Here is a 105,832-nt window from a genome sequence, read left to right on the forward strand (position 1 = left end):
GTCTGGCTGGCGAGGATGGGCATGGCTGCCTCCGGCTCGATGACGCCATCGGCCATGGCCTCGTGATGTGCCGAGAGGGTGGCGATGGGGGTGCGCAGCTCATGGGCGAGGTCGGAGAGCAGTTGGCGTCGGGTCTCCTCGACGGCGTCCAGGCGCGCTGCCATGTCGTTGAGCGTGGCGGCCAGGGAGTCGAGTTCGGTCCCGGCTCCGACGGAGGGCACGCGCGTGGAGTAGTGGCCGCGGGACAGTTCATCGACAGCCGAGGTGAGGCCGTGAAGCGTCTGGCGGAGTCGTCGTGCCAGGTTCCAGGTGACCAGGCCGGCGGCCAGGAGGGAGACCACCAGTCCGACCCCGAGGGCAAGTGCGAGCGCGTCACGGTAGGCGCGTTCGATGTGGACGAGCTCGTCGCTGCCCACCGGGAGATCGGTCTGGAGCAGGTGGTAGTGGAAGACGGCGGGCCCGATGATCACCGTCAGCACCGTGATGGTGAGCGCGCCGGCGAGCAGCACGATGAGCTGGCCGATCATCAGGCGCGAGGCCAAGCTGGTGCTAGGGCGAACCGTTCGCACAGATGTATTCGGTGCGGTCACGAGCTCATCCCTTCCCCATCCGGTATCCGATACCGCGCACCGTGGTGACGAACCGTGCAGATTCAGCCGTCTCGTCGAGTTTTCGTCGGAGGTTGGCGATGTGCACATCGACGAGATGGTCGTCTCCGATCCAGCTGTCGCCCCAGACGGCCTCCATCAGCTGTCTGCGACTGAAGGCCTGGCCAGGACTGAGCGCCAGGGTCATCAAGAGTCCCCTCTCGGTGGGGGTCAGCGGAAGTGGCCGGCTGGCGAGCCGCACCTCCTGGGCAGCTGTGTCGATCTCGAGCTCTCCAAAAGTGCGCACTGTGTCCGAAGACGCCGTCCCGGAATCGGCGCGGGGCCTGCGCAATACGGCCTGGACCCGAGCGACGAGCTCACGCACGCTGAACGGCTTGGTGAGGTAGTCATCCGCCCCCACCGACAGCCCCACCAGGCGGTCCACCTCCTCTGACCGTGCCGTCGTGATCAGCACGTAGCAGTCGGAGAAGGCGCGGATCCTGCGCATCACCTCCAGACCGTCGAGCCCGGGCAGGCCGAGATCGAGGACGATCACGTCCGGTGACAGAGTGCGGGCTGCCTCCACCGCCTCCGGACCGCTCCGCGCGCTCGCAGTCGCGTAGCCGGCCTTCGCGAGATACGCCTGGACCACGTCCGACAGCGCGACCTCGTCCTCGACGACGAGAACCATCGCCGCTGCTCGATCCGCTTCGCTCCTCATGGCTCCAGTCTGGTCTCCGTTCCTGGACACCGAGCGTCTACGGAGGCGCAGACGGACTATATGGACCAGATCTTGAGGAACTCTCGACGAGAACTTCGCCCGCCCCGGGGGAATCTGATGTGGACCGTGCCGCGTACGTACTCGACCAAGGGAGACCCTCGATGATGCCGACCGATGCGATGTCGTGGCTGATGTGGGCGATGGTCGCCGGTCTCCTCGTTCTCCTCTGGGCCTCGGCACTGCTGCTGGCACGCACCGTGCTGCCCGGGCGCCCCCGACGCGCTCGGGACGAGAACGAGGCGATCGGGGAACTCTCCCTGCGCCTGGCTCGAGGAGAGATCACGGCCGACGAGTTCGAGCAACGGCAACGACTGGTCTTGAACGCATTTCGGCCATGACACCACCCCCTCACTCCAGAAGGACTACACCTGTGAAGACCTTTTCCCGCCGCACCGTGTTCACCGGAGGCCTCGGCGCGGCAGCGCTGACACTCGCGGCATGCGGTAACCGCACCACCCCGACTGAGGCGGGGACCTTCGCACCGCCTCCTGCCCTTACGCCGAAAGCCGGTCAGAACGTCGTCACCCAGACCCTCACCGCGGCACCGACGACGGTGGACCTCGGAGGGAAAACGGTCTCGACCTGGGCATACGGCGAGAGCCTCCCCGGGCCGCTGATCCGCGCCACGGCCGGCGACCTGCTGCACATCACGCTCGAGAACCGCCTTCCCGAGACCTCCACGATCCACTGGCACGGCATCCGACTGCACAACGCAGCCGACGGGGTGCCGGGGATGACGCAGGACGCCGTCGAGCCGGAAGCCTCTTTCACCTACGAGTTCGTCGCCCCCGACCCCGGCACCTACTTCCTCCACTCCCATGTCGGCTTGCAGCTCGACCGCGGGCTCTACGCACCACTGATCATCGATGATCCCGACGAACCCGGTGACTACGACGCGGAATGGATCGTGACCCTCGATGACTGGATCGATGGCACCGGGCAGACCCCAGACGAGGTCCTGGCCGCGCTCACCGGCGCCGGGCCCTCAGATGCCGGCGGCATGGACCACGGCGACATGCCCATGGGCGACGACGGACCCGGCAGCATGGACCACGGCGGCATGCCGATGGGGGGCGAGCCCTGGGGCGACGCGGGTGACGTGGCCTACCCCCACTTCCTCGTCAACGGCCAGGTTCCCGAAGCGCCGGAGATCTTCGAGGCGAAGCCTGGCCAGCGCCTGCGCGTCCGCCTGATCAACGCCTCCGCCGACACCATCTTCGCCCTCGCGCTCGGCGACCACGACCTCTCCGTCACCCACTCGGACGGATTCGCCGTCGAACCCGTCACCGCCAAGGCGCTCTATCTCGGCATGGGTGAACGGTACGACGTGGTGGTCACCGTGAAGGACGGCATGTTCCCTCTGGTGGCCCGTCCTGTCGGGAAGACCAGCGGCGGCCAGGGGCTCGCGGTGCTGAGGACCGGCTCCGGTTCCGTTCCCGCTCCGAACGTCCAGGTCAGAGAGCTCGACGGGGAGGTTCTCATCGGGTCCACCCTGGAACCGGCCGAGACCGCGCGGCTCGAGGACCGCGCCGTCGACACCGAACTGGAGCTTGCGTTCCAAGGCTCGATGCAGCCCTACCGCTGGGCAATCAACGGAAGACCCTACGGGCAGAACACTCCGCTCGGCATCCGCGAAGGACAGCGGGTGCGGATCATCGCGTCCAACCAGACGATGATGACCCATCCCCTGCACATCCACGGCCACACCTTCGCCCTGCCCTCCGGTCTCCGCAAGGACACCGTGCTGCTGGCACCCATGGAATCGGTCGCCGGGGCCTACCCCCGGTTCGTGGACGCGGGGGTCGTTTACGCTGCGAGCGCTAGCTTAGCGGTGTAGGCGCTCTCGTAGGCGTTGGGGGACAGGTAGCGGCACCAGGAATGGCGGCGCTTGGTGTTGTAGCGGGTCAGCCACCGGAACATCTTGCGGTGGGCGGTGAGCTCGTCGGTGAAGCACGCGGCGTCGCGGAGGACCTCGCGCTTCGCGGTCGCGTTGAACGATTCGGCCATCGCGTTGTCGGCGCTGGAGCCGACAGCCCCCATCGACTGGACCACGCCGAGCCGCTGGCAGAGCTCGGCGTATGCCTTGGAGGTATAGACCGACCCGTGGTCGCTGTGGAAGATCGCCCCGGCCAATGATCCGCGGGTCGCGGCGGCGGCCTTGAGCGCGTCGGCGACAAGGTCGGTGCGCATGTGATCGGCCAGAGCCCAGCCCACCAGGCGGCGGCTGTAGCAGTCGATCACGGTGGCGAGATAGAGGTTCCCGCCCCCGCCAGCCTCGGACAGCGGCAGGTAGGTGATGTCTCCGACGTAGCGCTGGTTCGGCGCCTCGGCGGTGAAGTCCCGACCCAGCAGGTCGGGGACGACCTGGTCGGCTGGCTCCGGCACCGTCGTGCGGTGCTTGCGCTTCTTGACGAAGCCACTGAGTCCGGCCTCGCGCATCACGCGGGCGACTCGCTTGTGGTTGACCCGGTCCTCGGGCGAGACCGCGTCGTTGAGCTCGACCGTGATCCGCGGGACGCCTTGAGCATCGTCCTTGGCGTGGATGACGCGGATCCGCTCCAGCAGACCAGCATCGGACTCCGCTCTCGCGGCTCTTCCCGCGGCACCTGTCTGCCAGGCGTAGTAGGAGGAGCGCTCGATCTCGACGAGCTCGCACAGTCGCTTCACCGGGTAGGTGGTGGAGTTCTCGGCGACGAACTGGAAGCGACTCACCAGCGCGTCTCCCCGGCGAAATACTTAGCCGCCTTCTGGAGGATCTCCCGCTCCGTGGTGAGCTTTGTCGTCTCCGCTCTGAGCTGGGCGTTCTCCGCTTCCAACCGGGCCACGCGCTGCTCGAGCGGCTCATCGGGATCCGGCGTTGCAGCGATCGGCGCGGATCGCAACGGACTGTCGGTCAGCGTGCCGTCAGCCGCGGTCTTCTTCCCGGACCCGTGGGTCTCCAGCCACTGCCGCAGCGTGCCCCGGACGATCCCGAGATCCTCCGCGATACCGCGGACCGTCGCTCCCGGGGTCGACTCATACAGGTCAACCGCCTGCTGGCGGAACTCCTCGGAGTAGTGCTTCCTAGCCATAGTTCATGATCTCGCTTCCCCAGCAAATGCTGGAATCAGCGTGTCCACGAACAAGGGTCAGGCCCCGCCCTCGACTTCGATGCGGACAATCCGGGTCGATGGGCGGCACACTGCCACAACGCTTACCACCAGGAAGCCGGCATGATGACAGGGATCGATTACGCATCCTGACGCCGTGCGTTCCGGCCCCCGGCGCCGAAGAAGGCTGACATTGGTGTCGCTCTCCTGGGCCTCGCTCAAGGGTGAGCGGGCCAGCAGGTCGGAGTCAGCGGCTTGGACTCTGGCGCCGACGTGATATCTCGAGTGCCACACCTCCGCACCTGGATCACGCCGATGCTCACAGCGGACTCCAACCCCTCGACACATACCCCCCAGGGGTATATGGTCAGGCGTATGAACGCTGGCAACCCCACACACCGTCACGCCCACGGAGAACCCGACATGCAGCACCCTCATCCCTCCCACACATCTCCCGGCACCGGCATTGCTGAGCGCGACGCATCCGACGCGAATAGCGACGATGGATCTCACGGCGACCATGAGGACCACTCAGGCCACGAGGGTCACTCAGGACATGGTGGCCATTCCGGTCATGGAGACCACGTCGGGCAGTTCCGGCGGTTGTTCTGGATCAACCTGATCATCGCGGTCCCAGTTGTCGCATTCTCGCCGATGTTCGCGATGCTGCTCGGCTACAGCGTTCCCGATCTTCCCGGCGCGATGTGGATCGCCCCGCTCCTCGGCACCGTCATGTACATCTGGGGCGGCCGCCCGTTCCTCACCGGCGCAGTCTCCGAGATCCGCTCCCGTCAACCCGGAATGATGCTCCTGATCGGGCTCGCGATCACGGTTGCGTTCATCGCCTCCTGGGGAGCCACCCTTGGCCTCCTCGACCACCAGCTGGAATTCTGGTGGGAGCTCGCCCTGCTGATCGTCATCATGCTGCTGGGGCACTGGGTCGAGATGCGATCCCTCGCCCAGACGACCTCCGCGCTCGACTCCCTGGCCGCACTGCTTCCCGACATGGCAGAACGCATCGACGGTGACGAGATCGTGAATGTCTCACCGACTGAGCTGCAACACGGGGATCTGGTCCTGGTGCGCCCGGGGGCGAGCGTCCCGGCCGACGGCACGATCCGCGAAGGCCGCGCCGACGTGGACGAGTCCATGGTCACCGGCGAGTCCCGTCCCGTGACGCGCTCCACCGGAGACTCCGTCGTGGCGGGGACCGTCGCCACGGATTCCAGCCTGCGCATTGAGGTCACCGCCACCGGTGACGACACCGCCCTCGCCGGCATCCAGCGCCTGGTGACCGAGGCGCAGAACTCCACCTCCCGGGCACAGCGCATCGCAGACAAGGCATCGGCCTGGCTGTTCTGGTTCGCTCTCGGCGCTGCCGTGATCACGGCAATCGCCTGGTCACTGCTCGGAATGCCCGATGAGGCAGTGGTCCGCACGGTGACCGTCCTGGTCATCGCCTGCCCCCACGCCCTGGGGCTCGCGATCCCGCTGGTGGTCTCGATCGCGACAGAGCGGGCTGCCCGCGGCGGCGTCCTGGTGAAGGACCGCCTGGCGCTGGAGGCGATGCGCACCGTCGACGCCGTCCTGTTCGACAAGACCGGCACTCTCACCAAGGGCGAGCCCGTCCTCGCTGAGATCATCACCCGCGGCGCGGAGGAGACCGACGTGCTGGCCCTGGCAGCTGCCGCCGAAGCCGAGAGCGAGCATCCGCTCGCCCGCGCCATCATCGCCAAGGCGCAGGCCGAGGGAGTCCGGATCCCGACGGGCTCCGACATCAGCTCTACCCCTGCCTTGGGAGTGAGCGCCCAAGTAGATGGAGACGAGATCCGCGTAGGCGGCCCCCGCCTGCTCGAGGAAACCGGAGCACGCGAGATCGAAGACGCTGAGGCCTGGCGCCAGGAGGGCGCGATCATCCTCCACGTCCTCCGGGACGGCGAGGTGATCGGCGGTCTCAAGCTCCACGACGAAGTGCGCCCCGAATCTCGCGAAGCCATCGATGCCCTGCACAGCCTGGGGGTCGAGGTCGTCATGATCACCGGCGACGCCGAGGCGGTCGCGAACAGCGTCGGCCGTGAGCTCGGCATCGACCGTATCTTCGCCGGGGTACGTCCCGAGGACAAGTCCTCGAAGGTCGCCCAGCTCCAGAAGGAGGGCAAGAAGGTCGCGATGATCGGCGACGGCGTCAACGACGCCCCCGCCCTCGCCCAGGCCGATGTCGGCATCGCCATCGGGGCCGGCACCGACGTCGCGATCGCCTCGGCCGGTGTGGTGCTTGCCAGCTCCGATCCTCGCTCGGTGCTCTCAGTGATCGAGCTCTCCCGCGCCGCCTACCGGAAGATGAAGCAGAACCTCTGGTGGGCAGCCGGCTACAACCTTATCTCCGTGCCGCTCGCCGCCGGAATCCTCGCCCCTATCGGATTCGTGCTGCCCATGTCCGTCGGCGCGATCCTCATGTCCCTGTCCACCGTCGTCGTCGCGATGAACGCCCAGCTCCTGCGACGCCTCGACCTGCACCCGGAAGCAACTGTCGCGGCCCTGCGCGACCGACGCTGATCCCGCTCACAGAACGGAACCTCTCATGATCGTCGTCAACGCAGTACTCCACGATCAAGGCCCACCATGAGCGTCGAGACGACACCGAGAATCGGAACCGGCCATTAATCCCGCAACTCGCGCGATGACGAAAGGGGGATGCCCCGATGGCTTTAGAGGTCGAGGATCGGATCCATTGAGCTGATGCTCTTGCACCTCTTTCTCGCGTACGCAATTTCACGCCGCGTTGCCGATCCGAGGTATCCGCTTTCGCTCACCACTCGCACCTCGTCCGACACGTCGATACGGCGTAGATGCAGCTCCCCCAGAGCCTCACGTCGGGCTGGTGTCAGGTCTTCATCGATCGCCTCGGGGGCGAGCACGATCATCCCGAGCGCAGTAAGACGACGCCGCTCCGACTCGAACAGGCTCTGGAAGCGCAGCGAACCGCAGAGGCAGACAACTCTGGGCCGTTCGGCGGCACTCATGCACATACCTCCGTGACTGAGGAGCTGATGTTCGGAATGCTCGCCCGCCCTCCACCAGGACGTGGAGCACTGTGGCCGAGGCATTCTGAATCTGTCCCGACGGCGCTCGCGGAGTGGCGAAGGATCGGTTGCTGTCACCCCTCGTCCCGCACAGCACACACAGCCGCGTTGCTGTCAGCGTTGCTGTCATTGCCCATTTTGGGGCGAGGCCCGCAACCACGAACATAGTCCTGACCAGGGTGGGCCCGGAGGGGATCGAACCCTCGACCCGCGGATTAAAAGTCCGATGCTCTGCCAACTGAGCTACAGGCCCGTGCCCGACCGACGGGCCCGTCCATCCTATCCGCGCGCGCCCGCAGCACGCACGTCGGCCCTCCGTCCCACCTGGTCGAACAGCGGACTGATCAGCTGGTCGAACGGGCGGAGCGAAGGGCCGACGGATGGGCTGTGCAGACGACTCAGAACGCCGGGTTCTGCGCCTTCTTGGCCTTGCTGCGGCCGACGAAGAACAGGATCACGCCGACCACGAGGAGCAGGAAGCCGAACCCGCCGACGAGGAGACCTCCGATGATGCCGCCGACGCTGCCGACGATCCCGCCCACCGACACAGGGGGCGCGACCATGACCTCGTTCGGGGAATCGCAGGTGATGGTGTACTCCTGCGTGGACTTCGCGGTGAAGGAGCCGAAGGACTCCCAATCGGTCCCCTCCGTGGTCACGGTGCTCTTCTGGTTCACGGTGCCGGTATCGGGATTGGTGCCGTCCGCGCCAACGATGGTGCAGCTCGGACCCGTCTCGCCCTCGTGCACGTAGGCCTGCATGTCCTTGCCGGCCTCGAGCTCGATCGTGGCGGACCCGTTGAAGACGGTGCTGTTGTCCGAGACGTCGCTCGCGACGCCGACGACCTTCACGATCGCGACCACGAAGACGACGATGCCGATGAGGCACAGGACGAGCCCGACGATCAGCATGATCAACCCGGCCTTCTTCATGCCCTTGCCGGGCACCTTGCCGTCGACGCCGGGGGTCTGAAGGCCGGGGAACCCGCTCGGAGACCCGGGGCCGCCCTGTGGGCTACCGGGGTACTGGGGCTGGGCGGGCATGCTCACGGGGATCTCCTTCGTCGAAATGGTGCAGCTCACACGGTATCGGACGCGCCCAGCTCATGCCCAGAACTCGATCAGGTTCTGGCCAGGCGCTGAGGACGGGGGCCGGTGTAGGGCCCTTCAGGACTGCGCCTCACCCATCCACGGCAGGTCGTCGTCATGGCCGACCACGCACAGCGGGACCACCACGATGGGCCGTACCTGCTTGTGGGAGAGCTGGGTGGCGACGGAGCCGTTGATGAACTCGCGCATGGAGTCCCGCAGTCCGGGCTTGCGGGTGCCCAGCACGAACATCAGCGCGTCGACGTCCTCGGCGACCTCGTGCAGCTCGACGGTCGGGGTGCCGCGCCGCGGTACGGCCCTCCAGCTCACGTCGGTCGCGCCCACGCCCTCCTCGATGACCTTCATGAGGTCCTCGGGGAAGAAGGGCTCCTCGATTTCCGCGGCGAGGCCCGCCGCGTACAGGGACCCCTGCGGGGTCTCACCCAGGGCGAGCATCGTCGATTCGACGTACACGCAGGTGAGGGTCGCATGGAAGGCCTTCGCGTACTGCGCCGCCGTCGAGATCACCGTCCGTGATCTCTCGTCGACCACCCCGACCACGATCTGTCGGGGTTCGCCGCTGCGGGGCGCGTCTCCGGACTGCTCGGGGGCTGCGTTCACGACGGACCACTTCCTTCCGGCGCCTGCGGCCGATGCCGCAGGATCTGACGGTCGACACCGGCTTCCTCGCCGGTGACCCCATTGTGCCCCTCGACGGGCCCGGATGGGGGAGGTCGAAGGTCCCGACCTGCACGGAGGACGCATTCGGGGTCGGAGACGCGCTCGGGGTGGATCTGCGGGACCCGCCGACGGTCGGACCGGATCCGTAGACTGCCGGGATGGAATCCGAGGAGACGCCGACGGAGACCTCTCCCCCGCCGTCCGGGCCGGCCCCGGTCCGCACCCTCGCCCGGCCGGTCGAGGACGAGCTGATCGAGAAGAAGTCCCGCTTTCTCGCCCAGCTGCACCCGGTCTCCTCGACAGAGGAAGCCGACGCCCTGCTGCGCGCCGCCCGCGCCGCGCACCCCGGCGCCCGCCACCACTGCTCCGCCCTCGTGCTGTCCGAGCAGGCCACGGGCTCCGGCCCCGTGCAGCGTTCGAACGACGACGGAGAGCCGTCGGGCACCGCCGGGATGCCGATCCTGCAGGCGCTCCTGCACGCGGACCTCACCGACACCCTGGCGATCGTGGTGCGCTGGTTCGGCGGCGTGAAGCTCGGGGCGGGCGGTCTGGTGCGCGCCTACACCGCGGCCGTCGAGCAGGCCCTCGACGGCGCCCCGCTCCTCGAACGCGTCCAGCGCAGCGAGATCGCGCTCGAGGTGCCGTTCACGGACGTCGGCCTCGCGGAGAACGCGGTGCGCCACTGGGCCGACGTCCACGGCGCCGCCGCCGAGGTGCACGCGACCGAGTACGCCGAGGCCGGGGCGCGGCTGCGCCTGCTCATCGACCCCGCGCTCGCGGAGGATCTCGATCAGGACGTAGCGGCCTGGTCCCAGGGCCGCTTCGTCCCGCGCGAGATCGGCCGGCGCAGCGCCGACGTCCCCGTCCCGCCGTCGACTCCGCGCTGAGTCGGCCCCGCGCCGAGTCGACCTCCTGCTGAGTCGCCCCGTCGAGTCTGCCCGCACCGAGTCGACCTCGCGGTGAACGCGGTGAACAGGAGGCGACGGCGAACCGGACATTCCACGCCCCCTGGAATGCCAGGTCACCCCCACCTCCTGTGACTTCGCGTACAGGCAGGCACGAACGCCCAGGAACCGGGTGAACGGAAGGTGAACGGCCCCGGGGAGAACTGGCACCCCTCTCGACCCCGGGAGCACACTGGCCGCATGACAGGTGACATCGTCATCCTCGCCCTGCTCATCATCACGGCAGTGGCCTTCGACTTCACGAACGGCTTCCACGACACCGGCAACGCGATGGCCACGTCCATCGCCACGGGGGCCCTCAAGCCCAAGACCGCCGTCACGCTCTCCGCGATCCTCAACGTGATCGGCGGGTTCCTGTCCGTCGAGGTCGCGGTCACCGTGACCACCTCGGTGCTGAAGATCCAGGACTCCGACACCGGAGCGCTGATCACGGGCCTGGACGCGGAGACGGCGATGTTCATCATCTTCGCCGGACTCGTCGGCGGCATCCTCTGGAACCTCGCGACCTGGCTGTTCGGGATCCCCTCCAGCTCCTCCCACGCCCTGTTCGGCGGCCTCATCGGCGCCGGCCTCGCGGCCCTGGGCACCGTGGGCATCAATTGGGAGGGACTGATGATCAAGGTCATCATCCCGGCCCTCCTCTCCCCCTTCATCGCCGGCGCGATCGCCGCGACGGCCGCCTGGCTCGTCTTCCGCGTCACCGCGAACGTGAGCGAGGAGCGCCGCGAGAAGGGCTTCCGCTACGGCCAGATCGCCACGGCCTCGCTGGTCTCCCTCGCCCACGGCACGGGCGACGCGCAGAAGACCATGGGCGTCATCGCCCTGGGCCTCATCGCCCACGGCACCCTCTCCGACCAGGAGATCATCGACAACGGTCTGCCGCCGTGGATCATCATCGTCTGCGCCGGCGCGATCGCGCTCGGCACCTACATGGGCGGCTGGCGCGTCATCCGCACCCTCGGCAAGGGCCTCGTCGAGCTCGACTCCCCGCAGGGCATGGCCGCGGAGGCCTCCTCCGCCGCCATCATCCTCACCTCGAGTCACCTGGGCATGGCCCTGTCGACCACGCACGTGGCCACCGGCTCGATCGTCGGTTCCGGCGTCGGCCGTCCCGGCGCGCAGGTCCGCTGGGGCGTGGCCGGACGCATGGCCGTGGGCTGGCTGCTGACGCTCCCGGCCGCGGCCGTGGTCGGCGCCATCACCTACTTCATCGGACACCTCGTGGGCGGCGTCGGCGGAGCCTTCCTGGTCTTCGCGATCCTGCTGGCCGTCGGCGGATACATCTACTACCGCTCGCAGCTGCAGAAGGTCGACGCGGGCAACGTCAACGACGACTGGCAGGACGGGGCCGAGGCCCCCTCCACGCTCACCGTCGAGGACGGTGCCGCGGTCGAGGCGCCCGTCGCGGGCTCCTCCTCCGACGCGGATGTCCCGGTCCCGTCGGCCGCCGTCTCCGCCCCGCACCCCGCGGACCAGCGGGAGCAGCGGCAGAAGACTCCCGTGCCCACGTCGACCAGGAAGGACTCCTGACATGTCCGCAGAGTTCATCGAGATCGTCACCGGCACCCTCAAGGTCCTCGGCGTCGGACTGCTGCTCGGCGCGGGCCTCCCGCTGCTGTTCTCCCTGGGCATCAAGCTGCAGGACCACGGCGAGGGCGGCGAGGAGCGCGACGGCACCGTGATCGCCGCCAACCCCGCGGCGCGCGTGGGCGCGTGGATCATCTTCGCGGTCGTCGCGCTGGTCATCCTCTACGGTCTGCTGTTCATCACCAAGGGCAGCATCGACCACTACCTGGGCATCCAGCTGCCCCTCTGAGGGGCGTCCGAGATCGAGGGGCAGAGGACACCATGAACAACCCGTTGAGCATGATCCTGGACTGGCTGCGCGTGGGCTATCCCGACGGCGTGCCGCCCAAGGACTTCTATCCACTGCTCGCCCTGCTCACGCACAATCTGAGCGAGGAGGAGCTCGAGAAGATCGTCGGCGAGCTCAAGCGCGAGAACCCCGAGGGCGAGGTCAGCCAGGAGGACGTGCGCGGAGCGATCGGCCGCGTGACCTCCGCTCCCGTCACCGAGGACCATGAGCGCGAGGTCGCCGAGCGCCTCGCCGACGCCGGCTGGCCCGTGGACGAGGAGTCCGCCGAGGTCGCCCGCGCCCTCGCGGCCGACGGCGGCGTCGACGGCGCGGACGACGGTCGCATCGAGGGTGCTGCCGAGCAGAGCGCGAGCGATGCGCAGGTGCAGTCCTCCGCGCCCTCGCCGGCGCAGTCCTCCGCGGCCCCGGCGCAGCCGCAGCCCTCCGCGGGGCCCGGGCGGACGCACGCCGCGGCCTCCTCGAACTCCGTGCAGCGGATCATCGACTGGCTCTCCGCCGGGTACCCGGCGGGGATCCCGGCGACGGACCGCCTGCCGCTGCTCGCGCTGCTGCGCCGCCAGCTCACGGACGACGAGGCCAAGGAGATCGCCTCGCACCTCGTGGACGAGGCGGGCCACCGCATCGTCGACCCGACCGACGCGGGCGTCGCGATCACTCACTACACCAACGACCTGCCCACCGAGCAGGAGATGCGGCGCGTCGCCGAGCACCTCGCGGAGCAGGGCTGGCCGCTGGGCGAGAGGCGCTGACGCCCTCCCCGACTCCTCCCCGCACGCGCACGAGCGCCCGATGCCTTCCGGCATCGGGCGCTCGTGGTTCCGGCGTGGGGGTCGGGATGCTCCGCAGGTCCCGGCCGTCGGGACCCTGCGGTGTCAGGCGCGGTTCTTGGTGACCAGCCCGTAGACCACCATGACGATGATCGCTCCCACCACGGAGAGCAGGATCGTGCCGATGCTCCAGGGGTTGTTCATGATCCCGCTGATGCCGTTGCCGCCGAAGAGGCCGCCGATGAATCCGCCGACCACGGCGCCGATGACACCGAGGATGATCGTCATCCCGATGCCCATCGCCTGCTTGCCGGGCAGGACGGCCCGTGCGATGAGGCCGATGATGGCACCGATGATGATCCAGGAGATGATGAGTCCGATGAGGCTCATGGGGAAGCTCCTTCCTCTCGGCCCGCGGATGCGGACCCGTGAGTCCCCATGGTCCCACACCTGCCGCGCGATCACCTGCGCCATGTCCCGTCAGCGCGACGGTGAACAGGATTTCACCTGCTGGTCACACGGGTTCCCGATGCCTCACGTCGATGCCGCGTTCGGCGCGTCGATGGCCGACAATCGTGCTGTGACAGCCCCTGTGCCCTCGCTGCAGGCGGGAGACCGCGCCCCCGCGCCCCGCACCCTCGTCGACGTCTTCCGCGAGACCGTCGCCGCCCACGGCGACGCGCTCGCGATCGACACGGGGCTCGAGCCCCTCACCTACTCCCAGCTGGACGCCGCCGCGACCGAGGTCGCCGGCCGGCTCGCCGCGATCGGCGTGGGCCCGGGCTCCCGGGTGGGCGTGCGCATCACCTCCGGCACGCCTGACCTGTACATCGCGATCATCGGCACGCTGCTCTCCGGTGCCGCCTACGTCCCCGTGGACGCCGAGGACCCCGACGAGCGCGCCCGCGTGGTCTTCGAGGAGTCCGCCGTGGCCGCGGTGCTCGGCGACGACCTCGCGCTCACGCAGACGGGCACGAGGTCCGACGAGTCCGGGTCCCACGCGACCGGGATCGACGGCCCCGCCGAGACCTCCGCGGACCCCGTCGACCCCTCCCCCGCGGACGACGCCTGGATCATCTTCACCTCGGGATCGACCGGCAAGCCCAAGGGCGTGGCCGTCTCCCACCGCAGCGCCGCCGCCTTCGTCGACGCCGAGTCGCGACTGTTCCTGCAGGACGCGCCGCTGGGCCCGGGCGACCGCGTGATGGCGGGACTGTCCGTCGCCTTCGACGCGAGCTGTGAGGAGATGTGGCTGGCCTGGGGCCACGGGGCCTGCCTCGTCCCGGCACCGCGCTCCCTGGTCCGCTCGGGGGTTGACGTCGGCCCCTGGCTGCTCGCGAACTCCGTCACCATCGTCTCGACCGTCCCCACCCTGGTCTCGCTGTGGCCGGACTCCTCGCTCGAGGCCGTGCGCCTGCTCATCATGGGCGGCGAGGCCTGCCCGCCCGAGCTCGCAGCGCGCCTCCAGGCCCCCGGCCGGGAGGTCTGGAACACCTACGGGCCGACGGAGGCGACGGTCGTCGCCTGCGCCGCGCAGCTCGACGGCACTCCCCCGGTGCGCATCGGCCTGCCCCTGGACGGCTGGGACCTCGCCGTCGTCGACGAGAACGGCGAGCCGGTCGCCGAAGGGGCGACCGGCGAGCTCATCATCGGCGGCGTGGGCCTGGCCCGCTACCTCGACCCCGCGAAGGATGCCGAGAAGTACGCGCCCATGCCCGCGCTCGGCTGGGAGCGCGCCTACCGCTCCGGGGACCGCGTGGTCAACGACCCGGTCGGCCTGGTGTTCGCCGGCAGGGCCGACGACCAGATCAAGCTGGGCGGGCGGCGCATCGAGCTCGGCGAGATCGACGACCAGCTGCTGCGGCTGCCGGGCGTGGTCTCCGCTGCCGCGGCCGTGCGCTCCACGAAGTCCGGCAACACCCTGCTCGTCGGGTACCTGACGGCCGACGACTCCTTCGACGCCGACACCGCCCGCGCCCTGCTGCGCGAGCGCATGCCCGCCGCGCTCGTGCCGCGCCTGGCCGTGGTCGAGGACATGCCCACGCGCACCTCCGGGAAGGTCGACCGCGACGCCCTGCCCTGGCCCCTGCCGTCAGCCCCGGGGTCCGCCCGCGACCTCGAGGGCACCGCCGCCTGGATCGCCGAGATCTGGTCCGACGTGCTGGGCGCCCGCGCCACCTCGGTGCGCGACGACTTCTTCGACCTCGGCGGGGGCTCGCTCACGGCCGCGCAGGTCGTCGGCAGGCTGCGGGAGATGCACCCGGAGGTCGCCGTCGCCGACGTCTACGCGCACTCCACGATCGACTCCCTCGCGGCCGCGCTGGACGCGATGGGCACCTCGAGTGCACGCAACGAGGACGAGGCGCCTCCTCTGCGCCGCGGCTTCCAGGCCGCCCAGCTGGTCCTGCTGCTGCCGCTGCGGGCGATCGCGGCACTGCGCTGGCTCACCTGGCTGATGATCGCCTCGACCCTCGCCTCCGGACCGCTCGGCGTCGCCTGGGCGCCGACCCTTCCCCTCGCCGTGCTCCTCCCTGCGGCGATCGTGCTCCTCGTGCCTCCCGTGCGGATGACCCTCGCCGCCCTGCTCGCGCGGCTGCTGCTCGCCGGGATCCGGCGGCCCGGCACCCACCGGCGCGGAGGCCTCGCGCACCTGCGCCTGTGGTGCGCCGAGCGCCTCCAGGAGGAGCTCGGGGCACTCGGCCTCGCGGGCGCCCCCTGGGTCCCGTACTACGCGCGCCTGCTCGGGGCGCGGATCGGGCGCGACGCGGATCTGCACGCGCTGCCGCCGGTCACCGGCCTGCTGCACATCGGCGCCGGCGCCTCCGTCGAGCCGGAGGTCGACCTCGCGGGCACCTGGATCGACGGCGACACCCTGCACATCGGCGCGGTGCGCATCGGCAAGCGCGCCCGCATCGGCGCCCGCAGCACGCTGGGACCCGGCGCGCACGTGGGCAGGGACGCGGAGATCGCCCCGGGATCGGCCGTGCTCGGCGACGTCCCCGCGGGCGAGTTCTGGTCCGGCTCCCCCGCCCGCCGGAAGGCCCGCGCCCGCGGGCCCTGGTCCAGCGAGCACCCGCACCGCGGACCGCTCTGGCAGGGCGTCTACGCGCTCGTCGCCCTGGTCATCGCGGCCCTTCCCGCCGTGGCCATCGCCGCGGGCGGGGCTGTGGCACTGCCTGCGGTCTCTTCTGCGCCGAGCCTCGGCGGGGCGGTCCTCGCGGCGCTCCCGTGGCTGCCGGTGTCCGCTCTCGTCGGATACCTCCTGCTGATCCTGCTGGTGCTGGCCCTCACCCGGCTCTTCGCGCTCGGCATCCGCCCCGGCCACCACCCCGTGCGCTCCCTGCCGGGCGTGCAGATCTGGGGCACGCTGCGCCTCCTGGACGAGGCCCGCAGCTGGCTGTTCCCCCTCTACTCGGGTGCGCTCACCCCGCTCTGGCTGCGCGCCCTCGGCGCGCGCGTGGGCAAGGGGGTCGAGGCCTCGACCGTGCTGCTGATCCCCAGCCTCGTGCAGGTCAGCGACCACGCCTTCCTGGCCGACGACACCATGGTGGGCCCCTACGAGCTCGGCGGCGGGTGGATCCGCGTGGAGCGGGTGAAGGTCGGCAAGCGCGCCTTCGTGGGCAACTCCGGCATGCTCGCCCCGGGCCGCAAGGTTCCCAAGAAGTCCCTGGTCGCCGTGCTGTCGGCCGCGCCCCGTCGGACCTCGGCGAAGGCCGGCGGCTCCTGGATGGGCAGCCCGCCGCGGCGACTGCGCCGCGCCGGGAGCGAGGCCGACGAGTCCCGCACGTACGCGCCGTCCCGTCGGCTGCGGATCTTCCGCGGGATCGTCGAGACCTGCCGGATCCTCCCGATGCTGCTGGCCGTGGTGCTGTGGGCCGCGGTCGGCGCGACCCTGCTGACCCTCGAGGCCAGGTACGGGCTCGGCGCCGCCGTGCTGCTGGGCGGGCCGGTGCTGCTCGCGGGGTCGATCACCGCCGCGGTGGTGTCGGTCCTCGCGAAGTGGCTGATCGTCGGCCGGCACCGGGAGGGCGAGCACGGGCTGTGGACGTCGTTCGTGTGGCGCAATGAGCTTGCCGACACCTTCACCGAGGTGCTGGCCGCGCCGTGGTTCGCGCGCGCCACGACCGGTACGCTCGCCCTGAACTGGTGGCTGCGCTCGCTCGGCGCCCGCATCGGCCGCGGCGTCTGGTGCGAGTCGTACTGGCTGCCCGAGACCGATCTCATCGAGCTCGGCGACGGCGCGACCGTGAACCGCGGCTGCGTGGTGCAGACCCACCTGTTCCACGACCGCGTGCTCAGCATGGACACGGTCGTGCTGGCCGAGGGCGCGACCCTCGGCCCCGGCAGCGTGATCCTCCCTGCGGCGCGGATCGACCGGCATGCGACCGTGGGCCCGGTGTCCCTGGTGATGCGCGGCGAGAGCGTGCCCGCGGGGACGCGCTGGCAGGGCAATCCGATCGGACCGTGGGAGGACGACGCATGAGGGGACGCAGCGTGAAGGGATTCGGCGCATGAGGGAGCACGGCGCGCACGCGCACGGCGGCGACGGCGCAGACCCCTACGTCCCGGGGCACGGCGACCGCTCCTACGGCGTCGAGCACTACGACCTCGACCTCGTCTACAAGGTCGACACCAACCGGCTCGAGGGCGAGGCGACGCTGCACTGCCGCGCCCTCGCGGAGGCGGACTCGATCCGTGTGGACCTGTACGGTCTCAGCGCCCAGAAGGTGCAGGTCGACGGCCGCGCCGTGAAGACCAGCCACCGCTCCGGCACGCTCACCGTGCGCACGCCGATCGTCGCCGGCCAGGAGTTCGTGCTGCGCGTGAAGTACTCCGGCAAGCCGCGACCGGTGCCCTCGCGGGTGCTCGGGGCGACGGGCTGGGAGGAGCTGACCGACGGCGTCATCGTCTCCGCGCAGCCCCACGGGGCGCCCTCGTGGTTCCCCTGCAACGACCGGCCCGACGACAAGGCGACGTACTCGCTGCACCTCGGCGCCCCACCGGACTACTGGGTCGCCGCCGCGGGCGAGCTCGAGGGCACGCGCCGCCGCAGCGCAGTGACCACGTGGACCTACCAGCAGCGCGTGCCGATGTCCACGTACCTGGCCACGGTGCAGATCGGCCGCTACTCCCCCGTCGACATCGCCCGCGCCGACGTCCCCGTGCGCACCCTCGTCCCGCTGGGCACGACCCCGGACGACCTCCTCGGCTCCTTCGCCCGCCAGGGCGAGATGCTCACCTTCTTCGCCGAGCTCTTCGGGCCCTACCCGTTCGCCTCGTACACGGCGGTGATCACCGAGGACGACCTCGAGATCCCGCTCGAGTCGCAGGGCCTGTCGACCTTCGGCGCGAACCTCGTGGACACCGACTGGGAGTCGGTGCGCCTGATCGCCCACGAGCTCTCCCACCAGTGGTTCGGCAACGCCGTCACCCTCTCCGCGTGGAAGGACATCTGGCTGCACGAGGGCTTCGCCTGCTACTGCGAGTGGCTGTGGGCCGAGCGCTCCGGCGTCTCCAGCGTGCAGGCCGAGGTCGAGAAGCACCACGCCCTGCTCGCCGAGCTCCCCCAGGACCTGCTGCTCGCCGATCCCGGGCCCGAGCTCATGTTCGACGACCGGGTCTACAAGCGCGGCGCCCTCACCGTGCACGCCCTGCGGATGCGCGTGGGCGACGGCGCGTTCTTCGCGCTCCTGCGCTCCTTCCTCGCCGAGCATGCCGGTGGGAACGTCACCACCGCGATGCTGCTCGAGCACGCGGAGCGCGAGAGCGGGCAGGAGCTCGGGGACCTCGCCGAGGCATGGCTCGAGTTGCTGCCGCTGCCGGAGTGCCCGCGACCGGCCTGATCCGGCGCGGAGTGCTCGGGGCCGACGGTCGGGACCGCGGCCGGCGCTGCCGGCATCACCGTCACGGCCGCACCGCGGCATCACAGCCGCGCGCAGGCGATCACGTGCCCCGGCGGAGCCGGCAGGTCCTCGACGGCGAAGTCGGCGAGCGCGATCGTGGACATCGCGCGGGCGAGCCCGACGCCGAGCGCCTTGAGGACCGCCTCCTTACCCGCCCACAGGCGCGCCCGATCCTCCGGCGTCCGATCGAGCCCGCGCTCGCTCGGGTGCAGCACGAGGTCGGGCGACCACAGCCGGTCGACGGCGGCGATCGACTCGATGTCCACTCCCACGGGGCCCTCACGTCGCACGGCCGTCACCAGGTGCGCGCCGGAGCGGGAGATGCTCACGGGGATGTCGGACGCGGCGTCGATGCGGGCCCAGGGCCGGCCGTGCGCCGAGGAGCCGCATCGCGGGCAGTGCCGACCGGTGCGCACCGCCGCCTCCTCCACGCCGCAGGTCTCGGCGATGCGCGCGCGCAGGATCGCATCGGCGTCGTCCTCGGCGCGATGCAGGGTGACGAGCGGGGACCCGTGACGGTGCTGGTGGGCGGCGGGAGCGGTCATGGCCGCCCCAGGATACGGGCCGCTCAGATGTCGTCCTCGCCCGCGGGGCCGCCCTCGTTCTCCCAGTTCTCCAGGCGGGTGACGGTGCGCGGGTTGAACTTCTGGCGCACGCCGTAGCCCACGCCGGCATGCTCGTCCACGGGCAGCAGCTCGACGCCGAACTCCGCGAAGGCGCGGTGCAGCAGGCCGCTCTCCTCCGCCGTGGCGAGGATCCGCCCCTGCTCGATGGCGCGCAGCCTCTCGAGGTCGATGTCGGTGTGCTCGGCGAGATCGGCGAGCGAGACCTGGGCGAGAGCCCGAGCCGCACGGGCCAGATCCGCAGTGATCAGGGCCTCTTGCGTGTTCATGGCTCCACTGTGGACCTCCCGCGCGCAAAGCACCAGTGCCCCGATGCCCCGACACCTCGATACTGCTCCGCCGGACCCGCAGTCTCCGAGATTCGCCGCATGGACACGGTGGATCTCGACCCGCATGTCCTCATCGCGCACTGATCGCTTCGAGGGTGGGCGGCCTGGCTCCGACGAGAGAGAAGCAGAGGGCCGCCTCGGGATCGAGTCCGTCCGGTGCAGCTCGGGGACGGATCCAGAGCTGATCGCCCACGCGCCGGAACCGCGCGCTCCGCTTCCACGCCCTCACGGAGATCAGCTCGGACGGGGAATGATGAGTCCGGCTTCGGCTCATCGCCACGGCGAGTCTCGCCGAGGTGACGCCCGCGAGGCCATGGCCTGCGAGGACTCGGCGCCGTCCACGATCTCCTCCGCACGGGCTTGACCCTGACGCGACGTCATCGTTTGGGCTTGTCCCATGACACGGATCGTCTTCTTCTACCTGGCCTCGTTCGGCACATCGCTGCTGGGCAACTCGATCACTGCGATAGCGCTCCCGCTGCTGGTCCTGTTCACCACGGGCAGTCCGCTGGGGGCTGGGGCCGTTGCCATCGCGGCAGCGTTGCCCGCCGCCGTCGCCGGACTGTTGGTGGGCTCGCTCATCGACCGGATCAACCGCCGCACCGCAGCGATCCTCTCCGATGTGATCTCGGCCCTGGCCCTGATCATCCTGCCCGTCATCGACCTCACCGTCGGGCTGAACCTGGGATGGTTCATCGCCGTGGCAATCCTGAATTCCTTCGGCGACGTTCCCGGCATCACCGCGCGAGAGGCGATGCTCCCCGCCATCGCTCATGCCGGCGGGATGGATCCTTCGCGGCTGATCGGCCTGCGGGAATCCCTCGCAGGAGTCTCGTTCCTGATCGGACCCGCCATCGCCGGCATCCTCGTCGCCTCCCTGGAGCCCGTGACGGTCATGTGGGCGACCTCCGGCATCGCCGCACTGGCGGCCCTGTTGACCCTCGTCATCCCCTCCCGCGCCTCGGGACTGCCCCGTGAGCGGCAGGGAGATCCTCGGCGCGAGACGCCCGGCTCCGTCTTCCACGGCCTGGCGGTCATCTTCCGCACACCGCTCCTGCGCGTCGTCGTCCTGTTGGGTCTCGCGCTGGCAGTCGTGCTCGCCGCCACGCAGGGCATGGTGATCCCGGTGCACTTCGCATTCCAGAACGAGGCCGGTCTCGTCGGGTTCGTCCTCAGCGCACTGGCCGCAGGCCTCCTCATCGGCGGTGGCCTCTTCGCCGTATTCGGAACCAGGATCCCGCGCCGGGGGTGGTTCACCACCGGGGTCATCGTCGTCGCCGTGGGATTCGTCGTCATCGGCATACTCGGACCTGTGTGGTCGATCTTCACCGGAGCGGCGATCGTCGGACTGGGCGGTGGCTGCATGAACGCCGTCGTCGGACTGACTTTCGTCGAGAACGTCGCAGATGCCGAACGCGGGAAGGTGCTGGGCGCCCAGAACGCCATCATGACTGTTGTCCCGGCAGTCGGCATCGGCGTGGCCGCTCTGCTCATCGAGATCGGCACCCTGCACCTGGCCACCACAGCTCTCGCCCTTCTGTGGATCGGCGCGGCCGCCCTGGCCCTGCTCAGTCCCAGCATCCGCCGATCAGGACAGGTGTCCGCCTGATGCGCATCTCAGAACTGGCAGAACTCGCCGGGGTGACGGTCCGGACCGTCCGCTACTACCACCAGGCAGGCGCGCTGCCCGAGCCGCCGCGTCGACCCAACGGGTACCGGGACTACACCGCGGATCATCTGGTGTCCGTGCTGAGGATCAGTCAGCTGACCGACTCCGGTCTGTCGCTGGCGCAGGCAGGAGCCGTGGCCGCAGACTCCGACTCTCCCTCCACCGAAGAGGCGCTGGATGAGGTGGACCGGGCCCTGGAAGCGAAGATCACGGATCTGACCGCACAACGCGAACGGCTGGCCCGGGCGCGCGCCGGGCGCCACGTCGGACTCTCCAGGGCAGCAGCTGCGCTGAGCCTGACACCGGCCGATGTCCCGGTCGCCATCGCCCTCGCCCACCTCTACCGGGACCATCCGCAGATCGACGCTTTCGCCGATGCACTCGATGACCCGCAGATGCGGTCGGCCCTGGTGCGCTTGCAGGAGCGTTTCGACGCCATCGATGAGAACACCGGTGACGGCGAGCTCGAGGAGCTCATGGAGCAGGCGCAGTCGCTGGTCGACGAGGTCGCCGGTGGACTGCCCTCGCTGACGGAAGAGCAGGTGCAGGTGCTCCTCGACCTGGCAGAACGCGAGCTGAACGACCGGCAGAAGGACTTCATGCGCATCGAGTCGGGGCCGCAGTCCCACCCCGGAGAGGAATCCTGACCATGCGAATCTTCGACAGCTTCCGAACAGTCCTGCGCGCCAACTGGTACCCGTACCTGGTGTCCAATCTCGTCGTCTACGGCACGTTGCTGATGGCGATGATCGCGTCCGTCTACATCCCTGGTCTGCATGAGATCGGCCACCGGAACACCGAGGCCTTCCTCAGCTCGCCCGGGTCGTCCTTGGTCGTCGAGGCGTACGGCAGCGGCAGCATCGTCGAGCCCGCACTGCTGACTCTCCTCGCCAACCTCCTGTTCGCAGTACTGGGAACCACGACGCTGCCCTCGCTGATCGTTCCCTTCTTCGGTGTGGTCGCGACGATCGCACGGGCGATCTTCATCGGCATGCCGTACGCGCCGACATCACTCGAGGAGCTGATCACGGTGATCACCGTCTCGCCCGTGCTGCTGATCGAGTTCCAGGCCTATGTCCTGGCGATGCTGGGATCGATCATCCTCTGGCGATCGACCTTCGGCTACCGCCGACGCAATCTCTCATCGGCCTGGGAGGGGTACCTTGCCGGCGTCAAGGACAACCTGCGCCTCTATCCGATGATCATCATCGTGCTTCTGGTCAATGCGCTGGTCGAGGCCGTCACAGCCCTGTTCCTGCACTGAACCTCGATGCGCCGTCAGGGCTCTCCCGCGTGCAGGGCCTTCAGCGCTGATGTCGGGTGCGGTGCTTCTCGAGCTGCCAGACAGTGACGATGGCGATGGCTTCCGCGAGGAGGAACACCAGCATGTACGGTCCGCCGGCGCCACCGCTGCGGTCCTGAGCGATGCCGCCGCCGTCGGCGAACAGGGCGCCGATGCCGTAGGCGAAGACATTGTTCATGACGTGGAAGGCGATCGAGGCTTCGAGACCCCGGCTCAGCAGAGCCATGACCGCGGTGCTCGCCCCGAGGCCCAGGTAATTCAGGATCATCCACGGATCCAGGCTGGTGTGGACGATGGCGAAGAGGACGCTCGAACCGGTGATGCCCACGATCAGCGCGGGGCGGGAAGCGCGGATCCACGACGCGTAGGAAGCGGTGAGGACTCCGCGGAAAGCGACTTCCTCCGCCGCGGCCTGCAACGGCGTGGTCAGCACCAGCACCACCAGCAGCGCGATGGTCGTGCCGGAGACGGCGAAGAAGGACAGCGGCGAGGGGTTGATCAGCTGGACCGCGATGTTGGCGAGGACCATCAGCACCGCGAAGAGGCCGACGTACATCACCAGCCGACGCCACCGGAAAGCCCGCCCGGCGCTCAGTGCGGATCGCCAGGGCACCCGCCCGACCTTGGCGAGCAGGAGGAGCGCGAGCGGGGCGATCAGGATGATCGCGAGATTCGTCGCGAGGAAGGACAAGGGGGTCAGCGAGGCGCCATCGGGATCCTCGCCCAGCAGGGCGACCTCGACGATGGCGGCGGCACCGCCCAGCAGCAGTTGGAGGCCGTAGACCGCCGCGACGACGACGATCGTCAGCACCAGCGGGACCCACCACCGCATCGACAGGTGCGCGCCGAATGGACGATTCCCATCGACGGAAGAGGGCGCGCTCGAGGTGTTGGTGAGGGACGGGTCAGGAGTCGTGGTCATGATGGTCCTTCGGGGAGAGTGAGCTGGACGGAGCGGAGCCGTCATCCGTGGTGGTGGCGAAGCGTCGCCAGATGGTGCCGAACAACAGCCCGATCGAGCCGCTCAGCGCCGCGACGACGATCGCGTTGGTGAGGGCGGTGACGGGGACCGCGCCGACGAGAACGAACATCGAGATGAAGAACGCGATGAGGCACAGCACGGCGATGGCTCGGTCTTGGAACCGCGTCAGAGCCCTTCCGAGTCGGCTGCGCAGTTCGGGGGTGTTCGCGCGGTTGTCGAGAAACAGCGCGATGAGCAGGAGGGGGACGACCTGCATCGCGCCCTCGTAGATGAGCGAGTCATCCATCGTGGCTCCGTGTCCGGTCCGGGCTTGCGAAGGCGGGATCGCGCGAGACCTCCTGGACCTCGAGCCGATCGGGGTTCCGTCCAGTGCCGGTCATGTGGGGGCTCCTACGCGAAGGCGGGTATGTGCACCACCATCGGAAACCGTGCCCTGGGGGCACGGTCAAGGAAGCGCTTCCGATTCCCTCGCTCATCCACGAGGATGGAGACATGTCTGCTCCCCCTGGTGACCGCTGATGGCGTGGAGCACGCGCCGACTCGCGGACCTCGCGGACACGACCGTGAAGGCCATTCGGCACTACCACGCGACCGGTGTGCTCGAAGAGCCCGCACGGGCGGCCAACGGCTACAAGCAATACCGCACGGCCCACCTGGTGCGCCTGCTGCAGATCAGACAGCTCCGGGACCTGGGGATGTCGACGGCGGAGATCCGGTCGACGATCGATTCGGACGACCTGTTCTTCGACACAGTGCGCTCGCTCGACGCACGGCTCTCCGCCTCCATCGAACGTCAGCAGAAGATCCGGGCCGACCTCGCCGAGCTGCTCGCTCACCGCACCGGACCGGACGTCCCCGTAGGGTTCGAATCCATCGCGGACAGTCTCACCGAGCCAGATCGGGCGGTGATCGCCATCAGCGCACTGCTCTACGACGAACAGGGCATGCGGGACCTGCGCGAGATCGCCGAAGACCACCAGGACGCCGACATCGGGTTCAACGAGCTTCCGGCCGATGCCGACGCCGAAGCCATCCGTGCCGTCGCCATTCGGCTGGCGATGGTGCTGCGCGGGATCCACGAGGACTACCCGGGCACTCGCACTCCGCCTCGGCCGACGAATGTGCGCGAACGCGAGGCGCTGCACGCCCTCTACCAGTCGCTGCCCGACCTCTACAATCCTGCGCAGATCGAAGTCCTCGGACAGGCGTTCCGCCTCTCGCAGGAGGATGGCTCCTCGGACGAGACCGGCAGCTGAGGAGAGCTGTCGCGTCCGGCGCCGAGCCGCTGGGGCGGGCTCTGACGGGAGCACACGCGAGGCCCGGACCCGCAGAAGTCTGCAGGTCCGGGCCTCGCATGTGCTCCGTCGGCGGGGATCCCCGGCGACGTGCGCGGTCAGCGGATCAGAAGTCCCAGTCGTCGTCCTCGGTATCGACGGCCTTGCCCATGACGTAGCTCGAGCCGGAGCCGGAGAAGAAGTCGTGGTTCTCGTCGGCGTTCGGCGAGAGGGAGGCGAGGATCGCCGGGTTGACCTCGGTCTGGTCCTGCGGGAAGAGCGGGTCGTAGCCGAGGTTCATGAGCGCCTTGTTCGCGTTGTAGCGCAGGAACATCTTGACGTCCTCGGTCCAGCCGACCGGGTCGTACAGATCCTCGGTGTACTCCTCCTCGTTGTCGTAGAGGTCCATGAGGAGGGAGAACGTGTAGTCCTTGAGCTCCTCCTGGCGCTGGGACGAGGCCTTCTCCATCGCCTTCTGGAACTTGTAGCCGATGTAGTAGCCGTGCACGGCCTCGTCTCGGATGATCAGACGGATCACGTCGGCCGTGTTGGTCAGCTCGCCGTGGCTGGACCAGTACATGGGCAGGTAGAAGCCGGAGTAGAAGAGGAAGGACTCGAGCAGCGTCGAGGCGACCTTGCGCTTCTCCGCGTCGTCGCCCTGGTAGTAGCCCATGACGATCCGGGCCTTCTTCTGCAGCGCCTCGTTGTGCTCGCTCCAGCGGAAGGCCTCGTCGATCTGCTTGGTGTGCGAGAGCGTCGAGAAGATCTGCGAGTACGACTTCGCGTGCACGGACTCCATGAACGCGATGTTCGTGTACACCGCCTCCTCGTGCGGGGTCACCGCGTCGGGGATGAGCGAGACCGCGCCGACGGTGCCCTGCACCGTGTCCAGCAGCGTCAGGCCGGTGAAGACGCGCATCGTGAGGGTCTGCTCGCCCTCGCTGAGGCGCCCCCAGGACTGGATGTCGTTGCTGATCGGAACCTTCTCGGGGAGCCAGAAGTTCCCGGTCAGACGGTCCCAGACCTCGAGGTCCTTGGGGTCGGGGATGCGGTTCCAGTTGATGGCCTGGACCGACGTCTTCAGGTGATCGGAGTTCACCGCTGCCTCACGTTCGCTCTGGGGATGCTTGGGGTCGTCGCTCCCCAGTCTAGGTGCCGTGAGCGGCCTCCCGGGCGGACCTCCAGGCCGCCCAGCGCGTCTGTGGCGGAGTCGACCGTCGGGGCTCCGACGCGGTCGCATCGGCCCCCATCGGGGACTCGTCGGGCCAGCCCGACAGCGCATCGGCCGGGTGACAGGATGGGGCTCCGGCCTCCCGACGACAAGACTCGAGCCATGACCTCCTCCTCGACGCATGCTCCCTCCCCGACCTCCGGATCGACGATGCCCGTCGACGGCGCGCCCGAGGCCGCCGAGCACCGCAGCTTCCTCGCCCGCTGGGCGGGGACGATCGTGCGCGCCTTCCTCTACGCGGTCCCCGCCTTCGTGCTGGGCATCGTCGGATTCGTCCTGACCATCACCCTGCTCGCGGTGGGCGTGGGCACGGTCGTGGTCTGGGTGGGCCTGCCGATCCTCATCGCCGCCCTGATGGTCGCCCGGGGCTTCGCGGGCGCCGAGCGGGGCATGCAGCGGGTCCTGCTGCAGCGTCCTCTGCCGCGGCCCATGCGCCGGCGCGTAGCGCCGGACGCCGGCTGGGTGCGCCGCATGCTCACCCCGCTCGCGGATCCTCAGTCGTGGCTGGACTGCCTGTGGACCCTCGTGCACCTGCTGCTGAGCGCCGTCACGTTCCCCGTCATGGTCGCGTGGTTCGCAGGAGCCCTGGGCACGGTGCTGGGGCCGCTCGCCTCGATCATCCTGCGCCTGGTCCTGCCCGCGGACGAGATGAACGGCCTCGGCGAGCTGATCGGCTTCCACGGCGCCCTGGCCACGGGCATCGACCTCGGCCTGCAGTTCGCGGGCGGCCTGTTCTTCCTGCTCACCGCCTACCCCGTCGCCCGGGGCGTGACGGCGGTGCACCACGCCGTGGGCTACGGCCTGCTGAGCTCCCGCTTCGAGGAGCAGCAGCGCCTGGCCCGCACCGAGGAGTCGCGCGACGCCGGACGCGCCGCGGAGTCCGAATCCCTGCGCCGGCTCGAGCGGGATCTGCACGACGGGCCTCAGCAGGGGATCGTGCGGGCGACGATGGACCTGGCCCGCGCCGAGCGCCTCGCCCCGTCGGACCCCGAGCGATCCCGGAGGATCCTCGCGGAGACCCGCGAGATGCTGGGGACGACCCTCGAGGACCTGCGTCGGCTCTCCCGCGGGATCGCCCCGCCGATCCTCGTGGACAGGGGCCTCGCGGCGGCCCTCGCCGAGCGCGCCGCCCTGTGCCCCGTGCCCGCCACGGTCGACTGCCCGGAGATCGACCTCCCCGAGCACGTGGAGATCGGCATCTACTACGTGGTCTCCGAGGCCCTCGCGAACGCCGCCAAGCACTCCGGGGCGAGCGCCGTGCAGGTGCGCGTGAGCCGCGAGGCGGGCAGCGCGCGGACCGTGATCGTCGACGACGGCCGCGGAGGCGCGAGCATCTCCGCCGGCCACGGCCTCGCCGGTCTCGCGGGCCGCGTCGCCTCGCTCGAGGGGACGCTGCAGGTCGACTCCCCCGCCGGACAGGGCACCCGGATCGAGGCGGTGATCCCGTGCGCCTCGTGATCGCCGACGACTCCGCGCTGCTGCGCGAAGGACTGCGCCTGCTGCTCGAGGACGCCGGGCACGACGTCGTGGACTCCGCGGCCGACGGCACGGAGCTCGTGGCCCGCGCCCTCGAACACCGGCCCGACCTCGTGATCGCGGACATCCGCATGCCCCCGAGCCACAGCGACGAGGGTCTGCGCGCCGCCCACGAGATCCGCCGCACCTGGCCCGAGGCGCCGATCATGCTGCTCAGCCAGTACGTCGTCGTGGCCTACGCTGCCGAGCTGATCGGCGCCGGCGCCCCGGCGACCGGCTACCTGCTCAAGGACCGGGTGAGCGACATCGGCCGCTTCCTCGAGTCCGTCGAGCGGGTGGCGGGCGGCGGCGTGGTCATGGACCCCGACGTCATCGCGCAGGTCCTCGCGTCCCAGCGCCGCTCCCCTCTCGACGAGCTCACCCCGCGCGAGCGCGAGGTCCTCGAGCTCATGGGCGAGGGCCTCACCAACGCCGGGATCGCGGAGCGCCTGGTGGTCACGGAGGGCGCCGTGGAGAAGCACACCCAGCGCCTGTTCGCGAAGCTCGGGCTGAGCCCCGACGCGAGCGTCCACCGACGGGTGATGGCCGTGCTCACCCTGCTGGGCGGGTGATCCCGCGCGGGCACGTCCGTGGGTGAGGACGCGTCCGTGGGTGAGGTGCCCGCCGCCTCCGGCCGGAGGTCGGCCTGCCCGGTCCGACGTCGGCCCGCGTGGCGGCACCGGCGACGGCAGCAGCACCAGCGGCCACGCGACGCCGGCGGAACCAGCGGACTCGGCGGACTCGGCGGACTCGGCGTTGAGTGCTGCGTAACCGTCGTTATGAGCGCTCATAACGACGGTTACGCAGCACTCAACCGTCGAGGCGAGACGGGCCGCTGCGGGGCGGAGCCGGGTTTGGGGCCCGGCGGGGCCAGGAGCCGGGGGCTGGCCGCGGCCAGGAACGGGGACGTGCTCGGAGCTGAGCGCGCATGTCCCGCCCCAGGGCCCGGCTCCCGTCAGTGCTCGGAGGCCCCCTCCGCCCCGGCGCCGGTGAACGCGCGGACCTCCATCTCGGCGGCCTTCACGTCGTGGTCGGGCGCGGGCTTGGTGACGAGGGTGCCGACGATCCCGAGCAGGAAGCCCAGCGGGATCGAGACGATGCCGGGGTTGGAGAGCGGGAACAGGTCGAAGTCGGCGCCGGGGAACATCGCCTTCTCGTTGCCGGAGACGGCCGGGGAGAGCACGATCAGGATGAGGCAGGCCGCAAGCCCGCCGATCATCGAGAACAGCGCGCCGCCGGTGTTGAACCGTCGCCAGAACAGGGAGAAGAGGATGGTGGGCAGGTTGGCGCTCGCGGCGACCGCGAAGGCGAGCGCCACCAGGAAGGCGACGTTCTGCCCGAGGGCCACCACGCCGCCCACGATCGCGAGGATCCCGATCGCGACGACCGTCCAGCGGGCGATCTTCACCTCGTGGTCCGCGGGGACCTCGCCGCCGCGGATCACGGAGGCGTAGATGTCGTGCGCGAAGCTCGTGGCCGCCGTGATCGCGAGGCCCGCGACCACCGCGAGGATCGTCGCGAAGGCGATCGCGGAGACCACGGCCATCAGCACCGGCCCGCCGAGTGCGAGGGCGAGCAGCGGGGCCGCCGCGTTCTCCCCGCCGGGCGTCGCGGGATCCCCGAGGACCTCGGGGCCGACGAGGGCCGCGGCGCCGTAGCCGAGGATCAGGGTGAGCACGTAGAAGATGCCGATGATCCAGATCGCCCAGACCACCGAGCGCCGCGCCTCCTTGCCGCTGGGCACGGTGTAGAAGCGCATGAGCACGTGCGGGAGGCCCGCGGTGCCCAGGACCAGCGCGAGCCCGAGCGACAGGAAGTCCACGGGGTTGGGGTACTTCAGGCCGGGCGTGAGGATCGCGTCCCCGTCGGGGGACATGGCGATCGCCTGATCGAGCACGGCGGAGAAGTTGAAGCCGTAGCGGCCCATGACCATGATCGCGAGGATCGCGACGCCGACCACGAGCAGCACCGCCTTGATGATCTGCACCCAGGTGGTGCCCTTCATGCCGCCGACGATCACGTAGACGATCATCAGCACGCCGACGACCACCACGGTCAGGGCCGTGGGCAGCTTGCCCTCGAGGCCGAGGAGCAGGGCGACGAGACCTCCCGCGCCGGCCATCTGGGCGATGAGGTAGAAGAAGCAGACGGCGAGGGTGGTGAGCGAGGCCGCCAGGCGCACGGGGCGCTGGTTCAGGCGGAAGGAGAGGACGTCGGCCATCGTGAACTTGCCGGTGTTGCGCAGCAGCTCGGCGACCAGCAGGAGCGCGACCAGCCAGGCGACGAGGAAGCCGATCGAGTAGAGGAAGCCGTCGTAGCCGGCCATGGCGATCGCGCCGCAGATGCCCAGGAAGCTCGCGGCGCTGAGGTAGTCGCCGGAGATCGCGATGCCGTTCTGCGGCCCGGAGAACGAGCGGTTGCCGGCGTAGAACTCGGCGGCGCTCGCCTTCTGGCGGGAGACGCGGAAGACGATGAACAGCGTGAATGCGACGAACAGCGCGAACACGATCATGTTGATGACGGGGTTGATCTCGTGGCTCATCGCAGCTCGCCCTCCTCCCCGTCGGCGGAGCGAGCGGAGTCCTCGAGGATCTCCCCGCTCTCCATCTCGGCGCGGATCGCCTCGGCGTGGGGGTCGTAGCGACGGTCGGCCCACCAGCGGTAGAGCATGGTGATCACGAAGGTGGTGATCACCTGGCCGAAGCCGAACAGCAGGCCCACGGTGATGTTCCCGAAGACCGTGATCGCGAAGAACTCGTGGGTCCAGCCCGCGAGGATCACGTACAGCAGGTACCAGACCAGGAACAGCACCGTGATGGGCACGATGAAGGTGAGGAACGAGCGGCGCAGCTGCTGGAAGTCCTCGGACTGCTGGACGGCGAGGCTGCGGGCGCCGACGGAGGAGGAATCCCCGAGCGGGGCGCGGCCCGAGGATCTGGGATCGGGCAGGGATGCGGACTCTGACATGCCGGGCTCCTTTGCTCGGACGTGCACAGGGGGATCGCGGGAGGAGACCGCGATGCACCCAATGTATCGTGCATCACACGTCCGATGTCGGAGGGGCCGCAGGTGTCGCCCGCCGCGGCGGTCAGCTCGCCGCGGCGGTCATCCGGTGGTCGTGCTCCTCGCCGGAGAGGCGCAGGGCGTCGGTCTCCTTCAGCAGGTCCCGGCCGCGCGTCTCGGGCACGAGGAAGGTCGCGCCGGTGGTGATGGCGGCGAGGGTCGCCATGTAGACGGCGAGCACGATCCAGTTGCTGTCGGTCCAGGCGAGCAGCGCCGCGCCGAGGACGCCGGCCAGCCCTCCCGCGAGGACGGCGGAGATCTCGCGGGCCATCGCCACGCCCAGGTAGCGGTGCCGGGCCCCGAACATCTCGGGGAGCAGGGAGCACTGCGGGCCGAGCATCGAGTTCACGGCGACGCCGATGCCGATCGCGATCACGGCGATCGCCACGGCCTCGGTCCCCACGGACAGCAGGTACCAGGCGGGGAACGTGTACAGGAGCATGAACACGGCGCCGAAGCGGTAGACGGGCACGCGCCCGAAGCGATCGGAGAGGTGGCCGGTGAAGGGCACCGAGAAGATCCCGATGAGGCTGCCGAGTGTCACGCCCCAGGCGACGGTGCCCTTGTCCAGTCCGATCGCCGCGGAGGTCACGAAGGCCAGGGCGAGCGACTGGAACATGTAGCTGCCGCCGTTCTCGGCCATGCGCAGGCCGATGCCCACGACGACGCCCGGCCGCCCGGTCGTGAAGATCTCGCGGATCGGGTGGTCGGCGATCTGCTCGTGCTCCTCGAGCTGGACGAAGGTGGGGGTCTCGCGCAGCCGCGCCCGGATGAACAGGGCGATGAGGATCAGCACGAAGGAGGCGAGGAACGGCAGCCGCCAGCCGTAGGACAGGAAGGCGTCCTCGGGCATCAGCAGGGTGAGCAGGGAGAAGACGAGTCCGGCGAGCAGCGTGCCCGCCTGAATGCCGATGAACGGGAGGGCGGAGAAGAAGCCGCGCCGACGCACGGGGGCGTACTCGGCCATGAGCACGGTCGCGCCGGCCTGCTCGGCGCCGGCGCCGAAGCCCTGCAGCAGGCGCAGGATCACCAGCAGGATCGGGGCGACGTAGCCCGCGGAGTGGAAGGTGGGGAGCACGCCGATCAGGGTCGAGGCGCCGCCCATCAGCAGCACCGTGATCACGAGGATGGTCTTGCGGCCCACCTTGTCGCCGAGCGCGCCGAAGAAGAGGCCGCCGAAGGGGCGGGCCACGAAGCCGACCCCGTAGATCCCGAAGGCGGCGACGGTGTTCATCGCAGCGTTGCCCTCGGGGAAGAACAGAGTGTTGAACACGAGGGCCGTCATCAGTCCGTACATCGCGAAGTCGAAGTACTCCATCGCGCTGCCGATGGACGAGGAGAGCGTGGCACGGCGCAGGTTCGCGGCGTACTCGGCCTCGGGCATGTCCTGGGCGCCCTCGGGGCGGGCGGAGCGTGGCGTCAAGCTCATGGCATCTCCTTCGATGCGGGCGAGGCGGCCCGAGCGGGCCGGACCGGGCGCGGCCGACGGGGCCGGCCGATGGCCCTACTGTACTCATTCGCGAACGCAGTGCAACCCGTTGAACGCGCGGATCTCAGGGCCGGCGCGAGAGGGGGTTGGTGAGCGCGTCGGCCAGCGTCAGCAGCGCGGCGCCCAGCTCGTCGACCACGGCGTCGCCGGCCTCGGAGGCGGCGAGCGCGACGCCCACGGCCATGCGCGGGTCCCCGGGCTGCCAGGGCTCGAGCGGGACAGCGACGCCGTGGATGCCGGGGAAGGACTCGCCGCGGTCGATCGCGAATCCGCGCTCCCGGCCCGCGCCGATCTTCTCGCGCACGGCCTCGGGGCTCGTCACCGACTCCTCGGTGGTGGGCGCGAAGTCCGCGACACCGAGCACCGCGTCCACCTCGGCGTCGTCCATGGCGAGCAGCATGGCGTTGCCGACCGCGCAGTGGATGAGCGGCAGGCGAGAGCCGAGCGGCGTGCCCAGGCGCTGGCGACGCCCCTCGTGCCGGGCGAGGTAGAGGGCGTCGGGCGCGTCCAGCATCGCGATCTGGACGACGTGCCCGCGCAGCACCGGATCGCCCTCCACGGCGGCGAAGAACTCGCGGACCTGGTTGAACTGGGAGGCGAAGGCGCCGCCCAGCTCGGCGGTGCGGATGCCGAGCCGGTACCCGCTCTCGACCCGGTCGATCATGCCCTCGTTCTCGAGCGCCTGGCAGATGTTAGACGCCGAGGACTTCGCCATGCCGACCCCGCGCGCGAGCTCGGAGAGGGTGAGCGGCCCGCGCGCCCGCTCCAGCGCCCCGAGGATCCGCAGGGATCGGGTGACGGCGGGCGAAGGGTCGCGGGGCTCGGCCGATGCGCGCTCGGGCGCGGGCTCGGCCGACGCGCGCTCGGGCTCGGCCGACGGGCTCGCAGGACGGGTGGTCTTCGTGCTCTGGGGCGCCACGGCGCTCCCCTTCCCTGCGCGGTCGGCGCGGCGGGCGCCGCGCGGGGCGCTCGCCCCCGTCGGCCCGTCGCGCCGCCGCACTCAGTAGAACTCGACGGTGTCCACAGTGTTGCGCAGCGGCCGTCCGTCGAGGTGGCGGGCGAGGTTGTCCACGAACAGCCGCACGATCCTCTCCTCCTCGCGGGTGTCGAGGGCGGCGGTGTGCGGGCTGACCAGGACATGGGGATGATCCCACAGAGGGCTCGCCGCGGGCAGCGGCTCGGTCGCGAAGACGTCGAGCGCGGCGAAGCCGATGCGGCCGTCCTCGAGCGCGCGCAGCAGGGCGGGCTCGTCGACGACGGTGCCGCGTCCGACGTTCACGAGGATCGTCCCCGGGCGGGCCCTCGCGAGCACGTCCTCGCCCACGAGGCCCTCGGTCGCGTCGGTGCCGGGGAGGGTGAGCACGACGGCGTCGGCGCGGGCGACGGCGGCGGCGAGGTCATCGATCGGCACGAGCTCGTCGACGCCCTCGGCCGCCTCGCCGCTGCGAGTCGTGCCGAGCACGTGGGCGCCGAGCGCGCTGAAGCGCGCCGCGCAGGCCTTCCCGATGCCGCCGAGACCGACGACGAGCACGGTCATCTCGTCGAGGTGCCGCATCTCCCAGCGCTCGCTCCACTCGTGCTCGCGCTGCTGGTCGAGCAGCCGCGGGAGGGACTTCGCGCCGGCGAGCACGCCGAGCACGGCGAACTCGGCGAGCGGCGCGCCGTGGACGCCGGCGGTGGTCGTGAAGGCGATGCGCTCGAGGCCCTCCGAGGCGAGTCCTGCGGCGCGCACCTGGGAGCCGCCGCCGGCGGCCATCGTCTGCACCCAGCGCAGACGCGGGTTCGCGCGGACGGTGCGGGCGAGGGCCGCGGGGTCCACGTCGGGCAGCGAGAAGAGCACGTCGGCGGAGTCGACCATCTGCTCGAAGGCGGCCTGCTGCGCGGGCGTGCGCACATGCTCCGGGTCGCCCGACCAGTCGGCGGGACCGCGACGCGGGCGGTAGAGCGCGTGGTCGCGGATCACCTCGGCGCGCGGCTCGCTGCGCTCGATGAGCGCGCAGAGATCCTCGGGGAGGTCGACGGCGACCACGACGCGCGTGCGCCCTTCGGGCGTCTCGGGGTCGGCGGGAGGGGTCTGGCTCATGGGAGCTCCTTCGCTCGGGTGGGAGGCAGGACCACACTAACGCGTGTTCAATATGTTGGACACCGTTCCCAGTGTTGCGCGACGGGTTAGAGTCGGGCCATGAGCACTGACGACGACGTCCGCCCCGATCCCGCTCGCCCCGTCGCGCCCGCTCACGGCGCGGAGGACGCGAAACACTCGAAGAACGCGGAGGACTCGCCCGCCGAGCCCTCGACGGCTCGCGGACCCGGCTCCCCGCGCGTGGGCGTGCTCGGACTGGGATCCATGGGACTGCCGATGGCCGAGCACCTGCTGTGCGCCCACGGCTCCCTCACCGTCCACTCCCGCACGCCGAAGCCGCAGCTCACCGCGCAGGGAGCACGGTGGGCCCAGACCCCGCGCGAGCTCGCCGAGGCGGTCGACGCGATCCTCGTGATGCTCCCCGATCTGCCGGATCTCGAGCCCCTGCTGGGCGGAGAGGACGGCCTGCTCGCCTCCGCCGGCGAGCTGCTGCTGATGATCGGATCGACCTCCTCCTCCGTGCAGGTGCGAGAGCTCGGCGAGCGCCTGGCCGCGGAGAGCGACGGCCGCGTGCGCGTGGTCGACTGCCCGGTCTCCGGGGGCGAGGACGGCGCGGAGGCGGGCACGCTCGCCATCATGCTGGGCGGCGCCGAGGACGACGCCGCCGAGGCCGCCCGCCTGCTCGCGCCCTGCGGGAACCCGGTGCGCCTGGGACCGCTCGGGGCGGGCGAGGTCGCGAAGTCCTGCAACCAGATGATCGTCAGCGCCACCGCACTCGCCCTCGGCGAGGTGACCGTGCTCGCCGAGCGCAGCGGCCTCGACCTGGGCACCCTCTTCGAGCTGCTGCAGGGCGGCTACGCGGGCTCGAACCTCATGGCCTCGCGCCGCGAGAAGTTCGTGACCGGGGACGACTCCCCCTCCGGCGTCGCGAAGTACATGGTCAAGGATCTGCGCTTCGCCGGCGAGATCGCCGAGGCGACGGGCACCCACGGCGCCCTCCTTCCCGCCCTGCGCGCGGCGTTCGACGAGCTCGTCGAAGCGGACCTGGGCGACCGCGACCTCGCGACCACGCGGCGCTTCACCGAGCAGCGGGGCTGACTGCGCCGGAGCCCACTGCCAGACCCCGCACGTACGGACGGGCGGGCCTCCCGCAGGAGACCCGCCCGTCCTGGCCCGTCGGCCGTCCGGAGACGGCGCCTGGGGCTCCGATCAGAGCTCGCGGAGCGTCACAGCATGCAGCTGACGCAGCCCTCGACCTCGGTGCCCTCGATCGCCATCTGCCGCAGGCGGATGTAGTAGAGGGTCTTGATGCCCTTGCGCCATGCGTAGATCTGCGCCTTGTTGACGTCGCGCGTGGTGGCGGTGTCGGGGAAGAAGAGCGTGAGGCTCAGGCCCTGGTCCACGTGCTTGGTGGCCTCGGCGTAGGTGTCCACGATCTTCTCGTAGCCGATCTCGTACGCGTCCTGGTAGTACTCCAGGTTGTCGTTCGTCATGAACGGCGCCGGGTAGTAGACGCGGCCGATCTTCCCCTCCTTGCGGATCTCGATCTTGGAGACGATCGGGTGGATCGACGAGGTCGAGTGGTTGATGTAGGAGATCGACCCGGTCGGCGGGACCGCCTGCAGGTACGCGTTGTACATGCCGTGGGCCTTCACGTCCTCGCGCAGCTGCTTCCAGTCGTCCTGGCTGGGCAGGTGCACGTTCGAGTTCGCGAACAGCTCGCGGACCTTCGCGGTGCGCGGCTCCCACACCTCATCGGTGTACTTGTCGAAGTACTCGCCGGTCCCGTACTTCGAGTTCTCGAAGTCGTAGAACGTCTCGCCGAGCTCCTTGGCGAGCCCCATGGAGGCCTTGATGGCCTGGTAGGTGACCGCGTAGAAGTACATGTTCGTGAAGTCCAGGCCCTCGTCGGACCCGTAGTAGATGCCCTCGCGCGCCAGGTAGCCGTGGAGGTTCATCTGCCCCAGGCCGATCGCGTGGGACTTGCGGTTGCCCTCGGCGATCGTGGGCACGGACTCGATGTCAGAGGTGTCCGAGACCGCCGTCAGCGCGCGGATCGCGGTGCTGATCGTGCGCTCGAAGTCCGGGGAGTCCATCGCCTTGGCGATGTTCAGCGACCCCAGGTTGCAGGAGATGTCGCGACCCATCTCGTCGTAGGTGAGGTCGTTGTTCATGTGCGACGGGGTCGCGACCTGGAGGATCTCGGAGCACAGGTTCGAGTGGGTGACCTTGCCGGCGATCGGGTTCGCCCTGTTCACCGTGTCCTCGAACATGATGTACGGGTAGCCGGACTCGAACTGGATCTCCGCGAGGGTCTGGAAGAAGTCGCGGGCCTTGATCTTCTTCTTCGCGATCCGCGGGTTGTCGACCATGTCGCGGTAGTTCTCGGAGATCGACACGTCCGCGTACGGCTTGCCGTACTCGCGCTCCACGTCGTACGGGGAGAACAGGTACATCGGCTCGTTGTTCTTCGCGAGCTCGAAGGTGATGTCGGGGATCACGACGCCCAGCGAGAGGGTCTTGATGCGGATCTTCTCGTCCGCGTTCTCGCGCTTGGTGTCCAGGAACCGCATGATGTCCGGGTGGTGCGCGTGGAGGTACACCGCGCCCGCGCCCTGACGCGCACCGAGCTGGTTCGCGTAGGAGAAGGAGTCCTCGAGCAGCTTCATCACGGGGATGACGCCGCTGGACTGGTTCTCGATGTGCTTGATCGGCGCACCGTACTCGCGCAGGTTCGAGAGCAGCAGGGCGACGCCGCCGCCGCGCTTGGACAGCTGCAGCGCGGAGTTGATGCCGCGGCCGATGGACTCCATGTTGTCCTCGATGCGCAGCAGGAAGCACGAGACGAGCTCGCCGCGCTGGGCCTTGCCGGCGTTGAGGAACGTGGGGGTCGCGGGCTGGAAACGGCCGTCGAGCACCTCGTCGACGATCCGCCGGGCCAGCTCCTCGTCACCGCGGGCGAGGGTCAGTGCCACCATGACCACCCGGTCCTCGAAGCGCTCGAGGTACCGCTTGCCGTCGAAGGTCTTCAGCGTGTACGAGGTGTAGTACTTGAAGGCGCCCAGGAACGTCGGGAAGCGGAACTTCTTCGCGAAGGCCTGCTCCGACAGCTCCTCGACGAAGTCGAAGGAGTACTGGTCCAGCACCTCGGACTCGTAGTACTCGTTCTCGACGAGGTAGTCGATCTTCTCCCGCAGGGAGTGGAAGAACACCGTGTTGGGGTTCACGTGCTGCAGGAAGTACTCACGGGCGGCGAGACGATCCTTGTCGAACTGGATCTTCCCGTCGGCCCCGTAGAGGTTCAGCATCGCGTTCAGCGCGTGATAGTCGAGGGACTTGTGATGCTCCACCGAAGGCATCTCGGTCAGTGTCGCCAAAACTCTTCCAATCCGTCGTGGACCTGCTGCACGTCTCGCGGCGTGCCCAGCAGCTCGAACCTGTACATGTGCGGGACCCGGCACTTCGCCGAGATGATCTCGCCGGCCAGCCCGTAGGCCTCGCCGAAATTCGTGTTCCCCGCGGTGATGACGCCCCGGATGAGGTTCCGGTTGCGTTCGTCGTTGAGGAACTTGATGACCTGCTTCGGGACTGCTCCGCGTCCGTTGCCGCCGCCATAGGTCGGCACCATCAGCACGTACTCCTCGTCCATGACGAGGGGATCCTCCGTGCGATGGAGGGGGATCCTGCTGGCCGGCATGTCCAGCTTCTGCACGAAGCGATGGGTGTTGCCGGACACGGAGGAGAAGTAGACGAGGGTTCCCATCCTCCTCACCTCCGCATGATCGGGAGCGCTCAGATGGCTGCGGCGCGGGCGCCCTCGGCGCCGGCGGCCGCCACGGCCTTGATCTTGTCGGGACGGAAGCCCGACCAGTGGTCCTCACCGGCGACCACGACGGGCGCCTGCACGTAGCCCATCGACTTCACGTGGGCGAGCGCCTCGGCGTCCTCGGTGATGTCGACAACGTCGTAGGCGACGCCCGACTTGGTGAGGGCGCGCTTGGTCGCGTCGCACTGGACGCACATGGGCTTCGAGTACACGGTGATGGCCATCGGGCGATGCCTTTCTCGGTGGGGATCGTGTCGCCGGCGCCCGCGCTGCGGGATCCGGTGCGTGAAGGAGTGTGTGGGGCGGGGATCGAAGGGTGTTCGACGAGGTCGTCGAGGGATTCGAGCGGCCTGCCGAGCGGTGCCCTGCGGGATCCGCGCCGACCTCTCCAACACTACACCTAGTGGTGCCCCGACGTCTGCACCACAAGATGTACTGAACTACAAGACTGTTATCCACAATCCGATGGTGACGGACTGTGGACGGACGTGGGTCAGCTGGGGACGAACGCGCATCGTCTGCGCGGATGCTGTGGACAGCGCTGTGGAACGCCCCGATACGCCCCGCCGGACGGTGGATGACGACTCCCCCGGGGACCCGGCGGACAGTGGTGCGCGCCCCGAAAATCCGTGTCGGATCGGCGTGTCGTCGGCGTGTCGTGCAGCGCAGGGATAAGAGGTCCCCACGAGAGCTCGTCGTCCACAGTCGGACGCCCGCTCGGCGTGTCGTCAGAACGTCGCCGGCGGAGCACTCCGGCCCCGCGCGACCGAGCGCTCACGGGACGGATCGAGGCCCGGTCCCGCCGAGGGTCGATGAGCACTCCGGGGCATGGTCCGGGCAGTGTCCGGACCGACAGCGAGCGGTGCCGGACGACGAGCCGCCCGGTTGGGTGCGCGCGCACGGCTCTGGGAGGCGCGGCGCACGGGCGCGCGGCTGGACGTGAGGGCGCGACGCGACCCCGGAACACGCGCACTTCGTTCAGATGCGCGGAGCTCCGTTCAGGAGCGCGGGGGCTCCTCGCCCTCCGGCGCTCCGTCCTTCGCGGCATCATCGGCCGCGGCCGCCCAGGCATCGCCGTCCGCCGGCTCGGCGCGATCGGTGTCGACGGCGGACTGGTGCGGGTCGTCGTCCCGGGACACTGCGGCCCCGGCAGTCGTCGCCTGCGGCCGCGCGGACCGCGCCGCCTCGAGCTGGTCGGCGGCCGAGGAGAGGTCCTCGGTCGGCGCCGCGGGCGGGATCTCGCCGGTGCCGGGCACCGGGGTCAGCGGACCGATCCGCACGGAGGTGCCCTCGGCCGACGGCGCGGCGGAGTCCTCGTCCGATGCGGTCGACCCGGCCGCGGCCTCCGATCCGTCCGACTCCGCCTCGGAGTCGGCGATGTCGTCGGCACCAGCATCGGCATCGGCGTCGTCGGCGTCCTCCGCCGCACTGGTGTCCTCGGTCGCGCCGGCGTCCTCGGTCGCGCCGGCGTCCTCCGCCTGCTCCGAGACCTCCGCCTGGTCCGAGGCCTCCTCCTGGTCCGGGACCTCCTCCTCGGGATCCGCCTCGAGGGACCGGCCGTCGGCCTCGACGAGGGTCTTCAGGACCTCGCGCAGGATCTCGACCTGGGCGAGAGCCTCGGCGGCGCCGGCATGGGGCTCCTTGCCCTTGTCGACGAACTCGTGGAAGGCCTCCCACATGGACTCGGCCGCGCCGAGGTCGGAGGAGCGGGAGGTGACGACCACACGGCCGTGCTCTTTCTCGCGCAGGGAGCTGCGGGAGCGGGAGTCCACGAACGACGGCGGCTCGAGCGCGAGGTCGATCCGCTTGCGCGCCGAGAGCACCTCGTAGGTCTCCGAGTACTCGGGGGCGAAGGGGAGGTAGTGCCAGACCAGGCGCACGGGAGCGCCGTCCTCGAGCTCCCCCAGCAGCTCGAGCGAGCCGGGGATGACGCCCTTGGGCCAGTGGCGCACGGCGGTGAGCTCGGTGAGCGGACCGTAGATGCGCTCGGTGATGGCGAGCTGGTGGGCGATGCCCGTGAGCAGCCCCTTCACGTAGAGGTCGCGATCACGCTGGGTCGCGCCCTCCCCCGCGCCGGCGACGACCGCCTCCTGCAGGGTCTTGCGACGCTCCTGGCGCTTCTCCGACGGCAGGTCGTAGGCGGACGCGGTCACGTGCGCGCGACCGAACAGAGGACCGGAGGCGGGCATCAGCACCTCGTGGTCGATCATGCGCACGTCGCGCGCGCGGATGTTGTCGACGACCTCGTCGAGCACCTCGTCGTACTGCTGCGGGTAGGCCATCATCACCAGGCGCCGGCCCACGAGCCGCTCGAAGTCGCTGATCCTGGCGACCTCCTGCGCCGAGTACCCCAGCGGGGGCTCGACGAGCACGGGGATCCCGCGGCGCAGCAGCAGGAGGAGATCCTCGACGTGCAGGCCGTCGGTCGCGAGGACCGCCGCATCGAGGGCGACGTCCTTCGCGCGCACGGCGGCGACGAGATCGGCGACGGTCTCGAAGCGATGCTCCTCCTCGACGCCCCAGACGTCGGCCGATTCGCGCCGGCGCCGCGGCGAGTGGTCCACGAGAGCGGTCACCGCGAAGCGGTCCCAGCGGCGGCGCAGCACGGGCAGATGCACGGCCTGCGCCATCGTTCCGGCACCGATGACGGCGATGTTCAGGATCCTCGGCATGCGGGCGGTTCTCCTCGCGGGATGAGCGGGACGGGCAGGTCAGGGGTGGAGCGGGCCGGCCGGGAACCGGAGCGTGCGCGGGCGCGCGCGGGCATGCGCGAGGTGCTCTGGCTCCGCGTCCACGGCCGTCGGCACGTGCCGCTGTTCTACCACAGCGCGCTGATCCGGACCCTCGCGCGTCTCGCACGGCGAGGGCGCGGACACAGGGTGTGGGAGGCACGACCGCGCGCCGCTATCGTGGTGCCCGTGCCGTTCCTCTACACGCTCACCCGTCCGGTCCTGGGGCCCATGTTCACCGCCTACTGGCGCCCCCGCATCACCGGGCTCGAGAACATCCCGCGCACCGGCGCGTTCCTGCTGGCCTCCAACCATCTGGCCAACGTGGACAGTTTCATCATCCCCGTGGTGTCCCCGCGCATGGTCCGATTCGTCTCCAAGGACGTGTTCTGGAAGAACGGCGGCCTCAAGGGCCGCATCCAGAAGTGGTTCATGAACTCCGTGGGCACCGTGCCGCTGGACCGCGAGGCCCTGAGCTCCGGCCGGGGCGCGCTCGACGCCGCCCTGGACGTGCTGAAGGCCGGCGAGGGCTTCGGCATCTACCCCGAGGGCTCCCGCAGTCGCGACGGGCTGCTGCACAAGGGCCAGCCGGGCGCGGCCTGGCTCGCCCTCGAGTCCGGCGCCCCCGTCATCCCGCTGGGCCTGGCAGGCACGCAGAACCTGTTCCTGAAGGGACGGAAGATGCCCACCCGGTACCGTCCCGACATGCGCTTCGGGGCGCCGATCGATCTCTCGGACCTGCCGACGGACCTGAGCGCGGGCGCCCGCCGGCGCCTGGCCACCGATCGGATCATGACCGAGATCCAGCGGCTCTCCGGCCAGGAGTGGGCCCCGGGCGCGCAGCCCCGCGGCGCGGGGACCGGCGCGAGCGCATAGGATCGTTCTCCCCGCCCGACACAGGAGGTCAACGTGGCAGTGGTGGTCGGCTTCATCCCCACCCCGGTGGGATTCGACGCGCTGGACACGGCGCGCACCGCGGCCGAGGAGCGCGGCGGCCCGCTGATCGTGCTCAACGTGGTCAGGCAGGGCGACGAGCAGGATCCCCGCCACGCCAGCGAGGGTGACCTCGACGCGGCGGCAGACCGCCTGCGCGGCTCGGCCGTGCGGGTCGACATCCGTCAGGAGAGCAGCGAGGACGACATCGCCGACGTCCTGCTGGACACCGTCGAGCGAGAGAAGGCCGAGCTGCTGGTGATCGGTCTGCGTCGCGAGCGCGACGTCGCCCGGCATCTCCTGGGCGTGACCCCGCAGAAGCTGCTGCTCTCCGCCCCCTGCGACGTGCTCGTCGTCTGAGGGCGCTCACCTCTCCCCGGACGCGTCCCACCCCGGGCCCGGCACCGGACACAGCGAGGCCCGGACCCGATCGCTCGGGTCCGGGCCTCGCCCGTGCGGCGGCGTGCGCTCACGCCGCCGAGGGGATCACTCGGAGCGCGGATCCGCGCCGGGGACCTGGTCGCCGCCGTTCTCTCGCACGGCCTTCTCGATCCGCTCGCCGACCTCCTGGTCGATGTTCTTCCAGTACTGGAAGGCGTTCGAGAGGACCGGCTCGATCACGGTGGCGAGAGCGCCGGAGACCGTCTCGATGAGACGCTCGCGCTCGCCCTCGTCCATGACCTCGCGGACCAGCGTGTGGGCCTGGCCGAAGTCGTCGTCATCGGAGCGCAGGGTGTAGGCCTGGCGCACCAGGGTGCCGTCGGACTCCCAGCCGTTGTCGACCGGGCCCTGGGCGTCCTGGTACGAGCGCCCGAACGAGTTCGGGGAGTACACCGGGGCGTTGCCGCTGTGGAAGAACTCCATCGAGCCCTCCTTGTCGTAGGAGTTGGTCTCCACGACAGGACGGTTCACGGGCAGCTGGTTGAAGTTGGTGCCCAGGCGGTTGCGCTGCGCGTCCGGGTAGGAGAACACGCGGCCCAGCAGCATCTTGTCGGGCGAGACGCCGGTGCCGGGCACGAGGTTCGAGGGGCTGAAGGCGGCCTGCTCGACCTGCGCGAAGTGGTTGACCGGGTTCTGGTTCAGCGTGAAGCGGCCGACGGGGATGCGCGGGTAGTCCTTCTTCGACCAGGTCTTCGTGAGGTCGAAGGGGTTGAAGCGGTAGGTCTTCGCATCCTCGTAGGGCATGATCTGCACCTCGAGCTTCCAGGACGGGAAGTCGCCGCTGTCGATCGACTCGAAGAGGTCGCGGCGGTGGTAGTCGCCGTCCAGGCCGGCGAGCTCGTCGGCCTCGTCGTTGGTGAGGTACTCCAGGCCCTGCTCGGTGAGGAAGTGGTACTTGACCCAGAACTTCTCGCCGGCCTCGTTGACCCACATGTAGGTGTGCGAGGAGTAGCCGTTCATGTGGCGCCAGGTCTTGGGCAGGCCGCGGTCGCCCATGAGGTAGGAGACCTGGTGGGCGCTCTCCGGGGAGAGGGTCCAGAAGTCCCACTGCATGGTGTTGTCGCGCAGGCCGGAGTCCGGGGTGCGCTTCTGGGAGTGGATGAAGTCGGGGAACTTCATGGGATCGCGGACGAAGAACACCGGGGTGTTGTTCCCGACGATGTCGAAGTTGCCCTCCTGCGTGTAGAACTTCAGCGCGAAGCCGCGCACGTCACGCCAGGTGTCGGGCGAGCCCAGCTCGCCGGCCACGGTGGAGAACCGCGCGAGCATCGGGGTCTTGGCGCCCTTCTGGAAGAGGCCAGCCTTCGTGTACTGCGAGACGTCCTCGGTGATCTCGAGCTCGCCGAAGGCGCCGGAGCCCTTGGCGTGCGGGCTGCGCTCCGGGATGCGCTCGCGGTCGAAGCGGGCGAGCTTCTCGACGAGGGCGACGTCGTGGAGCATCAGAGGACCGTCGGGGCCGACGGACAGCGAGTTGGCGTCGCTCTCGCGCGGGGCGCCGTTCTCGGTGGTGGAGGGAATGGTCGGCGTGGTGTCGCCGGTGGGGTCGAACGTGGTCACGATCTCTCCTTCTCGGGGCGAGCCCCGGCTGCAGTGGCCGGGACGGTGGGGTCCCGCACCGCTCGGGCGAGAGCGGTGCGGGGATTCGCAGTTCTTCGCAGTGTTCGACGGATGTCGCCGGGATCGATGGAACGCTGATCAGCAGATCTCAGCCGGCCCCGGCACCGCTCGGGACCGTGGTCCCGGGAGACGCCGACGCCGTGCGGCATGCGGAGCACACGCCGCGGAACAGCACCTCCGCGACCTCGATCTCGAAGCCGTGGTCGTGGGAGGGCGTCAGGCACGGCGCCTCGCCGATCGTGCAGGGCACGTCCTCGAGGCGACCGCACACCCGGCACACCATGTGGTGGTGGTTGTCGTGCCGGTGGATCTCGTAGCGGGCGGCGCTGCGGGAGCCGGTGGCGACCCGGCGCAGCAGGCCCGCATCGGTGAGCGCGTGCAGCACGTCGTAGACGGCCTGACGCGACACCGTGCCGAGCCGTTCGCGCACTGCGGCGGCGATGTCATCCGCCTCAGCATGCTGACACTCGGCGACGACCGCGAGCGTCGCCAGCCGCGGTGCGGTGACGCGCAGACCCGCGGAACGCAGGTCGTCAGCCATATCGGTCGTCATGGATACAGGATACTACGTTTTCTGGACAAGATCCAGAAGATGACTGCGTCAAACCTGTGTCACGCACGACCGTCGATTGTTTTCTGACACACCGCGACCCCACCGCCATCTGCGGTCGGGTCGCGGCAGGTGATTCCCTCGTGTCAATCAGACACCGGCACGATCACCGCGGCTGCTTGCAGAGCCACGGGAACGTCGGCGCCACCCAGCAGAGGAAGGCTGGCTGGACCAGCGGCGAGTTGGCGGAGACTCCCCCTTCGACGGCGCGCTCCTGGGGACTGGCAGTCGTGCTCTCGGCACCGGCATTGATGACGGCAGGGCTCTCGGCGGCGAGCGCGGCGCTGGGCAGGGCGAGGGTGCCGGCGCAGAGAGCAGCTGCAGCGAGAAGGGTGGTCGCGGGACGGGTGTACGAACGAAGCGAACGAGACATGACAGGACTCCTCGGGTGTATCTCCAGGTGAACGGGCAGTGAATGGCCCGACGACCAGGTGCGGACCCGCGCTCCACACACCGCAGTCGGATCTGGAGTCAGGAAGGGCCGCGGTCGTGCTCGCACACTACGCTGGGCACGATGGCTTCCCACGCGCACGACGCGACCGACGATGTCGTCACGGCGAGCCCCCGCGGCCGGCGCGACGACGCGGCTCGTCGCGCCCACGCAGGTCCCATGTCTTCATCAGGAAGCCTCCTCGGCTCCCCTCGGCTCACCCTCAGCGCTGCGATCGCTCTCGCGTTCTTCCTCGCCGTGATCATCATCCCCACCACTTTCCCCTCGGGCGCCGCCTCCGTTCTCATGGGAATCGGGCTGAGCATCGGGGGCGGCCTGTCCATCACACGGCCCGTCGCCGGTGGGGTCCTCATCGGGCTCGTCCTGACCGTTGCCATCCTGGATCCGCTGTCCTCACCCGGGCTCGGTGTCCTGGTGCCGCCGATAGCACTCGCCGCCTGCGCGGGCGAGGGACGGCTGCTCCCGGGCATCGTCATCGGACTCTGGCACACCACGGTGATCACCGTGGCTGCCGAGCGCACCATGAACACGACCGCCGACCTGGTCACGAACGCCCTCGTCTGGATCTTCATGCTCACGGTCGCGTACCTTCTGGGCGCCCTGTGGCGCTCGATGATCCTGCGACTCGCCACCGAGCGCGCTCGCCATGCCTTCGACCTCGCCGAGCAGCGACGCGCCATCGCCCGCGACCTGCACGACACCGGCGTCCGGGCGATCACCGAGGTCATCCTGCTCGCGGAGACGGCCCAGCACGCCGACGGCATCTCCGCCGCCGATGCGGAAGCCTTCGCGAGGATCTCGCGCACCGCTCGCCTCTCGACCGATGAGCTGCGCAGCCTCATGGACGCCCTGCGCACGGACGTTCCGGTCGACGGTTCCACTAATCCGACCGCCTACGGCGTCACGGTCCACGCGGCGAGCTGGGACGATGCGCTCCAGGCCGCGCGCGACCGCCTGCAGGCCGCTGACTTCACCGTGAATCTCAGCTCGGAGTCCGACGCGCCGGTGCCGCCCTCGGCCACCCCTGTGCTCTCGCGCTGCCTGTGGGAGGTCGTGGCCAACGTGATCCGCCACGCCGACGACGAGTACCCCGTCGCGATCATGTCCGCGGCCATGTCGGATGGTGTGGAACTGCTGGTCCGCAATACGATCGACCACGACCCCGTCGTCCGTGTGGACGGCGGCGACGGTCTTCGGGGCCTCGGAGAGCAGCTCGAGGCCGTCGGCGGATCCCTCGAGACCCAGCGCGACGGGGACACCTTCCTCACTCGCATCCAGCTCCCCACCGACACCGGCCGATGACGGCCCGACCGGCCTTCGCGCCACATCGCCCCGAGAGGACGACGCCCCTATGATCACCGTGCTGATCTGCGACGACGACCCCATCGTCCGCACCGCTCTCGAGGGCTACCTCGCCCGGGAGGACGACGTGCACGTGGAGCGGTCGGTCGACAGCGCGGAGGCGGCCCTCGAGGTCCTGGACTTGGCGGCGCCCGACGTGGTCCTCATGGATCTGGTGCTGCCCGGCATGGACGGCATCGCCGCGACGCGGCGGATCAGCGCCCGTCCCGGAGCGCCCGCCGTCATGGTGCTCACGACCTTCGGCACCGAGGAGCAGGTCGCGGCGGCGATCAGTGCGGGCGCCGTAGGCTTCCTGCTGAAGTCGACCACCGCTGCGGCCCTCGCCGCGGCCGTGCGCGCAGCGGCGGTGCGCGCGGGCACCGTGATCACCCCGGAGCTCGCCGCGCACCTCGCCCAGACCGCGTCGAAAGAGAGCGGCGAGGGCTCCATCGCTCCGCAGGCCAGCGCGGAGCGCTCCCCCTCCCCCACGACGCACTCGGACGGGGGCACCTCTCCGGACGCCGCCGGCGGCTCGATGCCGCTCCCCGTGGCGTCGCCGACGTCGGCCGACGCCGACGGGGTCCAGGAGGCCGACGCCGCCGCGGCTCGCTTCGCCCTCACCGACCGCGAGCGGGACGTGCTCGAGCTCGTCTGCGAGGCGGAGTCCAACGCCCGCATCGCCGAGCGCCTGAGCCTCTCGGAGTCCACGGTGAAGTCGCACGTCGGCTCCCTGATGACGAAGCTCGACTGCTCCTCGCGCCTGCAGGTCGCCGTGCGTGCCTTCGAGCTCGGGCTGGTCTCGGCGCCGCATCGGCGGGGCTGACTCCCCCGCCTCGCCGGGAACGGCCCGCCACATCAGGCCTCGGATGCAGAGAACGGCCCCACCAGATCCGGGTGGGGCCGTTCGTCATGCTCCGTGCGGAGCCGCCAAGGAGAATCGAACTCCTGACCTATTCATTACGAGTGAATCGCTCTGCCGACTGAGCTATGGCGGCCTGTCCGCCGCACGCGGCGGACCCGGCTACTCTACGAGACCGGCGCACACCGGCGCAAAGCGGAGCCGTGAGCGACGCGCCACACTGTCGGCGCATCGTCCGCCGTCCGTCAGCAGGTCAGCCCCTTCTCCGGCGAGGTGCCGTCCACGAGGTAGGCGTCCACCGCGTCCTCGACGCAGCCGCCGCTGCGGCCGTAGGCGGTGTGGCCGTCGCCGTCGAAGGTGATGAGCGTCGAGTTGTCGAGCTGGGAGTCGAGGCTCTTCGCCCACGCGTACGGGGTCGCCGGGTCGCGGGTCGTGCCGATCACGACGATCTGGTCGCTCCCCTTCGCGTGCACCTCCGCGGGCTCGCGCAACGGCTTGACGGGCCAGCTGTCGCACATGGCCTGGGAGTAGTCGGTCATCCCCGCGGCCGGGTACTCCTTCAGCAGCCGGGCGCTCTCCTGCTTCTGCCAGTCCAGGGAGGCCACCCCGGGGTGGTCCAGGCAGTTCACGGCGTTGATCGCGTACAGGTCGTTGCCCTTGTAGCTGCCGTCGTCCTGGCGGCCGGCGGAGAGGTCGGCGAGCGCGAGCAGGGTCGAGCCGTCGCCGTCGGAGGCGTCGCTGAGCGCCTGCACGCCCAGGCTCCAGTACTCGTCGCTGTACATCATCATCTGCACGCCGGCGGTCGCGAGCGCACCGGTGAGCGGGCGGTCGGGGTCCTTGGTGCTGATCGGGTCGTCGGAGATCGAGTCGAGGAGGGCGGTGAGCTCCTTCGTGGCCTCCTCGGGCGTGGAGCCCGTGAGCGGGCAGTCGTCGCGCGCGATGCAGAACTTCGCGAACTGCTCGGTGGCCTGCTGGAAGCCCTTCGCCTGGCCCTCGACGACCTGGTCGCCGGTGAGGCTCGGATCCATGACGCCGTCGAGCACGAAGCGGCCCACGCGGTCCGGGTAGAGGTCGGCGTAGGTCGCCCCGAGGTAGGTGCCGTAGGAGAAGCCCAGGTAGTTCAGGGAGTCGTCGCCGACCGCCGATCGCAGCACGTCCATGTCCCGCGCGGCAGAGTAGGTATCGAGGTAGGGCAGCAGGTCGCCGGAGTCCTTCTCGCAGGCGTCGGAGATCTTCTGCATCCAGTCCAGGGACTTCTGCAGCCCCTCGGGCGTGCCGCCGTCGTAGGTGTCCGCCCGGTACTCGTCGGTCTGGGAGTCGTCGAGGCATTCGATGCCCTCGGAGCGGGACACGCCCCGGGGGTCGAAGCTGATGAGGTCGTAGTTCTCGCGGACCTTCTGGCTGAACAGGTAGTCCGCGCTCTGGGCGAGGAAGTCGACGCCCGAGCCGCCGGGGCCGCCCGGGTTCGTCAGCAGCGACCCCTTCGCCTCGCCGGTCGCCGGCAGGCGCACGAGCGAGATCTCGACATCGCCCGCGCTCGGGTCGTCCCAGGCCTTGGGGACCTTCACGGTCGAGCACTGCAGGCCCTGCACGGCGGCCTCGTCGAGCACGTCCTGCCCGCAGCCCTCCCAGACGGCGTCCTGGTCGTAGAAGTCGGCGTAGGCGGAGTCCTCCGCGGGGTCCGACGGCAGGTCCTGCGCGTGGGACGTGCCGAGCTCGGCGAGCGCAGGGCTAGCATCGCCCGACCCGCCGCTCCCCGAGCCGCCGTCGCTCGATGAGCCCGCGTCCGAGGCACCCGAGCGCCCGTCGGCCCCGTCCGCTCCCCCGTCCAGCAGGCTGCATCCGGAGACCAGGAGGGCCGTCGCGGCGGCGCCGGCGAGGACGCGCAGGGCGCCTCGGCGCGATCGGGTGCGCTGCATGGGGAAGCTCCTGGGGTGGGGGGGGGTGCGGGGTGCCCGCCCATCCTAGGGGCGGGCACCCGCGGAAGCCCGTTCAGACGGGCCCGTCGGCCGCCGGGTCAGCCGATCTCCCGGCGGGCCCAGCGCACGCCGCCGGCGACGAGCGGGATGAGGATCAGCAGCACGATCGCGCCGATCGCGGAGACGGTCACGTCGCCGCGGGCGAGAGTGTCCGCCGAGTTCGTGAGGTCGACGAAGCGCATGACGTCCGCGACGGTCTCCGAGCCGAGGACGGCCACCATGGAGGTCGCGACGGTGACCACGAAGGGCAGCACCACCGAGATCACCATCGCGAGCGCGGTGCCCTGCAGCAGGGCCGCGCATCCGGCGGCGAACAGGGTGCCCAGCAGCAGCTCGAGGCCGGTGCTGCGCAGCATGCTGCCGACGTTCTCGAACGTGGACCCGTCGCCCGAGATGGCGCCCACGAGGGAGCTGAGGCCCAGGGCGGCGCCGAGGCCGACGGCGGTGACGACGAGAGCGATGAGCAGCGCGGCGACGATCTTGGACAGCAGCACGCCGGTGCGGCGCGGGCGCAGCAGGAAGGTCTGCTGGATCGCGCCCGGCCACTCCCCCACGACCGTGAGGACCGTGAGCACGGGCAGGACGATGCCGAGGACGAGGCCGACGGCGACGATCGACCCGTAGGCGATCACCGGCGAGTCCTCGAGGAGCAGCGGCTGCAGGGCGGTCGAGAGCAGGGCCATGCCGAGCACTGCCACGGCGCTGACGATGAGCAGGATGCGCATGGCCAGGGTGTCGAGCACCTGGCGCAGGTCCAGCAGCGGTCGGAAGGTGCCGGGGCCGGAAGAGCCGGCGGAGGTGCCCGCGGTCGCGAGCGCAGGGGATGCGGTGGTCATGATCAGGCCTCCTGGGAGGTGGTCGGTGCGGCGGCTGCGGCCGGCTCCGGTGCGGGGCGCGGCGCCTGGCCGTCCTCGGTGAGGGAGAAGAAGACGTCCTCGAGGGAGCCATCGCTCAGGCGCTGCAGATCGGTGAGGACGAGGCGGTGCTCGAGGGCCAGCCGGCCCACGTCGGCCGGCTCGAGGGCGAGGGTGAAGGAGCCGTCGCTGCCGCGGGTGGCGCCGACGCCGCTGGCCTCGACCGCGCGGGCCAGGGCCTCGGGGTCGAGGGCCGCGACGCGGGTGCCGCCCTGGGCGGTGACGTCCTCGAGGCTGCCCTCGGCGACGAGCCGTCCGTGGGCGATCATGGCGACGCGGTCCACCGTGGCCTGCACCTCGGCGAGCTGGTGGCTCGAGAGCAGCACGGTGCCGCCGGCGTCGGCGAAGGAGCGCAGGAGCCGGCGCATCCAGCGGATGCCCTCGGGGTCCAGGCCGTTCGCGGGCTCGTCGAGGATGAGAGCGGCGGGGTCGCCGATGAGGGCGACGCCGATGCCGAGCCGCTGACGCATGCCGTAGGAATAGCCGCGCACGCGCTTGCGGCCGGCTCCGGAGAGGCCCACCAGCTCCAGCACCTCGTCGGCACGGGACGCCGGCATGCCGCAGGTGCGGGCGGCCAGGCGCAGGGTCTCCAGGCCGGTGCGGCCGGGGTGCAGGGTGCGGGCGTCGAGCATGACGCCGATGACGCGCCCGGGCTGCGGGATCGTGCGGAAGGGCATGCCGCCCACGAGCGCCGAGCCCGCGTCGGCCTCGGCGAGGCCGGTGAGGATCCGCAGGGTCGTGGACTTCCCGGCGCCGTTCGGGCCGAGGAAGCCGGTCACCGTGCCGGGCTCGCACAGCAGGTCGAGGCCGTCGACGGCCTTCTGCTCTCCGTAGGTCTTGCGCAGGGACTCGATGCGCAGGTCGACGCTCGCGTCGGTCCGACGGGTCCCTGCGGGCCCGGTGGCGCGGGCCGCGGTGGGGGTGCTGGTGGTGGTCATGGCTCCACCCTGTCGGCCCAGGACCCGGGCCCGGATCCTCCCGCGGGTCCGACGGCGACCGACTTTGGTCTCCTCGCACCCCCGTGCGGGGTCGGCCGAAGGTACGGCCTCACGGTGCCTGCCCCGGTCCCGCCCCTGGTTACAGTTGCCCGATGGAGGAGTGCGGATGAAGCGGCGGGCGGCATCGGAGGAGCGCGCCGCGCGCGGGGCCAGGACCGGGGGCCGCGACCACGACGGCGCCGGGTGGGTCGAGCGCGCCTGGGTGGATGTCGTGCTCGTCGTCGCCGTGCTCGCCGAGGCGGTCGCTCGCGCCGTCTGGCACGTGCCCTTCAGCCACGGCGACGACCCGGTCGCGATCGGCATCGGAGTGCTGGCCGGCCTCGCGCTCCTCGCGCGGCGCCGCACCTGGCGCTGGCTGCTGCCGCTCGTGCTCGTGGTCAACGTGCTGGGCGCCTCCCAGGTGGTGCTCGCGATCGCCTCCTTCGCGCTCGCAGGCCGCCTGCGCGGACGCTGGCAGCCCCTCGGGGCGATGGCCCTCGCGGTGCTCACGGGCGTGCTCCCCCACCTCGCGAACCCGCTGCGTCCCGCGGTCGCGGGCGCGCTGGTGAGCGGTCTGGTCGCGGCGATCGCGGCGGTGGCCGGGATGTACCTGCGCGCCCGCGCCGACCTGCTCGCGGAGCTCACGGCGCGTGCGGAGGAGGCCGAGCACCGCCGGTCGACGGCCGAGCAGGACGCCCGACGGGCCGAGCGCACGCGCATCGCCCGGGAGATGCACGACATCGTCGCCCACAAGATCTCGCTGGTCGCACTGCAGGCCGGTGCGCTCGAGGTGAACCAGAACCTCGAGCGCGAGGAGGTCTCGCGCTCGGCCGGGCTGATCCGCCAGACCGCGGCCGACGCCCTCTCCGAGCTGCGCGAGGTGCTGGGCGTGCTGCGCGGCGAGGAGGAGGTCGCCCCGCTGAACCCGCAGCCCACCTGGGAGGACGTGCGCCGCCTCGTGGAGTCGACGAAGGAGGCCGGGGTGCAGGTCGAGCTGTTCGACTTCATCGACGACCCGGTCCCCGACGCCCTCGCCCGCACCGCCTACCGGGTGGTGCAGGAGGGGCTGACGAACATCCACAAGCACGCGCGGCACACGCGGGCGCGGATCGCGCTGATCGGCGAGCCGGGCGACGACCTGCTCATCGAGATCAGTAATGTGCTCCCGAAGGGGTTCACGACGGATCTGCCCGGGGCGCGGATGGGTCTCTCCGGCATCGAGACGCGGGTGACGCATGCCGGCGGCACGATCACGTCGGGCCCCACGGACGACGGACGTTTCGAGGTGAAGGCGGTGATCCCGTGGCCGAATCCGCAGGGATGAACGAGAGCCCGGCGGGCACCGGGGTGAAGAGGATCGCCCTGGTCGACGACGACTCCCTGGTGAGGGCGGGGCTCGCGATGATCCTGGGCGCGGATCCGGGCATCGAGGTCGTCGGCGAGGGGTCCGACGGCAACCAGGCGGTCACGCTCGTGCAGAAGCACCGGCCCGACGTGCTGCTGATGGACGTGCGCATGCCGGGCATGGACGGCATCGCCGCGACCCGCGCGGTGTGCGCCCAGTCGGAGCCGCCGAAGATCATCATGCTCACGACCTTCGACATGGACGAGTACGTCTTCGAGGCCCTCGAGGCCGGGGCCAGCGGCTTCCTGCTCAAGGACACTCCCCCGCAGGACCTGATCCGCGCCGTGCACGTGGTCGCCCAGGGGGACGCGATGCTCGCTCCCACCGTCACCCGGCGCATGCTCTCGCACTTCTCGCAGTCCAATCCCGGGACGCGCAGCGCCGAGCACGATGGCCTGGATCAGCTCACCGAGCGCGAGACCGAGGTGCTGGGGGCCGTCGGCGCCGGACTGTCGAACGCGCAGATCGGCGAGCGGCTGTTCATGAGCGAGGCCACCGTGAAGGCGCACGTGTCGAAGATCTTCGCGAAGCTCGACTGCTCGAACCGCGTCCAGATCGCGATCATCGCCCACGAGGCTGGGCTCAGCGACGGTCTCGACGCCCCCGACTGAGAGCGTCGACGGAGAGCGTCGACCGCGAGGGCCGACGGGCTCAGCCCCAGCCGAGCTCGTGCAGACGCGACTCGGAGAGCCCGAACAGATGGCCGAGCTCATGGAGCACGGTCACCCGGATCTCGGCGACGAGCGCCTCGCGGCTCGCGCTCACGCGCTGCAGGGGTCCGCGGAAGATGAGGATCCGATCGGGCTCGATGTAGCTGTCGAAGACGCTGCGCTGGTCCAGCGGGATGCCGTGGTAGATGCCCAGCAGCTCGGTGGCCTGGTGCCCGTCTCGTGCCGGATCGGGCTCCTCCTCGATGAGGATGACGACATTCGACTCGGCGATCAGGCGCGCGGTCTCGTCCGGGAGCGAGTCGAGGGCGTCGTCGACGGCCTCCTCGAAGTCCTCGCGGCTGATGGCGATCATGCGTCCATCGAACCATTGCCGCCCGCGGCGGGCTCGAGGGCGGCGGGCTCGAGCGCGGCGAGGACCTCGCGACCGCGCTCGGTGCGGGGGAACTCCTCGATGATGCGCGCGAGGTCCTCCCGGTCGGTGGCCGCGCCGAAGGCGCCCGCGAAGGGCTGCAGCCGCACGCCGCTGCGCAGGTCTCCGATCACGAGCGGATCGAAGCCGAGGGCGTCGATCAGACGGGCCGCCCTGTCGGCGTCGGCCGGGGCGCCCGCGATCGCGATCGCGAGGCGATCGGGGTCCCCGGCGGGGAGAGCCCTCTCGTCGAGGTCGTGGTAGCCCATGTGGTTCAGCGCCTTCACCACGCGGGCCCCCGCCAGATGCTCCTGCACGAGCTCGCTCGTGGACGCCGCCGGTCCGCCGAGCTCCTCGCTCGCGCCGTCGGTCTCCCACCAGTGGTTCATCGCGTCGATCACGAGCGTGCCGCGCAGCGCGTCCACCGGCAGTTCGCGGAACCTGCCCAGCGGCAGGGCGAGGATCACGGCGTCCGCCTCGCGAGCGGCCTCCTCGGCGCGCACCGCACGCGCACCGGGGGCGAGCACCGAGGTGATCAGGGCGATCGCCGCCGGGTCCCCGGATCCGGAGATCAACACCTCGTACCCCGCCTCGAGCGCGCGGCGGGCGAGGACCGTGCCCACCTTCCCCGCGCCGAGGATCCCGAGGGTGCGGATCGGCGCGGAGGAGCCTGCGCTATCCCCGCTCATGACGCCGCGTCCTCGCCGGAGCGCTCGGAGTCGGCGAGCATCTCGCGGACCATCGGCACGACCTGCGAGCCGTAGAGCTCGACGGACTGGCGGCGCAGCGAGGGCAGGTTCTGCCCCGCGGTGTAGATGAAGTCGAAGCGCTGGACGTCCAGGGCGCGGATGTTGCGCACCATCTTCTCGGCGACCGTGCGGGGAGACCCCACGTACAGCGCGCCGTGCTCGACCTCCTGGAGGAAGTGCTCCTTGGTCATGGCGGGCCAGCCGCGCTCCGCGCCGAGGCGGGCGTTGTGCGCCCGGTACGCCGGCCAGTACTCCTCGAGGGCCTGCTCGTCCGTGGCAGCGATGTGCCCGTGGGAGTGCATGCCGACCTGCTGGCGCGCCACACCGAGCTGGTCGGCCGCGCGGTGGAAGAGGTCCACGTACGGGGCGAAGCGCTGGGGCTCGCCGCCGATGATCGCGAGCATGAGCGGCAGGCCGTGGGCGGCGGCGCGCACGACGGACTGCGGGGAGCCGCCCACGCCGATCCAGGTGGGGATGCCGCCCTCGTGGTCGGTGCGCGGATAGACCTGCGCATCCTGCAGTCCGGGACGCGTGCTCCCGGACCAGGTGACGGGCTGCTCCTTCATGAGCTCGATCCACATGCCGAGCTTCTCCTCGAAGAGCACCTCGTAGTCCTCCAGGGAGTACCCGAACAGCGGGAAGGACTCCGTGAAGGACCCGCGGCCCAGGATGACCTCGGCGCGACCTTCGGAGAGGGCGTCGACGGTGGCGAAGCGCTGGTAGACGCGCACGGGATCGTCGGAGCTGAGGACCGTGACGGCGCTCGAGAGGTGGATGTCCTGGGTGCGCGTGGCGAGGCCGGCGAGCAGGGTCTCCGGGGCGGAGATCGCGTAGTCGTCGCGGTGGTGCTCGCCGACGGCGAAGACGTCGAGCCCCGTCTGGTCCGCGATGATCCCCTCCTCGAGGACGTGCCGGAGCGACGCTGCCTCTCCGAGGGGCCGTCCCTTCTCGTCGACCATGACGTCCCCGAACGTGTCGACGCCGAGCGTGATCCGGTCCATGTGCTCTCCTCCTCGTGCCGCGGGATCCCAGCCTGATGCCGGTTCGTTGACACGTCAACTATTTCGCGGGGTCTCTTCTTCCCGCAGCACCCTCGATGTCGCGTACGCCGCATCGACCCGGAAGGCGGTCGCGACCGCCGCGGAGCGATCGGTATGCTTCCCCCGGGCCCCCATCGTCTAGCGGCCCAGGACACTGGCCTTTCACGCCGGCGACACGGGTTCGAATCCCGTTGGGGGTACTGATCTGACCTGCGGTGATGCTCCTCCTGTAGTCTTAGGTACACAGTCCGGGACACAGGAGGGGGTCAGCGTGGCCACCATCGAGAAGCGCGAACGCGCGAACGGCACCACCGCATGGCGCGTCCGCTACAGGGTCAAGCCTGGCGCGAATCCCACCGTCGACACCTTCGATAGCCCAGGTCAAGCCGCAGATTTCGCCGCCCTTGTTGATCGCATCGGAGGCGAAGCGGCCCGCGCCAAGCGCCACGCGTCCGTGACTGCGAGCAGCCTCACGATCGACGACGCACTCATCGCCTACCTCGAATCCGCTCCCGACATCTCTCCCGGATCTCGTGGCGAATACAAGCGGATCCTCGCCCGATCCGGTCTCACAGACACACTCGGGCGGATCCCCATCGACATCCTCGAGAAGTCGGACGTCGAGGCATGGGTGCGCAGGCGCTCCGAGGCCGTCTCCCCCAAGACCATCCGCAACGAACACGGGCTGCTCTCGACGATCCTCGCCCACGCGCACGAGCGCGGATGGGTGAGCTCGAACGTCGCCAAGGGGGTGCGCCTCCCCAAGAACCACCGCCCCGAGCTCGAGATCATCTCCGACGAGGAGTTCCTCGCGCTCCACGCCGCCATGACACCCCGCTACCGGGGGCTCATCTGGCTGCTAGGTGCGACCGGCATGCGCTGGGGTGAAGCGACCGCCCTGCAGTGGCGCGACATCGGCGAATCCACGATCACCGTCCGGCAGGCATGGAAACACGACGGCGAGGGCGGTCGCGTACTCGGGGAACCCAAGACCGCCACCTCCCGCCGGCGCATCGAGACAACCGCCTCCGTGATCACCTCCCTCGGCGTCCGTATGAAGCCCCACGACTACGTGTTCACCAACGCCGACGGCGGCCCCATCCGACACAACACCTTCTACCGCGACCACTGGAACCTCGCGTGCAAGAAGGCGGGACTCGACCCGCGACCCACGATCCACTCGCTCCGGCACTGGGCGGCGTCGTACATGCTCGGCCAGGGTGCCGACATCTACGAAGTGAGCCGCGCCCTCGGGCACTCCTCAATCACCACGACCACGCGGATCTACGGGCACCTCGTCGTCTCCCGCACCCGGCCCACCCAGACCCACGCTGCGCATCTCGACACGCTCCTCGCCGATCAGAAGAAGCAGATCCGCAAGTGACAACAAGGTGCCCCCGGCTCCACTGGGAGCCGGGGGCATCTTCGTCGCGGGGTCAGTCGGCGGTCGTGCCGCTGTCCTGCCCGTCGATTGCGATGTAGCTGTACTCGTCGTCCGAGAGGAGGTCGGCGCTCGCGATGAAGTACTGCGTCTTCTTCGCCGTGGGCACGACGTAGGTGTTGCCGTGCTCGATCTCCGTGACGACGTCCTGGTCGTTGATCGTGCCGTCGTTATCCGGCGCGGTGTAGGCGTCATACAGGAAGTCGGCGGCGATCGGGAACTCGAGCTGCTGGCCGTCGGCATCCACGAGCGTCAGCGTGAACACGTCGACGTCGGAGCTGCCCTCGCTGTTGTCGATCTGGACCGGGATCGCCTTGTAGCCGTCGATCGCCTTGTCGACGTAGCCGAGCTCGTGCATGGCGGTCGCGTACCGGTCCGGCACCGCTTCGGGTGCTCCGAGCGTGTAGACCTCACCGGACGATCCAGAGATCTTGTGTCCGTCGAGGGGGCCGCCGAGATCGGCCGTCGCGGCAGACACGTCCTCGTCGCTCACGCACATCCCCTCGATCTCGTCCAGGTCCTCCGGGGCGCAGGTCTCACCGAAGTCGTCTGTCACGGTCTCCTCAACAGGGGCCGCCTCGACCTTACCCCCGTCGTCGCTTGCTGAGACGGCCTCGTCGCCGCTCGAGGCTGTGTCTCCACCGTCGCTTGTCGGCGCTCCCCCGCCATCGCTCTGCTGGGCCTGCGTGGCCGTCGGGGCGGCCTGGTCTTCGGTGCTGCCGCATCCGGCGAGGAGGAGGGCAGCGAGGACGGGGACGGCGAGGGCGCGGATGGTGCGAGTCATGGTGGGCTCCTGGGGAGTGGGTGGGGATGAGGCGAGAGTAAGCGGCACGCCGGACGTACAGGGCGCGTCGTGATGGGATCGTGATGGTGGGGCTGGCTATACGCCGAGCGCGCGTCGGTATCCGTGGATCACGTCGGTGAGCACACCGAGCGCCTGGGCGATCGCACCAGCGGAACAGTGCTCAACCTCGGCCGTGGCGTACGCGACCGGGTCAACAAGCAGCTCGCCCGCGAAGCGCCACGCCCCACGCTCAGCCGCGGGCGTGGAGCACCAGTCGCCGGCCCACCAGTGGCCGAGTTCGTGGGCGATCACCGAGACGGTGCGCCGCTCCGTCATGCCGTACCTCACCGCGATGATCCGAGGCCCCTCGAACCAACGCGCCTCATCCGGCAGGCCTACAGTCCAGACGACCGCGATGCCCTCCGACTCCGCGAACTCACACAGACTCGTCGTCGTCGGACGTGTCCTCGGGGCCTGCAGCCGCGTGCGGCTCGGCATCCAGATCGACCTGCTCTGCACGGCGGTACAGCTCCTCCCTCTCGGACGAGGGAAGCTTGCCGGGCACTACCGACAGACGAGAGGTTGTTGGGCCATCCTCGACAGCTCGATCCGATATTGCGCCATGCGCCATCCGGTTCCGCTCATCGCGCTCACTCGCTCTCTCCGCGACGATCGCGCGGATGATCTCGTCGACAGCACGTCGCTGCCGATCGTTGAGCAAGTCAGCCTCGGCCGGCGGGGTGTAGGGGGCACGCTCCGTGCGCGGCTCCCCCACCCATGACGACACCAGGAGAACGTCCACCCCGAGCGCCTTCGCGATCTTCGAGATCGTCGTCGGCTTCGGGTTCGACGTCCCCTGCACGATGGCAGAGATCGTCGACTGCGGCATGCCCGCGCGCTTGGCGAGCTGGTTGAAGCTCGGACGCCCGTTACGGGGGTCCACGAGGTTGGCTGCGGTCAGCGCCTCGTCCCAGGTGGTCGGCTGCTTGCTCATGGAGTGATCGTCCGTTCAGTGGCTAGCGCAAGACAAGCGCGAGTCTAGACGGGCTGTCTAGGGATTACATCGGTGTAACCAGCAAGAACGCATGTCGGGTCAACTTTTTTCTGTTCGGCGCTTGACACTGGCGTCAAGTCGCATGCATGATTGTCCTACCAGCGCAAGACACTACAGCTCAGGAAGGAGGCACCGATGGTCACCACAGAGACCCGCGCGGATGTCCGACTCATCAGCAAGGAAGCGCTCCGCACGTACATGGAGTTCCGCGGCGAGACGATCCGGTCGCTCGCCTCAAAGGTCGGGGCGTCGCACGGGACCATCGGTCACCTCCGCACCGGCAAGCAGAAGTACATCCGCGCCGAGTGGGCACGGACGATCGAGACGATCCTCAACGCTCCCCCCGGATCGCTCTTCGAGATCGAGCTCAGCACCGTCAGCCGCGAGCGCCCTGGAACCAAGCGCGCCGCCTGACCCCAGCCCCACCCATCCCCTCCTGCCGTTCGCGGCTCGAGGCTCTCCACCGAAGGAGACGCACGTGTTCCTGCACGACTGCGACCGGACGGCAGACAAGGCCGTCATCAAGTGCTCACTGCTCGACATGGCCGAGACGGCCGGCGTTCCGCTCTCGAAGGCGAAGGCCGACAAGCTCGCCGACGCCTTCAAGCGCGGCAAGTACGACCCACTGCTCGCCTCGCTCCTCATCTACCCGGACCCCACCGGAGACCGCGCCTGCCGCAACGTGATGGCTGGTGCCGCATGAGCCGCGAAGCACTCCGATCCGTGAGGCACTTCGTCTACCGATGCGTCGACGCCGAAGGCCGGGTCGTCTACGTCGGATGCACCCATGACGTCACGAAGCGCTGGAAGCAGCACAAGAAGACGGGGGTCGCCGGAACGACCGCACGCCTCAAGGTCACGGTGCACCCCGACCAGGCCACTGCACTCGAAGTCGAGCGCGCAGAGATCGCCGCTCACGAGCCACGCCTGAATCGCCAGCTGTACGTGATGGGGCTCGAGGACTGGGGGCAGGAGAAGATCCTCCGCCGCCTCCAGGACGAGCTCACGACACACCCGCGACTCCCCTTCAAGGGTGATGCGAACAGCGCGATCACCACCCTCCGCCGGACCTACCTCTCGAAGTTCGGACGAGATCCGTTGCTCGAACTCTCGCGAACCGGGAAGCTCCCGGCACGAGTTCGAGCAGCACTCGAGCGGACGGAGGCCGCATAGCCCCGAACCTGCTGCCGCCTGACCGCCCACCCCATCAGCCCCTCGCCATCCGGCGTGGGGCTTCTTCGTACCCAAGGAGACCCCGTGCATCGAGGCACACCGATCCCCCGCTACCAGGAACTCATCCGCGAGTACATGCGCACCGGCCTCCGCCGCCGCCCCACCCACAGGAAGGACTGACCGATGAGCACCACGTTCCCCGCCCGGCTGACCGACCCGATCACCTCGCACGAGTCCGCACCGACCGCGGATCACTGCCTCGTTGTGAAGGGCCGGATCCTCGAGATTCTCACCGACCACGGCCCCCTCACCCACGACGGCATTCGTCGGCACTACATCGCGCAGCACGGCCTCACGTCCGCGCAGAACATCCGCTCCCGAACCAGCGAGCTCGAGCGCGACTACCGGGTCCGCGCCGTCGACCGCGACGGTCAATCCCCCACCGGCCGGCGTGCGACCCGCTGGGACGTCTGGAGGGATGAGAAGTGACCACCATCCCCCTGCCCACACCGAAGGAGGCGGCACCGCCGCGCGCTTGGGGACTCAACGACCACGACGCCGAAGCGCGCCGCCGAGTCGTCCTCGCGATCCTCCCCTACCAGCGCGACCCCGACGGCGTCATCGACCTCGCCGACTACATCCTCAATGGGTCCGACGAGGAGGACGAATGACCTCCCAACGCGACTGGCTCACCCTCCACGAGGTCGCGGACGAACTGCAGCTCAACCCCGAGACCATCCGTCGCTACTGCGTGACTGGGGAGTTCCCGCATGCCCGCAAGTTCGGCATCTCGTGGCGCGTGCACCGCTCCGACCTCGAACCATCCGACGTGACCCCGCTGATCGCCCCGCCCTCGCGGCGCTCGCTGGCCCAGCAGAGGAGGACGGCATGACCGACTTCCTTCTGGCCGCCGGCCTCCTCTTCGCCTATGCGGCCGCGTTCATCGCCGTCCCCCTCGCGATCACCGCTGGCCTCTACCGGCTGGGGGTGCTCCGTGGCAGATGAGATCCGCCAGATCTGGGACGCCCTCGAGCGACGGCAGACCGAGCCGGAGCTGCCGCGCCGCCAGAACAACCCGTGGATCCCGGAACACCGCCGGGCCCCGCGAGCGAACGCCCACCGTGACCCCGTCGGCAACCAGGCCGTCGGGAACGTCGACCGAGAACGGAAGAAGCGATGACCACCTACCAGCACCACGGGGCCGTTATCGACCGGCTCCTCGACGAGCTCGGACAGCCCGCCGTGCACTCTGTGCGGTTCGAGGACGACGAGGTCACCGTCCGGATCGACGAACCGACAGGGCTCGCCTACCGGGAGACCCGCGTCGCCGACGGCTACTTCTACGCCGCATCCATCATCCGCGAAGACGTGCAGATCCACGTCACCGCGTACGTGCAGGACGAGGAGGCGGCCGCGTGAGCAAGGAACTCAGGACACAGGTCCGCTACGCGTCTGACGCCGACCACTGCACCGCTCGGCGGCTGTGGGAGGGGGCTGAGGACGTGCACTACCCGGCCGCGTACTACATCCGCCGCCTCACCATGGTCCGCCTCGACGCTGACGGCATCCCGGAGGTGATCCCCGCATGAGCGCCCTCACCGAGAAGGAGCACATCGCCGACTACAGCACCGATGGCATGAACTCGCGGGAGCTGCTGCGGGACGTGTCCATCCCTGACGAGGTCGCGGACAAGGCGTGGGCGGTGCTCAAGCGCATGTGCCCCCGCGACGCCGACGAGCTCGGACAAATGCTGGGGGTGGTGGCCCATGGGTGACCTCCCCAGCGAAGGACTCCACGACAGCATCGACGAGCAGGCGTACCACGCGGACCCGAGGTCGCTGTCTTCGACCGGCGCGAAGACGATCCTCACGCAGGGCCTCCGCGCGTTCCAGTGGAAGCGCGAGCACCCTGAGCATAAGGCGGCGTTCGACCTCGGGTCGGTGGTCCACGCGCTCATGCTGGGCGTCGGCGATTTCGAGGTCATCGACGCTGACTCGTGGCGAACCAAGGATGCCAAGGCGGCGCAGCAGGCCGCGTACGACGCCGGTAGGACGCCGATCCTCACGAAGGACCACGCGACCGCCGTCGACATGCGCGACGCCGTTCTGAGCAACAAGCTCGCCGAGGGCATCTTCTCGGAAGGTCGGCCTGAGGTGTCGGCCTGGGCCGAGGATCCCGAGACGGGCATCCTCATGCGAGGCCGCATCGACTGGCTGCGCGACAACGCGATCGTGGACGTCAAGACCTCCGCGAAGCCCGTCGACCCGATGGAGTGGGAGCGCACCGCCTGGAACTTCCGGTACGGCCTGCAGGCCTACTGGTACTCCCGGCTCCTCGAGCTGAACGGGGAGCCCGAGCGGCCATTCCTGTGGGTCGCGATCTCCACCTCCGCGCCGTACGAGGTGTACGTCCACCAGGCGTCCGCCGAGATGCTCGACAAGGGGCGCGAAGACGCCGAGGACGTGCTCTGCCAGTACGGGGACGCGCTCCTCACGGGCAAGTGGCCCGGCCTTGCCGACGCAGACCAGATCCACCTGACGGGCCTTCCGAGGTGGGCACGATGAAGGAAGGAACCATGACCGAACTGACCCAGTACCAGCAACCGAACGAGGTCGCGCTCCCGTCGATCATCCAGACGGCGGCGAAGGACATGAACGGGGCGATGACCGTCGCGAACGGCATCGTCGGCACGAGCTTCGTCCCGCAGCACTTCCGCGGGAAGCCGGAGGAGGCCGCGGCCGCGATCCTGTACGGCGCGACGCTCGGCTTCGACCCGCTGACGTCCCTGCAGCAGCTCTACTCGATCGGTGGGAAGCCCGCCCTGTACTCCCGAGCGATGGTCGCGGTCGTCCTATCGAAGGGGCACCGCATCTGGACCGTCGAGGACTCCCCCGACTCCGTGACGGTCGCCGGCCAGCGCAAGGGCTCGGACAACGTCGAGCAGATCACGTGGACGATCGAGCGCGCCAAGACCGCCGGGTACACCAGCAACAAGAACTACCAGCGTGACCCGCACGCGATGCTCTACGCCCGCGCCTCCGGTGACGTGGCCCGCCGCATCGCCCCCGACGCCCTTCTGGGTCTCGCCTACTCGGCCGAGGAGCTGCAGCTCGGAGAGGGCGAGGGGACGGTGAGCACCCAGCGAGTCACGGCGGACCAGTTCGTGAAGCCGGACCCTGCCCCGACCGCCGAGACGAAGGGGCAGGACGAGCTGCGTGCTGCGATCCAGGGCGACACGGGCGAGGCCCCGTCGGACGCGCAGCTCCGGAAGATGTTCGCGGTCCTCAAGGAGAACGGCCTCGAGGGACGCGACGAGGCACTCGGCTACGTCGCCGAGACGATCGGCCGCCCCATCGAGTCCCGGAACGAGCTCACCCGCCAGGAGGTCAGCAAGGTGCTGGACTCCTTCACCCCCGCACCCGAGGAGAACTGAAATGCTCAGTGACGACTTCCGCCCGATCGACGGGAACGCCCAGGGCTGGCACCACGACCGCGATGACGACGTGCTCGTCCTCGATGAAGGCGATCAGAAGGAGATCTCTGAGCTGCTGATCGGCCGCAAGGTCGAGAAGGTGGATGACGAGCACATCCAGCTCGATGACGGAACGGTCATCAAGGCCATCGGCCACGACGGCGGATGCGCTTGCTCGGCGGGATGCTACGACCTCGCCGTGCTGAACGGCGTGGACAACGTCATCACGAACGTCGAGTACGACTACCGACCCGCCGGCGACTGGGACTACCCCGCAAGGTCGGGCCACCCCGATGACCCCGAGGACGAGTACGACGGCTACTACCGCGTGTTCGTCTACGCCGACAACCAGCAGATCAACCTGATGCAGTTCAACGGATCCGACGGCAACGGCTACTACGGCACGGGGTTCGAGATCCTCGTGCGCAAGGAGAACTGACCATGCACATGAATCACGCCCACGTGGGCGACATCAGTACTGACGAGAAGCCGACGCTGAGCGATCTTCTCGAGACCTCCAACCAGAAGCTTGAGGAGCTCAGGAAGCTGATGGAGGACCGCAAGCCGAAAGGGATCACGGTCGGCCAGGTGAAGGCAGAGAGTCCGGACGAGATCGCGGACGAGATCGTCAAGAACTTCGAGAAGCGGCGCGCCCTCGCTGATGCACCTCCCCGCGAGACCCCGAACCGCGAGATCGACCGGCGAGCTGGCCTCCTCCGCCGAGCTGCCGAGATTCTCGACGGCACCAACTCCAACTATGACGGCTACGACCTCATCGCCGCCGCACGCTTCCTGAACGGGGAGGACGACTGATGACGAACGCAATCGCTCACCTGCCTCTGCCCCTCACGATGTCGATCACCTTCAACGGCGGCCAGTTCGACGTCGCGAACGTCGAGGTCGACATCCCGCTCACCACGAAGGGGGAGCTCGCCGGCGGGGTGCGTCTCGCACTGGACACTCCGGAGATGGAGGCGGCTCTCCGCCGCGCGGTCTCTGCGTTCGACGACGCGTTCTATCGGAGGGAGTCCTGATGCCCAACGACCTCACCTTCACCGCGATCGGCAACCTGACCGCCGACCCTGAGCTGCGCTTCACCCAGGCCGGGGTCGCCGTCGCGTCGTTCACCATCGCCCACACGCCCCGCTACTTCGACAAGCAGTCGAACGACTGGAAGGACCGGGAGGCGATCTTCATCCGCTGCTCGATCTGGCGGGAGTCGGCGGAGAACGTCGCCCAGTCTCTCGAGAAGGGGTCGCGCGTCGTCGCGCAGGGCGTGTTCCGCGACAATTCCTACACGGACAAGGACGGCAACCCGCGCACCTCGTGGGATCTGGTCGTCGACGAGATCGGGCCGTCGCTCCGGTACGCGACCGCGCAGATCACCAAGACCACCAAGGGTGGCGACCGCCCGCCCCATCCGGCCGACCAGGCCGACCCGTGGGCCGGGCAGACCGCGCCTGCTGGCGGCGGCACCTACGGCGGCGACGACGGTCCCCCGTTCGCCGCCTGACCTCTCCCCCGCATCACCAAGCCCTCGCCGATCGCGGCGAGGGCTTTCTTCATGGCCGCCCGGCGCTGGCAACGCGACGTTCGAGACGTCGGCTGGGCACTCACCCCACCCACCGAAAGGACACCGCCATGGCACCCCACGGCACCACGAACCGCTACCGGCATTACGCCTGCCGGTGCGACCTGTGCAGGCAAGCGCAGAACACCACCCAACGCGCGTACCGCAACAGCCGAGGACTGGTCGACGCGACCCCCGTCCGCGAGCGCCTCGTCTTCCTCCGCGAGAACGGCGTCCGCCTGACGCGCGTCGCTGAGCTGTCGGGCTGGTCGAAGCAGTCCCTGTGGGCGATCGCCGACGGCCGGCAGGAGAAGTGCTCCGCGGACCTCGCCGAGGACGTGCTCGCAGTGCGTGCGCCGTGGGAGTCGGCGGCATGAGCGTCCATGGCACCCGCGCGATGTACGTCCGGCAGAAGTGCCGATGCGAGGACTGCCGGGCCGCGAACGCCGCCTACGGGCGAGCCCGCTACCAGGGCCACGCCCAGCTGCAGCGAAACCTCGCGCGCACCGACGACCTCGAAGCCCTCGAGCAGTCCCTACAGGGTCGCGCCCTGCACCTGCAGGCCACCGGCCAGGATGCTCGCCTCGACGAGGTGCAGCGTCTGCGCGGGCAGATCGCCCGCATCCAGCAGGCCCGCCAGACCGCGACCCAGGTGTGGCCGAAGGGCTCGGTGCCGCACCGCCTCGACGAGGTCGAGCACCTCATCCGGCAGCGCGTCGACCCGGCTGAGGCCGTCCGCCGCCTGGGCTGGTCCAGCCTCGACACCGCCCAGAAGGCCGCCGAGCGGTACCAGCGCTCCGAGCTCGCGAGCACGTTGCAGGCCGCCGAACTCAGGGAGGCAGCATGACCGCGACCAGGATCCGCGACGGCCTCATCTGCCTCGCCGAAGCCCCCTTCGACTCCCTGCAGATCCTCATCGGCGTCCGCCCCGTCGACACCGGCGAGATCAAGGTCCGCGCCTCCGGCGACTGGGCGTACCGAACTGTCCGCGATGCCTTCCTGTACGAGGACCGGGCCACGTGGGGCGGCTGGTACGCGAAACCCCGCCACCACATCACGTGGGACGAGCTCGACGGCATCACCACCGACGACCCGCGCCTCCCCGAGATCCGCGCCTGGTCCGAGTCGCTGACCGCTGTCGACTCGTGGCGGGACCGGATGCGCCCGTTCCGGCTCACCCCTGGCGCGGATGAGTGGCACCCGCACTACCACGAGGGCGACGTCGACCGGCCCGGCTGGAACGCCCGCCTCCACGCCTGGGAGCAGGCCATCGCTGTCCTGCGGGACGCCGCCGCATGCGCCCCCATCGAACCCGAGCAGCTCGACCTGCTCACCCACCTCGAGGAGACCTCATGACCTCATGCCCCTGCCGCCCTGCACCTGATCAACGGTGCCCGTCGAAGTTGACCGACTCGTGCTCGTGCTCCCTGCCTGCAGGGCACGACGGGAAGCACGCGAAGTGCATCCACGCGGTCTCGCTGACGGAACACCGCGCCTACACGTGGGCGGACCGGATGGAGACCCCCGATGCCGCTGCCTGAGACCCGCACCTACGCCGACATCGGGGCGCTCGCCCCGGAGCCGCCGGACTTCGACATCACCCGCGCCTACTACGACGGCCCGGCGGGCACCCCATGCCCGGTCTGCTCGACCCCGAAGCCCTCGCACGAGCCGGGCTGTAGCGAGGCCCCGGAGGGTGAGCCGTCCTACCGCTACACCCCGACCCGCTGGAACGAGGAGCACCCGTGGTGACCCTCCTCGCCCTCACCGCCCCCGTGTGGGGCCTGCTCATCGTCTTCGGTCTCGTGGCCGCTGATCACATCATCACCAGGAGGAAGAAATGACCCAGCACACTGCCGACGAGTTCGCCAAGGCCCGTTTTGCGACGCACCCGGACGGGAGGATCGCCGCACGCGTGAACCCCGCAGATGCGCTCTCCTGGGTCTGTTCACGACGAGAGGTTTCCTCTGATTTCGAATGGCGCGGCAACGCCGCGATGGCCCGTGACGGCTGGTCCCCGCTGGACGAGACCCGCACCCCGCGCGTCGCGACCGACGAGGGTGCGGCGCGTGGGGTGCGGGCACTCCGCACGATGTTCCCCGAGTCGCTCTCTCGTCTGTCCTCTCAGGGCCTCGACAACCTGGTCCGGGTCGCTGTGAACGCCGCCCTGTCTGCCGCCCCGACGACCGACGAGGACGCGGGGATCGGCCCGGAGACTCGCGCCGCGTATCGGGAGCTTCACACCCCGACGACCGACAAGCGCAAGCCCCTTGTTCGAATGGCCGACTGGGAGGAGGCGATCACTCGCGCCCAGCAGGCCGAGGCGACCGCCGAGCGTTATGGCCGGACCATCGACAAGCTCCAGGTCCGGATCAAAGAGCTGGAGGCCCGCGCAAAGAGGGCCGAGCAGGAGCGGGACTCCTGGCGCTCCCAGGTCCCGCTCGCGGAATGGGAGAAGGACCTGATCGAGAACCGGCCCCTGACCGCCCGCGAGCATCTGGATGCCGCGATCGCGCTGATGGACGCCAAGCGATGAGCGCCGTTGAGACCCCGGAACGGGGATGGGTAGCGCTGTCGGCCGTTGAGCGATTCGACCGCTTCACCGAGCGGCGGGGCGACTGCCTGGTCTGGACTGGCGATGCGCGCCCAGACGGCTATGGACGCATCAGCGTGAACGGCAGGCGCGTGAGCGCCCACCGGTACGCCTGGGAGCAGGCCAACGGCCGACCTGTCGGAGACGGGATGGTCATCGACCACACCTGCTGGAACCGGTTGTGCGTCAATCCTGACCACCTCCGCGAGGCCACCCGGACCGAGAACGCGCAGTACCTCAACGGTGCACGCCCGTGGTCGAAGACGGGCGTCCGTGGCGTGTCCCCGAAGGATGGGAAGTACCGCGCGCAGATCGCAGTCAACGGGGAGAAGCGCTACCTCGGGCTGTTCGCAACGATCGAAGAGGCGGCGCGCGTAGTGAGCAAGGCACGCGCCGAGGCTTTCGGTGAGTACGCAGGCCGCGGCGTCCGCGCACCCGAGGACGGCACCCCGTGAGGCCCGCCCGCGTCCGCGTCTGGCGCTCCGAGGTGTTCACCCACCACTGGTGGATCGACTACTACGGCACCCACGGCTACCTCATCGACTCCCGCCACCGACCCACCCACGCCGCTGCCCTGGCGCACGCCCTGGCCGCTGTGGGACTCGCACCCGAGGAGGAGTCATGAGCGCCGCTAGGGCCCAGACCCTGCACGAGCACTGCGAGAGCTGCGACCGGCTGGCACGCAAGGCCGAACGCAACGCGAAGGCGTGGAGCGGAGGCCGCGCCCAGATGTGGACGCTCAACCGCGGGCATGTCGCGCACGGCGCGATCTGCACAGCCGACCCCGGCCCGACCCCGAACACCGAGAAGGAGAACGAACGATGAGCACCAAGCCCAACTACCACCACCTGACCGTCACGATCGCCCCGCTGGGCGACGTGCACTGGTCCATCACCTGCACCGCCCCCGAGGGCGCATGGTGCCGTGTCTGGTGCGACGAGGGATGCGAGCACCCCTCCGATCCCGGACACGAGGGACACGTCATGAAGGACCAGGGCACGTGCGGGATCGCCCCGTGGTTCGACGACAGCTCCCTGATCCCGGAGATGTACGAGGGCATCGAGCAGCCGCTCCGCTCCGGCCCCGTGTCCCTGCACGTCTCGGACGACGAGACGTCGTGGGAGTACGTCGAGGACGTGGCCCGATGAGCATCACCGACCGCGCCCGAGCCGAAGCCGAGCGACTCCTGACCGACGAGCGCGGATGGGGCGTACTGCACCGCACCGCTTTCGAGCTGGGCGCGCAGTGGGCCGCGTACCTCCCGCCGACCGACGAGGAGGTGCTGGCCGCGCTCAATGCCCGAGACGCCACCATGTACCCGGCCGCGCCGCCGGAGACATCTCTTGCCGCGTGGAGTGGGTCCACCGTGGACGCCATGCGTGCCGCCCTGGCGGCTGCACAGGAGGCCCAGCGATGACCGTCATGTTCGGCCCCGCCGGCGGCGACCCGGCCGACTTCCAGCCCCTCGGATGGATCGACAGTCTCACGGAGCCGGTCGAGGATCCCGAGGCGCACGTGATGCCGGAGCCGACCACGGCGACGTTTACCGCGCGACTCAAGGGACCGCGAGCGCGTCAGCCGTGGTGGATGTTCGCGGATCACTACACGCACCCACGGCAGGTGCTCCACAACGGGAGGAAGCCGCGATGACCACGCTCTACCGCGAAGTGCTGATCGAGACCGCCGAGCAGGCCGCAGCACTGCCCGACGGGACCGTTGTCACCCGTGAGGGCCACTTCGCATTCCAGAAGTACGCGGGCCGATTCGTGAGCGCCGACCCTCACGACCTCCCCATCGCGCACGCATGGGAAGTCGTCGGCTGGACAGCTCTCGTGCCCATCGAAGCCGAGGAGGAGCGCCAGGCCATCGCCGAGTGCGAGATCGGCGTCCCCGGCTCCGAGCGGATCACCCATCACCGCCGCTACGTCACCCCGTGGGAGGAAGCATGAGCCTCGCGAAGCCCACCCCCTACGGCAACGCCGAAGACCTCGCCATGATCAACCGGTCCCTCGTCGCGCAGCTCCGGAAGGAACGGGCCACCATCCAGCGGGTACGAGATCTCCACGAGCACCGAGCCCCCGAACCCCCGTTCGTCGAGTACTGCGAGCACTGCGGGGCCGACTGGCCATGCCAGACCGTGCGAGTGCTCGACGGGGGCGAGTAGGCGGCAAAGATGATTGCCCAACTGGGTTGCGTACCCAACCTAAGGTGTGTATCGTGGTCTCCATCAGCCGCACCCCCAAGGAGCACACGATGACCACCACAGCCATCCTCGCCGCCTACCAGCACCTCGCCGTCGCGATCGACATCCTCCCCACCGGTCGCGCCCTCTCCGAGAAGTACGCCCCCGCGATCCTTCGACACCTCGCCACCGACGAGGCCGACGAGGCTCACCGCGCTGCACGAGATCTCGCCGCCGACATCGAGAGCGCGCTCGACGGGCCGGTCAGCGCTCAGGAGCGCGACTGGATCCTCGAGAGCCTCAGCGACGCCTACAAGACCATCTGAACAGGAGCCGACGTGTCGACCTCCACCACCGAGGACTTCCTAAACCAGCTCGAGGCATGCGCCGCCGAAGTCGAGGAGGCGCAGAAGGATCTGGACGCGGCCCGCCAGGACCGAGACGAGCAGATCCGTGCCGCCATCACCCACGGCGTCACCATGTACGCGATCGCAAAGCGAACGGGGCTGACCCAGCAGGCCGTGGCGAAGATCCGTGACCGAGGCGGGGACGAGTAGGAGAGGATGCACCCATGAACGACCGGATCCGCCGGCTCCTCGAACGGCTCACCGACGACCGCGGCGGCACGATCCCACCATCCGCGCCCGACAGTCCGCGGTACGAGCGCGCCGGGGTCGTCCACCCCGCCGAGTACGTCGTACCCGACGGGCACGGCGACATCATCCACGCCCAGGCAACTGCGGACGGCGAGTGGGAGTACACGACCGTGGACCCGGCAGAGTACGACGAGGAGAAGTGAGCGACACGATGTTCGCGGCCATGCTGATCGTCGTGTGCGTCCTGGCGATCCTGGGCACGCCCGCGCACTGGTACCGGGCAGTCGGGAACGCTGGCACCAAGGCCATCCGCTGCGCCTGGGAGTGGTGCCACGACCGCATGGAGTGCCTGCTCCGACTGCTCCGCATCATCTGACACCAATCTGACCCACCAAGCCCGTCCCCGACATGGGGGCGGGCTTCTTCATGTCCTCCGCAAAATCCGGTCGACCACAGCCGAGCCGACCACTACGTTTGCCCAGTCGCGACCGCGGCCGGGCACCACCACGAAAGGACACCCCAATGCCCACCAAGATCACCAGCGACGTGCTGTCCTGGGCATCCATCATCGACGAGAAGACCAGCGAGCAGGCCGCGACCACCGGCTCGATGCCCTTCGTCAACCCGCACCTCGCCCTCATGCCCGACGCCCACCTCGGCAAGGGCGCGACCGTCGGATCCGTCATCCCCACCGAGCGCGCCATCATCCCCGCCGCCGTCGGTGTCGACATCGGCTGCGGCATGATCGCTGTCCGCACCCAGTGGACGGCCGATGATGTGCGCGCCACCGGCCCCCTCGCCACCCTCCGAGAGGGCATTGAGCAGCGCGTTCCCGTATCCGCCGGCGTCTACAACAAGACCCTCACCGACACCGCACGCGCCCGCGTCAGCGACCTCGAGGAGCAGTGGCCCACCGACGGGACACCCGACCAGTACGCCAAGAACTGGCGGCAGCAGCTCGGCACCCTCGGCGGCGGCAACCACTTCATCGAGATCACCGCAGACGAGACCGGCACCGTGTGGGCGTTCCTCCACTCAGGATCACGCGGCGTCGGAAACAAGATCGCCCAGCACCACATCAAGACCGCGCAGGCCGTCGCCAAGCGGTACTGGATCGACCTGCCCGACCCCGACCTCGCCTACCTCGTCGAGGGCACCATGGAGTTCGACCAGTACATCGCCGAGCTCCGGTGGGCGCAGGACTTCGCCCTCGCCAACCGCGCCGAGATGATGGACCGCACCCTCGCCGCCCTCGCCGAGCACATGGGCCAGGCCGTCGAGCGGATCGAGACCATCCAGTGCCACCACAACTGGACGGACCTCGAGCACCACATGGGTCGAGACCTCTGGATCTCCCGCAAGGGAGCCATCCGCGCCCGCGTGGGCGACGCCGGGCTCATCCCCGGATCCATGGGGACCGCGTCCTACGTCGTCGAGGGCAAGGGCAACACCGCATCGTTCTGCTCGGCACCTCACGGGGCCGGCCGCGAGTACAGCCGCACCGCGGCACGCAAGAAGTTCACCGCGGACGACCTGCGCACCGCCATGGCCGGCATCGAGTACCGCGACTCCGACGCGTTCATCGACGAGATCCCCGCCGCGTACAAGGACATCGACCAGGTCATGGCAGACGCCGCCGACCTCGTCGACATCCGCCACACCCTCCACCAGATCGTCAACGTCAAGGGCGACTGACCACCCCAACCCCCGAAGGCCCTCGTCGCACCACGCGACGGGGGCCTTCTCTATGCCCGAGGAGCACTACGTGGCTCAAGACCACATCACCATCGACATCCCCGAGGCGCTCTGGCTGTCCTCGAACATGCGCCCCCACTGGGCGGAGAAAGCCCGCAAGACCGCCGCGCTCCGGCAGCTCGCCCGACTCCGCGCACGCACCCTCCGCACCTTCCAGGTCGCCCACTGCACCGCGTTCATCGCGTACTCGCGCGCCGGCCGCGCAGACCCCGCCAACGCGGCACCCACCGTGAAGGCCCTCATCGACGGCGTCGTGGACGCCCACCGGCTCCCCGACGACGACCACAAGCACCTCATCGGCCCCGACTACCGCCGCGACCCCAACACCGGCGTCAAAGGCCTCCACCGGGTGCGGCTCGTGTTCACCGACCAGCAAATCGACTTCTGAGAGGAGGCACCATGCGCATCCGCAGCACCAAGCCAGAGTTCTGGCGCTCCGAGCGAGTCGCCCAGCTGTCCTGGGACGCCCGACTCGTCCTCAAGGGCCTCGAGTCCTACGTCGACGACAACGGCGTCGGCAAAGACGACATCGCGCTCATCCTCGGCGACGTGTTCTCTCGCGACATGCTCGCGAACCCTCGCGACACCCTCGCGAGGGTGTCTGCATCCGTTTCCGAGCTCTCCGAGCACGGTTTCGTGCACCGCTACGACGCCGACGGCACGAAGTTGCTCTACCTGTCCTGGTGGGACTCGAATCAACGCATCGATCGACCCGGCAAGGGGCGTTATCCCAGGCCAGACGGCACTATGGACTACAAGTCCTCCGAGATTCGCGAGAGTGTCGCGAGTGTGCCGCGAGCCCTCGACGCACCCTCGCGCCTGGAACAGGGGAACAGGGGAACAGGGGAACAGGGGAACAGCGTCGCCTCCGGCTCCCCCGCTGCCCCGGCAGAGCCGGAGCAGGTTCGCCCCGAGGTGGACGAACTTCTCGACGCTCTCGACGACGCCATCCAGTCCGTCGGACACAAGAAGCCCGCGCGCAACAAGACCGCCCGCGAGGAGATGCGCCGGATCCTCGACATCGATGGGTACACCGTCGAGCAGACCCGGTCCGTCATCGACTACCTCCCCCGCGACGACTTCTGGTGCGACAACGTCCGCTCCGCGAAGACCTTCCGGGCGAAGTTCGACGCCGTGAAGGGCCGCATGCTCAAGCAGCGCGACCGCACCCAGCAGCCACCGATCGACCGGCAGGCCCAGATCCTCCTCGCCGACCGAGAGCAACGCCTCGCCCGGGAAGGAGACACCCAGTGGCAGATCAGCCAGTGAACATCGACATCACCGAACAGGTGCTCATGTCCCTCAACCGCGCCGGCCTCGTCGACGCGAAGACCGGGCAAGCCGTCGCATGGAACGACGCACTCGAAGGACTCCCCGCCGCGGGCGTCTGGGAAGCCGTCCGGCACTTCAACCGCGAAGGCGTCCCCGAAGGCCGCCTGTTCCTCCGGGCATCCGACATCCGCAAGCGCGTGCTCGCGAAGATCGAGATCGTCCCGTTCCACCTCCGCTGCCCCGACCACCCGAACCCGCAGTACCGCGCCGCCCAGTGCCCCCAGTGCCGCAAGCAGATCGAGGCCCCCAACCCCGACGTCGTCGCCAAGGTCAAGATGCTCGCCCGGCAGCTCGACGCCGAGGGCAAGATGCGCGACGCCGAACGCGTCGCCGAACTCCAACGCAAGGCCGACGAATCCGCCGCCCGAGCCCGGGAGAAGCTCGAGAAGCAGCGCCAGCTCACCGAATACGAAGCCTCCGCCCATCCGGGCGGGGGCTTCTCTGCATCCGAGGAGAAGTCATGAAGTTCCGGCAGATCGCCACCATCGCCACGTGCGGCCTCGCTGTCGTCGCGGGGCTGTTCGCCGCCGCGAACGGCAACATGCTCGCTGCCGCAGCGTGGGGCGTCACCGCCATCGCCTGGCTGGGCGTCATCTTCGCCAATCGTGAAACTGCCATCTGGCGCGACATCGCCGCGAAATGGGAGCGCCAGGCACTCAGCGACGAAGAGATCGTCGCCATCAGTCAGCACGCCGACGACGTGACGCTCCGCGACATCAAGCGAGCCACCGACGTGTGGAGCGCCGCGGTCGATCTCGAAGCAATGCGCGGAACCGAGCCCAGTCGCATGGCCGGGTTCGCGCTCGCAGCCGTCATCGCCGCCGAAAGAGATCGGCAGGCGACGAAGTGACCCTCACCGACCTCGCCCACCACCTCGACACCGCGGCCAGGATCCTCACCGTCGCCGCGCGTGCCGTCACCGACCTCGAGAAGGAGGTCACCCGATGAAACTCGCATCCACCCTCTGCCTCGCCACCGCCACCGTCTGCGCCCTCGCCGCGATCTGGTCGCCCTGGCACTGGCAGTCCGCTGCCACCGCCGTGCTGCTCGTGCTCATCGGCGCGGGCCTCGCGGGACAGCGCAAGCCCGACGACATCGAAGTGCACCTCCACGACTTTCACGGCTACTCCCCCGAGGAAGTCGCCGAGGAGATCGCTAAGCACGACAGTCCCCCGGTCCACGTCCATAGCGCGGGGGACGTCAGCGCCGACGAGCTCGCCGAGCAGATCGTGCGCGAGCAGAAGCGTCGTGCGGCACTGCACGCCGAACGGCCCCACGGGCGGAGGGAAACCGGTCGGGACGACCCCAAGCCGGGAGAAGCGAATCTCCCACGTGGGAAGAACGACTATGGGAAGAAGGCCGACCAATGACTGCACCCACCTGGCTCAAGAAGAGTCGCCCCTTCGCGGCAGCCGTGATCGACGTCGTCAACTCGATCCGCAAGGACCTCGAGGTGAGCAATGACAGCGCGACACGAGAGATCGCCACGGCGGCATCGGTCACCACCGTCGCCTACGCCCTCCTCGACCTCTCCGACGGGGTCCGGGACGTCGCCGCAGCCATCCGCGCCACCAAGGAGGACCAATGATCTCCCTCCACCGCAAGACCCCGAAGCCCCACCCGAAGCCCCGCGCCCAATGGCTCGAGCTCGACGACAACGGCGAAGCCTGGTTCGTCGAACGAGCCAACGGCCTCGAGACCCGCACACGACTCATCCCCGCCGACGAGGAGGACTGATGATCCACCGGCTCTCCGCGCGGATGCGCGACCTCTACCGCGACCTCATGGCCGAAGCGCTCCACACCTTCGCCGACACCATCCGCGACAACATCCCCGACCCCAACACCACCGGCGACCCCGTCGCCGACTCGTACCAGTGGGGTCAGATCGACGGCATCACCCGCACAGCCGCAGGCATCGACGCATGGGCCGACGCCATCACCGCAGACAAGGAGACCACCCGATGAGCACTGAGCAGCTCAAAGCTTCGGCCGCCGAGAAGATCCGGGACGCCTACGCGCACGGCGATCAGCGTGCGAAGCGCCTCGCCATCACCCTCGCTGACCTCAAGGACGCACTCGAGGTACAGGAGGGCATGGTCGCCGGCCTCAAGGCCGGCATCACCAGGGACGCCCACCTGACCATCGGAGCACTCAGCAGCTGGGACATCGGCCGAACGGTCGCCTTCGAGTGGAAGGGGACCTACATGCGTGCACGGCTCGATTCGGTCCACGGTCACTACGACAGGATCATCGCCCGCAACCGCGAGCAGGGCATGGACTTCCGAGGTGGCCCCGCGAAGACGAGCGTCGACCTGGTCATCGGCGGGCACCACGTCGACCTCATCGACCCCACGACGCCGTGCGAGGTGATCGCATGATTGCCGTCCTCGCGCTCTGGCACGTCACCACAGGCATTGAGACCGCACGGTCGGTCAAGCGTCTCGAGCGGGACGTGCAGTCCCTGCGGGCAAGTGTGGACATGCTGTCCGAGCAGACCAACTGGTGGGCCGCAGTGATGGCGGACCACATCACCCTCACGTCCTGGGCGGTGACGCGATGAGCCGCATCATCGCCTGGCAGAACCCGCCGCGCGACTACCGGGACGAGGCATACGACATTACCCAGGAGCTCGCCGCGCATCCCGGGAAGTGGGCGCTCGTGCGCGAGACGGAGACGGATCTTGACCCGCTCGCGGACCTGCTCTCCTGCAACCCCTACCTCGAAGTTCGCGTGGCCAACCGTCGCGACTGGAAAGACCGCGAGGGCTTCATCAAGTACCAGACCGCCGACCTGTATGCCCGGGCGACCGAGGAGGACGCATGACCGCCCGCATCTACCGCGAGGACGGCTCATGGTGGTCCATCCAGCCCGACCCGTCCGGCGGGGAGATCCGCTGCCGATACCCCGACGGGCGGGCCGCGATGGTGGCGCTCGACCCCAGGAACCGGGAGCGGGTGCTGAGTCCCGCGCGCTACTGGATGGATGCGTACCGCCGTCTCGGCGGCGGATACCACCGCGGCACCGACTACCAGCTCGGTGGTCCCGTCCCCCAGCAGTACTCGCCCGGCCAGTGCCCACCTAGCAACACCACGACGAAGGACTGCGAATGACCGACCCCAACATCATCATCCGTGCCGTCAACGGCGCACGAGACGCTGCTCTCGCCCTCCGTGAGGCCGCGCGCACCCGCCGGCGGGGGCACAGCGAACCCGTCACCGGATCCGCCCCAGACGCGCCAGCACCGCTCAACCTCGACATGTTCGACCAGGCCGAGATGATCCACTACTGCGTTCAAGGCTGGGCCCGGATCGTCGAAGAAGACCAAGGCGACCCGCTCCCCGCCGACGACACGGCAGCGCTCGCCACCTACCTGCTCCACCACACCGGATGGATCAGCGAACAGGACTGGGCCGAGGACATGGTCAGTGAGCTGCGAGACCACGCCCACACGGCCGAGGGCATGCTCGGCACCCTGCCACGCCGGATCCCACTGCCCACCCCCTGCGAATGCGGTGCCCAACGCTGGGGATTCCCCGTCGAAGGACAAGGCGGGATGATCGTCGAATGCGCCCAAGGGCACGCAGTCACCCTCGCCCAGGCAGGCGGCAGCCCCACCCTCGTCAGCATCCGTGGGGCGCAGAAGGTGCTCGGCATCCGACGCACCGACATCTCCGACGCCGTTCGCACCGGACAGGTCACCAACCACGGCACCGAAGACCGGCCACTCGTCAACACTCAGGAGATCGAGGAGGTGTTGCGCGACCGACTCTGGAACCGGTATGTTTGCTGATGTGGACGTATTCCACGCGAAGCCCTGAGCCGACGAGGCCGGGGCTTTCTTCATGCCCCGGGTAGAGCACCCCATCCCCCCGATGCCGCTCCCCGGGCGTACCCCGGCCTAGGGCAGGCCCAGGGGTGCCGGCCCCCAGGTGTAGGCCCCACGGCCTCCCTGGGGGCTCATGCCCCGGGGTGCGGACCCCTAGGGCATCCACCCCACAACCCGCACCCGCCGCCAGGCCCGGCCGTAACGCATCGCAAGGGCGACGTCACGCACGGCGCACAGCACCAGCACAACAGGCCGACAGTCAGCCCAGCATCGCGCGCTGCACAGCCTCAGCGAACCGCTTCGCTTCCGCATGCGCGCACCGCAACTCGACGTCACCACCAGCCGTGGTCAGCACGACCATGGTGTTCCTCAGTCCATCCTTCTTGGTGCCGACATGGGCGACCGAGCGCAGCGGAATCATCTCGCTCTCACGCTTCCTCGTCACGCCAGTCGCGGCCAGCGAAAGGCCAGCAGTCGCGACACCGAGCGCCGCCTTCGCGCCACCGCTCATGCGGCCCTCACGAGTCCACTCGACCCGATCCGAGTAGAGACGCACCTTCGCGTTGCGACCAGCGATGTGTGAGGTCAGTTCCATGATGGGATCCATGAGCGCATCGTAGCCACGAACCCGGACGAACGAGGGTGGAACGGGGGCGGAGATGCCCGTCAAGAGGCGCGACAACCGCGAATACCGCGACCTCTCGCTCGCGCTACGCCGCAAGGCCCGACGAGCTGACACGCCATGCTGGATCTGCGGCAAACCGATCCTCTGGGACGTCGACTGGCGGCATCCGCTCAGCTACACGTACGACCACGAAGACGCCGTCGCCAACGGAGGCAAGATGCGCGGCATCGGCAGGCCGGCGCACAGGTCGTGCAACAGTCGGCGCGGGGCACCGCGACACGCGATCACGCCGCCCCGGGACACGCGGGAATGGTGACTCGGATGCCCCGGACGTCACCAAAGGTGGCCGAAAGTGACACACGGGCGGCCATCTGTCGCGTCGAGAGACCGGGTGGTGGTGCCCCTCCCCTCCCGGTTGTTGCGCCCTCCCGCTGCATAGTGCGGCTCTCACTCACGGCCCTCTGACCAGGTCGGACAGCTAGGCCTTGAAGTGTCATATCCTGTTCGTCCTGTTCACAGCCTTGTAGCTGTAACGCGCTCCGCGTAGACTGGCTCCATGCTCAAGTCGTGCACGCAGTGCGGATCGCCGATCCCCGCGCCTCATCGCGCGGACGCCTGGTTCTGCACGTCTGCCTGCCGGCAGAAGGCGTATCGCCGCCGTGCCCACCCGTTGCCTGCCGAGCTGACCTCGCGCCCTCGTTGGGTGCGCCACGACGATTCGAAGCGTCCTCTGACGGTTCTGGGGCGTCCGGCTTCGGTGACGGATCCGCTGACGTGGACGACGTACGCGAAGGCGTCACGTTCGTCGGTCGGTGTCGGCCTGGGGATCGTCCTCGGCGAAGGCCTCGGCTGCATCGACCTTGACCACTCCATCGTTCGCGGCCGCCTCACACCCTGGGCACGGGACATCGTCGACGACCATCGCGCCGACGCAATCCTGATCGAACGTTCCCGCTCCGGCGAGGGCGTCCACATCTTCCTCCCGATGGAGGAGGCCCCAGGCCGCAGGGTCCGCGACGGCCGAAACATCGAGACGTACTCCCGTGACCGCTACATCGCCGTGACGGGGGACCGAATCTAGGGGGTGCGCGATGGCTCGAGATCTCGCCCCCTGCGGCACTCCTGCCGCCGCTCGACGTCACCGCCGGCATAACGAGCCCCTCTGCGACGAGTGCGCGAATGCCGTGCGCGAGGAGAAGAACGAGCGCACCGCCGGGAAGCGTGAGGCCGCCGCGCAGGCAGCCCAGGACGCCCGGCCCGTGCCGAAGGACTTCGACCAGCTGTCGGTCCTCGAGGAAGTGCTCTCGAACCTTCGAGGGCAGCTCGCCGCGGCACCGCCGCAGTCGGTCGCCGGCATCGCGAAGCAGATCCGGGACACGGCTTCCGAGATCGCTCAGTTGACGGGATCGTCCACGCCGATGGCTCAGCAGTCGATGGGTGGTGGTGTCGATGACATCGCTGCTCGACGCGCCGAGCGCGAGGCGCGTAGGCGCGCAGCGACCGAGGGTTGAGTCGGTCCCGACTCACGAGTGGTCGGCGGCGGAGGACGCGATCGACCTCATGGACCTCGCGGGGAAGCCGCTCGATGAGTGGCAGGCTCACGTGCTCGAGGGCGCGATGGGTGAGCGCCCCGATGGTCGCTGGACGGCCTTCGAGGTCGGCCTCGTGGTGCCCCGCCAGAACGGCAAGAACGTCATCATCGAGGCTCGCGAGCTCGCGGGGCTGTTCATCCTCGGGGACCGCGTCATCATCCACTCGGCGCACCAGTTCAAGACGGCCCGCAAGTCGTTTCGGGACATGGAGCGTCTGGTGCGGAACACCCCGTCGCTGCACTCGCAGGTGCTCGGCTACAGGGGGCAGGGTCCGTGGGAGGACATCCGCGGGATCCGCCAGAACGGCACCGAGCTGTCGATCGAGCTGCAGAACGGATGCAAGCTCGAGTACCAGGCCCGTTCTGGGGGCGGCGGGCGCGGCTTCACCGGCGACCTGATCGTCCTCGATGAGGCCTACGACCTCTCGGTCGATGAGATTGCCGCGATGCTGCCGACGATGGCGGCCCGGTCGATGGATGGCAATCCGCAGATCTGGTACACGTCCTCGGCGGGCTTGCCGAAGTCGGAGGCGCTGGCGAACCTGCGGGAGCGCGGCACGGGCGGCGCGTCGCCCCGCCTGGCCTACTACGAGTGGTCCGCGCCCGACGACGCCGAGTCGGCGGACGTCGATGCCTGGTACGCGGCGAACCCCGGGCTCGGGGTGCGCATCTCCGAGGAGTGGATCCGCGAGACCGAGCTCGAGTCCGACATGGGCGACGAGCAGTTCCGTCGCGAGCGCCTGGGGATCTGGGCGCAGGTCGGCGGCGACTCCGCGATCTCGCCGTCGGCCTGGCGTCGCTGTCTCGACCCGGGATCGCAGCCTGGTGATCGTCTGGCGTTCGCTGTCGATGTTCCGCCGTCGCGGGACATGGCGACGATCGCGGCGGTCTCGGAGCGGCCTGACGGCGTGCGGCATGTGTCGATCGTGGCCCGCGAGGAGGGCACGGCGTGGGTCGCTGAGCGGCTCCGTGAGCTCAAGGAGAAGTGGTCGCCGGTAGCGGTGATCCTCGACGAGGGCTCAGCGGCCGGTGCTCTCCTGCCGGACGTGAAGCGCGCCCGGGTGCGGACGCAGGCGCTGAACATGCGGCAGTACGGGCAGGCGTGCGCGGCGGTCTATGACGCCGTGCAGCAGGGCAAGCTCGCGCACGTCGGCTACGAGGACCTGGACCGAGCGGTCGAGGCCGCGCAGATGAAGCCGATGGGCGAGTCACTGTGGAAGTGGGACCGCAAGACGCAGGTCGCTGACATCTCACCGCTGATCGCGGTGACGCACGCATGGCATGGGTTGACGGCGCGGTCGCGCCGATCCCCGGATACGCAACGGACGGGCCGCACCGCGGGCCGCAGAGTCGTGGGCAGGTCGCCTGTCGGACGGGGGTGATCGCTGGTGCGTCGAGCGACGGATGACGAGGCGAAGATCCTCGGGAACCTTCATCTGACGATCGTGGATCGGTCGCGCGGGAATCTCCTGCGAGATCGGTTCGTGCGGGCGAAGGAGCGGCTTCGGTCGACGGGGTTCACGATCCCGTCGTCGATGATGGGCTTCCAGGTACCGCTGGATTGGCCGCGGAAGGCGGTGGAGGTGTTCGCCTCCCGTCAGGTGCCGCTCGGCTACTCGACGCGGACGGACACGACCTTGCTGGACGACATCGCGGTCGTGGCTGAGGAGTCGAACCTCGACTTCATCGAGCGGCAGGCGATCCAGTCGGCCGACGCGTTTGGGTGCTCGTTCATCTTCACGTCGCGCGGGGATGCCGATGCTGGCGACTCCGAGGTGCTGGTGACGGCACGCTCGGCGCTGGCGGCCACGGCGGATCTCGACCCGCGTACGGGCCGGGTGCGGGCCGCTCTCGAGCTCATCGGTGGGCCGCGGGTGAATCTGTACCTGCCGGGCCGGGTGCTGACGTGTATCCGACGCTCTACGGACTGGATGGTCGAGGACGAGTGGTCCACGGGCACCCAGCGGGTGCTGTGCGCCCCCTACGTCCACGGTGCGACGCTCGAGCGGCCTCTCGGTCAGTCGAGGGTGACGCCGACGATCATGGAGCTGACCTACGGGGCGACGCGCACCCTGCTGCGGCAGGAAGTCGCGGCGGAGTTCTACCAGGCTCCCCGTTCGGTGCTCCTCGGTGCGGACTCGTCGGTGTTCGATGAGCCCGGCGCGTGGTCGGCGATCACGGGCTCCGTGTGGGGCCTGCCGGACGTCACGATCGACGACGACCAGGACATGCCGGACACGCTGCGCAGGGCGTCCCTGCAGCAGATTCCGCAGATGTCGATGCAGCCGTTCTCGGACGAGTTCCGACTTCTCGCATCGAACATGGCGGGCGCGTCGTCGATCCCGGTGCACTACCTCGGGGTCACGCAGGACTCGAATCCGACGTCCGCTGAGGCGCTGCAGACCATCGAGAACGATCTGGTGCGCACGGTCCGCGGGCAGGAGCCGAGCTTCAACATTGGCCGGCGGATGCTCGCGCTGAACATCCTGACGGCCCTGTACGGCGACCTTGATGCGGCGGCGATGGCTGACCTGCGCGGGCTCACCCCGCGCTGGGAGGATCCACGCTACAGGTCGATGTCGGAGCAGTCGCAGTTCGTCGCTCTGCAGGTGCAGACCGGCAACATGCAGCCCGGGACCGACGCGACCCTTCGTCAGCTGCCCCTCTCTCCTGCCGACGCGCACGAGATTCGGCAGGACAACCTCCGGGCCGCTGGCTCGGGGGCGCTCGACAAGATCCTCGCTGGCCAGTCTGACGACACCACGACGGACGCCCCAGAGTCGAGTGAGGTGGACGAGCTCACGAAGCGCGTCACCGCGCTCGGCACTCTGATCCGTGCCGGCGTGAAGCCCGACTCCGCCGCCCAGGCGAGCGGGCTCCACAACCTGGCCTTCTGGCCCGGCCAGCCGGTGACGATCCGCGAGGCCGACAGTGGTCAGCAGAGCTGAGGCCGGGAAGTTCAAGCGGGCGAACGACCAACTTACCCATGCGATCCAGCGGGACATCCGCAAGGCGTGGGGTGCGCTCGGGGCCTACTCGCCCGAGGGGAAGCGCGACGCTCTCCTCGACATTGTCCCGGGTCTCGTCTCCACCTACGGAGACGCAGCCGCCGCGGTCGCGATGGAGTACTTCGAGACGACCACGGGTGCTCGCGGCACGATTCACGACGGGTCGACACCCGAGGCCGTCCAGGGTTCGATCCGGGCGCTCATCGGCGGACTGTGGACCGGTCAGGAGGCCGAGGCGATCTCACTCGTCATCGGCTCTGCGACCCGGCACATGCTGCAGGCGGGCCGGTCGTCGATTTACCGGTCGACACGGTCAACGCCGGGCCTCCGATTCGCCAGGGTGCCCGAGGCCGGCGCGTGCGACTGGTGCCGGATCATGTCGAGCCGCGGTGCGGTCTACCTGTCCCGGGAGTCCGCCGGCGGCGAGAACAACAAGTACCACGACGACTGCGCGTGCCTCGCGACGGCGATTCGTGATGGCGACGAGCTCCCGTACGACGCAGAGGCGCTGTACGCCGAGTACAAGCCCGCCTGGGAGGCCGCTGGCGGCACGGGCGTCCAAGCCGGGGAAGTGGCTCGCGAGATGCGCCGCATCCGAGCCGCCGCGGCCTGACAGACCACCCACCGGACGGTGGGCCACTCCGCCCCGCACGGGGCACTCCACTACACCCGCAGGGGGAACGAGCATGACCGACGACGTCAAGGATGCCGCCGAGCAGGAGCCGCAGGGCACCGAGCAGGACGAGCAGCCCACGACCGAGACCCAGGCCGACGAGAAGCCGGCCGAGGACTCGAAGCCCGACATCGACTGGAAGGCGATGTCTCGGAAGCACGAGGACCGCTCCAAGGCCCTCGCGACCCAGGTCGAAGATCTCACCAAGCAGCTCGAGACCGCGAACAGCGCCGCAGGGCGCGTGAGCGAGCTCGAGGCCAGCGTTTCCGCCGCTGAGAAGCGCGCGGAACGGGCCGAGATCGCCGCCGAGATCGCCTCCGCGAAGGGCGTCAAGCTCCGATACCTCTCCGGGGAGACCCGCGAGGAACTCGAGGCTACCGCCGACGCCTGGCTCGAGGACGCCCGCGCGGCCGCGAAGGTCGGCGTCGTCCCCACGCAGGGCACGGGAGATTCCGCTCCCCGCACGTCGTCGTTTGCATCCGGTGCTGAGCGCGCCCGCGCCCAGTCCGACAAGACCAAGTAAGGAGGGGCCATGAGCCTCAGCATCACCACCAAGAAGTACGGGGGCGGCGACGATTCGTGGCTCGGCTCCCGCCACGCCGTCGACAACGCCCAGACCGGCACCCTCGACGCCGCGGCGTTCGCATCGGCCGCCGACGGGCTCGTGAAGTCCGGGACCCCCGTCAAGGCGCAGGGCGGCAAGTTCGTCCCCGCCGGCGCGGACGCCCCGACCGGCTTCGTCCTCGGCGACCACTCCGTGAAGGACGGCGACGACACCGCCGCGATCGTCTGGCACGGTCTGATCGTCGTCGAGAATCTGCCCGTCGAGGGCTTCACCGTGCCCGCCGACAAGGGCGCGTTCACCTACGTCGGCGGCACCGCTGCCGGAGAGGAGGCCTGACCCATGGCTCTGTGGACTGACCTCATCAACCCCGGCGACCTCACCGGGTTCTCCCGCACCGTCGCCGACCAGTTCGACGCCGACGGCTCCACCCTCTCCGAGGTGTTCCCGTCGATCTCCACCTCGGACACGAACTTCAAGTGGTTCGTGAATGAGAAGGCTCAGGACGTCGCTGCGTTCCGCGCGTACGACGCCGAGTCGAAGATCGGTGGCGCGTCGGGCCTCGAGGAGAAGGTCGCGTCCCTCGCTGCCATCTCCCTCAAGAAGCGCTTCGGCGAGTACGACCAGCTCGTGCGTTCCTCGCAGAACTCCCCGGAGTCCGTGCAGGCCGCTGCCGACCGTCTCGCCACCGAGGTGGCCCAGGGGATCATGCGCCGCATCGTGCAGGTGCGCGCCGAGGCCCTGGTGACCGGCAAGCTGGCGATCAACGACGGCTACGGCGAGTACAAGTTCACGCAGAACGTGGACTTCGGTCGCCGCCCCGACCACACCGTGACCGCCGCTGCGGCATGGGACGGTGCTGCGGATCCGATCGTGGATCTCGAGCAGTGGCGTCAGGCGTACGTGGACCACACCGGCCAGGAGCCGACGTCGCTGTACGCGTCCCCGAAGGTCGTCGCCGCCCTGTCGCGCAACGACAAGGTGCGCGCCTACCTCGGCTCGAACGCTCCGGCCCTGCTGGACCGCGCGACGATCAACAACATCCTCGCCGGCTACGGCCTGCCCGCGATCACGGTCCACACGGCCCGCGTGCTCGGTCAGGCCGTCCTCGACGAGAACGTCATCGTGTTCGCTTCGGCGGGCGCGGGCGCGACCGTCTGGGGCCAGACCATCGAGTCGACGGATCCCCGTTACAGCCTCTCCGATGCGGCCCTTCCCGGTCTCGTCGTCGGGGCGTACGCGACCGATGACCCGGCGACCAAGTGGATCCACGGCAACGCTCGCGCGCTGCCGATCCTCGGGAACCCGGATCTCACCTTCGCCGCGAAGGTGCTGGGCGTCTGATCGGCCGTGCGGGGCGGGCCATCTGCTCGCCCCGCACCTCCCCTAGGAGGTTCACATGACCAAGCTGCGCGACGACCTCGACGGGGTCGTCTACATCGATGGTGCCGCCTACAAGGCCGGAGACGAGGTGCCCCGCGGTGCCGTGGTCGCCGCGTCGCTCACGGCTCCCGAACCGCAGTCAGCGCCCCCGAAGCGGGGCCGTCCTCGCCGGGAGGGCTGATGTGGGTCACCCCTGACGACGTTCGAGATCGGTGGGTCGGGGGTGACCTGGACTTCACCGACCAGACCATCGCGACCCTGATCGGTGACGCCGAGGACGCGATCCGCGCGTCGGTGCCTGACATCGACCAGATGGTCGACACCAAGATCCCGCTGGCTCGAGTGTCTCGAGTGATCTCCCGGATGGTGATCCGGGTGCTGAGGAACCCCGAGGGGATCCGAACACTGCAGGAGACCACCGGTCAGTTCTCTGGTTCCACCACCTATGCGGGCGATGTGCTCGGCGAGATCGTCTTCACCGACGAGGACCGCCGAGACCTCCTCGGCAAGGGGCCGACCGGGCGACGCGCCTACTCCGTGATGCCCGGCGGCATCCGATGAGGCGCATTACTACGGCGCTCGCGATCCGGCGACGCCTCGAGGGCGCGAAGGACATCTACAACAACCCGAAGAAGGCACACGGTGAACCCGAGGCGTGGCCCGTCTACGCGGTATCGCCTCGCTCATCGACCGAGCCGCAGGAGCCGAACAGGGATCTCGTGATCACCGGCATCACGGTGTTCGCCCCCGTGGGCGGTCCAACGCCGGGTCCTCACGACCTCGTCGACTACGGCGACGACACCTGGCAAGTGACAGGCAAAGTCGGCACCTGGGACGAGAACCCGCACGTCGTCTCCACACGGCAGCACGGGATCGTCGTCAACCTCGATCGAACGGAGGGGTGATGGCACAGATGAAGTTCCGGGCCGACACCAAGGGCATCGGCGAGTTTCTCGCCGGCCGGGAGGTGCAGAAGATGGTCCGCCGCTCCGGCGACGCCATCGCACGCCGAGCGGGGCCGAAGTTCGAGGCCGACACCTGGATCAGCCCGACGCAGGGCACGAGCGCGAAGGGCAACTCCACGCCTCCGCGTGCCATCTCCGGCGTCACCATGAAGCACGGGGCGTTCCCGCGCGGCAGTCGCTCCGCTGAGCGCCTGCAGCAGGCGATCCAGGCGGGCCGAGTCTGATGCCTCAGATCTACGGTCCCCCGAACGTCGTCGCCGGGCTCATCGCGTTCTACGTACTCCACGGCGTCGACGCCAGGTCCCGCGTTCCCCTCGAGCGCACCCCCGGCATGGTCCGTGTCTCCCGCATCGGCGGGTTCCCCGAGAACCCGCAGCAGGACCACGCTCGGCTTCTCGTCGAGGTGTGGGAGGGGGACCAGGAGGACTCGTTCAACGCGGCCCGCCACCTCTGGGGGCTTGTCGGTGCGATCGAGGACCAGGAAGCGCTGCCCGGGCTCGTCACCCACCACATCGAGCCGGCCACGATGCCGTCCCAGTTCCAGGACGACGACGCCCCCGAGCTCGACCGACACCAGTTCGAGATCGACGCCTACGTGCGCATGGAGCCGATGGAGGTCGCATGAAGATCCAGCACCCTGCCTTCCCCGAGATCACGAAGGACGTGACGGCGTACGCCTCCTGGCGCGACGCCGGATGGACCGTGGTCGACAACAAGCACCCGGAGCCCGACCCGGCACCGGACCCCACTCCGGAGCATGCGGAGGCCGCCGAGCCTGCGAAGCCTCGGAAGTCCCGGCGGCGCTGACCGGGACAGCCAGACAGGTCAGCCTCTGCCAGCGAATCCACCGAAGAGTTCCTCGCGGCCGCGCTGCGCGGCTTCGGCGGCTTCGGCAAGGTTCGAGTACGAGCCAAAGCTGACCTTTCGTCCCTCGTGGCGAATCTGGACGTAATACCCGCCACCCCTTGCGCGGTACACGTTGCGGTATCCCGTGGATGAGCTATTTCCGCTCTGGTTCCACTGGTTCTCACTTCGTGTCGCCAACCGGAGATGTGCGGGTTCGATGCATGCCCGGTTGTAGCAGGTGTGATCCACCTGCATTCCGGGAGGCAGCTCTCCATGGTGAAGGAGGTACGCCAACCGATGGGCACCGATGGACTTACCTCCGGTAGTCACGATGCCGTACCCGTCGGGAGACATTCCGCCGGTCCAGACAAGGCACTCCCCCTGGCGTTCCGAGTGTGAAGCCAGAGACCCAGCCGGGTCGCCTCGGTTGTTCCCCCTCGCAAGAGGGTCGCCGCGCTTCTTCCACCGCCGGTAGTGCATCGAGCACCACCCGCGAGCCTCGTGCGGCCTTGAGCATCCGTCGATAGCGCAGATCTGTGCTGTCAAAACAGGACTCCCCTTCCTCTCGATCCCGGTAGGCCCGGGCTCGCTCACATGGCCCATCATAACCTTTGGATGGGACGAAAGGAATAGTCATCGCACTTCCCAATGGATTCGTCGGCGCTCCCGTCTCGGGGGGCATCTACTCCGGCGAGACGACCGCCACCCTGCCCGCCGACGCGATCGCCGCGATCAGCGACGCCGACCTCGACAAGCTCGGCTACCTCTCCGATGAGGGCTACTCCCTCACCCGCGACAGGTCCACCGACGACATTCGGCGCTGGGGCGGCCAGATCTTCCGCACCGTGCAGACCGAGTTCTCGGAGACTCTGTCGTTCACCTTCCTCGAGGGCGACAAGGTCGAGGTGCTCAAGGAGGTCTTCGGGGCCGACAACGTCACCGGCACCGCCGAGACCGGGATCTCGATCAAGCACAACGAGCAGACGCTCTCCAACCGCGCCTTCGTGTTCGACATGAAGGACGGCGACAAGCGCCGCCGCCTCGTGGTGCCCAACGGTCAGATCACCGAGACCGAGGACATCACCTACTCCCACTCCGACGTCGTCCGCTACGGCGTGACCGTCACCTGCTACGCCGACGACGACGGCAACTGCGCCTACGAGTACATCGCGCAGCAGACCGCCGGCAGCGGCGGCAGCGGGGAGTGACCGTCGGCCGCCCAGCTGAGGCCCGCACAGGGCTCGCTGGGCGGCCGCTCCTCCCCCACCTAAACCCCTGGCGCGCCGGCAATTCATGGGGAGTCCTCCGGCGCGCCAGGCCTCTCACCCCAGGACTCCCTCCCAACGAAAGGACACCCCATGCCCACGAAGGCCCCTCAGGACCACAAGTCCCCCGCGAAGAAGAACAAGAAGATCGCTCCGCATGACCCGAGCGAGATGTTCGTCTACGACGCCCCGCACTCGGGTGTCACGGTCACGCTTCCCTACACGGAGAACCTGCCCTCCGGTGCGATCCGTCGCGCGCAGAAGAACGCGGGCGACAACGAGATGGCGTTCTACTTCGCGATCCTCGAGGAGCTTCTCGAGGACGACTTCGAGGACACGGTCGATCCCCTTCTGCAGCGCGAGATCGCCGAGATGATCAAGCGCTGGGAGGGCGAGTCCGCCACTGAGCTGGGGGAATCCTCGGCCTCCTGAGTCTCATCGCAGACCACTCGGAGGCGATCGAATTCGACCTCATTCGGATGGGCCTGCGTCTGCGCGACGTGGGCTCATCCGGATTCAACTGGCGGGACCTATGGGTCGTCGTCCGGAACCTTGGGCGAGACTCCGCGGTCTACGCCGCGATCAACGCTGACGACGACAGGGCCGACCCCGCGTGGGGAGTGAGCGAGTACCTGCTCGCGGCCGCCGTCGACGCACTGAACTTCCGCCTCTACCAGGCCGGTGGAGGCAAGGGGCAGAAGCCCAAACCGATCCCCCGCCCGGGGGACATCGTCCGCACTCGCGGCGATGCCATGTCGCAGGCCGAGGCCGACGCCTGGCTCGGCTGGAACGGCGAGACCGCCCCGATCTTCGAGGCGACCAACGACGCGAAGATCACCGCCGCCCTGGCTGCTGGCGAGTCCAGCAGGCAGATCGCTGAACGCCTCGACGTACCCCTCGACCTGGTCAACCGAATGGCCGTCGAGATGCCCGCGACGCCCGAGCCGCTCCCGGCAGCGCAGCCACCTGCAACACCGGAATCCACCGACCAGGAACGCGCGCGAGCAATCAAGCAGGCGATCGCGGCTGGCGACCGTCGCGCGGACATCGCTGACCGATTCGAAGTGTCCGTCTCCACTGTCGGCCGAATTGCCCGTGGCGAGTCATGGGTGCACATCTGACAACTGCATAGGGGGCGCTCGTGGCCGGATACAACCTCGGAAGCGCGACCATCCAGGTCGTCCCCTCGGTCAGGGGCCTCACCAAGGGAATCGAACAGCCCCTCGCGAAGTCCGGTGAGCGCGCCTCGAAGGGCATGAGCGGCAAGCTCTTCGGCGGGCTCAAGGCCGGCGCGCTCGGAGCGGGCGTGGCTGTCGGGGGCATCCTCGGCGCTTCCGTCACCAAGGGCTTCCAGCGCCTCTCCGCTATCGAGCAGGCCGAGGCGAAGCTCAAGGGCCTCGGCCACTCCGGCAAGGAAGTCTCGTCCATCATGGACAACGCTCTCGCGAGCGTGAAGGGGACCGCCTTCGGCCTGGACGAGGCCGCGACCCTGTCCGGCACTCTCGTCGCCTCCGGCATCAAGCCCGGCAAGGAGCTCGAGAAGACCCTCAAGCTCACGGCCGACTCCGCGACCATCGCCGGGAAGTCCCTGGACGACATGGGCCTCATCTGGGGCTCGGTCGCCGCGAAGGGCAAGCTCCAGGGCGACGACGCGATGCAGCTCCTCGCGTCCGGCGTGCCGATCTGGCAGATGGTCGGCGACGTCATGGGGAAGACCGCCGGCGAAGCCCAGGCGCTCGGATCCAAGGGGCAGGTCTCGTTCGAGATCTTCCAGAAGGCCATGGAGAAGGGTGTCGGCGGGGCGGCACTCAAGGCTGGCGACACCACGGTCGGCGCGTTCAAGAACATGAACGCGGCCCTCGGTCGCTTCGGCGCGAGCCTCCTCAAGGGCGTCTTCCCGCTCATCGGCCCCGCGTTCAAGGGCCTGACCGGCTGGATCGACACGGCGAACGACGCCATCGGCCCCATGGTCGAGAACTTCACCAACGGCGTGAAGGGCATCTACGACGTTCTCGCGAAGGGTGACTTCACGGGCGCGAAGAACATGTTCGGGCTCCAGGAGGACTCGAAGTTCGTCGACGTCCTGTTCACCATCCGGGACGCCGCGAAGCAGGTCGGCCCGGTCCTCAAGGACGCCTTCGGGTCGATCGACCTCGGCCCCGTCTGGGGTGCTCTCTCCCCCATCGTGGACGGCTTCAAGCAGCTCGCCCCCGTGGCGCTGCAGGCGTTCCAGAACCTCTCCCCGCTGGGGAACATCTTCAAGATCATCGCGCCGACCCTGCCGCAGATCGGGCAAGCTCTCGGCCAGCTGGCGGGGACTCTCGCGGGCGTGCTGCAGAGTGCGCTCGCGGCAGTCTTGCCTGCCATCACTCAGCTGATGGGGGCGCTCGGCCCGATCTGGGCGAACCTGATGGCGACGGTCGTCCCCGCGATCCTGAGCATCGCGAACGCGATCGCGTCGGCCGTGCAGCCGATCGTCGCCGCGGTCGGTCCGCTCCTGTCCTCGGTGATCGGTGCCCTGATCCCCGTGATCTCGACGATCGTCGGGACCGTCGGGCCGCTGGTGGCCATGCTGGCCGGCGCACTCGCCCCGATCCTCGTGAAGGTCGGCGAGATCGTTGGCGCGCTCGTCGCGGCCCTGTCGCCGCTGGTGACCGCCCTGATCGGCATGGTGTCGGCCGTCCTAAAGCCGCTCCTCGCGGTTCTGTCGACGCTGATCTCGGCGGCGCTCGCGGTCCTGACCCCGATCCTGAACGCGATCCTCTGGGTCGTCCAGGCGCTCGTCCCCGTGATCGGGTTCCTGGCGGGCGTGCTCGGGGCCGTCGCAAACGTCATCGGCACTGTGCTGGGGACAGCTCTGTCCTGGCTGAACGGCGTCCTGCAGGGCATGGTCCCCTTCCTGACCACCGTCTTCGTTGGTGCCTGGAACGGCATCAAGGTCGCGATCGGCGCTGTGGCGGGCTGGGTCACCGGTACGGTCGTCCCCGCGCTTGCCGCCGCCTGGCAGGCCATCGCCAGCGCCGCGCAGTGGCTCTACCGGAACGTGATCCTCCCGGTCTGGCAGGGCATCAAGGTCGCGATCGCGATCGTCGTCGCTGCCGTGACGGTGTACGTGAAGGCGTGGGTCGCGATCTTCAAGGCCGTCGTCGCGCCCGTGTTCCTGTGGCTGTACCGCTCGATCATCAAGCCGGTGTGGTCGGCCATCAAGACCGCGATCGGCGCGGTCGTCGCCTGGTTCCGGGACACGGCGTGGCCGATCATGAAGAAGATCGTCTCGGTCATCGGTTCGGTGTTCAAGTGGCTGTACGGAAACGTCATCAAGCCAGTGTGGTCTGCGATCAAGACCGCAATCGGCGTGGTCGTTGGATGGTTCCGAGACACGGTCGCCCCGATCTTCAAGAAGGTCGTTGGAGCGATCAAGTGGACGTTCGACAATTTTGTGCGCGGACTCAAGATCATTTGGTCTGCGATCAAGAACCGGATTATCGCGCCCGTCGTTGGATGGTTCCGAGACACGGTCGCCCCGATCTTCAAGAAGGTCGTTGGTTACATCTACGGCCGATTCCTGATCTTCCGCAACAATCTGCTCAAGATCTGGGATGCGATCAAGAACAAGGCTGTGAAGCCAGTCGTGGACTGGTTCTCCTCCACGGTGAAGCCGAAGATCGACACCTTCGTCGATAACCTGAAGACCGGCTTCAAGGGCCTGAAGAAGTCGATCCTGAATGCCTGGGACGGCATCAAGTCCGGGATGAAGAAGCCGATCAACGGCATCATCAACATCTACCGGGAGCACATCAAGACCCCGTTCAACTCGGTGATCAACAAGATTCTCGGGGGCAAGGCGGGCAAGAAGTGGAACCTGCCGGACATGCAACCGTTCGCCACGGGCGGCTGGACCGGCCCCGGCTCACGTCTGCAGCCCGCAGGCGTCGTGCACGCCGACGAGTTCGTGGTCAAGAAGTCCTCGCGCCGCGGCATTGAGAAGCAGGCTCCGGGCTTCCTGGACCAGCTGAACACGCACGGCGCGCGAGCTCTGACCCGCATGGGCATGGGGTACGCGTCCGGTGGCCGTGTGCTGCACGGGTACAAGGACATCGAGTCGATCCCCCACACGGGCGTCTCGGTCACGTCGACGGTCCGCAAGGGTGCCCGCACCGCTGGAACCGGCTCCGTGTCGAAGCACGCAAAGGGGTACGCGGTCGACTTCGCCGGCACCGCGCAGGCGATGAAGGAGTTCTTCAACTACGTCCGCTCGAACTACAAGGTGTCGGAGCTGATCCACACCCCCATGGGTGGGAAGCAGCTGTCCCGTGGCGGTATCCCGAAGGCCCACTTCCCGGCGAAGACCGCGCAGATGCACTACAACCACGTGCACGTCGGCGGCTACGAGCCCGGGGAGAAGCAGGGCGCGGGCACCAGCGGTGCCGGTGGCGGCCTGTTCGACAACCCGTTCACGGGCCTGTGGAAGAAAATCTCGAGCAAGGTCTCCTCGACTGCCGGCGAGGGTGCGCTGGGTGGTCTCCTGACCGGGGTCACAAAGAAGGTTGTCGGCTCGGCGAAGGACTTCGTCGGGAAGAAGATCTCCGAGGCGTTCGACTTCGTCGGCGACACGTGGGACTCGGCGAAGGCCGGGGCGAAGGGTGTCCTGTCGAAGGCCAAGGCGTCCTGGTGGGCGACGAAGGCGCTGGTCCACACCGGCGACTTCAACGGCACGAACCTGTCGTCGCTCCTGCGGCGCATGAATCAGGAGTCCGGGTTCCAGGTCGGAGCTCAGAACAACTGGGACAGCAACGCCGCGAAGGGCCAGGCGTCGCGTGGCCTGATGCAGGTCATCCCGTCGACGTTCGCCGCGTATAGGGACAAGTCCCTGCCGAACGACATCTTCGACCCGCTGGCGAACATCGTCGCTTCGATCAACTACACGAAGTCGCGCTACGGCTCCCTGACTCGTGGATGGGATCGCAAGGGCGGTTACGCGGCCGGTGGCTACACCGGTCCCGGGCCGAGACTCGCAGCGGCGGGCATCGTCCACGCGGACGAGTTCGTGCTCCGCTCGGAGGCGCAGCGCTCCATCAGCAAGGTCGCTCCGGGGTTCCTGGATCGGCTGAACCGGATGGGCGCGGGTGCGATCGGGTATGCCAAGGGCGGCCTCGTCGGGTACGCCTCGGGCGGGAAGGTCTCGCCGACGGCGAAGATCGGCTCGTCGAAGGTGACCGTTCTGCTCGAGGGTCTCAGTGGCACCGAGAAGCAGGTGACGTCGGCCGCGGGGAAGCTCGCGGACGGGATCGTGAAGGTCTTCAACGACCGGATGAAGGCGGCGAAGACCACCACGGTCAACAAGCTGTCGGACTCGCTGTCCTCCCTGAAGAAGGAGGCGTCGGCGCTCAAGAAGTCGATCTCGGCGACCACGTCGAAGTCGAAGAAGAACACCGTCAACCGCCTGGTCGATGACCTGGCGGCGCTGAGGAAGCAGCAGTCGACTCTGAAGGCGACGGCCCGGGAGGTCTCGAAGGTCACCAAGGTGACCGGGAAGACCAAAACCGGGAAGCTGATCACGAAGACGGTGACGTCGTCGACGGCTGCGGCGAAGAAGGCTGCAAAGGACCTCAAGGGTGTCCAGAAGCAGATCGACTCGACGCAGTCGGCGCTGACGCGGGCGCGCCGGGGTGATTACTCGGGTGCGGCTGCGGCGGCGACGAAGCGGCTGAAGTCGGTGCAGGCGGAGATCGACAAGACGGACAAGGCCCTCAAGGCGGCCCGTCGCGGCGACTACCAGAACGCTGCTCTGCTCAAGGGCACGAAGGCGTACAACAAGTACGCCGCCGGCGCGGTGTCGAAGCTCGAGTCGTACGCGGCACGGACGGACACGCTCACCGCGAAGCTGAAGACCGCCAACACCAAGCTCTCCGACGCGCAGAAGCTGTGGACCGACTACCGCTCGTCGATGGTCGAGAAGTTCCAGGGCACCTACGCACTATCGGAGGAGTCGGCGACCACGGGGATCGAGACGATCATCCGCGGGTTCAAGAACGGCGCGGCCACGGTCACGACGTTCTCGAGCCAGCTGCAGCAGCTGCGGTCGAAGGGTCTCTCGGGTGGGCTGGTCGACCAGATCGCCCAGATGGGCGCGGAGTCGGGGTCGAAGGTCGCGAAGAACCTCCTCACGGGGAGCAGCTCGCAGATCAAGGAGATCACGAAGCAGTACAACGCGCTCAACAGTGCGTCGACGACGTCGGGCACGAGCCTGGCGGACCAGATGTACCGCAACGGCGTGAACTCCGCGAAGGGCCTCGTCAAGGGCCTCGAGTCGCAGCTCGCGAACGTCGAGAAGGCGTCCGAGACGCTGGCGAACACCGTCCTCGCGACGGTCCGCAAGAAGCTCGGCATCCACTCGCCCAGCCGCGAGCTGGACAGCGACGGCCAGAACAGCGCCATCGGCTACGGCAACGGCGTCTACAAGCAGATCCCGTATGCCCAGAAGGCGCTGGCCGAGATGGTCGCGACTCCTGACATGTCGGGCCTGCGGGACGTGGGCCGGGCGGAGATGCGCCCCGCGGCGCAGATCCGCGCGTACACACCGGTCGCGGGCGGCAGCGAGCCGTCGGTGGTCTACCAGTTCGGCGACTCCTACGGGCATGACCCGTCGGAGATCGCCTCCGAGGTCGAGAAGAAGCGGCGGCGTCAGCTGGCGCTCGCTGGGTTCTGAGAGGGGGCCTCATGAAGTGGTCTGACTCACCGCTCGTGCGGATCGGCCGAAACGGTGACTGGTTCGAGCTGGGACGTGACCCCGAGGCCTCTCCGGCCCTCCACCTGTGGGGGTCGGAGGGGCTCGGGCTCGCCCCGGTGGACATCGCCAAGAGCGACCGGATCACCTCGGACGGCTCGATCGTCCGCGGGGTTCGTTACACGGACCGTGAGGTGTACCTGCCGGCCCTGCTCGAGGCCGACTCGATGCTCGAGCTCAACGAGATCCGGCAGCACCTGTACGACCTGCTCGCTCCCGATCTCGGGCCAGTCGAGGTGCAGCTCGAGATCCCGACGGGTGAGGGCCAGGAGCCGAACCACAGGTCCATCTTCGGGTACCTGACGGAGGGACTCGACGGGAAGTTCGGCGAGGACTACTACGGATCGCGGCAGAAGCTCGGCCTGACGTTCACGTGCCCCGACCCGTGGTGGCTTGGACCGGAGCGGACCCGGACGCTGCAGATCAACCCGGGGTCGAAGCCGTTCCTTTCGGACTACGAGTACTCGCGGCGGAACTTCGCGCTGAACCCGCAGACCGTTGACCTCCGCGCTCAAGGACACGACGGCACCGTTAGCAATTCCGGTGGTGCCGTCGTGTCCTTGAGCGCGGACTGGCCTGGCGGTGGCCACACGTCTATCAAGATCGCTCCCGGAGATTCGAATGCGGGGGGCGCGTGGCTCACTCCGTACCGCTCCACATTCGACCCGGCACACCTGAACTTCCCGGAGCTCGTTGGGAAGAAGGTAACGGTCGGCGTGGACATGTATCTCCCGGCCACGCAGACGGGGAGTATCAACTCTCTTGCGAGGTCGATCGGGATCGGGTTCTTCGACTCGACGGGAGCCCCGGGCATTCCGTCGGCCCACTGGTCGGCGTCCGCGCCGAACACGCCTGGTGTCCACCGGATCGTGCACACCGTGACGATCCCTGCGGATGCGAAGGACGTAACCCTGTGTGTCCGTAATGGCTCTACGTCCGGCCCGGTCTACGTCTCGAATGTGACCGTCGAGTCGGGAGCCACGGACGGCTCCTATTTCGATGGTGACACGACGGGCGCTCGCTGGCTCGGGAGCCCGGGCGCATCGGAGTCGGGGATCGTCGTCCCCGGCAGTGGAGTGCCGTTCTTTCCGATCGTCCTCGCGCCGTCCAACGTGGTCGGCGAGTGGGACATCGATATCGCAGGGGCCGGCGACGTCTGGCCCACGTGGGAGATCACCGGACCGGGCAGCGATCTGCTGATCCAGAGAGACAGCGAGCGCATCTTCATCCAGGGCCAGTTCGCGTCAGGATCCATGACACGCATCCAGACGGAGCCCGCACGGATCACGCCCGACCGGTGGGCGGACCTCTCGCTCGATTCACGCCTGTTCCCGCTGAGGGCCGGCTCGAACCGGGTCAAGGTTTCGATGGTCGGCGCGACAGCCGACACTCTCGTTCGTCTCGTTTGGCGCGAACGCTACAGGGGGGCGATCTGATGCTGACCGTGTGGGCCGTCGACCCTCAGCGGGTGCGACGCGGGCATCTCGTCTCGCTGGCAACGACCGCTGTCCTCAAGGACGCCGATGTCGGCACGTTCCAGATCGTCACCCCTGCGCACAACGACCTCGCACAGCGGGTCGTCAGGGGGTGGAGGGCCATCATCCAGGACGGGGCCACGGTCTTGTCGGGGACGATCCTCCACTCCGAACTGTCGGCCGGCGGGACCGAGCTGACGTTCACGGGTGAGTCGGACCTGCGGAAGCTGAACATCCGCATCACCTACCCGACGCCCACCCAGGCGGCGGCCGCACAGACCGCAGAGGCGAAGTACTCGCGCAGCGGGCCCGCCGAGACGGTCATCCGGGACATGATCCACGCGAACGTCGGCACCGGAGCGATCACGACCCGGCAGGAGCCCGGATTCACCGTCACCACGTCACAAGGCCGGGGATCGACGGTGAAGGTAGCGACTCGGTTCGAGCTCATGCTCGAGCAGGCCCGAAAGCTCGCCCGCTCCGGTGGCGTCACGTTCGACGCGGTTCAGGAGAACGACAACCGCATCATCCTGCGCTTCCGAGTGCCAGAGGACCGATCCCGCAAGGTTCGGTTCACCGAACGCAACGGAGGCCAGGACGACGGCAACGCATTCTCTCTCGACGCCCCCACCGTCACGACGGTCATCGCCGGCGGGCAGGGACTGGGCACCTACCGCAACATCCGCGAGTACAACCGCACCGGATGGGTCGAGCGGATTGAGCAATTTCTCGACCAGTCCTCCACGGACGACGACGCTGAGATCAAGCAGGCAGCCGACGAGGTCCTCGACCAGGGGCAGGAAGCGGCGTCAGCGACGTTCACCGCCCAGGAGACACCGGATCTGCGTTTCGGCGTCGACTACTTCCTGGGCGACACGGTCGCTGTCGAGATCGGTGCCGCCACCATCACCGAGCCCATCCGGCAGGCGGAGATCACCTGGGACGGCCACGGCCGCACCGTGAAGCTCTCCCTCGGCGACCAGGACACGACAGACAGCCCGGACCAGAAGTTGGTCGCGCGGATCAAGAAGCTCGAGGCGCTCGCGCGCAGAGAAGGGGCGATCAAATGACGGAGTACAGCTACCCCATCGAGAACGAGCCCATGCCCGGCTCCAACTGGTCTTCGGTGACCAAGGGCATCGGCAATGGCATCCTCGACGAAGGTGGGTTCCCGTACAACCTGATCAACCTCAACAACGCCACGAACAAGGCGACCGTGACGGCGGCGAATCTCGGTGACGGGGTTCTGCGCTCGCACGCGATCCTCGATGGCTTCTACCACCGGATCGATGCGAACGTCGTGATCGATCTGCCGGCTGTCACGAAGGCGACGACGTACTACGTCGCCCTACAGTTCGTGCCCACCCGCGCGACCGAGGGGAAGCTCCCGGTGCAGCTGGGCGTGTTCACGTCCCTCGACCGGACACAGGGCAAGGACTACCTGGTCCTGTGGACCATCGTCCGGCAGGCGAACCAGCTGCTCACCGACGCGGCAGTAACGATGGGCCGGCAGCGTGTCGCCGGGACCGTCGTCGTCGCCTCTGAGGCGAACCTGCCGCCAGCGAACTCGGTGCTCTGGGGCACGGTGGGCGTGATCCACAACGGCCGCGACTCGGACCGCGCGAAGATCGTCATGGCGATCACGGACAGCTCGGAGACGACGGGCTGGAAGTGGAAGACGCTGAGCGACCGCGGTGAGGTCGACGACGAGACGTTCACGTGGGACCTCAAGAACAACACGGAGACCTACAACTCGCCGGTCGCCGACGGGTTCAAGCGCGCGATCGGGCGGCGGCAGAAGCGGCGGAAGCTCCGCGGGCGCGTCGGGCTCATCAGCGGGAACGATTTCGTCAAGGACGGCGAATACCGCGTCTTCAGCACGGGCGTCGGCTCGGGCGACACTCCGGAGCGGGTGCAGGCGTTCACGACGACGGTCGGCGGCGTCTCCGGTGGCATCGGGTTCGCGCGCATCGAGGTCCGCCCGGACGGGGACGTCATCGCCTGGCCGTCGAAGAACACAGCGTGGATCAGCCTCGACGGCATCGAATGGGAAGTGCCGTGACCGGGAACACCAGCAGCCAGGAGGCAGGAATGGACGTGGCAAGCATGACCGACGAGGAGCTCGCTGAGGCGCAGCGCGCCGTGAGCGACGAGCTCGCGCGCCGGCAGTCCGCGGAAGCGCTCGAACGGGAGCTGAACGCCGTTCTCGTCGGCGCGCGCGAGTCCGGGGTCGCCTCAACCCCGGAGCAGGGCGCGGAGTGGCGGCGGCCCCTGTCCGTGGTCGACGCGTACGCGCTCGGCGACACCGTGACGCACGACGGGAAGACGTGGGCGTCGACGATCACGCCGAACACGTGGGAGCCCGGTGTCGCCGGGTGGCGCGCGCAGGACTCGGCCGACGGAACGCCCGCGGAGTGGGTGCGCCCGTCCTCCACGATCGACGCCTACCAGAAGGGCGACCGGGTGACGTTCCAGGGGGCCGTGTGGGAGTCCGTGTTCGACGGGCCCAACACCTGGTCGCCGACGGACTACCCGGACGCCTGGAAGAAGATCGGCTGACCCCTGGGCGCACTACTGGCGTGTCAGAACGCAGAGCGCCGCAAGGGCAAGGATCACGGCACCGAGAATGCTCAAGCCCGTTCCTGCCAGGTTCACCCAGTCCCTCCATCCCCTCCCTCCCTGAGATTCGGGACGCGGCTCAGGAGTGACCTCCGGGGAGATGGTCGTTACCTCAGCTCCGGCATCGATCTCCTGATGATCGTCTTCCGCAGATGAAGTTCGCTTCTTGGCCTTGGAGGCTGCCGGCTTGGTCGCCGCAACCCCCATGCCGATCGTTCCCAGCGCAACGAAGAATGCGCCGATCGCTGTCCATGCCTCACAAGTCATGGCCGCAACCTAGCCCAGCCTCGCCCGCCCGGCGGGGCTTTTCTCATGCCCAGGAGGCACCCCATGGCCACGATGGTCAATCTGCCCAAGGCCTACAGCAACAAGGGGAAGGTCGAGCAGGCGCGCGCTGACGCGGCCGCAGCCTTCACCCGCATGATGCTGCGGGCTGTCGCCGAGACGAACACGAACTTCTCTGTGTGGTCGGCCTACCGGTCGAAGCAGGACCAGATCGGCCTGTTCCTGCAGAACTACACGCGGGTCTCGCGCGGCCGGAAGTACAGCACGGATCGCGCGTACAACGGGTCGATCTGGGCAATGAAGAGCGGCGGCGTGCGCGTCGCATCGCCCGACATCCCCCCGACCGGGCAGGGTGCCGACCACCGCTCCGGAATCGGATTCGATGTGCACCCGTCCGCAATCCAGGCATGGATGAAGACGAACGCGACACGCTTCGGCTTCAACCACACCGTCGGCTACGGAGTCGAGCCGTGGCATGTCGGCTACCGGGGCTCCACGGACCAGTACCGGGCCGAGGGACTGCCCGACATCGTCGGCATGCAGAAGAAGCTCGGCATCACGGCGGACGGGAAGCCCGGGACCGGCTTCGTCGCCGCCGTCAAGAAGTTCCAGAAGGCGAACGGGCTCACGGTCGACGGGATCGCCGGGCCGAAGACGCAGAAGGCGATCCTCGCGGGAAAAGGTGAGGCCGCCCAGGCGGCGGTCAAGCCCGCCGCGACGGTGACGCCGACCGTCCAGGCCACGCCCGGATGGATGCCCGGTGTCGACACGTCGCAGACGTGGACGGGCAACAGCCATAAGGCCCCCGTCACGAAGATCGTCCTGCACACCACGGAGGGCTCCGGGTTCGTTGACTACCAGGGCGGGAAGGTCGCCCCGCACTTCACCGTCCACCGTGACGGCCGGATCCGGCAGCACTTCCCCACCACGCAGTCGGCGAAGGCCCTCGAGCATCCCGCCGGGACGGTCGAGACGAACAACGGCGGCGTCATCCAGATCGAGTTCATCGGCTCCTGCGACCGCGTCTACGCCGCGAAGAACGGCCTGTTCTTCACCGAGGACGCGCAGGACGTCGACCTCGCCGGTCTCGCGTCCGTGCTCGCCTGGGTCTCTGCCGCGCACGGCATCCCGCTCACCGCCGACGGTCTCACCTGGCCGACCACGAACGCTGCCTACACGAGTGCCCCGCAGCGCATGAGCGACAGCGATTGGCTCACCTACGCCGGCGTCTGCGGGCACACGCACGTGCCCCACAACAGCCACTGGGATCCCGGGGCGTTCCCCGTGGCCCGACTGCTCGAGCTCGCCGGCGGCGCGGCCCCCGCCACCGGCAAACCGTCCACTCCCAGTACCGGCGGCACGGTGACGCTGCCCGACGGAAAGGCCCTGCTGATGAAGCTCAAGGATCTCCCCGACTTCCCGCTCCTGCGCACGGCGGAGCACAAGTGCTACTACGGCGACGAGTCGAAGATCGAGTCCGTGTCAGGCAAGTCGCCGAACAGTCTGAACCCGGGCGAGATCCTCGGGACCGGCAAGTCCTCCGGCGCGCGCGGTCTCAAGGCCTGGCAGAAGAAGATGGGGCTCACCACCGACGGGCGCTTCGGTGCCAAGACCGAGGCTGCCGCGCGGAAGCTCCAGAAGGCGGCGGGCCTGACGGTCGACGGCAAGATCGGCCCCACGACGTTCTACGCCGCCTGGCTCGTGGGGAAGTGATCCGATGCTGAGCAGCCCCTACCCCATCCCGTCCCTGCGGATCTGGAAAGCGGCGATGCTGATCGGATGGGCGGCAGGTGTGGCCGCCGGCGTCTGGGTGCTCGTCTCTCCACCAAAGTCGTATGACGGCATCGGCCTCGCGCTCACGATCGCCTGGGGCATCATGCTCGCCGCCGGGTCACTGCTCGTCACCCTCGGGCACGTCCTGCGGACCTACCAGATCGAGCTGCCAGGGCTCGCCTTCTCGCTCGGTGGCGTCGTGCTTTACGGCTACCTGTCGTGGGAGGCGACGCTCACCGACTCGCCCGGATCCGGGCCACGCGCCTGCCTGATGATCCTCCTCGCCGCTCTCATCATCGCCAGGCTCCGAGTGCTCCTCTACATCGACCGGAGGGGGCGGCGCATCGTCGAGATGCAGGAGGAGATCCAGGCATGAACGTCGACGCCGCCACCCTGATCGTGGCCCTCTTCAGCGGCGGCGGGGTCGCGGCGATCATCACGGCGATCACCTCATGGCGCAAAGGCGTCCGCGAGGTCGACGTCAACAAAGAGCAGAACGCCCTCGCGGGCTTCCAGGCCCTCGCCGAGTCCCTCCGTGCCGAGATCGAGCGCCTCAAGGCCGGCCGCGCCGAGGACCAGGAACGCATGGACCGCATCGAGAAAGAGATCGACCGGGAGAGGGATCTCCGATGGGTCGCCGTGCAGCACATCCGCGCTCTCTACGCCTGGATCACCCAGCACATGCCCGGCGCGGACCCGCCCGCAGTCCCCGATGCACTCGCCCCGCACATCATCATCACCACGAAGAAGGACCAGCCATGAAGTCCGAGCCTGTCATCACCACCGCCACCGCGACCGCGATCGTCACCGCGCTGATCGCCCTCCTCGTCGCCCTCGGCCTCCCGATCTCCGACGAGCTGCAGGTCGCGATCCTCGGCGTCGTCGCCGCACTCGCCCCGCTCGCCGTGATCCTCTCCCGCGGCAAGGTCGTCCCCTCCGCCAACGTCGTCGAGTCCGTCAAGGGCACCACCGTCATCGCCGGAGAAGCATCCGAGCTCGCCACCGGCACCCCGGTCCGAGAGGCCGGCGACCTCTACGACGACTACACCGACCCCGAGGCCGAGACCTCCCACGAGCAGACCCACCGGGCCGATGGCTGACCACGAGTGCGAGGAGTGCGGAGCCCGCTACGGCACCGCCCTCGCGGCCGACCGCTGCGCCCTCACTGACTGCGACGCCGACCGCGCCGCCCTGCTGAACATCCGGCGACGCGAGCGCGCATGAGAACGCCCCCATCCTGACCTCACAGTCGGGGTGGGGGCGTTCTTCTGCGTCTACAGCTCAGCGCGCCAAACCCCGTAGTCTGCGCCGGTACGTTTCTTGCCAGAGCCTTCCCGAATGATGTCCTGGAAAGTGCTCTCCATCGCGAACGCGAAGCGCTGGAACAGTCGCCTGGAAGCGGCGTTCTTGTCGTGGATGAAGGCTGTGAGCTCGACGCCATCGCGCCCGTCGGTGGTCTCGCTGATGTCTGCAAGAAGTTGCCCAAGGCACTGATCACCGAGCCTCGAGCCTCGAGCCTCGAAGGCGCACGAGACGTACTCGATGAGGAATCGATCCACGGGGACCCGCTCCTCGAAGATCTGCGTGTACGCGCCCACCGAGACAAGCTCTTCGCTCTCGTACCCGAGCCACATCTCAGCGCCTTCGGCACGATGTTTCCACCGCCGCAAGCCCTTCTGTACCTCAGCCGCCCAAGGTTCGGTGTGCCCCTTCTTTCGGAGCAAGCTGTCGAAGTACTCACCCTCGGGATCCGCACAGACGTACCTCTGAAGTTCACGCCTGTCGCGGTGAGTGGCGCGACGCCACGAGATCACGCTTCGCGGCGGCGGTACTGTCCAGCGGACGCTGGGACCCGAACCTTCGGCGAGGAACCGCGGACGGACTCGCTAGAGCCGGGCCGCGACATCTCGCTGCGAGCGATCCTCACGACCATCTCGTACTCGGTGAGCTCCCCGCGGCCCTTGCGGACAGCCTTCGTGAAGAGCCTGCGTCGCCCTGTCATTGTGTCTCCTCTATGCCTCGCACCGTTCGAGTTATCTACGACCGAAGCCGCTCCGTAGGTGCGACGGAACCCTCGTCCGGAAAGTGTGCCACACAAACTGTCCCGCTTGTCTGAGCAGTGTGCTACGTGACCCTCGCGTCGTCACCCCCGCCCCGGGTTCGCCTCCTGCAGCGCGTCCTTCCAGTAGGGGTCCGGCCGCCCTCTGCTCGTCATAAGCCGAGCGCCCGCCAGGTGCACCCGCGCGCTCACCCACGCGAGCACGTACGGCTCCGCGGCGTCGAGATGCCCAATCCACGCCTCCACGGTGAGGTCCAGGTGCTCCCCGTCCACGCTCACGCGCACGGTCTCCTCGGGAAGCGAGGCGTCCCGGTGGCTGTGCGTGAACTCCACGGGCGTCCCGCCGTCCACGGTCCGCCGGTAGCCGGAGACGACGCGCTCCGCGGCGGACAGCAGGTCCTCGTAGGCGAAGTAGCGGGGGAAGCGGGCGCGCAGTGGGTCCATGAGGTCAGTGTGCGCCCTGGGTGGGACGGATGGGCTGTATCGGCGGGGACAGCGCGGGAAGGGTGTGGGGCGCGGTGCCCCACTGTGTCCCGGTGCACCTGCCGCAGTAGGACGCCCTGGTCACAGCGTGGTGATCCTGGGAGGTCTATCGGCAGCAGAATCGCCCATCATCGCAGGTAGAGTGTATATCTTACGTGAGAATTGAAACGGGTTCGAATCCCGTTGGGGGTACGACTGGACGACTCCGGATCCGGGGTCGGGACCACCGCCGCGAACACCGGGAACGGGCACTGCGAGGTGTTTCACAGGCCGAGTGGTCGAGGGCCCTGAAAAGGTCCGGTAGAGTTGTACAGGTCGGAAACGCGAGAGCGCGGATGACGAGAATGGCCCTGTAGCTCAGTTGGTTAGAGTGCCGCCCTGTCACGGCGGAGGTCGCCGGTTCAAGCCCGGTCAGGGTCGCCCCGCACGAGAGGCCCCGGAGCAGATGCTCCGGGGCCTCTCGTCGTATGAGGCTGTCGCCCGCCGTCCTCTGCATACCCACCGGCGGCGCGCGCGTCCTAGGGTCGAAGGATGAGCACGCACCTCCGGAACCACCGCATCCGCCTCGCAGCGCGCCCGCACGGGGAGCCCACCGGCGAGGACTACCAGCACGACGTGGTGGACGTCCCGTCCCCCGTCGACGGGCAGGTCCTCCTGCGCACGCGATTCCTCTCCCTCGACCCGTACGTGCGCGGGCGGATGAGCGACGCCGAGTCCTACGCCGCGCCCATGGAGATCGGGGACGTGATCGTGGGCGCGACCGTGTCGGAGGTCGTCGAGTCCGCCGCCGACGGCTTCAGCGCCGGCGACACGGTGCTCTCCTACGGCGGCTGGCAGGAGTACAGCGTGGAGGCGGCGGAGGGCCTGCGCCGCCTCGACCCCGCGAGCGCGCCCGTCACCACAGCACTCGGCGTGCTGGGGATGCCCGGCTTCACCGCCTACGCCGGGCTGCTCGCGATCGGCAGGCCGCAGCACGGGGAGACCGTGGCCGTGGCCGCCGCCACGGGCCCGGTGGGCTCCGCCGTGGGCCAGATCGCGCGGATCCTCGGAGCGCGCGCGGTGGGCATCGCCGGCGGCGAGCGCAAGGTCGAGCGCATGCGCGAGCTCGGATTCGACGCCGCTCTGGACCACCGGGCATCCGACCTCGGCGACCGCCTCGCCGACGCCGCGCCCGACGGCATCGACGTGTACTTCGAGAACGTCGGCGGCGCCGTCTGGGACACCGTGCTCCCCCACCTCAACGAGTTCGCGCGCGTGCCCGTGTGCGGCCTCGCCGCGAGCTACAACGCGACAGCCCTCCCCGAGGGGCCGGACCGCAGCGGCGAGCTGATGGGGGCGGTGCTGCGCAAGAGCCTCACGCTGCGAGGCTTCATCCAGCGCGAGTTCGCGCCCACGATGTTCGAGGACTTCCTGCGGGACATGACCGGCTGGGTCTCGAGCGGGCAGGTCCGCTACCTCGAGGACATCCACGAGGGACTGGACAGCGCCCCCGACGCCTTCCTGGGGATGCTGCGCGGCGCGAACCTCGGGAAGACGATCGTGCAGATCTCCTGACGCGCCGCCCCGTGGCATGCCTCTCACCCGCGCCGTCCGGTTGGGAGCACCGCACGCCGACTGCTAGCCTTGTCGTCGGTCGCCCTCGGCGATCACGGCTCTGTAGCTCAGTTGGTAGAGCGTTCGACTGAAAATCGAAAGGTCACCGGATCGACGCCGGTCGGAGCCACCGCCAGAGGCCCTCATGCACACGCGTGAGGGCCTCTTCTCATGCGCTCCCGCCACCGCAGCTCGACGCCTCCCGCGCGTGCTGGAATGGCCGGGTGACGTACTTCTACCGCCCGTCCGAGGGACACCGGCTCCCCCACGATCCGTTCAACGCCATCGTGGCACCGCGGCCCATCGGGTGGATCGCCACCGCCGACGCGCACGGCGCGAGGAACCTCGCGCCGTACTCGTTCTTCAACGCCCTGAACTACCGGCCCCCGCTGATCGGCTTCTCCAGCAACGGCTGGAAGGACACCGTGGCCAACTGCGAGGCGACCGGGGAGTTCACCTGGAACCTGGTCTCGCGCGCGCAGGCCGAGCAGATGAACTCCTCCTCGACCACCGCCGAGGTCGACGAGTTCGACGCCGCGGGCATCGCCGCCGCACCCTCGATCGAGGTCGGGCCCCCACGGGTGGCCGCCTCGCCGGTGAGCTTCGAGTGCAGGGTCACGCAGATCATCGACCTGCGGACCTCGGCCGGCGGCTCCTCGGGCTCGTGGTTCACCGTCGGCGAGGTCGTGGGCGTGCACCTGGACGAATCCGTCCTGGTGGACGGCGTC

At 69.1% G+C, this 105,832-nt stretch carries 138 protein-coding genes, 5 tRNA genes and 1 pseudogene (2 of these 144 cut by a window edge); 104 read left to right on the top strand and 40 right to left on the bottom strand.

The features are described from left to right. On the bottom strand, nt 1–527 hold the start of the coding sequence (locus Bra3105_RS06165) for a sensor histidine kinase (RefSeq protein ID WP_122942837.1). 550 nt of this gene lie to the left of the window's left edge; the window shows 527 of its 1,077 coding nt (coding positions 1–527); its start codon is at nt 525–527; its stop codon lies beyond the left edge, outside the window. Between the two features lie 67 nt (nt 528–594). Next, nucleotides 595–1,308 carry a response regulator transcription factor gene (locus tag Bra3105_RS06170; protein WP_228359030.1) on the bottom strand — a complete coding sequence of 238 codons (714 nt, stop codon included), beginning with the start codon at nt 1,306–1,308 and terminating at the stop codon, nt 595–597. 161 nt (nt 1,309–1,469) lie between these two features. Here Bra3105_RS06170 and Bra3105_RS06175 point away from each other — a divergent pair, with 161 nt between their 5' ends. Together Bra3105_RS06175 and Bra3105_RS06180 are read left to right on the top strand one after the other, a co-directional pair. Continuing rightward, complete coding sequence (locus Bra3105_RS06175) at nt 1,470–1,706, top strand: SHOCT domain-containing protein (protein ID WP_152352135.1); 237 nt, start codon at nt 1,470–1,472, stop codon at nt 1,704–1,706. Continuing rightward, nucleotides 1,703–3,205 (top strand): multicopper oxidase family protein, encoded by a 1,503-nt coding sequence (locus Bra3105_RS06180; protein ID WP_228359031.1) that lies wholly within the window; start codon nt 1,703–1,705, stop codon nt 3,203–3,205. Before Bra3105_RS06175 ends, Bra3105_RS06180 begins: the two co-directional genes overlap by 4 nt. Here Bra3105_RS06180 and Bra3105_RS06185 read toward each other — a convergent pair. Next, nucleotides 3,175–4,439, bottom strand: a protein-coding gene (locus Bra3105_RS06185) for an IS3 family transposase (protein WP_407650884.1) whose coding sequence is annotated in 2 segments (ribosomal slippage) — nt 3,175–4,097 and nt 4,097–4,439 — 1,266 coding nt in all. Because the reading frame shifts where the segments join, the coding sequence is not laid out codon by codon here. The two genes, Bra3105_RS06180 and Bra3105_RS06185, sit on opposite strands and share 31 nt — an antisense overlap. A 69-nt stretch (nt 4,440–4,508) precedes the next feature. Between Bra3105_RS06185 and Bra3105_RS06190 the strand changes: the two are divergent. Then, nucleotides 4,509–4,610: pseudogene (locus Bra3105_RS06190) on the top strand (multicopper oxidase domain-containing protein); the annotation flags it as partial. Between the two features lie 222 nt (nt 4,611–4,832). Further along, nucleotides 4,833–7,013 (top strand): heavy metal translocating P-type ATPase, encoded by a 2,181-nt coding sequence (locus Bra3105_RS06195; RefSeq protein ID WP_228359032.1) that lies wholly within the window; start codon nt 4,833–4,835, stop codon nt 7,011–7,013. 152 nt (nt 7,014–7,165) lie between these two features. On the opposite strand, the gene Bra3105_RS06200 is transcribed toward Bra3105_RS06195, so the two are convergent. The 4 genes from Bra3105_RS06200 to Bra3105_RS06215 all read right to left on the bottom strand — a co-directional run bounded on the left by Bra3105_RS06200 (nt 7,166) and on the right by Bra3105_RS06215 (nt 9,249). Beyond that, a complete protein-coding gene (locus tag Bra3105_RS06200) occupies nt 7,166–7,480 on the bottom strand; it encodes a hypothetical protein (RefSeq protein WP_122943351.1) in 315 nt (104 codons plus the stop codon). Between the two features lie 240 nt (nt 7,481–7,720). Beyond that, nucleotides 7,721–7,793: transfer RNA gene (locus Bra3105_RS06205), tRNA-Lys, on the bottom strand. Between the two features lie 145 nt (nt 7,794–7,938). Continuing rightward, nucleotides 7,939–8,589: a hypothetical protein gene (locus Bra3105_RS06210; RefSeq protein WP_228359033.1), complete on the bottom strand. Its 651-nt coding sequence runs from the start codon at nt 8,587–8,589 to the stop codon at nt 7,939–7,941. Between the two features lie 117 nt (nt 8,590–8,706). Then, the gene (locus Bra3105_RS06215) at nt 8,707–9,249 is read right to left on the bottom strand and encodes a universal stress protein (protein WP_228359034.1); all 543 of its coding nucleotides are present in this window, start codon (nt 9,247–9,249) and stop codon (nt 8,707–8,709) included. 218 nt (nt 9,250–9,467) lie between these two features. Between Bra3105_RS06215 and Bra3105_RS06220 the strand changes: the two genes are divergently transcribed. From Bra3105_RS06220 to Bra3105_RS06235, 4 genes are all read left to right on the top strand, one after another. Then, nucleotides 9,468–10,196, top strand: a complete 729-nt coding sequence (locus Bra3105_RS06220) for an IMPACT family protein (protein ID WP_228359035.1) — start codon at nt 9,468–9,470, stop codon at nt 10,194–10,196. A gap of 258 nt (nt 10,197–10,454) precedes the next feature. Next, nucleotides 10,455–11,804: an inorganic phosphate transporter gene (locus Bra3105_RS06225; RefSeq protein ID WP_228359036.1), complete on the top strand. Its 1,350-nt coding sequence runs from the start codon at nt 10,455–10,457 to the stop codon at nt 11,802–11,804. A 1-nt stretch (nt 11,805) separates the two neighbouring features. Next, on the top strand, nt 11,806–12,090 hold the full coding sequence (locus Bra3105_RS06230; protein WP_228359037.1) for a hypothetical protein: 285 nt from the start codon (nt 11,806–11,808) through the stop codon (nt 12,088–12,090). Between the two features lie 32 nt (nt 12,091–12,122). Next, nucleotides 12,123–12,899: a DUF3349 domain-containing protein gene (locus Bra3105_RS06235; protein ID WP_228359038.1), complete on the top strand. Its 777-nt coding sequence runs from the start codon at nt 12,123–12,125 to the stop codon at nt 12,897–12,899. Between the two features lie 123 nt (nt 12,900–13,022). Here the strand turns inward: Bra3105_RS06235 and Bra3105_RS06240 are convergent, their stop codons facing one another. After that, complete coding sequence (locus Bra3105_RS06240) at nt 13,023–13,307, bottom strand: GlsB/YeaQ/YmgE family stress response membrane protein (RefSeq protein ID WP_228359039.1); 285 nt, start codon at nt 13,305–13,307, stop codon at nt 13,023–13,025. A gap of 172 nt (nt 13,308–13,479) precedes the next feature. Here Bra3105_RS06240 and Bra3105_RS06245 point away from each other — a divergent pair, with 172 nt between their 5' ends. Further along, the gene (locus Bra3105_RS06245) at nt 13,480–17,400 is read left to right on the top strand and encodes a Pls/PosA family non-ribosomal peptide synthetase (RefSeq protein WP_407650913.1); all 3,921 of its coding nucleotides are present in this window, start codon (nt 13,480–13,482) and stop codon (nt 17,398–17,400) included. A gap of 28 nt (nt 17,401–17,428) precedes the next feature. Further along, nucleotides 17,429–18,760 (top strand): M1 family metallopeptidase, encoded by a 1,332-nt coding sequence (locus tag Bra3105_RS06250; protein WP_228359041.1) that lies wholly within the window; start codon nt 17,429–17,431, stop codon nt 18,758–18,760. A gap of 80 nt (nt 18,761–18,840) precedes the next feature. On the opposite strand, the gene Bra3105_RS06255 is transcribed toward Bra3105_RS06250, so the two are convergent. After that, complete coding sequence (locus Bra3105_RS06255) at nt 18,841–19,365, bottom strand: 4'-phosphopantetheinyl transferase family protein (protein ID WP_228359042.1); 525 nt, start codon at nt 19,363–19,365, stop codon at nt 18,841–18,843. A gap of 23 nt (nt 19,366–19,388) precedes the next feature. Then, nucleotides 19,389–19,712, bottom strand: coding sequence for a hypothetical protein (locus Bra3105_RS06260; RefSeq protein WP_228359043.1), 324 nt, complete (start codon nt 19,710–19,712; stop codon nt 19,389–19,391). A gap of 457 nt (nt 19,713–20,169) precedes the next feature. Between Bra3105_RS06260 and Bra3105_RS06265 the strand changes: the two genes are divergently transcribed. From Bra3105_RS06265 to Bra3105_RS06275, 3 genes are read left to right on the top strand one after another with little or no spacing between them, the layout of a single operon-like run. Next, the gene (locus tag Bra3105_RS06265) at nt 20,170–21,381 is read left to right on the top strand and encodes an MFS transporter (protein ID WP_228359044.1); all 1,212 of its coding nucleotides are present in this window, start codon (nt 20,170–20,172) and stop codon (nt 21,379–21,381) included. After that, on the top strand, nt 21,381–22,088 hold the full coding sequence (locus Bra3105_RS06270) for a helix-turn-helix domain-containing protein (RefSeq protein WP_228359045.1): 708 nt from the start codon (nt 21,381–21,383) through the stop codon (nt 22,086–22,088). Before Bra3105_RS06265 ends, Bra3105_RS06270 begins: the two co-directional genes overlap by 1 nt. A 2-nt stretch (nt 22,089–22,090) precedes the next feature. Next, nucleotides 22,091–22,705 (top strand): hypothetical protein, encoded by a 615-nt coding sequence (locus Bra3105_RS06275; protein ID WP_228359046.1) that lies wholly within the window; start codon nt 22,091–22,093, stop codon nt 22,703–22,705. A gap of 40 nt (nt 22,706–22,745) precedes the next feature. On the opposite strand, the gene Bra3105_RS06280 is transcribed toward Bra3105_RS06275, so the two are convergent. Together Bra3105_RS06280 and Bra3105_RS06285 are read right to left on the bottom strand one after the other, a co-directional pair. After that, complete coding sequence (locus Bra3105_RS06280) at nt 22,746–23,666, bottom strand: CPBP family intramembrane glutamic endopeptidase (protein WP_228359047.1); 921 nt, start codon at nt 23,664–23,666, stop codon at nt 22,746–22,748. Then, entirely contained in the window at nt 23,650–24,012 is a 363-nt protein-coding gene (locus tag Bra3105_RS06285; RefSeq protein ID WP_228359048.1) for a hypothetical protein, read from the bottom strand. Before Bra3105_RS06285 ends, Bra3105_RS06280 begins: the two co-directional genes overlap by 17 nt. Before the next feature lie 232 nt (nt 24,013–24,244). Here Bra3105_RS06285 and Bra3105_RS06290 point away from each other — a divergent pair, with 232 nt between their 5' ends. Further along, nucleotides 24,245–24,982, top strand: coding sequence for a MerR family transcriptional regulator (locus Bra3105_RS06290; protein WP_228359049.1), 738 nt, complete (start codon nt 24,245–24,247; stop codon nt 24,980–24,982). Between the two features lie 145 nt (nt 24,983–25,127). On the opposite strand, the gene nrdF is transcribed toward Bra3105_RS06290, so the two are convergent. Further along, nucleotides 25,128–26,099 (bottom strand): class 1b ribonucleoside-diphosphate reductase subunit beta, encoded by a 972-nt coding sequence (gene nrdF / locus Bra3105_RS06295; protein ID WP_228359050.1) that lies wholly within the window; start codon nt 26,097–26,099, stop codon nt 25,128–25,130. Between the two features lie 234 nt (nt 26,100–26,333). On the opposite strand from nrdF, the gene Bra3105_RS06300 reads away from it, so the two are divergent. After that, nucleotides 26,334–27,689, top strand: coding sequence for a sensor histidine kinase (locus Bra3105_RS06300; protein WP_228359051.1), 1,356 nt, complete (start codon nt 26,334–26,336; stop codon nt 27,687–27,689). Further along, nucleotides 27,677–28,318, top strand: coding sequence for a response regulator (locus Bra3105_RS06305; protein WP_228359052.1), 642 nt, complete (start codon nt 27,677–27,679; stop codon nt 28,316–28,318). The genes Bra3105_RS06300 and Bra3105_RS06305 overlap by 13 nt, the downstream gene beginning before the upstream one ends. A 383-nt stretch (nt 28,319–28,701) precedes the next feature. Here Bra3105_RS06305 and Bra3105_RS06310 read toward each other — a convergent pair whose 3' ends face one another. From Bra3105_RS06310 to Bra3105_RS06330, 5 genes are all read right to left on the bottom strand, one after another. Continuing rightward, nucleotides 28,702–30,288 (bottom strand): monocarboxylic acid transporter, encoded by a 1,587-nt coding sequence (locus Bra3105_RS06310; protein ID WP_228359053.1) that lies wholly within the window; start codon nt 30,286–30,288, stop codon nt 28,702–28,704. Next, a complete protein-coding gene (locus Bra3105_RS06315; RefSeq protein ID WP_228359054.1) occupies nt 30,285–30,713 on the bottom strand; it encodes a DUF485 domain-containing protein in 429 nt (142 codons plus the stop codon). Before Bra3105_RS06315 ends, Bra3105_RS06310 begins: the two co-directional genes overlap by 4 nt. A gap of 121 nt (nt 30,714–30,834) precedes the next feature. Next, complete coding sequence (locus Bra3105_RS06320) at nt 30,835–32,238, bottom strand: MFS transporter (RefSeq protein ID WP_228359055.1); 1,404 nt, start codon at nt 32,236–32,238, stop codon at nt 30,835–30,837. A 124-nt stretch (nt 32,239–32,362) separates the two neighbouring features. After that, entirely contained in the window at nt 32,363–33,217 is an 855-nt protein-coding gene (locus Bra3105_RS06325) for an IclR family transcriptional regulator (RefSeq protein ID WP_228359056.1), read from the bottom strand. An 81-nt stretch (nt 33,218–33,298) separates the two neighbouring features. Then, nucleotides 33,299–34,381, bottom strand: coding sequence for a D-2-hydroxyacid dehydrogenase (locus Bra3105_RS06330; protein WP_228359057.1), 1,083 nt, complete (start codon nt 34,379–34,381; stop codon nt 33,299–33,301). 99 nt (nt 34,382–34,480) lie between these two features. Between Bra3105_RS06330 and Bra3105_RS06335 the strand changes: the two genes are divergently transcribed. Further along, on the top strand, nt 34,481–35,479 hold the full coding sequence (locus Bra3105_RS06335; RefSeq protein ID WP_228359058.1) for an NAD(P)-dependent oxidoreductase: 999 nt from the start codon (nt 34,481–34,483) through the stop codon (nt 35,477–35,479). 128 nt (nt 35,480–35,607) lie between these two features. Here Bra3105_RS06335 and nrdE read toward each other — a convergent pair whose 3' ends face one another. From nrdE to Bra3105_RS06355, 4 genes are all read right to left on the bottom strand, one after another. After that, entirely contained in the window at nt 35,608–37,740 is a 2,133-nt protein-coding gene (gene nrdE, locus Bra3105_RS06340) for a class 1b ribonucleoside-diphosphate reductase subunit alpha (protein ID WP_228359059.1), read from the bottom strand. A gap of 5 nt (nt 37,741–37,745) precedes the next feature. Continuing rightward, on the bottom strand, nt 37,746–38,144 hold the full coding sequence (nrdI, locus tag Bra3105_RS06345; RefSeq protein ID WP_228359060.1) for a class Ib ribonucleoside-diphosphate reductase assembly flavoprotein NrdI: 399 nt from the start codon (nt 38,142–38,144) through the stop codon (nt 37,746–37,748). 29 nt (nt 38,145–38,173) lie between these two features. After that, entirely contained in the window at nt 38,174–38,431 is a 258-nt protein-coding gene (gene nrdH, locus Bra3105_RS06350; RefSeq protein ID WP_228359061.1) for a glutaredoxin-like protein NrdH, read from the bottom strand. A gap of 774 nt (nt 38,432–39,205) precedes the next feature. Further along, nucleotides 39,206–40,879, bottom strand: coding sequence for a Gfo/Idh/MocA family oxidoreductase (locus Bra3105_RS06355; RefSeq protein WP_228359062.1), 1,674 nt, complete (start codon nt 40,877–40,879; stop codon nt 39,206–39,208). A gap of 246 nt (nt 40,880–41,125) precedes the next feature. On the opposite strand from Bra3105_RS06355, the gene Bra3105_RS06360 reads away from it, so the two are divergent. Together Bra3105_RS06360 and Bra3105_RS06365 are read left to right on the top strand one after the other, a co-directional pair. Continuing rightward, nucleotides 41,126–41,812: a lysophospholipid acyltransferase family protein gene (locus Bra3105_RS06360; protein ID WP_228359063.1), complete on the top strand. Its 687-nt coding sequence runs from the start codon at nt 41,126–41,128 to the stop codon at nt 41,810–41,812. A gap of 33 nt (nt 41,813–41,845) precedes the next feature. Next, the gene (locus Bra3105_RS06365; RefSeq protein ID WP_200502735.1) at nt 41,846–42,229 is read left to right on the top strand and encodes a universal stress protein; all 384 of its coding nucleotides are present in this window, start codon (nt 41,846–41,848) and stop codon (nt 42,227–42,229) included. A 126-nt stretch (nt 42,230–42,355) separates the two neighbouring features. Here the strand turns inward: Bra3105_RS06365 and Bra3105_RS06370 are convergent, their stop codons facing one another. The 3 genes from Bra3105_RS06370 to Bra3105_RS06380 form a co-directional block, all read right to left on the bottom strand. After that, a complete protein-coding gene (locus Bra3105_RS06370) occupies nt 42,356–43,867 on the bottom strand; it encodes a catalase (RefSeq protein ID WP_228359064.1) in 1,512 nt (503 codons plus the stop codon). Nucleotides 43,868–44,015: 148 nt separating this feature from the next. Then, nucleotides 44,016–44,480: a Fur family transcriptional regulator gene (locus Bra3105_RS06375; RefSeq protein ID WP_228359065.1), complete on the bottom strand. Its 465-nt coding sequence runs from the start codon at nt 44,478–44,480 to the stop codon at nt 44,016–44,018. Between the two features lie 163 nt (nt 44,481–44,643). Beyond that, nucleotides 44,644–44,910 (bottom strand): hypothetical protein, encoded by a 267-nt coding sequence (locus Bra3105_RS06380; protein WP_228359066.1) that lies wholly within the window; start codon nt 44,908–44,910, stop codon nt 44,644–44,646. Nucleotides 44,911–45,051: 141 nt separating this feature from the next. On the opposite strand from Bra3105_RS06380, the gene Bra3105_RS06385 reads away from it, so the two are divergent. Further along, complete coding sequence (locus tag Bra3105_RS06385; protein ID WP_228359067.1) at nt 45,052–46,290, top strand: histidine kinase; 1,239 nt, start codon at nt 45,052–45,054, stop codon at nt 46,288–46,290. Nucleotides 46,291–46,339: 49 nt separating this feature from the next. Then, nucleotides 46,340–47,152: a response regulator transcription factor gene (locus Bra3105_RS06390; RefSeq protein WP_228359068.1), complete on the top strand. Its 813-nt coding sequence runs from the start codon at nt 46,340–46,342 to the stop codon at nt 47,150–47,152. A gap of 99 nt (nt 47,153–47,251) precedes the next feature. On the opposite strand, the gene Bra3105_RS06395 is transcribed toward Bra3105_RS06390, so the two are convergent. The 4 genes from Bra3105_RS06395 to Bra3105_RS06410 form a co-directional block, all read right to left on the bottom strand. Next, nucleotides 47,252–47,324, bottom strand: a tRNA-Thr gene (locus Bra3105_RS06395). Nucleotides 47,325–47,433: 109 nt separating this feature from the next. After that, a complete protein-coding gene (locus tag Bra3105_RS06400) occupies nt 47,434–49,107 on the bottom strand; it encodes an alpha/beta hydrolase (protein ID WP_228359069.1) in 1,674 nt (557 codons plus the stop codon). Between the two features lie 98 nt (nt 49,108–49,205). Beyond that, entirely contained in the window at nt 49,206–50,003 is a 798-nt protein-coding gene (locus Bra3105_RS06405; RefSeq protein WP_228359070.1) for a hypothetical protein, read from the bottom strand. A 2-nt stretch (nt 50,004–50,005) separates the two neighbouring features. Next, nucleotides 50,006–51,019, bottom strand: a complete 1,014-nt coding sequence (locus Bra3105_RS06410; protein WP_228359071.1) for an ABC transporter ATP-binding protein — start codon at nt 51,017–51,019, stop codon at nt 50,006–50,008. Between the two features lie 166 nt (nt 51,020–51,185). Between Bra3105_RS06410 and Bra3105_RS06415 the strand changes: the two genes are divergently transcribed. Next, nucleotides 51,186–52,382, top strand: a complete 1,197-nt coding sequence (locus Bra3105_RS06415) for a sensor histidine kinase (RefSeq protein WP_228359072.1) — start codon at nt 51,186–51,188, stop codon at nt 52,380–52,382. Next, a complete protein-coding gene (locus Bra3105_RS06420) occupies nt 52,379–53,074 on the top strand; it encodes a response regulator (RefSeq protein WP_200502765.1) in 696 nt (231 codons plus the stop codon). Before Bra3105_RS06415 ends, Bra3105_RS06420 begins: the two co-directional genes overlap by 4 nt. 40 nt (nt 53,075–53,114) lie before the next feature. Here Bra3105_RS06420 and Bra3105_RS06425 read toward each other — a convergent pair whose 3' ends face one another. From Bra3105_RS06425 to Bra3105_RS06435, 3 genes are read right to left on the bottom strand one after another with little or no spacing between them, the layout of a single operon-like run. Further along, on the bottom strand, nt 53,115–53,486 hold the full coding sequence (locus tag Bra3105_RS06425) for a metallopeptidase family protein (RefSeq protein ID WP_200502767.1): 372 nt from the start codon (nt 53,484–53,486) through the stop codon (nt 53,115–53,117). Beyond that, nucleotides 53,483–54,232, bottom strand: coding sequence for an NADPH-dependent F420 reductase (locus Bra3105_RS06430; RefSeq protein ID WP_228359073.1), 750 nt, complete (start codon nt 54,230–54,232; stop codon nt 53,483–53,485). The genes Bra3105_RS06425 and Bra3105_RS06430 overlap by 4 nt, the downstream gene beginning before the upstream one ends. Further along, nucleotides 54,229–55,293: an LLM class flavin-dependent oxidoreductase gene (locus tag Bra3105_RS06435; protein WP_228359074.1), complete on the bottom strand. Its 1,065-nt coding sequence runs from the start codon at nt 55,291–55,293 to the stop codon at nt 54,229–54,231. Before Bra3105_RS06435 ends, Bra3105_RS06430 begins: the two co-directional genes overlap by 4 nt. Before the next feature lie 166 nt (nt 55,294–55,459). Here Bra3105_RS06435 and Bra3105_RS06440 point away from each other — a divergent pair. Both Bra3105_RS06440 and Bra3105_RS06445 read left to right on the top strand, forming a co-directional pair. Next, nucleotides 55,460–55,532 (top strand) — tRNA-Glu (locus tag Bra3105_RS06440). 71 nt (nt 55,533–55,603) lie between these two features. Further along, nucleotides 55,604–56,716: a tyrosine-type recombinase/integrase gene (locus tag Bra3105_RS06445; RefSeq protein ID WP_228359076.1), complete on the top strand. Its 1,113-nt coding sequence runs from the start codon at nt 55,604–55,606 to the stop codon at nt 56,714–56,716. A 52-nt stretch (nt 56,717–56,768) separates the two neighbouring features. Here the strand turns inward: Bra3105_RS06445 and Bra3105_RS06450 are convergent, their stop codons facing one another. From Bra3105_RS06450 to Bra3105_RS06460, 3 genes are all read right to left on the bottom strand, one after another. Then, nucleotides 56,769–57,557, bottom strand: a complete 789-nt coding sequence (locus Bra3105_RS06450; RefSeq protein WP_228359077.1) for a hypothetical protein — start codon at nt 57,555–57,557, stop codon at nt 56,769–56,771. A gap of 96 nt (nt 57,558–57,653) precedes the next feature. Continuing rightward, nucleotides 57,654–57,905 carry an ImmA/IrrE family metallo-endopeptidase gene (locus Bra3105_RS06455; RefSeq protein ID WP_228359078.1) on the bottom strand — a complete coding sequence of 84 codons (252 nt, stop codon included), beginning with the start codon at nt 57,903–57,905 and terminating at the stop codon, nt 57,654–57,656. Between the two features lie 88 nt (nt 57,906–57,993). After that, nucleotides 57,994–58,551: a helix-turn-helix domain-containing protein gene (locus tag Bra3105_RS06460; RefSeq protein ID WP_228359079.1), complete on the bottom strand. Its 558-nt coding sequence runs from the start codon at nt 58,549–58,551 to the stop codon at nt 57,994–57,996. Between the two features lie 195 nt (nt 58,552–58,746). On the opposite strand from Bra3105_RS06460, the gene Bra3105_RS06465 reads away from it, so the two are divergent. From Bra3105_RS06465 to Bra3105_RS06695, 47 genes are all read left to right on the top strand, one after another. Then, nucleotides 58,747–59,025, top strand: coding sequence for a helix-turn-helix domain-containing protein (locus tag Bra3105_RS06465; RefSeq protein ID WP_228359080.1), 279 nt, complete (start codon nt 58,747–58,749; stop codon nt 59,023–59,025). 64 nt (nt 59,026–59,089) lie between these two features. After that, entirely contained in the window at nt 59,090–59,314 is a 225-nt protein-coding gene (locus Bra3105_RS06470) for a hypothetical protein (protein ID WP_228359081.1), read from the top strand. Next, entirely contained in the window at nt 59,311–59,784 is a 474-nt protein-coding gene (locus tag Bra3105_RS06475) for a GIY-YIG nuclease family protein (protein WP_228359082.1), read from the top strand. The genes Bra3105_RS06470 and Bra3105_RS06475 overlap by 4 nt, the downstream gene beginning before the upstream one ends. 183 nt (nt 59,785–59,967) lie before the next feature. Then, the gene (locus Bra3105_RS06480) at nt 59,968–60,273 is read left to right on the top strand and encodes a hypothetical protein (protein ID WP_228359083.1); all 306 of its coding nucleotides are present in this window, start codon (nt 59,968–59,970) and stop codon (nt 60,271–60,273) included. Continuing rightward, entirely contained in the window at nt 60,270–60,455 is a 186-nt protein-coding gene (locus Bra3105_RS06485; protein ID WP_228359084.1) for a hypothetical protein, read from the top strand. The genes Bra3105_RS06480 and Bra3105_RS06485 overlap by 4 nt, the downstream gene beginning before the upstream one ends. Continuing rightward, nucleotides 60,452–60,676 carry a helix-turn-helix domain-containing protein gene (locus Bra3105_RS06490; protein WP_228359085.1) on the top strand — a complete coding sequence of 75 codons (225 nt, stop codon included), beginning with the start codon at nt 60,452–60,454 and terminating at the stop codon, nt 60,674–60,676. Before Bra3105_RS06485 ends, Bra3105_RS06490 begins: the two co-directional genes overlap by 4 nt. Before the next feature lie 102 nt (nt 60,677–60,778). After that, nucleotides 60,779–60,964, top strand: a complete 186-nt coding sequence (locus Bra3105_RS06495; protein ID WP_228359086.1) for a hypothetical protein — start codon at nt 60,779–60,781, stop codon at nt 60,962–60,964. Continuing rightward, nucleotides 60,961–61,203, top strand: coding sequence for a hypothetical protein (locus tag Bra3105_RS06500; RefSeq protein ID WP_228359087.1), 243 nt, complete (start codon nt 60,961–60,963; stop codon nt 61,201–61,203). Before Bra3105_RS06495 ends, Bra3105_RS06500 begins: the two co-directional genes overlap by 4 nt. Beyond that, nucleotides 61,200–61,373: a hypothetical protein gene (locus Bra3105_RS06505; protein ID WP_228359088.1), complete on the top strand. Its 174-nt coding sequence runs from the start codon at nt 61,200–61,202 to the stop codon at nt 61,371–61,373. Before Bra3105_RS06500 ends, Bra3105_RS06505 begins: the two co-directional genes overlap by 4 nt. Then, nucleotides 61,370–61,558 carry a hypothetical protein gene (locus tag Bra3105_RS06510; protein ID WP_228359089.1) on the top strand — a complete coding sequence of 63 codons (189 nt, stop codon included), beginning with the start codon at nt 61,370–61,372 and terminating at the stop codon, nt 61,556–61,558. Before Bra3105_RS06505 ends, Bra3105_RS06510 begins: the two co-directional genes overlap by 4 nt. Beyond that, the gene (locus Bra3105_RS06515; protein WP_228359090.1) at nt 61,551–62,348 is read left to right on the top strand and encodes a PD-(D/E)XK nuclease-like domain-containing protein; all 798 of its coding nucleotides are present in this window, start codon (nt 61,551–61,553) and stop codon (nt 62,346–62,348) included. Before Bra3105_RS06510 ends, Bra3105_RS06515 begins: the two co-directional genes overlap by 8 nt. Nucleotides 62,349–62,359: 11 nt before the next feature. Next, nucleotides 62,360–63,217: a hypothetical protein gene (locus Bra3105_RS06520; RefSeq protein ID WP_228359091.1), complete on the top strand. Its 858-nt coding sequence runs from the start codon at nt 62,360–62,362 to the stop codon at nt 63,215–63,217. 1 nt (nt 63,218) lies between these two features. Further along, nucleotides 63,219–63,695, top strand: a complete 477-nt coding sequence (locus Bra3105_RS06525; protein WP_228359092.1) for a DUF7448 domain-containing protein — start codon at nt 63,219–63,221, stop codon at nt 63,693–63,695. An 8-nt stretch (nt 63,696–63,703) separates the two neighbouring features. Continuing rightward, on the top strand, nt 63,704–64,069 hold the full coding sequence (locus tag Bra3105_RS06530) for a hypothetical protein (RefSeq protein ID WP_228359093.1): 366 nt from the start codon (nt 63,704–63,706) through the stop codon (nt 64,067–64,069). Then, the gene (locus tag Bra3105_RS06535) at nt 64,069–64,290 is read left to right on the top strand and encodes a hypothetical protein (protein WP_228359094.1); all 222 of its coding nucleotides are present in this window, start codon (nt 64,069–64,071) and stop codon (nt 64,288–64,290) included. Before Bra3105_RS06530 ends, Bra3105_RS06535 begins: the two co-directional genes overlap by 1 nt. After that, nucleotides 64,290–64,769: a single-stranded DNA-binding protein gene (ssb, locus tag Bra3105_RS06540; protein WP_228359095.1), complete on the top strand. Its 480-nt coding sequence runs from the start codon at nt 64,290–64,292 to the stop codon at nt 64,767–64,769. The genes Bra3105_RS06535 and ssb overlap by 1 nt, the downstream gene beginning before the upstream one ends. Nucleotides 64,770–64,897: 128 nt before the next feature. Beyond that, nucleotides 64,898–65,203 (top strand): hypothetical protein, encoded by a 306-nt coding sequence (locus Bra3105_RS06545; protein ID WP_228359096.1) that lies wholly within the window; start codon nt 64,898–64,900, stop codon nt 65,201–65,203. Beyond that, entirely contained in the window at nt 65,200–65,673 is a 474-nt protein-coding gene (locus Bra3105_RS06550) for a hypothetical protein (RefSeq protein WP_228359097.1), read from the top strand. Before Bra3105_RS06545 ends, Bra3105_RS06550 begins: the two co-directional genes overlap by 4 nt. Next, on the top strand, nt 65,670–66,182 hold the full coding sequence (locus tag Bra3105_RS06555) for a hypothetical protein (protein WP_228359098.1): 513 nt from the start codon (nt 65,670–65,672) through the stop codon (nt 66,180–66,182). The genes Bra3105_RS06550 and Bra3105_RS06555 overlap by 4 nt, the downstream gene beginning before the upstream one ends. Before the next feature lie 171 nt (nt 66,183–66,353). Further along, nucleotides 66,354–66,578 carry a hypothetical protein gene (locus Bra3105_RS06560; RefSeq protein WP_228359099.1) on the top strand — a complete coding sequence of 75 codons (225 nt, stop codon included), beginning with the start codon at nt 66,354–66,356 and terminating at the stop codon, nt 66,576–66,578. Between the two features lie 88 nt (nt 66,579–66,666). After that, a complete protein-coding gene (locus tag Bra3105_RS06565) occupies nt 66,667–67,362 on the top strand; it encodes a hypothetical protein (RefSeq protein ID WP_228359101.1) in 696 nt (231 codons plus the stop codon). Further along, on the top strand, nt 67,359–67,874 hold the full coding sequence (locus Bra3105_RS06570) for an HNH endonuclease signature motif containing protein (RefSeq protein ID WP_228359102.1): 516 nt from the start codon (nt 67,359–67,361) through the stop codon (nt 67,872–67,874). Before Bra3105_RS06565 ends, Bra3105_RS06570 begins: the two co-directional genes overlap by 4 nt. Next, a complete protein-coding gene (locus tag Bra3105_RS06575) occupies nt 67,871–68,044 on the top strand; it encodes a hypothetical protein (protein ID WP_228359103.1) in 174 nt (57 codons plus the stop codon). The genes Bra3105_RS06570 and Bra3105_RS06575 overlap by 4 nt, the downstream gene beginning before the upstream one ends. Continuing rightward, nucleotides 68,041–68,244 (top strand): hypothetical protein, encoded by a 204-nt coding sequence (locus Bra3105_RS06580; protein ID WP_228359104.1) that lies wholly within the window; start codon nt 68,041–68,043, stop codon nt 68,242–68,244. Before Bra3105_RS06575 ends, Bra3105_RS06580 begins: the two co-directional genes overlap by 4 nt. Then, complete coding sequence (locus tag Bra3105_RS06585) at nt 68,241–68,567, top strand: hypothetical protein (protein ID WP_228359105.1); 327 nt, start codon at nt 68,241–68,243, stop codon at nt 68,565–68,567. The genes Bra3105_RS06580 and Bra3105_RS06585 overlap by 4 nt, the downstream gene beginning before the upstream one ends. Beyond that, on the top strand, nt 68,564–68,836 hold the full coding sequence (locus Bra3105_RS06590) for a hypothetical protein (RefSeq protein ID WP_228359106.1): 273 nt from the start codon (nt 68,564–68,566) through the stop codon (nt 68,834–68,836). Before Bra3105_RS06585 ends, Bra3105_RS06590 begins: the two co-directional genes overlap by 4 nt. Continuing rightward, entirely contained in the window at nt 68,833–69,069 is a 237-nt protein-coding gene (locus Bra3105_RS06595) for a hypothetical protein (RefSeq protein WP_228359107.1), read from the top strand. The genes Bra3105_RS06590 and Bra3105_RS06595 overlap by 4 nt, the downstream gene beginning before the upstream one ends. After that, nucleotides 69,066–69,368, top strand: coding sequence for a hypothetical protein (locus tag Bra3105_RS06600; protein ID WP_228359108.1), 303 nt, complete (start codon nt 69,066–69,068; stop codon nt 69,366–69,368). Before Bra3105_RS06595 ends, Bra3105_RS06600 begins: the two co-directional genes overlap by 4 nt. After that, nucleotides 69,365–69,583 (top strand): hypothetical protein, encoded by a 219-nt coding sequence (locus Bra3105_RS06605; RefSeq protein WP_228359109.1) that lies wholly within the window; start codon nt 69,365–69,367, stop codon nt 69,581–69,583. Before Bra3105_RS06600 ends, Bra3105_RS06605 begins: the two co-directional genes overlap by 4 nt. Nucleotides 69,584–69,672: 89 nt before the next feature. After that, nucleotides 69,673–69,927, top strand: a complete 255-nt coding sequence (locus Bra3105_RS06610) for a hypothetical protein (protein WP_228359110.1) — start codon at nt 69,673–69,675, stop codon at nt 69,925–69,927. A 12-nt stretch (nt 69,928–69,939) separates the two neighbouring features. After that, nucleotides 69,940–70,158, top strand: a complete 219-nt coding sequence (locus tag Bra3105_RS06615) for a hypothetical protein (RefSeq protein WP_228359112.1) — start codon at nt 69,940–69,942, stop codon at nt 70,156–70,158. A gap of 14 nt (nt 70,159–70,172) precedes the next feature. Continuing rightward, nucleotides 70,173–70,400 carry a hypothetical protein gene (locus tag Bra3105_RS06620; RefSeq protein ID WP_228359113.1) on the top strand — a complete coding sequence of 76 codons (228 nt, stop codon included), beginning with the start codon at nt 70,173–70,175 and terminating at the stop codon, nt 70,398–70,400. Next, complete coding sequence (locus tag Bra3105_RS06625; protein WP_228359114.1) at nt 70,397–70,573, top strand: hypothetical protein; 177 nt, start codon at nt 70,397–70,399, stop codon at nt 70,571–70,573. The genes Bra3105_RS06620 and Bra3105_RS06625 overlap by 4 nt, the downstream gene beginning before the upstream one ends. Nucleotides 70,574–70,719: 146 nt before the next feature. Next, nucleotides 70,720–71,892: an RtcB family protein gene (locus Bra3105_RS06630; protein WP_228359115.1), complete on the top strand. Its 1,173-nt coding sequence runs from the start codon at nt 70,720–70,722 to the stop codon at nt 71,890–71,892. Nucleotides 71,893–71,962: 70 nt separating this feature from the next. Further along, nucleotides 71,963–72,340 (top strand): hypothetical protein, encoded by a 378-nt coding sequence (locus tag Bra3105_RS06635; protein ID WP_228359116.1) that lies wholly within the window; start codon nt 71,963–71,965, stop codon nt 72,338–72,340. Nucleotides 72,341–72,351: 11 nt separating this feature from the next. Next, complete coding sequence (locus Bra3105_RS06640; RefSeq protein ID WP_228359117.1) at nt 72,352–73,221, top strand: phage replication protein O; 870 nt, start codon at nt 72,352–72,354, stop codon at nt 73,219–73,221. Further along, nucleotides 73,218–73,748, top strand: coding sequence for a hypothetical protein (locus Bra3105_RS06645; protein ID WP_228359118.1), 531 nt, complete (start codon nt 73,218–73,220; stop codon nt 73,746–73,748). The genes Bra3105_RS06640 and Bra3105_RS06645 overlap by 4 nt, the downstream gene beginning before the upstream one ends. After that, nucleotides 73,745–74,134 (top strand): hypothetical protein, encoded by a 390-nt coding sequence (locus Bra3105_RS06650; RefSeq protein ID WP_228359119.1) that lies wholly within the window; start codon nt 73,745–73,747, stop codon nt 74,132–74,134. The genes Bra3105_RS06645 and Bra3105_RS06650 overlap by 4 nt, the downstream gene beginning before the upstream one ends. Before the next feature lie 94 nt (nt 74,135–74,228). After that, the gene (locus Bra3105_RS06655) at nt 74,229–74,654 is read left to right on the top strand and encodes a hypothetical protein (RefSeq protein WP_228359120.1); all 426 of its coding nucleotides are present in this window, start codon (nt 74,229–74,231) and stop codon (nt 74,652–74,654) included. Beyond that, the gene (locus Bra3105_RS06660; protein WP_228359121.1) at nt 74,651–74,872 is read left to right on the top strand and encodes a hypothetical protein; all 222 of its coding nucleotides are present in this window, start codon (nt 74,651–74,653) and stop codon (nt 74,870–74,872) included. Before Bra3105_RS06655 ends, Bra3105_RS06660 begins: the two co-directional genes overlap by 4 nt. Beyond that, nucleotides 74,869–75,021, top strand: a complete 153-nt coding sequence (locus Bra3105_RS06665; RefSeq protein ID WP_193636272.1) for a hypothetical protein — start codon at nt 74,869–74,871, stop codon at nt 75,019–75,021. The genes Bra3105_RS06660 and Bra3105_RS06665 overlap by 4 nt, the downstream gene beginning before the upstream one ends. Then, on the top strand, nt 75,021–75,251 hold the full coding sequence (locus tag Bra3105_RS06670) for a hypothetical protein (protein WP_228359122.1): 231 nt from the start codon (nt 75,021–75,023) through the stop codon (nt 75,249–75,251). Before Bra3105_RS06665 ends, Bra3105_RS06670 begins: the two co-directional genes overlap by 1 nt. Next, a complete protein-coding gene (locus Bra3105_RS06675) occupies nt 75,248–75,664 on the top strand; it encodes a hypothetical protein (RefSeq protein ID WP_228359123.1) in 417 nt (138 codons plus the stop codon). The genes Bra3105_RS06670 and Bra3105_RS06675 overlap by 4 nt, the downstream gene beginning before the upstream one ends. Beyond that, entirely contained in the window at nt 75,661–75,846 is a 186-nt protein-coding gene (locus Bra3105_RS06680; protein WP_228359124.1) for a hypothetical protein, read from the top strand. The genes Bra3105_RS06675 and Bra3105_RS06680 overlap by 4 nt, the downstream gene beginning before the upstream one ends. Next, the gene (locus Bra3105_RS06685) at nt 75,843–76,109 is read left to right on the top strand and encodes a hypothetical protein (protein ID WP_228359125.1); all 267 of its coding nucleotides are present in this window, start codon (nt 75,843–75,845) and stop codon (nt 76,107–76,109) included. Before Bra3105_RS06680 ends, Bra3105_RS06685 begins: the two co-directional genes overlap by 4 nt. Next, a complete protein-coding gene (locus Bra3105_RS06690) occupies nt 76,106–76,396 on the top strand; it encodes a hypothetical protein (protein ID WP_228359126.1) in 291 nt (96 codons plus the stop codon). The genes Bra3105_RS06685 and Bra3105_RS06690 overlap by 4 nt, the downstream gene beginning before the upstream one ends. Then, the gene (locus Bra3105_RS06695; protein ID WP_228359127.1) at nt 76,393–77,076 is read left to right on the top strand and encodes a hypothetical protein; all 684 of its coding nucleotides are present in this window, start codon (nt 76,393–76,395) and stop codon (nt 77,074–77,076) included. The genes Bra3105_RS06690 and Bra3105_RS06695 overlap by 4 nt, the downstream gene beginning before the upstream one ends. A 295-nt stretch (nt 77,077–77,371) precedes the next feature. Here Bra3105_RS06695 and Bra3105_RS06700 read toward each other — a convergent pair whose 3' ends face one another. After that, entirely contained in the window at nt 77,372–77,719 is a 348-nt protein-coding gene (locus tag Bra3105_RS06700) for a hypothetical protein (RefSeq protein WP_228359128.1), read from the bottom strand. Between the two features lie 52 nt (nt 77,720–77,771). Here Bra3105_RS06700 and Bra3105_RS06705 point away from each other — a divergent pair, with 52 nt between their 5' ends. The 15 genes from Bra3105_RS06705 to Bra3105_RS06775 all read left to right on the top strand — a co-directional run bounded on the left by Bra3105_RS06705 (nt 77,772) and on the right by Bra3105_RS06775 (nt 86,726). Beyond that, nucleotides 77,772–78,053, top strand: coding sequence for a hypothetical protein (locus tag Bra3105_RS06705; protein WP_228359129.1), 282 nt, complete (start codon nt 77,772–77,774; stop codon nt 78,051–78,053). Between the two features lie 240 nt (nt 78,054–78,293). Beyond that, complete coding sequence (locus tag Bra3105_RS06710; RefSeq protein WP_228359130.1) at nt 78,294–78,818, top strand: hypothetical protein; 525 nt, start codon at nt 78,294–78,296, stop codon at nt 78,816–78,818. Nucleotides 78,819–78,921: 103 nt separating this feature from the next. Then, a complete protein-coding gene (locus Bra3105_RS06715) occupies nt 78,922–79,248 on the top strand; it encodes a hypothetical protein (RefSeq protein WP_228359132.1) in 327 nt (108 codons plus the stop codon). Between the two features lie 49 nt (nt 79,249–79,297). Further along, a complete protein-coding gene (locus Bra3105_RS06720) occupies nt 79,298–80,710 on the top strand; it encodes a hypothetical protein (protein WP_228359133.1) in 1,413 nt (470 codons plus the stop codon). 153 nt (nt 80,711–80,863) lie between these two features. Next, nucleotides 80,864–82,276: a hypothetical protein gene (locus tag Bra3105_RS06725; RefSeq protein ID WP_228359134.1), complete on the top strand. Its 1,413-nt coding sequence runs from the start codon at nt 80,864–80,866 to the stop codon at nt 82,274–82,276. Further along, entirely contained in the window at nt 82,260–82,949 is a 690-nt protein-coding gene (locus Bra3105_RS06730; RefSeq protein ID WP_228359135.1) for a VG15 protein, read from the top strand. The genes Bra3105_RS06725 and Bra3105_RS06730 overlap by 17 nt, the downstream gene beginning before the upstream one ends. 73 nt (nt 82,950–83,022) lie before the next feature. Continuing rightward, nucleotides 83,023–83,532 (top strand): hypothetical protein, encoded by a 510-nt coding sequence (locus Bra3105_RS06735; protein WP_228359136.1) that lies wholly within the window; start codon nt 83,023–83,025, stop codon nt 83,530–83,532. Between the two features lie 9 nt (nt 83,533–83,541). Then, nucleotides 83,542–83,910: a hypothetical protein gene (locus Bra3105_RS06740; RefSeq protein ID WP_228359137.1), complete on the top strand. Its 369-nt coding sequence runs from the start codon at nt 83,542–83,544 to the stop codon at nt 83,908–83,910. A gap of 3 nt (nt 83,911–83,913) precedes the next feature. Further along, nucleotides 83,914–84,915, top strand: coding sequence for a major capsid protein (locus Bra3105_RS06745; protein ID WP_228359138.1), 1,002 nt, complete (start codon nt 83,914–83,916; stop codon nt 84,913–84,915). Nucleotides 84,916–84,970: 55 nt separating this feature from the next. Beyond that, nucleotides 84,971–85,135, top strand: a complete 165-nt coding sequence (locus Bra3105_RS06750; RefSeq protein ID WP_228359139.1) for a hypothetical protein — start codon at nt 84,971–84,973, stop codon at nt 85,133–85,135. Beyond that, nucleotides 85,135–85,515 (top strand): Gp19/Gp15/Gp42 family protein, encoded by a 381-nt coding sequence (locus Bra3105_RS06755; protein ID WP_228359140.1) that lies wholly within the window; start codon nt 85,135–85,137, stop codon nt 85,513–85,515. Before Bra3105_RS06750 ends, Bra3105_RS06755 begins: the two co-directional genes overlap by 1 nt. Next, entirely contained in the window at nt 85,512–85,859 is a 348-nt protein-coding gene (locus tag Bra3105_RS06760) for a hypothetical protein (RefSeq protein ID WP_228359141.1), read from the top strand. Before Bra3105_RS06755 ends, Bra3105_RS06760 begins: the two co-directional genes overlap by 4 nt. Next, nucleotides 85,859–86,143 carry a hypothetical protein gene (locus tag Bra3105_RS06765; RefSeq protein WP_228359142.1) on the top strand — a complete coding sequence of 95 codons (285 nt, stop codon included), beginning with the start codon at nt 85,859–85,861 and terminating at the stop codon, nt 86,141–86,143. The genes Bra3105_RS06760 and Bra3105_RS06765 overlap by 1 nt, the downstream gene beginning before the upstream one ends. After that, a complete protein-coding gene (locus Bra3105_RS06770; RefSeq protein ID WP_228359143.1) occupies nt 86,143–86,544 on the top strand; it encodes a hypothetical protein in 402 nt (133 codons plus the stop codon). The genes Bra3105_RS06765 and Bra3105_RS06770 overlap by 1 nt, the downstream gene beginning before the upstream one ends. After that, nucleotides 86,541–86,726, top strand: coding sequence for a hypothetical protein (locus Bra3105_RS06775; RefSeq protein WP_228359144.1), 186 nt, complete (start codon nt 86,541–86,543; stop codon nt 86,724–86,726). Before Bra3105_RS06770 ends, Bra3105_RS06775 begins: the two co-directional genes overlap by 4 nt. An 18-nt stretch (nt 86,727–86,744) precedes the next feature. On the opposite strand, the gene Bra3105_RS18635 is transcribed toward Bra3105_RS06775, so the two are convergent. Further along, nucleotides 86,745–87,371, bottom strand: a complete 627-nt coding sequence (locus tag Bra3105_RS18635; protein WP_407650900.1) for an HNH endonuclease signature motif containing protein — start codon at nt 87,369–87,371, stop codon at nt 86,745–86,747. Nucleotides 87,372–87,376: 5 nt separating this feature from the next. On the opposite strand from Bra3105_RS18635, the gene Bra3105_RS06780 reads away from it, so the two are divergent. The 8 genes from Bra3105_RS06780 (at nt 87,377) to Bra3105_RS06815 (ending at nt 98,851) form a co-directional block, all read left to right on the top strand. Continuing rightward, entirely contained in the window at nt 87,377–87,973 is a 597-nt protein-coding gene (locus Bra3105_RS06780) for a phage tail tube protein (protein ID WP_228359145.1), read from the top strand. Nucleotides 87,974–88,123: 150 nt separating this feature from the next. Then, a complete protein-coding gene (locus Bra3105_RS06785; RefSeq protein ID WP_228359146.1) occupies nt 88,124–88,462 on the top strand; it encodes a hypothetical protein in 339 nt (112 codons plus the stop codon). Nucleotides 88,463–88,509: 47 nt separating this feature from the next. Beyond that, the gene (locus tag Bra3105_RS06790) at nt 88,510–89,151 is read left to right on the top strand and encodes a helix-turn-helix domain-containing protein (RefSeq protein WP_228359147.1); all 642 of its coding nucleotides are present in this window, start codon (nt 88,510–88,512) and stop codon (nt 89,149–89,151) included. Between the two features lie 20 nt (nt 89,152–89,171). Further along, a complete protein-coding gene (locus Bra3105_RS06795; protein ID WP_228359148.1) occupies nt 89,172–94,739 on the top strand; it encodes a tape measure protein in 5,568 nt (1,855 codons plus the stop codon). An 11-nt stretch (nt 94,740–94,750) separates the two neighbouring features. After that, nucleotides 94,751–96,253 carry a phage distal tail protein gene (locus tag Bra3105_RS06800; protein WP_228359149.1) on the top strand — a complete coding sequence of 501 codons (1,503 nt, stop codon included), beginning with the start codon at nt 94,751–94,753 and terminating at the stop codon, nt 96,251–96,253. Continuing rightward, on the top strand, nt 96,253–97,362 hold the full coding sequence (locus Bra3105_RS06805) for a siphovirus ReqiPepy6 Gp37-like family protein (protein WP_228359150.1): 1,110 nt from the start codon (nt 96,253–96,255) through the stop codon (nt 97,360–97,362). Before Bra3105_RS06800 ends, Bra3105_RS06805 begins: the two co-directional genes overlap by 1 nt. Then, on the top strand, nt 97,359–98,354 hold the full coding sequence (locus Bra3105_RS06810; RefSeq protein WP_228359151.1) for a hypothetical protein: 996 nt from the start codon (nt 97,359–97,361) through the stop codon (nt 98,352–98,354). Before Bra3105_RS06805 ends, Bra3105_RS06810 begins: the two co-directional genes overlap by 4 nt. Nucleotides 98,355–98,389: 35 nt before the next feature. Beyond that, nucleotides 98,390–98,851 carry a hypothetical protein gene (locus Bra3105_RS06815; protein WP_228359152.1) on the top strand — a complete coding sequence of 154 codons (462 nt, stop codon included), beginning with the start codon at nt 98,390–98,392 and terminating at the stop codon, nt 98,849–98,851. A gap of 12 nt (nt 98,852–98,863) precedes the next feature. On the opposite strand, the gene Bra3105_RS06820 is transcribed toward Bra3105_RS06815, so the two are convergent. Continuing rightward, nucleotides 98,864–99,178, bottom strand: coding sequence for a hypothetical protein (locus tag Bra3105_RS06820; RefSeq protein WP_228359153.1), 315 nt, complete (start codon nt 99,176–99,178; stop codon nt 98,864–98,866). A gap of 63 nt (nt 99,179–99,241) precedes the next feature. Between Bra3105_RS06820 and Bra3105_RS06825 the strand changes: the two genes are divergently transcribed. The 5 genes from Bra3105_RS06825 to Bra3105_RS18485 are packed head-to-tail and all read left to right on the top strand — an operon-like array spanning nt 99,242 to nt 102,193. Then, the gene (locus Bra3105_RS06825) at nt 99,242–100,909 is read left to right on the top strand and encodes a peptidoglycan-binding protein (protein WP_228359154.1); all 1,668 of its coding nucleotides are present in this window, start codon (nt 99,242–99,244) and stop codon (nt 100,907–100,909) included. Between the two features lie 4 nt (nt 100,910–100,913). Then, on the top strand, nt 100,914–101,345 hold the full coding sequence (locus tag Bra3105_RS06830) for a hypothetical protein (protein WP_228359155.1): 432 nt from the start codon (nt 100,914–100,916) through the stop codon (nt 101,343–101,345). Further along, nucleotides 101,342–101,731, top strand: a complete 390-nt coding sequence (locus Bra3105_RS06835; RefSeq protein WP_228359156.1) for a hypothetical protein — start codon at nt 101,342–101,344, stop codon at nt 101,729–101,731. Before Bra3105_RS06830 ends, Bra3105_RS06835 begins: the two co-directional genes overlap by 4 nt. Then, nucleotides 101,728–102,069, top strand: a complete 342-nt coding sequence (locus Bra3105_RS06840; RefSeq protein WP_228359157.1) for a hypothetical protein — start codon at nt 101,728–101,730, stop codon at nt 102,067–102,069. The genes Bra3105_RS06835 and Bra3105_RS06840 overlap by 4 nt, the downstream gene beginning before the upstream one ends. Continuing rightward, nucleotides 102,062–102,193: a hypothetical protein gene (locus Bra3105_RS18485; RefSeq protein WP_267062302.1), complete on the top strand. Its 132-nt coding sequence runs from the start codon at nt 102,062–102,064 to the stop codon at nt 102,191–102,193. Before Bra3105_RS06840 ends, Bra3105_RS18485 begins: the two co-directional genes overlap by 8 nt. 50 nt (nt 102,194–102,243) lie before the next feature. On the opposite strand, the gene Bra3105_RS06845 is transcribed toward Bra3105_RS18485, so the two are convergent. Continuing rightward, complete coding sequence (locus tag Bra3105_RS06845; RefSeq protein WP_228359158.1) at nt 102,244–102,783, bottom strand: hypothetical protein; 540 nt, start codon at nt 102,781–102,783, stop codon at nt 102,244–102,246. A gap of 329 nt (nt 102,784–103,112) precedes the next feature. Beyond that, the gene (locus Bra3105_RS06850; protein WP_228359159.1) at nt 103,113–103,472 is read right to left on the bottom strand and encodes a hypothetical protein; all 360 of its coding nucleotides are present in this window, start codon (nt 103,470–103,472) and stop codon (nt 103,113–103,115) included. A 385-nt stretch (nt 103,473–103,857) separates the two neighbouring features. Here Bra3105_RS06850 and Bra3105_RS06855 point away from each other — a divergent pair. The 4 genes from Bra3105_RS06855 to Bra3105_RS06870 all read left to right on the top strand — a co-directional run. After that, nucleotides 103,858–103,931, top strand: a tRNA-Asp gene (locus Bra3105_RS06855). Nucleotides 103,932–104,042: 111 nt separating this feature from the next. Further along, on the top strand, nt 104,043–105,065 hold the full coding sequence (locus tag Bra3105_RS06860) for an NADPH-dependent curcumin/dihydrocurcumin reductase (RefSeq protein ID WP_228359160.1): 1,023 nt from the start codon (nt 104,043–104,045) through the stop codon (nt 105,063–105,065). A gap of 96 nt (nt 105,066–105,161) precedes the next feature. Further along, nucleotides 105,162–105,234, top strand: a tRNA-Phe gene (locus Bra3105_RS06865). 94 nt (nt 105,235–105,328) lie between these two features. Further along, on the top strand, nt 105,329–105,832 hold the 5' portion of the coding sequence (locus tag Bra3105_RS06870; protein ID WP_228359161.1) for a flavin reductase family protein. Its footprint extends 102 nt past the window's final position; the window shows 504 of its 606 coding nt (coding positions 1–504); its start codon is at nt 105,329–105,331; the stop codon falls past the right edge of the window.

The organism is Brachybacterium halotolerans subsp. kimchii (assembly GCF_020792675.1).
Lineage (GTDB): Bacteria > Actinomycetota > Actinomycetes > Actinomycetales > Dermabacteraceae > Brachybacterium > Brachybacterium halotolerans.

Coding starts and splice junctions, on each gene's coding strand:
- Bra3105_RS06170 (WP_228359030.1), bottom strand. CDS start 1,308: ATGAGGAGCGAAGCGGATCGAGCAGCGGCGATGGTTCTCGTCGTCGAG.
- Bra3105_RS06175 (WP_152352135.1), top strand. CDS start 1,470: ATGATGCCGACCGATGCGATGTCGTGGCTGATGTGGGCGATGGTCGCC.
- Bra3105_RS06180 (WP_228359031.1), top strand. CDS start 1,703: ATGACACCACCCCCTCACTCCAGAAGGACTACACCTGTGAAGACCTTT.
- Bra3105_RS06195 (WP_228359032.1), top strand. CDS start 4,833: ATGAACGCTGGCAACCCCACACACCGTCACGCCCACGGAGAACCCGAC.
- Bra3105_RS06200 (WP_122943351.1), bottom strand. CDS start 7,480: ATGAGTGCCGCCGAACGGCCCAGAGTTGTCTGCCTCTGCGGTTCGCTG.
- Bra3105_RS06220 (WP_228359035.1), top strand. CDS start 9,468: ATGGAATCCGAGGAGACGCCGACGGAGACCTCTCCCCCGCCGTCCGGG.
- Bra3105_RS06225 (WP_228359036.1), top strand. CDS start 10,455: ATGACAGGTGACATCGTCATCCTCGCCCTGCTCATCATCACGGCAGTG.
- Bra3105_RS06230 (WP_228359037.1), top strand. CDS start 11,806: ATGTCCGCAGAGTTCATCGAGATCGTCACCGGCACCCTCAAGGTCCTC.
- Bra3105_RS06235 (WP_228359038.1), top strand. CDS start 12,123: ATGAACAACCCGTTGAGCATGATCCTGGACTGGCTGCGCGTGGGCTAT.
- Bra3105_RS06240 (WP_228359039.1), bottom strand. CDS start 13,307: ATGAGCCTCATCGGACTCATCATCTCCTGGATCATCATCGGTGCCATC.
- Bra3105_RS06245 (WP_407650913.1), top strand. CDS start 13,480: ATGGCCGACAATCGTGCTGTGACAGCCCCTGTGCCCTCGCTGCAGGCG.
- Bra3105_RS06250 (WP_228359041.1), top strand. CDS start 17,429: ATGAGGGAGCACGGCGCGCACGCGCACGGCGGCGACGGCGCAGACCCC.
- Bra3105_RS06255 (WP_228359042.1), bottom strand. CDS start 19,365: ATGACCGCTCCCGCCGCCCACCAGCACCGTCACGGGTCCCCGCTCGTC.
- Bra3105_RS06260 (WP_228359043.1), bottom strand. CDS start 19,712: ATGAACACGCAAGAGGCCCTGATCACTGCGGATCTGGCCCGTGCGGCT.
- Bra3105_RS06265 (WP_228359044.1), top strand. CDS start 20,170: ATGACACGGATCGTCTTCTTCTACCTGGCCTCGTTCGGCACATCGCTG.
- Bra3105_RS06270 (WP_228359045.1), top strand. CDS start 21,381: ATGCGCATCTCAGAACTGGCAGAACTCGCCGGGGTGACGGTCCGGACC.
- Bra3105_RS06275 (WP_228359046.1), top strand. CDS start 22,091: ATGCGAATCTTCGACAGCTTCCGAACAGTCCTGCGCGCCAACTGGTAC.
- Bra3105_RS06280 (WP_228359047.1), bottom strand. CDS start 23,666: ATGACCACGACTCCTGACCCGTCCCTCACCAACACCTCGAGCGCGCCC.
- Bra3105_RS06285 (WP_228359048.1), bottom strand. CDS start 24,012: ATGGATGACTCGCTCATCTACGAGGGCGCGATGCAGGTCGTCCCCCTC.
- Bra3105_RS06290 (WP_228359049.1), top strand. CDS start 24,245: ATGGCGTGGAGCACGCGCCGACTCGCGGACCTCGCGGACACGACCGTG.
- Bra3105_RS06300 (WP_228359051.1), top strand. CDS start 26,334: ATGACCTCCTCCTCGACGCATGCTCCCTCCCCGACCTCCGGATCGACG.
- Bra3105_RS06310 (WP_228359053.1), bottom strand. CDS start 30,288: ATGAGCCACGAGATCAACCCCGTCATCAACATGATCGTGTTCGCGCTG.
- Bra3105_RS06315 (WP_228359054.1), bottom strand. CDS start 30,713: ATGTCAGAGTCCGCATCCCTGCCCGATCCCAGATCCTCGGGCCGCGCC.
- Bra3105_RS06320 (WP_228359055.1), bottom strand. CDS start 32,238: ATGAGCTTGACGCCACGCTCCGCCCGCCCCGAGGGCGCCCAGGACATG.
- Bra3105_RS06330 (WP_228359057.1), bottom strand. CDS start 34,381: ATGAGCCAGACCCCTCCCGCCGACCCCGAGACGCCCGAAGGGCGCACG.
- Bra3105_RS06335 (WP_228359058.1), top strand. CDS start 34,481: ATGAGCACTGACGACGACGTCCGCCCCGATCCCGCTCGCCCCGTCGCG.
- nrdE (WP_228359059.1), bottom strand. CDS start 37,740: ATGCCTTCGGTGGAGCATCACAAGTCCCTCGACTATCACGCGCTGAAC.
- nrdI (WP_228359060.1), bottom strand. CDS start 38,144: ATGGGAACCCTCGTCTACTTCTCCTCCGTGTCCGGCAACACCCATCGC.
- nrdH (WP_228359061.1), bottom strand. CDS start 38,431: ATGGCCATCACCGTGTACTCGAAGCCCATGTGCGTCCAGTGCGACGCG.
- Bra3105_RS06355 (WP_228359062.1), bottom strand. CDS start 40,879: ATGCCGAGGATCCTGAACATCGCCGTCATCGGTGCCGGAACGATGGCG.
- Bra3105_RS06375 (WP_228359065.1), bottom strand. CDS start 44,480: ATGACGACCGATATGGCTGACGACCTGCGTTCCGCGGGTCTGCGCGTC.
- Bra3105_RS06380 (WP_228359066.1), bottom strand. CDS start 44,910: ATGTCTCGTTCGCTTCGTTCGTACACCCGTCCCGCGACCACCCTTCTC.
- Bra3105_RS06385 (WP_228359067.1), top strand. CDS start 45,052: ATGGCTTCCCACGCGCACGACGCGACCGACGATGTCGTCACGGCGAGC.
- Bra3105_RS06390 (WP_228359068.1), top strand. CDS start 46,340: ATGATCACCGTGCTGATCTGCGACGACGACCCCATCGTCCGCACCGCT.
- Bra3105_RS06400 (WP_228359069.1), bottom strand. CDS start 49,107: ATGCAGCGCACCCGATCGCGCCGAGGCGCCCTGCGCGTCCTCGCCGGC.
- Bra3105_RS06405 (WP_228359070.1), bottom strand. CDS start 50,003: ATGACCACCGCATCCCCTGCGCTCGCGACCGCGGGCACCTCCGCCGGC.
- Bra3105_RS06410 (WP_228359071.1), bottom strand. CDS start 51,019: ATGACCACCACCAGCACCCCCACCGCGGCCCGCGCCACCGGGCCCGCA.
- Bra3105_RS06415 (WP_228359072.1), top strand. CDS start 51,186: ATGAAGCGGCGGGCGGCATCGGAGGAGCGCGCCGCGCGCGGGGCCAGG.
- Bra3105_RS06420 (WP_200502765.1), top strand. CDS start 52,379: ATGAACGAGAGCCCGGCGGGCACCGGGGTGAAGAGGATCGCCCTGGTC.
- Bra3105_RS06425 (WP_200502767.1), bottom strand. CDS start 53,486: ATGATCGCCATCAGCCGCGAGGACTTCGAGGAGGCCGTCGACGACGCC.
- Bra3105_RS06430 (WP_228359073.1), bottom strand. CDS start 54,232: ATGAGCGGGGATAGCGCAGGCTCCTCCGCGCCGATCCGCACCCTCGGG.
- Bra3105_RS06435 (WP_228359074.1), bottom strand. CDS start 55,293: ATGGACCGGATCACGCTCGGCGTCGACACGTTCGGGGACGTCATGGTC.
- Bra3105_RS06450 (WP_228359077.1), bottom strand. CDS start 57,557: ATGACTCGCACCATCCGCGCCCTCGCCGTCCCCGTCCTCGCTGCCCTC.
- Bra3105_RS06460 (WP_228359079.1), bottom strand. CDS start 58,551: ATGAGCAAGCAGCCGACCACCTGGGACGAGGCGCTGACCGCAGCCAAC.
- Bra3105_RS06465 (WP_228359080.1), top strand. CDS start 58,747: ATGGTCACCACAGAGACCCGCGCGGATGTCCGACTCATCAGCAAGGAA.
- Bra3105_RS06475 (WP_228359082.1), top strand. CDS start 59,311: ATGAGCCGCGAAGCACTCCGATCCGTGAGGCACTTCGTCTACCGATGC.
- Bra3105_RS06480 (WP_228359083.1), top strand. CDS start 59,968: ATGAGCACCACGTTCCCCGCCCGGCTGACCGACCCGATCACCTCGCAC.
- Bra3105_RS06490 (WP_228359085.1), top strand. CDS start 60,452: ATGACCTCCCAACGCGACTGGCTCACCCTCCACGAGGTCGCGGACGAA.
- Bra3105_RS06500 (WP_228359087.1), top strand. CDS start 60,961: ATGACCACCTACCAGCACCACGGGGCCGTTATCGACCGGCTCCTCGAC.
- Bra3105_RS06510 (WP_228359089.1), top strand. CDS start 61,370: ATGAGCGCCCTCACCGAGAAGGAGCACATCGCCGACTACAGCACCGAT.
- Bra3105_RS06515 (WP_228359090.1), top strand. CDS start 61,551: ATGGGTGACCTCCCCAGCGAAGGACTCCACGACAGCATCGACGAGCAG.
- Bra3105_RS06520 (WP_228359091.1), top strand. CDS start 62,360: ATGACCGAACTGACCCAGTACCAGCAACCGAACGAGGTCGCGCTCCCG.
- Bra3105_RS06525 (WP_228359092.1), top strand. CDS start 63,219: ATGCTCAGTGACGACTTCCGCCCGATCGACGGGAACGCCCAGGGCTGG.
- Bra3105_RS06530 (WP_228359093.1), top strand. CDS start 63,704: ATGAATCACGCCCACGTGGGCGACATCAGTACTGACGAGAAGCCGACG.
- Bra3105_RS06535 (WP_228359094.1), top strand. CDS start 64,069: ATGACGAACGCAATCGCTCACCTGCCTCTGCCCCTCACGATGTCGATC.
- ssb (WP_228359095.1), top strand. CDS start 64,290: ATGCCCAACGACCTCACCTTCACCGCGATCGGCAACCTGACCGCCGAC.
- Bra3105_RS06545 (WP_228359096.1), top strand. CDS start 64,898: ATGGCACCCCACGGCACCACGAACCGCTACCGGCATTACGCCTGCCGG.
- Bra3105_RS06550 (WP_228359097.1), top strand. CDS start 65,200: ATGAGCGTCCATGGCACCCGCGCGATGTACGTCCGGCAGAAGTGCCGA.
- Bra3105_RS06555 (WP_228359098.1), top strand. CDS start 65,670: ATGACCGCGACCAGGATCCGCGACGGCCTCATCTGCCTCGCCGAAGCC.
- Bra3105_RS06560 (WP_228359099.1), top strand. CDS start 66,354: ATGCCGCTGCCTGAGACCCGCACCTACGCCGACATCGGGGCGCTCGCC.
- Bra3105_RS06565 (WP_228359101.1), top strand. CDS start 66,667: ATGACCCAGCACACTGCCGACGAGTTCGCCAAGGCCCGTTTTGCGACG.
- Bra3105_RS06570 (WP_228359102.1), top strand. CDS start 67,359: ATGAGCGCCGTTGAGACCCCGGAACGGGGATGGGTAGCGCTGTCGGCC.
- Bra3105_RS06580 (WP_228359104.1), top strand. CDS start 68,041: ATGAGCGCCGCTAGGGCCCAGACCCTGCACGAGCACTGCGAGAGCTGC.
- Bra3105_RS06585 (WP_228359105.1), top strand. CDS start 68,241: ATGAGCACCAAGCCCAACTACCACCACCTGACCGTCACGATCGCCCCG.
- Bra3105_RS06590 (WP_228359106.1), top strand. CDS start 68,564: ATGAGCATCACCGACCGCGCCCGAGCCGAAGCCGAGCGACTCCTGACC.
- Bra3105_RS06595 (WP_228359107.1), top strand. CDS start 68,833: ATGACCGTCATGTTCGGCCCCGCCGGCGGCGACCCGGCCGACTTCCAG.
- Bra3105_RS06600 (WP_228359108.1), top strand. CDS start 69,066: ATGACCACGCTCTACCGCGAAGTGCTGATCGAGACCGCCGAGCAGGCC.
- Bra3105_RS06605 (WP_228359109.1), top strand. CDS start 69,365: ATGAGCCTCGCGAAGCCCACCCCCTACGGCAACGCCGAAGACCTCGCC.
- Bra3105_RS06610 (WP_228359110.1), top strand. CDS start 69,673: ATGACCACCACAGCCATCCTCGCCGCCTACCAGCACCTCGCCGTCGCG.
- Bra3105_RS06620 (WP_228359113.1), top strand. CDS start 70,173: ATGAACGACCGGATCCGCCGGCTCCTCGAACGGCTCACCGACGACCGC.
- Bra3105_RS06630 (WP_228359115.1), top strand. CDS start 70,720: ATGCCCACCAAGATCACCAGCGACGTGCTGTCCTGGGCATCCATCATC.
- Bra3105_RS06640 (WP_228359117.1), top strand. CDS start 72,352: ATGCGCATCCGCAGCACCAAGCCAGAGTTCTGGCGCTCCGAGCGAGTC.
- Bra3105_RS06650 (WP_228359119.1), top strand. CDS start 73,745: ATGAAGTTCCGGCAGATCGCCACCATCGCCACGTGCGGCCTCGCTGTC.
- Bra3105_RS06655 (WP_228359120.1), top strand. CDS start 74,229: ATGAAACTCGCATCCACCCTCTGCCTCGCCACCGCCACCGTCTGCGCC.
- Bra3105_RS06660 (WP_228359121.1), top strand. CDS start 74,651: ATGACTGCACCCACCTGGCTCAAGAAGAGTCGCCCCTTCGCGGCAGCC.
- Bra3105_RS06665 (WP_193636272.1), top strand. CDS start 74,869: ATGATCTCCCTCCACCGCAAGACCCCGAAGCCCCACCCGAAGCCCCGC.
- Bra3105_RS06670 (WP_228359122.1), top strand. CDS start 75,021: ATGATCCACCGGCTCTCCGCGCGGATGCGCGACCTCTACCGCGACCTC.
- Bra3105_RS06675 (WP_228359123.1), top strand. CDS start 75,248: ATGAGCACTGAGCAGCTCAAAGCTTCGGCCGCCGAGAAGATCCGGGAC.
- Bra3105_RS06680 (WP_228359124.1), top strand. CDS start 75,661: ATGATTGCCGTCCTCGCGCTCTGGCACGTCACCACAGGCATTGAGACC.
- Bra3105_RS06685 (WP_228359125.1), top strand. CDS start 75,843: ATGAGCCGCATCATCGCCTGGCAGAACCCGCCGCGCGACTACCGGGAC.
- Bra3105_RS06690 (WP_228359126.1), top strand. CDS start 76,106: ATGACCGCCCGCATCTACCGCGAGGACGGCTCATGGTGGTCCATCCAG.
- Bra3105_RS06695 (WP_228359127.1), top strand. CDS start 76,393: ATGACCGACCCCAACATCATCATCCGTGCCGTCAACGGCGCACGAGAC.
- Bra3105_RS06700 (WP_228359128.1), bottom strand. CDS start 77,719: ATGGATCCCATCATGGAACTGACCTCACACATCGCTGGTCGCAACGCG.
- Bra3105_RS06705 (WP_228359129.1), top strand. CDS start 77,772: ATGCCCGTCAAGAGGCGCGACAACCGCGAATACCGCGACCTCTCGCTC.
- Bra3105_RS06710 (WP_228359130.1), top strand. CDS start 78,294: ATGCTCAAGTCGTGCACGCAGTGCGGATCGCCGATCCCCGCGCCTCAT.
- Bra3105_RS06720 (WP_228359133.1), top strand. CDS start 79,298: ATGGACCTCGCGGGGAAGCCGCTCGATGAGTGGCAGGCTCACGTGCTC.
- Bra3105_RS06725 (WP_228359134.1), top strand. CDS start 80,864: ATGATGGGCTTCCAGGTACCGCTGGATTGGCCGCGGAAGGCGGTGGAG.
- Bra3105_RS06735 (WP_228359136.1), top strand. CDS start 83,023: ATGACCGACGACGTCAAGGATGCCGCCGAGCAGGAGCCGCAGGGCACC.
- Bra3105_RS06740 (WP_228359137.1), top strand. CDS start 83,542: ATGAGCCTCAGCATCACCACCAAGAAGTACGGGGGCGGCGACGATTCG.
- Bra3105_RS06745 (WP_228359138.1), top strand. CDS start 83,914: ATGGCTCTGTGGACTGACCTCATCAACCCCGGCGACCTCACCGGGTTC.
- Bra3105_RS06750 (WP_228359139.1), top strand. CDS start 84,971: ATGACCAAGCTGCGCGACGACCTCGACGGGGTCGTCTACATCGATGGT.
- Bra3105_RS06755 (WP_228359140.1), top strand. CDS start 85,135: ATGTGGGTCACCCCTGACGACGTTCGAGATCGGTGGGTCGGGGGTGAC.
- Bra3105_RS06760 (WP_228359141.1), top strand. CDS start 85,512: ATGAGGCGCATTACTACGGCGCTCGCGATCCGGCGACGCCTCGAGGGC.
- Bra3105_RS06765 (WP_228359142.1), top strand. CDS start 85,859: ATGGCACAGATGAAGTTCCGGGCCGACACCAAGGGCATCGGCGAGTTT.
- Bra3105_RS06770 (WP_228359143.1), top strand. CDS start 86,143: ATGCCTCAGATCTACGGTCCCCCGAACGTCGTCGCCGGGCTCATCGCG.
- Bra3105_RS06775 (WP_228359144.1), top strand. CDS start 86,541: ATGAAGATCCAGCACCCTGCCTTCCCCGAGATCACGAAGGACGTGACG.
- Bra3105_RS18635 (WP_407650900.1), bottom strand. CDS start 87,371: ATGATGGGCCATGTGAGCGAGCCCGGGCCTACCGGGATCGAGAGGAAG.
- Bra3105_RS06785 (WP_228359146.1), top strand. CDS start 88,124: ATGCCCACGAAGGCCCCTCAGGACCACAAGTCCCCCGCGAAGAAGAAC.
- Bra3105_RS06790 (WP_228359147.1), top strand. CDS start 88,510: ATGGGCCTGCGTCTGCGCGACGTGGGCTCATCCGGATTCAACTGGCGG.
- Bra3105_RS06800 (WP_228359149.1), top strand. CDS start 94,751: ATGAAGTGGTCTGACTCACCGCTCGTGCGGATCGGCCGAAACGGTGAC.
- Bra3105_RS06805 (WP_228359150.1), top strand. CDS start 96,253: ATGCTGACCGTGTGGGCCGTCGACCCTCAGCGGGTGCGACGCGGGCAT.
- Bra3105_RS06810 (WP_228359151.1), top strand. CDS start 97,359: ATGACGGAGTACAGCTACCCCATCGAGAACGAGCCCATGCCCGGCTCC.
- Bra3105_RS06820 (WP_228359153.1), bottom strand. CDS start 99,178: ATGACTTGTGAGGCATGGACAGCGATCGGCGCATTCTTCGTTGCGCTG.
- Bra3105_RS06825 (WP_228359154.1), top strand. CDS start 99,242: ATGGCCACGATGGTCAATCTGCCCAAGGCCTACAGCAACAAGGGGAAG.
- Bra3105_RS06830 (WP_228359155.1), top strand. CDS start 100,914: ATGCTGAGCAGCCCCTACCCCATCCCGTCCCTGCGGATCTGGAAAGCG.
- Bra3105_RS06835 (WP_228359156.1), top strand. CDS start 101,342: ATGAACGTCGACGCCGCCACCCTGATCGTGGCCCTCTTCAGCGGCGGC.
- Bra3105_RS06840 (WP_228359157.1), top strand. CDS start 101,728: ATGAAGTCCGAGCCTGTCATCACCACCGCCACCGCGACCGCGATCGTC.
- Bra3105_RS18485 (WP_267062302.1), top strand. CDS start 102,062: ATGGCTGACCACGAGTGCGAGGAGTGCGGAGCCCGCTACGGCACCGCC.
- Bra3105_RS06850 (WP_228359159.1), bottom strand. CDS start 103,472: ATGGACCCACTGCGCGCCCGCTTCCCCCGCTACTTCGCCTACGAGGAC.
- Bra3105_RS06860 (WP_228359160.1), top strand. CDS start 104,043: ATGAGCACGCACCTCCGGAACCACCGCATCCGCCTCGCAGCGCGCCCG.